The sequence below is a fragment of the Microbacterium sp. EG9 genome, from assembly GCF_059759475.1.
Window position 1 is genome coordinate 399,917 of the sequence record NZ_CM186217.1, and the last position, 113,386, is coordinate 513,302.

Sequence of the window (113,386 nt, forward strand, 5' to 3'; positions counted from 1 at the left end):
GAGCTCTTCGGCGCGTCGACTAAGCTGGGGGATCGGTCGATCTCTCGATATCGAGATTGTTTCGGCACTTTTGTTCCGATACCGAGAACCCTTCGGCACGACACCCACTGACGCCCAGCGAAGGATTGCACGTGGATCTGTACGAGTACCAGGCACGAGACCTGTTCGAGAAGTACGAGGTGCCGGTGCTCCCCGGCATCATCGCCGACACTCCTGAGGAGGCGAAGGCGGCGGCCGAGAAGCTCGGCGGCGTCGTGGTCGTCAAGGCTCAGGTCAAGACCGGAGGCCGCGGCAAGGCCGGCGGCGTCAAGGTCGCGAAGACCCCCGACGACGCGTACGAAGCCGCCGAGGCCATCCTGGGCCTGGACATCAAGGGCCACGTCGTCAAGCGCGTGATGGTCGCCGCGGGCGCCCAGATCGAGAAGGAGTTCTACTTCTCGGTGCTGCTGGACCGCGCCAACCGCTCGTACCTGAGCCTGTGCTCGGTCGAGGGCGGTATGGAGATCGAGCAGCTCGCCGTCGAGAAGCCCGAGGCCCTCGCCAAGGTCGAGGTCGACCCGCTGACCGGCATCGACGCCGCGAAGGCGCTCGAGATCGCCAAGGCCGGCGGCTTCGACGACGAGCTGGCGCCGAAGGTCGCCGACGTCTTCGTCAAGCTCTACGACGTGTACACCGGTGAGGGTGCCACCCTGGTCGAGGTGAACCCGCTCATCCAGGATGCCGCGGGCAACATCATCGCCCTCGACGGCAAGGTGTCGCTCGACGACAACGCCACCGAGGTGCGCCACCCCGAGCACGAGGAGCTCGAGGACAAGGACGCGGCCGACCCGCTCGAGGCGAAGGCCAAGGCCTCCGGCCTCAACTACGTCAAGCTCGACGGCCAGGTCGGCATCATCGGCAACGGCGCGGGCCTGGTCATGTCGACCCTCGACGTCGTCGCCTACGCCGGCGAGAACCACGGCGGCGTGAAGCCCGCCAACTTCCTCGACATCGGCGGCGGCGCCTCGGCGACCGTCATGGCCGCGGGCCTGGACGTCATCCTCGGCGACCCGCAGGTGAAGTCGGTGTTCGTCAACGTCTTCGGCGGCATCACCTCGTGCGTGGCCGTCGCGGAGGGCATCGTCAAGGCGCTCGAGATCCTCGGCGACGCGGCCACCAAGCCGCTGGTCGTCCGCCTCGACGGCAACCAGGTCGAGGAGGGCCGCGCCATCCTCGCCGCCGCGAACAACCCGCTCGTGACCCTCGCCGCGGGCATGGATGAGGGCGCCGACAAGGCCGCCGAGCTGGCCGACGCCACCGCCACCGCCTGAGCGCCGACGAGAACAGGACTGCAGAGAAATGTCTATCTACCTCAACAAGGACTCCAAGGTCATCGTCCAGGGCATCACCGGCGGTGAGGGCACCAAGCACACCGCGCTGATGCTGAAGGCGGGCACCAACGTCGTCGGCGGTGTCAACGCGCGCAAGGCCGGCACGACCGTCTCGCACGTCGACAAGGACGGCAACACCGTCGAGCTGCCCGTCTTCGCGTCGGTCGCCGAGGCCATCGCCGCCACCGGCGCCGACGTGTCGATCGCGTTCGTGCCGCCGGCGTTCACGAAGGACGCGATGGTCGAGGCCATCGACACCGAGATCCCGCTCCTCGTCGTCATCACCGAGGGCGTCCCCGTCGGCGACACCGCCGAGGCGTGGGCGTACGCCAAGAGCAAGGGCAACAAGACCCGCATCATCGGTCCGAACTGCCCCGGCATCATCACCCCCGGCGAGGCGCTCGTGGGCATCACGCCGGCGAACATCACGGGCAAGGGCCCCATCGGCCTCGTGTCGAAGTCGGGCACCCTGACCTACCAGATGATGTTCGAGCTGCGCGACCTGGGCTTCTCCACGGCCATCGGCATCGGCGGCGACCCCATCATCGGCACGACGCACATCGACGCGCTCGCCGCGTTCGAGGCTGACCCCGAGACCAAGGCGATCGTCATGATCGGCGAGATCGGCGGCGACGCCGAGGAGCGCGCGGCCGAGTTCATCAAGGCGAACGTCACCAAGCCGGTCGTCGGCTACGTCGCGGGCTTCACGGCTCCCGAGGGCAAGACGATGGGCCACGCCGGCGCGATCGTCTCCGGCTCGGCGGGCACCGCGCAGGCCAAGAAGGAGGCCCTCGAGGCCGCCGGCGTCAAGGTCGGCAAGACGCCGTCCGAGACCGCCGCCCTCATGCGGGAGATCATCGAGACGCTCTGACGCCTCGCGTAGGAGAAGGGGGTGGATGCCGCAGCATCCACCCCCTTCTCCATCTCCATCCCCGCGAGCCGCTATTCCGCGTGCGACCCGCCACGCGGCGGCCCGCCCGCGCGATAGCGGCTCGCCCGGGGCGTAGCGGCTCGCGAGGGAGGGGTCAGGTCAGGAGGAGCTCGATGGGGCCGCGGGCGAAGTAGATCAGGAAGCCGGCGGCGACCACCCACAGCAGGGGGCTGATCTGCCGCGCCTTGCCGGAGAGCGAACGCACGACCACCCAGCTGATGAAGCCCGCGCCGATGCCGTTGGCGATCGAGTACGTCATCGGCATGACCGACACCGTCAGGAACACCGGCAGCAGCACGCTGAAGTCGCTGAGGTCGATGTGCTTGACCTGCGCCATCATCATCGCGCCGACGATCACGAGGGCCGCGGCGGCGACCTCGGTCGGCACGATCGAGGTGAGGGGCGTGAAGAACATCGCCAGCAGGAACACGAGTCCGGTGACGACGTTGGCGAGGCCCGTGCGGGCGCCCTCGCCGATGCCGGACCCCGACTCGATGAACACCGTGGCCGACGATGAGGAGGTCGCGCCTCCCACGACGGCGCCGACGCCTTCGACCACGAGCGCGGACTTGATGCGGGGGAAGTCGCCCTTCTCGTCGGCGAGCCCGGCCTCTTTGGCGAGACCGGTCATGGTGCCCATCGCGTCGAAGAAGTTCGAGAACACCAGCGTGAACACGAGCATGACGAGGGCCACGACGCCGACCTTGCCGACGTCGAATCCGAAATCGACCGCGCCCAGGAGGCTCAGATCGGGAACGCTCACCGGCGACCCGGTCAGCGCCGGGATCGTCAGACCCCAGCCGCCGGGGTGATCCGTCGCCGAGCCGAGGTGCCAGATCGCCTCGATGATCACCGAGACGACCGTCCCGCCCACGAGGCCGATCAGCATCCCGCCCTTGACCTTGCGGGCCACCAGCACGCCGGTGGCCAGCAGCGTCAGCACGAACATCAGCGTCGGCACCGACGCGACCGAGCCGCCGATGCCGAGTCCGACGGGCGGGGAGTTCGAGCCCGTCGCCGTGACGAAGCCCGAGTTGACGAACCCGATGAACGCGATGAACAGGCCGATCGCGACCGTGATCGCGAGCTTCAGCTGCACCGGGACGGCGTCGAAGATGAGCTTTCGCAGCCCCGTCGCCGCCAGCAGCACGATGATGACGCCGTTGATCATCACGAGGGCCATCGCCTCGGGCCACGTCACCTCGTGGATGACGCTGAAGGCGAGGAACGCGTTGATCCCGAGCCCGGCCGCGAACGCGAACGGCAGCCGGGTGATGAGGCCGAAGAGGATCGTCATGACGCCGGCGGTCAGCGCCGTGGCGGCCCCCACGGCGGAGAACGCGAGCTCGTTGCCGGCGATGTCGGCCTTGCCCGACAGGATGATCGGATTCAGGATGACGATGTACGCCATCGTCACGAAGGTGACCAGTCCGCCGCGGATCTCACCGCCGATCGTGGAGCCTCGTCGGGTGATCTCGAAGAAGCGGTCGAGTGCGCCGGTGGGCTCGGCGGGGGTGGGGCGGGCGGCGGACGAGGGTGTAGCGGGCATGGATCCTCCATCCAGAACCGTAGTGGATGCCGCCGCCCCGGCATCCCGCGCGTCCACCCGACGCACATGGTCGGGGTGGGTAGGGTCGAACGCGCATGAACCGCCTGCTCGTCCTCCTCCTCTCCGCCGTCGATGCCCTCATCGCGGCGGCCGTCGGCGTCGCCGTCGTCTTGGCGCCCCTCACCGTCTTCTGGGTCGTGGGGCTCGGCGGGACGGCGGACTGGGGCGCGCTGTGGCCCGCGGCCGTGCGCATCTGGCAACTGGGCCACTTCGTTCCGCTGCACGTCGTGCTGGGAGACGAGTACCTCGTCGCGGCCGGCATCCCCGCCCAGGCGGCGACCTTCGTCGTCTCCCTCGCCCCGCTCGCGCTCGCGACCTTCACCGCCGTGTTCGCGGCGCGCTCGGGCATCCGGGCGGCGCGCTCCGGGTCGTGGCCCGTCGGCGTCGCCGCGGGATCGGGGGTCACCCTGCTGCTGACGGCCGCGCTGTGGGCGACCTCGCGCACCCCGGTCGCGGCGGTCTACGGCTGGCAGGCGCTCCTGCTGCCGACGCTCGTCTTCGCCGTCCCCGCACTGCTCGGCGCCCTCGTCGAGGCGTGGCGCGGCGGCGACGACGGACTCGTGGATGCCGTGCGGGACCGGATCGACGGCGCCGACCCGCGCCGGGGCCATCCGTGGGTCGCCGCCGTCGCGGCATCCGCCCGCGGCACCGGCATCGCGGTGACGGGACTCGTCGCCGTCGGCGCGCTGCTGGTCGCCGTCGCGGCGATCGCGCGCGGCGGTCAGGTCGTCTCGCTGTTCGAGGCGGCACACGTCGACGCGGTCGGCGGCGGCGTGCTCGCCCTGGGGCAGCTGGCCTATCTGCCCACGCTGATCGTCTGGGGCGCCGCGTTCGCGGCCGGTCCGGGCTTCGCCGTCGGTGCGGGCACCGCGGTCTCGCCGGCCGGCACGACACTGGGCGTGGTGCCCGGCCTGCCCGTGCTGGGTCTGGTCCCGGAGGGCTCGACGCCGTGGCTGTTCGCCCTCGTGCTCCTCGTCGTCGGCATCGGGTTCGTGGCCGGCGCGGCGGCGCGGGCGCGCCTCGCCGCCGACGGGGTCGCCGCCTCCGGCTCCGACTCCGCACCGGTGCGGCTGGCGGTGCTGGTCGCCGTGGTCGTCCTCGCCGCGGCCGCCGCGGCCCTCCTCGCGGCCTGCGCCTCGGGGGCGATCGGCCCCGGACGCCTCGACGAGGTCGGTCCCGCGGCCGGCCCGTTCGCGTTCACGGTGGGCGTCGAGGTCGCGGTCGGCGCCGCCATCGCGCTGTTCTCGCCGGCCCGCTCCCGAGAGGCCGCCGTCGCGCCGGTAGACTGACCGGGTGCTGACGGTCGCCGTTCTCATCTCGGGCACCGGCTCCAATCTCCGGGCCCTCCTCGAGGCCGCCGCCGACCCCGATTTCCCCGCGCGCGTCGTCGTCGTCGGGGCGGACCGCCAGGCCGACGGCTTCGCCCACGCGGAGGCTTTCGGCATCCCCACCTTCCTCGTGCCCTTCCGCGAGTTCGAGACCCGCGAGCACTGGGGAGAGGAGCTCGATCGTCAGCTCCGCGTCTGGAACCCCGACCTCGTGGTGCTCAGCGGACTGATGCGGCTGCTTCCGGCCGCCGTCGTCGACGCGTGGTCGCCGCGGCTCATCAACACGCATCCCGCCTTCCTGCCGGAGTTCCCGGGGGCACACGGCGTGCGCGACGCGCTCGCGGCCGGCGTCGCGCAGACCGGCGCCAGCGTCATCGTCGTCGACAACGGCGTGGACACGGGCCCGATCCTCGCGCAGGAGCGCGTCGCCGTCCTGCCCGACGACACCGAGCACACACTCCACGAGCGCATCAAGCCGGTCGAGCGGCGGCTGCTCATCGATGTCGTCCGCGCCATCGCCCGCGGGGAGCTCGAGCTCTCCGCGGTCCCCTCGTCCTGACAGATCCGAACCCGATCCACACCGAACACTGGAGCCCTGCATGGCCGGTCCTGCCGTCGATCCCGCCCTCTACCGATCCCGTGACCTCGTCCCCGTGCGGCGCGCGCTCATCTCCGTGAGCGACAAGACCGGTCTGCTGCCGCTGGCCCAGGCGCTGGATGCCGCCGGCGTCGAGATCGTGTCGACCGGCGGATCGGCTGCGCTGCTGCGCGACGCCGGCATCACGGTCAAGGACGTGGCGGAGGTCACCGGGTTCCCGGAGTCGCTCGGCGGCCGCGTGAAGACGCTCCACCCGAGCGTGCACGCGGGGCTGCTGGCCGACCTCCGCCTCGAAGACCACGAGGAGCAGCTGGGAGCGCTCGGCATCCTGCCCTTCGAGCTCGTCGTCGTGAACCTCTACCCGTTCGTGGAGACGGTCGCCTCGGGCGCCGTCGGCGACGCCGTCGTCGAGCAGATCGACATCGGCGGCCCGGCGATGGTGCGCGCCTCGGCCAAGAACTACGCCAACGTCGCGATCGCCGTCTCGCCCGAGTCGTATCCCGCGATCGTCGAGGCGCTGGATGCCGGCGGCACCTCGCTCGCGCAGCGGCGGGAGCTCGCCGCGCGCGCGTTCGCCCACACGGCGGCCTACGACCGGGCGGTGGCGACGTGGTTCGCCGAGGAGACCCTCGAGGCCGAGGGCGAGCTGCCGCAGCACCTGACCATCAAGGCCGAGCGCCTGGCGACCCTGCGCTACGGGGAGAACTCGCACCAGCGCGCCGCGATGTACACGCGTGCCGGTGCCCACGGCATCGCGCAGGCGGAGCAGCTGCAGGGCAAGGAGATGTCGTACAACAACTACGTCGACGCCGATGCGGCGCTGCGTGCCGCGTTCGACATGGTCAAGCCCGCCGTCGCGATCATCAAGCACGCCAACCCGTGCGGCATCGCGGTGGCGGCGCCCAACGCGCTGGATCCCATCGCGTCGGCGCATCTGCGCGCCCACGAGTGCGACCCGGTCTCGGCGTTCGGCGGCGTCATCGCGGCCAACCGTACGGTCACGCTGAAGATGGCGGAGAACCTGCGCGACATCTTCACCGAGGTGATCGTCGCCCCCGACTTCGAGCCCGAGGCGCTGGAGGTCTTCAAGCTCAAGAAGAACCTGCGCGTGCTGCGCCTGCCGGCCGACTGGCGCCAGGAGCCCATGGACGTCCGGCTGCTGTCGGGCGGACTGCTGCTGCAGGACGCGGACCGCTTCCCCGACGACATCGAGTCGGTCGCGAAGAACTGGGAGCTCGTCTCCGGTGAGCGTCCCGACAGCCCCGAGGAGATGGAGAGCCTCATCTTCGCGTGGAAGGCCTGCCGCGCCGTGAAGTCGAACGCCATCGTGCTCGCCCAGGGCCTCGCGACGGTCGGCATCGGCATGGGCCAGGTCAACCGGGTCGACTCGTGCCGCCTGGCCGTCGAGCGCGCCGGCGACCGCGCGGCCGGCTCGGTCGCCGCATCCGACGCGTTCTTCCCGTTCGCCGACGGTCCGCAGGTGCTCATCGACGCCGGCATCCGCACCATCGTGCAGCCGGGCGGCTCGGTGCGCGACCAGGAAGTGGTCGACGCGGCCCGGGCGGCCGGGGTGACGATGTTCTTCACGGGGGAGCGCCACTTCTTCCACTGAGCGGCGCCGCCTCCGTCTGCCGGCACCGCCCGCCGACGCGGCTCCGAATCGATCGGATCCGTTCTCGCGATTCGCGCCGCGTCCGGCCACCATGGGTGTCATGGAAGACGTCGGGGCGCGCGTCCGCGAGGGGCGGAGCCCGTCCGCGCGCGAAGCGCGGCGCGTGCTCGCGACCGTCTGCGGAGCGCTCGCGCTCATCTCGATCGACGTCACCGTGCTGCACGTCGCCGCCCCGACCATCGCTCGCGAGCTGCACGCGGACGACGCGGAGCTGTTGTGGATCATCGATGCCTTCCCGTTCGTGATCGCACCGCTGCTGCTGTCGGCCGGCGTGCTCAGCGATCGGTACGGGCGTCGGCTGTTCCTGATGGCCGGGATGAGCGTGTTCATCCTCGGCTCCGCTCTCGGAGCTTTCGCGTGGACGCCCGCCGCGCTCATCGCGGCGCGCGTGGTCATGGCCATCGGCGCCGCCGCGGTGCTTCCGCCGACGATGTCGCTGCTGCGCGTCGCCTATCCGGATCGGGAGCGGCGGGTGCGTGCCGTGGCGATCTGGTCGATGTCCTCGGCGGCCGCCGCCGCGGCGGGGCCCGTCATCGGCGGGTTCATCGTCGAGCACAGCTGGTGGGGTGGGGTGTTCCTCATCAACGTGCCGCTCGGCGGCCTCGTCGTCGTCGCGGCCGCCGTCTGGGTGACGGAGTCGCGGTCCGACCGCCCGGGCAGCGCCGACCTGGGCAGCCAGGGCCTCGCGATCGCCGCGGTGCTGACGGCGGCCGTCGCCGCGAACAGCCTGGCCGAGCACCACGTCGAGGTCTTCATCGGCGGGATGCTGGTCGCGGTCGCGTCGGGGTGGGCCTTCGTCGCCCGACAGCGACGGCTCCGACGCCGCGGCGAGCAGCCCATGCTCGACGTCGCGCTGTTTCGCAACACGGCTTTCTCCGCGGGCCTCGTCGCCATCGCCGTGGCGATGTTCGCCCTCGTCGGGCTGGAGCTGCAGTTCGCCCGCTACCTGCAGCTCGAACGCGGGCTCACGCCGTTGCACGCCGCCGTCGCCCTCGTGCCGCTGGCGCTGGCGACCATCGTCGGCGCGTTCCTCTCGCCGCGGGTCCTCCGGCGATGGGGACATCGCACGGCCCTCACCGCCACCTTCGTCCTCGCCGGCGGGGCGTTGGCAGCGCTGGCGCTCTGGGGTGAACCCCTAGACCTCGCCGTGTTCGCGGTGTCGACGGCGCTGGCCGGGCTCAGCATCGAGATCTCCGCCGTCGCCGCCAACGACCTCATCATCTCCTCCGCCGGCGTGCACGAGGTCGGTGGAGCCGCCGCACTGGAGGAGATCTCGTACGATCTCGGCGGCGGGTTCGGAACCGCCCTTCTCGGCGCCGTCGCCCTGACCGGTGCCAGCGCATCCGACGGCTTCCACACCGCCGTGATGACCTCCGCCGTGCTCCTGATCGGCGCCGGCATCGCCGCGGCCGGGGTGCTGCGTCGACCGCGCACGACCCCGTGAGCCCGCGCGGGGCGACGGGGCGGCACGCGCCGGGCGCGTCGGACTCGTCCGGTGGGAGGATGGAGGCCCGCGGCGCGGCGGGTTCGCGTCGTGCACGCGTGTGCGGGCGGTCGAGGAGGGATGGGGCGATGATCATCGACAGACCGACGGGCAGCTTCGACGGCGCCGACGACGCGAGCGAGCTGTCGTCCTTGACCGCGACGTGGGGTGACCTCTGGGCAGACACCGAGCCCGCCGGGGATGCGCTCCGACGCGCGTATCCCGATCGCTGGATTCGGTTCCACACCCTGCCGGACGGCGCGCGGCCGGCGGCCGACGAGGACGATCGCGCGGAAGTGCGTCGTCGGCAGCAGGAGGTGCTCTCGTACCTCTTGCGCGGGGAGCCCTCCGCCGGCCTGGTCGCGATCGCCGAGGACTGGGGCGCGCCCGACGCGGCGGCCGGGTGGAGCGCGGCGACACTGCCGGCGCGACGGGCCTGGCGGCGGGGGCTGCCCCCCGATCCCACGACGGGCGACACGGTCGGCTTCTTCTGGGCAGACACCACTGTGCGCCGTGACCGCGCGGACCTGCTGCTCGAGCTCGCGGCGACGGGCGACGCCCATGTCGTGATCGCGATGCCGCACCTCGCGTGGCTGCTCGCGCCGTACGACGGCGGGATCGATGTGTTCCTGATCGACCCGCAGCGGCGGGAGTCGCTTCGGGCGTACGGTGCCCGGTGGCTCTCGCCCCGACCGGACGGCTTGTGACGCCGCGGTCTCGCCGGTGGCCGGCGCCGTCGCGGCGGCGCCGCGGCCGGCCGCTAGAGTGAGGGAACTTGGGGAGGGAATGCGCATGTCGGGTGCGAGCGTGGGACATGTCGGAGATCGGGAACGGCGCCCGCGCAGGCGGCTGAGCGTGCAGTCGCGTCTGCTGATCATGCTGTTGGCGGTGGGCATCGTCTCGGCCGGCGTCGTCGGCACGATCGGCTACATCAGTGGCCGCGACTCCCTCCAGGACGCGATCATCGACAAGCTGACCGCCGCGCGCGAGCTGCGCGCCGGTGAGGTCTCCGCGCTGATCGGCGAGATCCAGCGAGAGGCGTCGCTCGCGACCGACAACTCCAGTGCCCGCGAGGCGTCGATCGCCCTGAACGCGGGGTGGGCGGCGCTGGCGTCCGCGACGGTGACGCCGGCGGAGCGTGCGGCCGTGGAGGACTACTACCGCGGCTCCTTCCTCCCGGGGCTGGAGAAGCGGACGGGCGAGCAGTACACGGATGCCGCGTTCCTCCCGGACAGTGCCGCCGGCGCCTACTTGCAGTACTGGTACACGCGGCAGGGCGGCGGGTCCTCGGCATCCCTCGAGCTGAAGGATCCGGGTGACGGCAGCGCCTACAGCGCGGCGCACGCATCCGCGCAAGGCTACTTCGCGAATCTCGTCGAGACGGTCGGCTACCAGGATGTGCTGGTGATGAACCTCGACGCGGACGTGGTCTTCAGCACGTACAACACTCCCGCGCTCGGGACGAGCCTCGACGAGGGCCCGTTCCGCGACAGCAGACTCGCCGAGGGCTACCGGAAGGCGATGGCGACCAACTCGGTCGACACCGTCGTGACGACGGACATCGAGTCGTGGGCCCCGGCGCAGGGCGCGGCGACGATGTGGGTCGTCTCTCCCATCGGCGACGAGTCCGGTGTCACCGGGGCGATGGCCCTGCAGATCCCCGTGTCGTGGATCAACGACGTCACCACCGGGTACCAGCAGTGGACGACCCAGGGTCTGGGCGACACCGGCGAGGTGTACCTCGCCGGCACGGACGGCCTCATGCGGTCGAACTCGCGAGAGCTGATCGCCTCGCCGACGACGTACGCCCAGGGGGTGATCGCGAACGGGACCTCCGCCGCGGATGCCGAGCGCATCGTCGAGGTCGGCGACTCGACGATCCTGCAGAGCGTGGACCAGGAGCCCGTGCGCCGTGCGCTGGCGGGGCAGTCGGGAACGATGATCTCGGGGCAGTACATCGGCGCGGAGAGCATCACCGCCTACGGGCCGGCGAACATCGAAGGACTCGACTGGGTCGTGGTGGCTCGGATGGAGACGTCCGAAGCGTTCGCGCCGGTCGCCGACTTCACCCGCACGCTGCTGCTGTCGGTGCTGGGGCTGACTCTCGTCATCAGTGTGCTGTCGCTGCTGCTTGCGCAGGCGTTCACCGCGCCGCTGCGCCGGCTCGCGGAGGCGGTTCGCCGCGTGGCCGGTGGCGACTACGGTGTGCGGGTGGCGGTCGGCGGGGCCGACGAGATGGGCGAGCTGTCGCGCGACTTCAACGAGATGGCCGCGGGCCTGCAGATCAAGCAGGATCTCATCGACCGCCAGCGCGAGGAGAACGAGCGGCTCCTGCGCACCCTCATGCCGGACAGTCTCGCGGCGCGCTACCGCGAGGGCGAGCAGACGATCGCGGAGCAGCACGAGGACGTGGCCGTCGTGTACGCGGAGTTGATGGGTGTCGACGACTTCTCCCGCGCGCTCGACGGTCAGCAGGAGACCCACGCGCTCAACGAACTCATGCGTGGCTTCGAGGAGGCGGCGGAGCGCGTCGGCGTGGAGTCGGTGCGCACCCTTCGCGGCGGCTACCTCGCCAGCTGCGGGCTGACGATCCCGCGCGTGGACAACGCGCGTCGGGCCGTCGAGTTCGCCCTCGAGATGCACACGCACGTCCGACGGTTCAACGAGCGCACCGGATCGCGTCTGGAGCTTCGCGCCGGTGTCGACACCGGCGCGGTGACGAGCGGCCTCGTCGCCCGTTCGAGCCTCGCCTACGACCTCTGGGGCGACGCCGTCGACCTCGCCAGCCGCGTCCGACGCGCCGTGGATGCGCCGGGTGTGTACGTCAGCGACGCGGTGCACGACCGGGTGCACGGCCTCTGGGAGTTCACCGAGGTGGGTGCCGTGGACGCCTCCGGGCGGACGAGCGCGGTCTGGCGGGTCACGGAATGATCCCCGTGCTCGCCGAGGGGTGGGTGTGGTGGGCCGCCGCGCTCGCCGTCGGCGTTCCGCTGGTCCTCGTGGCGCTCACCGAGATCATCGGCGTGCTCCGCCGGCGTCGGAACCCGGCCGTGCGGCCGTTGCTCCTCCTGCGCAACGCGGTCGTCCCGGTGGCGGCCCTCGTCGCCCTGCTCGCGTTCGCGACACGGTCGGATCAGGACCTCATCTGGGTGAGGATCGTCGGCACGCTCCTCGGCTTCCTGCTGATCCTGCTCCTGCTGAGCGGTCTCAACGTCGCCCTCTTCTCGTCCGCGCGCGAAGGCACCTGGCGGGAGCGCGTGCCGACGATCTTCGTGGAGATCGTGCGGCTCGTGCTCGTCGTGGTCGGGCTCGCGATCCTCTTCCAGGTCGTCTGGAACGCCGACATCGAGGGCTTGATCGCGACCCTGGGCGTCACGTCCATCATCGTGGGCCTCGCCCTGCAGAACGCCGCCGGGGGCATCGTCTCGGGCCTGCTGGTGCTGTTCGAGCAGCCGTTCAAGCTCGGCGACTGGATCGACACCGGCGGGGCGGCGGGCCGGGTGGTCGAAGTCAACTGGCGTGCTCTTCACATCGACACCGGCTCGGGACTCCAGGTGATCCCCAACGCGACGCTCGCCGGGGCGTCCTTTCGCAATCTGAGCCGACCGGCCGGGCCGTTCACCGTCGTCGTCCCCGTCGTGTTCGCGCCGGGCGATGCGCCGCACGAGGTGGCGGCGCTGCTGCGCAGCACCGCCGACGATCTGCCGATGAGGCTGGCGGAGGTCCCCTCCGGCGTGCAGTACGGCGGCGCCGGCGCCTACACCGTGGAGATCCCGGTCGCCGCGCCGAGCCAGTCGGACGAGACCGTCGCGGCCTTTCTCGGACGCCTGTGGTACGCCGCACGGCGACACGGACTCGCCCTCGACAAGGTCGCACCCGATACGGCCGCGACCGAGAACCGGCTCCGCGCGGTGGTCGACGACGTCGCGCGCGCCCTCCACCTCGATGCGGAGCTGCACGAGGCGGCGCTCAGCGCGTGCCGGGTGGAGCAGTACGCGCCGGGGGAGTACCTGGGTCGTGCGGGGGTCGTGCCGTCCGCGGTGAGCTACCTCGTCGAGGGCGCGGCGCGGCTGACCGCCCCGACGCCGCGCGGCGAGGTCGCCTGCGGCGACCTCCGCGACGGCGAGTTCGTGGGAACCGCCGCCGTGACGCGCGAGCCGGCTCTCGTGACCGCCGTCGCCACGGCATCCACGACGGTGCTCGTGCTGCCCGCCGAGCTCATCGCCCGGATCATCCGCGCCCATCCCGTCTTCGCGTCCGAGCTCGGAGCCGACCTCGAGCTGCGGCGGGCCCAGGCGGCCCGCGCCGCCGGCGGCCGTGCCGGCGTCGCGCCGGCCTGATCCCGCGCGCCCGGCGGCGGGGCGGCCGGGGCGGCCGTCGCTGCCGTGTCCGATTTCCGCGAGCCGAGGGTACGGGGGCGTGTCAGGCTAGTCGTATGAGCCCCGTCGACGCCTCCGCCGCGATGACGTTCGACGAACGCTATCGCGCGATCGACGCGCGGGACGCGCGCTTCGACGGCCAGTTCGTGACGGCGGTGCGCTCGACCGGGATCTACTGCCGTCCGAGCTGCCCGGCGCGCACGCCGAAGGCGGCGAACGTCACCTTCTATCCCACCTCCGCCGCGGCGCACGAGGCCGGATACCGGGCGTGCAAGCGGTGCCTGCCCGAAGCGGCGCCCGGCTCCCCCGAATGGGACCTGCGCGGCGACGTCGCGGGCCGCGCGATGCGGCTGATCGCGGAGGGGATCGTCGAACGGGAGGGGGTGCCCGGGCTCGCGCGCCGGCTCGGCTACTCGCCGCGCCATCTCACCCGGCTGCTGACGGCCGAGCTGGGCGCCGGCCCTCTCGCGCTCGCACGCGCCCAGCGCGCCCACACGGCACGCCTGCTCCTGGTGTCGACGGATCTCGCCGCCGCGGACGTCGCCTTCTCGGCCGGATTCGCGAGCGTGCGCCAGTTCAACGACACCGTCCGGGAGGTCTTCGGGCTGACGCCGAGCGCCCTGCGCGCCCGCCGGCCCACGGCGGCCGGCGTGCCCGCCGCCGGAACGATCGATCTGCTGCTGCCGCATCGCGGCCCGCTCGACGCCTCCGGCCTCTTCGCCTGGATGCGGGCGCGCGCCGTCGACGGCATCGAGACGGCCGGTGCCGACTCGTTCGCGCGCGTGCTGCGTCTGGCGGGCGGTCCGGTCTGGTTCGCGATCCGTCTCGACGACACCGGGAGGGTGCGTCTCAGCGCCCGGCTCACCCACCTCGCCGACCTGCCCGTGCTCGTCGCGCGCGTGCGTCGGCTGTTCGACCTCGACGCCGATCCCCTCGCGGTCGATGCGGCCCTGTCCGCCCATGACGCCATCGCCCCGCTGGTCGAGGCCGTCCCCGGCATCCGCGTGCCGGGCGCCGCAGACCCGCACGAGATGCTCATCCGCGCCATGATCGGCCAGCAGATCTCGGTCGCGGCGGCGCGCACCGCGCTCACCGCGCTCACGGCGGCATTGGGAGAACGCGTCGATGCGCACGACGGCATGGACCGCCTGTTCCCGACGATGGCGGCCATCGCCGAGCACGGCGCCGATGTGCTGCGCGGCCCCGCGGCGCGCATCCGGGCGGTGACCGCGGCCGCGGCCACGCTGGCCGACGGCACGCTCGAGCTCACGCCCGGTGACGACGGCGCCGAGCAACGTGCGGCGCTGCTCGCCCGCCCCGGCATCGGGCCGTGGACCGCCGACTACGTGCGCATGCGCGTGCTCGGCGATCCCGACATCACGCTGCCGGGAGACGTCGCGGTCCGCGCGGGCGCCGCAGCCGTCGGCATCCCCTCCGACCCCCGCGGCTACGACGCCTGGGCGACGCGGGCCGCCCCCTGGCGCAGCTACCTGACCGCCCACCTGTGGCGGGCGTCGGTTCCCACGGCCGCGCCCGGCCCGGCCCGCACATCCCCCGAACGGAGCACCCCATGACCGCCACCCGCCACAGCGCCACCCTGCAGACGGTCGACACGCCGGACGGGCCCTTCACGCTGCTCGCCGACGACCGCGGCCGCGTACTGGCCAGCGGGTGGACCGCCGAGCCGGCGGACGTGCTGCACCGGCTGGCCTCGCCGCCGAGCGACGTGCGAGAGGGACGGACGGATGCCGCGGCCGCGGTCGCCGCCTATTACGACGGCGACCTCGCGGCCATCGACGAGGTGGCCGTCGCGCAGACCGGCACCGCCCTGCAGCTCGACGGCTGGGCGGCGCTGCGCCGCATCGCCCCGGGCAGCCCGCTCACCTATGCGGAGTTCGCGGCCGCTCTGGGCCGCCCGAGCGCCGTGCGCGCCGCGGCATCCATCTGCGCCCGCAACGCTCCCGCCCTGTTCGTGCCGTGCCACCGCGTGCTGCGCACCGGCGGCGCCCTCGGCGGTTTCGCGTGGGGCCTGGATGTGAAGCGGGCCCTGCTCGCCCGCGAATCCGCGGCCTGATCGGAAGACCGCCCTTGCGGCGGGGCGAGAGGTCGGCATAGGCTGGAGGGCTGTCGCGCCCCTGTCGCCGCACGGGCGGCGCGCGGTCCCCGTTCACCGACTCCCTGGAGGAAGCCATGTCCACGGCCATCGTCACCACGAAGCCCGCCTTCCTCCGTCCCTCGGCCGTCGCCCCGCGCGCGTTCGAGGCCGCCGGAGTCGGCCGGGGATAACGCGCCGCGCCTCCTCCTTCGGCGGCATCGTCCCGCCGCGCGTTCTCTCCGACAGGGCCCCGTCTCGTCCTGCCGCGCCGCTGTGCGCCCTCCGTCACTCATCGCCGACCCGTGACCTCGGCATCCGCTCCACCCCTTCGCAAGGATCATGACCTCCTCCTCCGAGCACCTCGAGCCCGTCGAGCGCCTGTCCACCGTCCGCGCCCTCGCCCGGCTGTACCCCTTCGCCAAACCCGTCCTGCCACGCCTGATCCTGGGCGCCGTCAGCGCCCTCGTCGCGAGCCTGCTCGCCCTGTCGATCCCGCTCGTGCTCGAAGTGCTCGTGCAGGGCCCGATCGCCGCCGGTGCCTCCAGCGCCGGCGACCGCAGCCAGCTCGTCTGGGGCGCCGCGATCATCCTCGTGCTCGGCCTGCTCGAGGCCGTCATGGTGTGGCTGCGGCGCTGGTTCGTGCTGGCGCCGTCGACCAAGGTCGAGTACGACCTGCGCACGAGCTTCTACGAGCGGCTGCAGCGCCTGCCGGTCGCGTTCCACGACCGGTGGCAGTCGGGCCAGCTGCTGTCGCGCATGATGCAGGACATCAGCATGCTGCGCCGCTGGATGGCCTTCGGCATCGTGCTGCTCGTCGTCAACCTGCTGACCATCCTCGTCGGCATGGCGCTGCTCTTCCGCTGGCACTGGGCGCTCGGCGTCACGTTCCTCATCGTGTGCGCCCCCCTCTGGTACGCCGGCTACCGGTTCGAGAAGACGTACGGCACCCTCGCGCGCCAGAGCCAGGACCAGGCCGGCGACCTCGCCACCAGCGTCGAGGAGAGCGTGCACGGCATCCGCGTGCTGAAGGCCTTCGGGCGGGGGAAGCACGCCCTGCAGAAGTTCACCCGGCAGGCCGAGACGCTGCGCGAGACCGAGCTGAGCAAGGCGCGCGCCGTCGGCTGGATCTGGTTCTGGCTGGTGCTGCTGCCGGAGATCGCGTTCGCCCTGTGCCTCGGCGTCGGCATCGTGCTGCAGCAGCTCGGCCAGCTGTCGATCGCCGAGCTCGTGGCCTTCTTCGCCATGGCGACGGTGCTCCGCTGGCCCATGGAGTCGATCGGCTTCCTCTTCTCGTTCCTGCTCGACGCGCGCACGGCGAGCGATCGCATCTTCGAGGTCTTCGACGAGGAGAACACGATCACCGACGCCGCGGCCCCCGTCGTGCTGGGCTCGTCGCGCGGCGCGCTCGCGTTCGAGGGGGTCCACTTCCGCTACCAGGATGCCGGGGACGGCGAGCGCGACCTCCTCGACGGCATCGACCTGACGCTCGTGCCGGGGGAGACCATGGCCCTCGTCGGCCTCACCGGTTCGGGCAAGACGACGCTCACGACGCTGCCGGCCCGCCTGTACGACGTGACCGGCGGACGCGTGACGCTCGACGGCGTGGACGTCCGCGACCTCACCCTCACGGAGCTGCGCACGCATGTGGGGATGGCGTTCGAGGACTCGACGCTCTTCTCGCAGACGGTGCGCGAGAACGTGCTGCTCGGCCGCGAGGACCTGGCCGCGGGAAGCCCCGAGGCCGAGGCGGTGCTGCGCGAAGCGCTCGCCGTCGCGCAGGCCGGCTTCGTCGAGGACCTGCCCGACGGGGTCGACACGGTCATCGGCGAGGAGGGGCTGTCGCTGTCCGGTGGACAGCGCCAGCGGCTCGCGCTCGCCCGGGCCATCGCGGCCCGCCCGGCCGTGCTGGTGCTCGACGACCCCCTGTCGGCGCTCGACGTCGACACCGAGGCGCTCGTCGAGGACGCCCTCCGCGAGGTCATGGCCGACACCACGACGCTCGTCATCGCCCATCGGCCGTCGACCGTGATGCTCGCCGATCGGGTCGCGCTCCTCGAGGAGGGCCGCATCACGGCCGTCGGCACCCACGCCGAGCTGCTGCGCACGAGCGAGCACTACCGGCACGTCATCTCGAGTCTGGAAGACGCCGAGGAACAGAACACCCGCCTGCGGGAGACGGAGGTGAACCGATGAGCTCAACGGGAGGCACGGCGTCCGTCGCCGGCACCACCGGTGAAGACCGCTCGGACTACACGCGCGCCGAGTCGCGCTCGATCCGCCAGCGCTCGCTGCGCCTGCTGGGCTCGCTCGTCGACCCGCTGCGGTGGCAGCTCGTGCTGGCGCTGGCCGTGCTCGTCGTCTCCACGGCGCTGCGCGTCGCGGGCCCCGCGCTGATCGCGTACGGCCTGAACACGGCGCTGCCGCAGGCCATGCAGGATGCCGACTGGATGCCGACGATCGTCATCGTCGCCGTCTACCTCCTCGCCGGCATCGGCGGGGCGGCGCTCATCGGCTGGTACGCGGTCGTGGCCGCGCGGCTGACGCAGGCGGTCATGCTCGACCTGCGCACCCGCATCTTCCTGCACACCCAGCGGCTCAGCCTGGAGTTCCACGAGTCGTACACGTCGGGCCGCATCATCTCGCGCCAGACGAGCGACCTCGACTCCATCCGCGAGCTGCTCGACGGCGGGCTCAACGAGCTCGTCTCGGGCGTGCTCTACGGCGCGTTCACGCTGATCGCGCTGCTGCTGCTGGACTGGCAGTCGGGCGTCATCCTCGCCGTCGCGGGCATCCCGCTGTACCTGCTGATGCGCTGGTTCTACCGCAACTCGCAGCGTGCATACCGGGAGTCGCGCGTGGTCAGCGCCAAGGTGATCGTGAAGTTCGTCGAGACGATGACCGGCATCCGCGCCGTGAAGGCCTTCCGCAAGGAGCCTCGCAACGACGAGGAGTTCGGCGACCTCTCGGGACAGTACCGCGACGTCAACATGCGCTCGCTCCGGCTGTTCGGCACGTTCGAGCCGGGGATGATGGCGGTCTCGGCCTTCGCCGTCGCAGGCGTGCTCCTCTGGGGCGGTCTGCGGGTGGTCGACGGGACCCTGCTCGTGGGCACCCTGCTGGCCGCCGTCCTGTACGTGCGGAACTTCTTCTCGCCGCTGCAGGAGGTCGCCATGTTCCTGAACTCCTACCAGTCGGCCACGGCCGCGCTGGAGAAGGTGTCGGGCGTGCTGGAGGAGGAGCCGACCGTTCCCGACCCCGTGCGTCCGGTCGACCTCTGGAAGGCGTCCGGTCACGTGGAGTTCCGCGACGTCGTGTTCGGCTACGCGGACGACCGCACGATCCTGCCGCACTTCTCGCTCGACATCCCCGCCGGGCAGACGATCGCCCTGGTCGGCACGACGGGCGCCGGCAAGTCGACGCTCGCGAAGCTCGTGTCGCGGTTCTACGACCCGTCGCACGGCGCGGTCACGCTCGACGGCGTCGACCTGCGGTCGCTGCATCCGAAGGACCTCCGTCGCGCGATCGTGATGGTGACGCAGGAGGCGTACCTGTTCAGCGGTACCGTCGCCGACAACATCGCGCTCGGCAAGCCCGACGCGACGTTCGAGGAGATCCGGGCTGCGGCCCGCGCGGTGGGCGCCGACACGTTCATCGAGCGGCTGCCCGACGGGTACGACACCGACGTCAACAAGCGCGGCGGCCGGGTGTCGGCCGGACAGCGTCAGCTGATCTCGTTCGCCCGCGCGTTCCTCGCCGATCCCGCGGTGCTCATCCTGGACGAGGCCACGGCGTCGCTCGACATCCCGAGCGAGCGTCAGATCCAGTCGGCGCTGCAGACGCTGTTGGCCGATCGCACCGCGATCATCATCGCCCACCGGCTGTCGACCGTGTCGATCGCCGACCGGGTGCTCGTGATGGAGCACGGCCGCATCATCGAGGATGACACCCCGGCGGAGCTGATCGCCGGCACGGGCAAGTTCGCCCAGCTGCACAGCGCCTGGAAGCAGTCGCTCGTCTGACCCCCGCCGGTTTCGGCGATGGCCAACAGAATCGGATGCTGCGCGTCGCGGCATCCGATTCTGTTGCGCTGCTCCGAATCCGGTGCGGGCTGGGCTGGGCTGGGCGCCCTGCCGCAGATTCGGAGGAGTGCAGCCGGTGGCGGCGGGGTGTCAGCGCGCGAGGTGAAGGCCCTGCGCGACCGCGCGGAGGATCGCGGCCTCCACGCGGGGCCACTGATGCACGACCTCGGCGTAGGTGAAGCGCAGCACGGTGTACCCGCGCGCCGTGAGCTCGCGGTCGTGGCTCAGGTCTCGGCCCCGATCGGCGGCCGAGGAATGGAAGGCGAAGCCGTCCAGCTGCGCGACGAGTCGCTCGCCGATGAGGCCGTCGACGTGGTGTCCGAGCAGCAGCACCTGCTGGCGGACGTCGAGGCCGATCCCACATATCCGCGAGACGAAGAGCGTCTCGAGGCCGGAATCGCTGAGGCCCGTGACCTCCGCCGCCAGTCGCCGCGCATCGGGCGTGCGCCAGCGGTAGCGCCGCAGCACGTCCGGGTCGAGCCGTTCGCGGCGTACGGCGGACTCCCACACGACGAGCGCATCTTCGTGGGGCAGACACCGGGCGAGGTGCGCCAGCGCGTCGGGAACCGACTCGACGAGCACGTGCGGGTGCGACGGCACCAGCGGCGTATCCCAGTGGACGACCACGCCGTCCCCGTCGCGCTCGTCGGGTCGAGGGCGCTGCGCGTGGGCGGGCACGTGCAGGTGCGGACCCGTCGGGATCTCCGGCGGCAGCCACCAGCCGCGGTGGCGAGCCGCCGACACGCAGGCCACCCGCGCACTGACCTCCGCCGCGTGCACGAGCGCGGCCGGGGCCGCGTCCGTGGACACCCAGAAGCGGCGCACGCGGCGCACCTCGCCCGCCGTGATGGCCGCTCGCAGCGTGGTGGGGCGGATGCCGGCATCCAGCACGGCTCGCCGATGCACGATGCCGCCACCCGCCTCCACCAGCTCTCGGATCCCCACGGTCCGAGCCTGCCCGCCCGCACGCCTCCGCACGCCGATCCGCGCGCTGTCGTGCACAACTCGCCGGACCGCCACGGCTGGGGAGGAGCCGACGCGCCCGCAGCGGATGCGGAGGACGTGAACAGATGCGGATGCTGCGGCCCACAGCATCCGCATCTGTCGCCATTGTCCGAATCCGCGAACGCGAACGCGCGAACCCGAACACCCGACGGCCGGGTCAGGGGGTCGGCGCGTCCAGGTCGACCTCGAACGTCTGGCGGCGACCGTCGGGGGCGGTGACGACGACCTCCCGCGTCCCGGAGCCGCCCGCGAACACGCGCAGCTCGAGACCGTCGAGGTAGTCGTAGTCCGGCCGGTCCTCGCGCGCGCCCCACGGCAGCACCGCGCCCGGCCGCACGTACAGCGGCAGGGAATCGAACCCGTGGGTCTCGCGCCGCCACCGCCCGCCGCTCACGCGCTCGCCGCTCAGCAGCGAGGTCCACTCGCCGTCGGGCAGGTAGAACTCCACCTCCCCGTCCGCCGACATCACGGGCGCGACCAGCAGCGACGGGCCCAGCATGTACTGGCGGTCGAGGTAGGCGACGGCCGGGTCGCCCGGGAACTCCAGCGCCAGGGGTCGCAGCAGCGGGATGCCGGTGCGCGCCGCGTCGACGCCGAGCTGATGCAGATACGGCATGAGCCGCATCTTGAGGTGGGTGAAGCGGCGCGTCACCGCCACGGCCTCCTCGTCGAAGGCCCACGGCACGCGGTAGGAGTCCGACCCGTGGAAGCGCGAGTGCGAGCTGAGCAGACCGAACGCCGTCCACCTCTTGAACACGGCGGCATCGGGTGTGCCCTCGAAACCGCCGATGTCGTGGCTCCAGTACGCGAAGCCGCTCATCGCGAGCGAGAGACCTCCGCGCAGCGTCTCGGCCATCGAGGTGAAGGTCGAGGTCGAGTCACCGCCCCAGTGCACCGGCATGCTCTGTCCTCCCGCCGTGGCGGAACGGGCGAACAGCACGGCCTCGCCCTCGCCGCGGGTGGCGACCAGCACGTCGTGGACGGCCCGGTTGTACAGCTCGGTGTAGAGGTTGTGCATGCGCTGCGGGTCGCTGCCGTCGGCCCACACCACGTCGGTGGGGATGCGCTCGCCGAAGTCCGTCTTGAAGCAGTCGACGCCCTGGGCGATCAGCGCCCGCAGCTTCTCCTGATACCACGCGGTCGCAGCGGGGTTCGTGAAGTCGACCAGCCCCATGCCGGCCTGCCAGAGGTCCCACTGCCAGATCGAGCCGTCCGCGCGGCGCACGAGGTAGCCGGCATCCGCCGCTTCGCGAAACAGGGGCGAGCGCTGCGCGATGTAGGGGTTGATCCAGACGCACACGCGCAGCTCGCGCTCGTGGAGCCGCGCGAGCATGCCGTCGGGGTCGGGGAACACGCGGGCATCCCACTCGAAGTCGCACCAGTTGAACTCGCGCATCCAGAAGCAGTCGAAGTGGAACACCGACACCGGCAGCTCGCGGGCCGCCATCTCGTCGATGAACGAGGTGATGGTCGCCTCGTCGTAGGCGGTGGTGAAACTCGTCGACAGCCACAGGCCGTACGACCATGCCGGTACCACGGGCGGCCGGCCGGTGAGGGCCGTGTAGCGGCGCAGCACGTCGGCGGGCGTCGGCCCTGCGATCACGAAGTACTCCAGCACCTCGCCGGGCACCGAGAACTGCACCCGCTCGACGGCTTCCGACCCCACCTCGAACGACACGTGGCCGGGGTCGTTGACGAGCACGCCGTAGCCGCGGGTGGTGAGATAGAACGGCACGTTCTTGTAGGCCTGCTCGCTCGAGGTGCCCCCGTCGGCGTTCCAGATGTCGACCGTCTGCCCGTTCTTCACCAGCGGGCCGAAGCGCTCGCCGAGGCCGTAGACGAGCTCGCCGACACCGAGCTCCAGCTGTTCGTGCACGTAGGCGGGGGCGGTGTCCGTGCGCTGCCCGGCCCGGGCGTTGCCGACGATGCCGGTGTCGACCTGAGCGTCGGAGGCCACCCGCAGATAGCCCTGGGATTTGTGGCCGCTGCCGGTGACCCGGCGGCCGTCGACCTCGAAGGAGAGGTCCCACGGGGCGCCGGCCCCGACGCGAGCGGTGAGGATGCCGGCGCGGACGAGACCTTCGGTCTCCGTGATCTCGACGCGGTCGGCCGACCCGCCGGCACCCGGCATCGGGAAGCCACCGTGCCACGCGGCGCCGGTGTGGTGCGCGATCCGCACGCGGATCACCCCTTCGGCGGGCGAGGAGAGGGTCGTGGTCAGCACGGGCCGGTTGAGCACGTCGCCGCGCCGCGCGATGACCGCGGTGGGCGCGGTGACCATCAGCCCGGGGCCGTCGGGGGTGTCGGCGATCTGCCACAGGTCGTACGCCTCCTGCGCGTAGAGCGCGCTGACTCCGGGGCGCAGCTGCCAGAACCCGTCGGTGAACTTCATTACTTGACTGCTCCTGCCGTGATGCCCCGGGTGAGGGTGCGTTGGAAGATGAGGAAGAAGATGAGCGTCGGGATGATGCCCAGCAGGGCCGACGCGCTGGTCGTGGTCACGTCCATGAGGCGGTCGCCCTGGAGCACGCTGATCGCCACCGGCACGGTCTGGTTCGCGTTCGAGGCGAGGAACGTCAGCGGGATGAGGAACTCGTTCCACGTCCAGATGAAGAAGAAGATGAGCAGCACCGACAGCGTGGGACGGCTGATCGGGAAGACGACGCGCCACAGGATCGTCCAGCGTCCGGCGCCGTCGAGGGATGCCGCCTCCAGCACCTCCTTGGGGAAGGTGCCGTACACCGACGACAGCAGGTAGGTGCCGAACGCGGCCTGGACGACCGTGAAGATGATGATCACCGACCACACGTTGTCGTAGAGGCCGACCGACTTGAACATGTAGTACAGCGGGTAGAGCAGGGCCTCCTGGGGGAGCAGGTTCGCCAGCAGGAACAGCAGCACGATCCAGGTGCGGCCGCGGACGCGGCCGATGCCGATCGCGAACGCGTTGAGCATCGAGATCAGCACCGCGAGCACGGCGACCACCCCGGAGATGAAGAGGGAGTTCCAGACCTTCTGCGGGAAGTTGACCCGCTCCCAGAACTTGGTGATGCCGGTGAAGTCGAGGGCGTGCGGCAGGGCGAGCGGACCCGAGTTCGCGTAGTCGGTCGGCGACTTGAACGAGTTGACCAGCACGAGGTAGAACGGCGCGATCACCAGGAGGGCGCCGACAGCGACCAGCACGAGCATCAGCCAGTCGACTCCGCGTTTGGTGACCATGCCGCCGCGTCCGCGCGGGGCGCGTCGGGGACGGATCGCGGTCGTGAGTACGGTTCCGGCAGCCATCACAGGCCCGCCCTTTCCTTGCGTTCGAGGGAGTTCTGCACCCGGATGAAGACGATCGACACGATGACGACGACGATCGTCAGCACCGTCGCGATGGTGGCGCCGTAGCCGACGTCGCGCTTGGTGAAGAACTCCTGGTAGGCGTAGTACGACGGCACGAGGGTGGCGCCGGCGGGGCCGCCGCGGGTGATGACGTAGACCGGACCGAACACCTTCAGCGCCGCGATCGTGCAGGTGAGGGTGACGACGAAGATCTCCGGACGGATGATGCTGACGGTGATGGACGCGAAGCGCTGGAACCAGTTGGCGCCGTCGAGCTCGGCGGCCTCGTACAGCTCGGGATCGACCCGCTGCAGCGCCGCCATGAACACGACCACGGGATAGCCGATCTGCACCCACACCAGCACCACCATGAGCACGATGAGCGCGGAGGGCATCTGGCCCAGCCAGTCGACGGGGGCGATGCCGACGGCGGCCAGCAGCTGGTTGAGGGCGCCGTCGGCGCCCGGCCGCACGATCCAGCCGATCACGATGCCGGCGACGGCCACCGGCAGGATCTGCGGGAGGTAGTAGGTCGCGCGCAGGAAGCTGCCGACCCGGCCGCCGAACTTGCGTCCGACGACGTCGAACAGGAGCGCGGCGACGATCAGGCCGACGATCGTCGGCACGATCACCATGGCGATGACCATCCACACGGAGTTGAGGAAGGAGGTCCAGAACGCGTCGTCGCCGACGAGCTTGATCCAGTTGTCGACGCCGATGAACTCCGGTGCGCGCACCCCCTTCCAGCTCGTGAAGGTGAGGTAGACGTTCCACACCAGCGGGACGATGACGATGACCAGCAGCAGGACGAAGCCGGGCAGCAGGTACAGCCAGTACCCGCCGCGTCCGCCTCCGCGCTGGGGGATGGCGGGTTCGTCGTCGACGACCGGGGTGCGCCGAGAGCGTGTTGTGAGCGACATGCGGTGCTTTCGTTCGGGAGCGGGGGTGGGGGCGGCACGAGGCCGCCCCCACCGGTCGGTCAGCGGTAGTCCGCGGTGCCCTCGTCGTAGGCCTTGCCGAGGTTCGCGTTGGTGGTCGCGGCATCCTGCGTTCCGGTGACGAGGCCCTGGAGCTGCTGGACGATCACGTCGTAGAAGCCCGGAGCCGGCCAGTCGGGGTAGAAGGAGAGGCCGTCCTGGTCGAGGACGCCGTTGAAGACCGAGATGAGCTCCTGGCTCTTCGGGTCGGTGATGTCCTTCGGATCGGCAGCGACGGGCAGGCCGCCGTTGTTGCCGATGATCGCCTGGATCTCCGGTCGCATCGTGATGTCGATGAACGTGTAGGCGAGGTCCTTGTTCTTCGCGTTCTCCGGAACCACCCACAGATTGCCCGACGAGCCGAGCGACAGCTTCGAGCCCGGGAAGGCCTGCATCGTCCAGTCGAACCCGGTGGCCTGCTCGGTGAAGCGTCCGTACCACCACGAGCCCGACACGAAGATGGGGGAGGTGCCGTTGATAAAGGACACCCCGGCATCCTCGGCCTTGATCGAGGAGACGTCCTTGGCGATGTAGCCCTTGGCGACGTATTCCTTGAGGGTGTCGCTGGCGTAGGTCGTCTCGGCGCCCTGCCAGTCGACCGGGTTCTTGTAGAGCTGGTAGTCGTTCACCCAGTCGCGGTCGCCGTGGGACAGCGCCAGCTGGTACCAGAGCTGGCCGAGCGGGTACTCCGCGCCGGCCTCGGCGAGCGGGGTGATGCCCTTCGCCACGAACGCGTCGAGCACCTTGACGAACTCGTCGTACGTGGTGGGGATCTCCAGCCCCGCCGCGGCGAAGGCGTCCTTGTTGTAGTAGACGCCGACGAACTCGCCGTAGTTGGGCACGCCGTACCAGGTGTCGCCGCCCATGACGCCCTTGTCGGTGTACTTCGCGGTCGTCTGCAGCGAGGGAGCGAGCTTGTCGGCCCACCCGTACTTCGCCACGGCGTCGGAGATGTCGCTGATCAGTCCCGTCGACGCGAGGAAGCCGGCGGTCGCGTTGCCCTTGTTGAACTCCATGACATCGGGCGCGGCATCCGTGTCGAGCACCTGGCTGGCCGTCTTCTGGATCTGCTCGAACGACTTCTCCTCGAACTCGACCTTGGCGCCGGTCTCCTTCTCGAAGACGTCGATGGCCTCGGCCCATGCCTTGCCCATCGCGCTGTCGGCGCCCTCGTAATGCCAGAGCTTGAGGGTCTGGCCGGCGCCGTCGGTGCTGCCTGTGCCGGTGTCGCCGGAGGAGGAGCAGGCGCTGATGCTCAGCGCCGCGGCGGTGAGGATGACGGCGGCGGTCAGTGCCCGCGTCCGCCCTGTGATTCGTGCCATCGTCGGCACTCCTTTCGGTGGGCCGCCATCGGCCCGGTCTGTGATTGCGGTGTTCAGTTGCCGGTGTTCAGTTGCGGGTCAGGAGGTGAAGTCTGTCGAAGCGCTTCGATGAACGGCGAACGAAAGCGCGTCCGAGGAAGCGGTCACGCGTGCGGGGGAGTCGTCACCGAGCCCGCGTCGCGGTACACGGGTGCGAGCAGGTGGATGCCGGCGGGCCGGCGCGGGTCGTCGATCCGCGCCAGCGCGAGGTCGACGGCGAGATCGCACGACGCCTCGGGGATCAGCGGGATGGTGTCGAGCTGGGTCGGCAGCTTCGTGGTGTCGAAGGATGCCGCGATCGAGACGATCGAGACGTCCGCGCCCACCTCCGCCCCGCGCTCGGCGAGGGCGGTGAGCACGGCGCCGTGCATGTCGTCGACGCCGTGCAGCAGCAGTGCGGTCGCACCGGCGTCGAGCGCGTCGTTCACGGCCGCGCGCACCGCCTCGGCATCCGTGACGACCTCGCCCGTCGTCGCGAACGAGTGCTCGAGCGCCCGGTGCGCCGCATGCTCGGCGACGGCGCGGCGGACGCGGGGAGGGAAGTTGGACAGTCGGTAGGTGCTCGCCGGCTGGCCGATGAGGGCGATGCGGCGGTGGCCCGCGTCGGCCACGCGGTCGACGGCGAGTCGTGCGGCCGCCTCGAAATCGAGGTCGACGCAGTCCAGGCCCTCGTGGTCGTCGGGGATGCCGATGAACACCGTCGGCGTGGTGATCGAGCGGGCGATGGCGACCCGCTCGTCGTCGGGTGCGACGTCGAGCACGAGGATCGCGTCGACGAGACCCGAGGCCGTCACCCGCTGCATGCCGGCCGAGGCCTGCTGGTCGGTGAGGAGCAGGATGTCGTAGTCGTGGCGGCGCGCCGCGACGGCCGCCGCCAGCACGAAGGACATGTGCGTCGGCGCGTGGGTCTCGCGCCGCAGCGGCTCGGTGAGCGCGAAGATGTGGGTGAGGCGACCCGCCAGCATGCGGGCTCCGGCGTTCGGGGCGTACCCGAGCCGGTGTGCGGCGTCGATGACGCGGCGGCGCGTGTCAGGGGAGATGGGGCGCTTGCCGCTCAGCGCGTAGGACACGGTGCTGATGGACACGCCGGCGGCCGCAGCCACCTCGTCGATGCGTGCCATGCCGACTCCTCTGTCGTATCGAAGCGCTTCGAGCGAAGCTGGAGATCACGATAGAGCCCTCCGCGTCATCGACGCAAGAGGTTTGTGGATATTGGCAACAAACGGTGACGTGCGAACGACGCGGGCGCCTACAGGCGGATCTCGGCGACGACCTCGCCGAACTCGGTCTCATCGACCGGAGTGAATCCCACGCGACGGAAGAACGCGTCGGGGCCGCCCTGGCCCTCTTCGTAGATCACGTGCACGTGGTCCATTCCGCGGGCGCGGGCCTCCTCGAGAAGCTGCTCCACCGCGAAGCGGCCGACGCCCCGACCCTGGTCGTCGGCGTCGACGTTGATGCGCCAGAGTACGGAGCGGAAGTGCTCGTGCAGCGCGTCGGGATCGAAGTTCGCGCTGACGAAGCCGACGACCTCGTCGCCGTCGAGCACCACCCGCTGCCACGCGGTGCTCGGATTGGCCACCGTCCCGGCGACGGCGTAGCTCGTGGGGGCGAGGTACTGCTCCTGACCCGGCTTGAGCGACATGGTGTTCACCGCCACGATGGTGGCGGCCGACAGTTCCTCGAGGCGCAGCTCGGTCATGTGATCAGGCTACCTCGCGCGCGGTCATGGTCGGCACCCTCCGAACGGTGAGAAAACGCCAACACGGCAGCGGGGGCGGAGATATCTTGACGTCAAGATATATTCCGGTGATGCGATAGCCTGGTGGGTGACCCCGCGACGCTCACCACGACGCCCACGACGACGCTCACGACGGAGAGATCACACGTGCCCGAGTCCACCATCATCTACACGCACACCGACGAGGCGCCGGCGCTGGCGACGGCCTCTTTTCTGCCGATCGTGAAGGCTTTCGCGGGGCAGGCGGGCGTCGAGATCGACACCCGCGACATCTCCCTCGCGGGCCGCATCCTCGCCGCCTTCCCGCAGCGTCTCTCGCCCGAGCAGCAGGTGGGCGACGCGCTCGCCGAGCTCGGCGGTCTCGCCACCCTGCCCGAGGCGAACATCATCAAGCTGCCGAACATCTCGGCATCCATCCCGCAGCTGAAGGCCGCGATCGCCGAGCTCCAGTCGCAGGGCTACGACATCCCCGACTACCCGGACGACGCCGCCACGGTGGAGGAGAAGGACATCCGCGCCCGCTACGACCGCATCAAGGGATCGGCCGTGAACCCCGTGCTGCGCGAGGGCAACAGCGACCGCCGCGCGCCGCTGGCGGTCAAGAACTACGCGAAGAAGCACCCCCACCGCAACAAGCCCTTCGCCGCCGGGTCCAAGACCCGCGTCGCCACCATGGGCCACGACGACTTCAAGAGCAACGAGAAGAGCTGGATCGCCGCCCACGACGACGTCCTCAGCATCCGTCACACCGCCGTCGACGGCACCGTCACCGTTCTCAAGGACGGCCTCAAGGTGCTGCCGCGCGAGGTCGTCGACGCCACCTTCCTCTCGGCCACGGCGCTCGACGCCTTCCTCGCCGACACCATCGCCCAGGCCAAGGCGGAGAACGTGCTGTACTCCGTGCACCTGAAGGCCACGATGATGAAGGTCAGCGACCCCATCATCTTCGGCCACGTCGTCCGCGCGTTCTTCGCCGACGTCTTCGACACCTACGGCGCGCAGCTCTCGGCCGCCGGTCTCGACGGCAACAACGGCCTCGGGTCGATCCTCGCCGGGCTGGGCGATCTCGCCGACGGCGACGCGATCTCCGCCCGCATCGCGCAGGACCTCGCGTCGGGCCCCCGTCTCAGCTACGTCAACAGCGACAAGGGCATCACCAACCTGCACGTGCCGTCCGACGTCATCGTCGACGCCTCGATGCCCGCCCTCGTGCGCAACGGCGGAAAGCTGTGGGGCGTCGACGGCGCCGAGGACGACACCATCGCCGTCATCCCGGACTCCTCGTACGCCGGCGTCTACCAGGCCGTCATCGACGACGTGATCGCGAACGGCCCGCTCGACCCCGCGACCATCGGCACCGTGCCGAACGTCGGCCTCATGGCCCAGGCCGCCGAGGAGTACGGCAGCCACGACAAGACCTTCGAGATCCCGGCGGACGGCGTCGTCGAGGTGCTCGACTCCGCCGGCACCGTGCTCATCGAGCACCACGTCGAGAAGGGCGACATCTGGCGCGCGACCCAGGCGAAGCACATCGCGATCATGGACTGGGTGCGCCTGGCCGTCTCGCGCGCCCGCGCCACCGGCGTGCCCGCCGTCTTCTGGCTCGACGTCAACCGCGCCCACGACGCCCAGCTCATCGGCAAGGTGCACCAGGCGCTCGCGACGCTCGACACCGGCGACATCACGATCGTCATCCTCCCGCCCGAGGAGGCGACGCGGTACACGCTCGCGCGTCTGCGCAAGGGCGAGGACACGATCTCGGTGACGGGCAACGTGCTGCGCGACTACCTGACCGACCTCTTCCCGATCCTCGAGGTCGGCACGTCGGCCAAGATGCTCTCGATCGTCCCGCTGCTCGCCGGCGGCGGACTCTTCGAGACCGGCGCGGGCGGCTCGGCCCCCAAGCACGTGCAGCAGCTCCTCGAAGAGGACTACCTGCGGTGGGACTCGCTCGGCGAGTTCTTCGCGCTCGCGGCATCCTTCGAGCACCTCGCCGAGTTCACCGGCAACGCGAAGGCCAAGGTGCTCGCGGACACGCTGGATGCCGCGACCGGCACGTTCCTCGAGGAGGACCGCTCGCCGGGGCGCTCGCTCGGGACCATCGACAACCGCGGCAGCCACTTCTACCTCGGGCTGTACTGGGCCCAGGAGCTGGCGCACCAGAGCGCGGATGCCGAGCTCGCGGCCGCGTTCGCGCCCGTGGCCGAGAAGCTCGCGGCGGCGGAGCAGGAGATCGTGGCCGAGCTCAACGGTGTGCAGGGGCACCCCGTCGACATCGGCGGCTACTACCACCCCGACGTGGCGAAGGTCACCGCCGTCATGCGTCCGTCGGCGACGCTGAACGCGGTCATCGACGCGCTGTGATCCTCACCGAAGGCGCGGGCTGCGGTCCGCGCCTTCGGCGTTGCCGGCGTGGGACTCTGCCGGCGTGGGGCGTTTCGACTCGGCGCTTCGCGCCTCGCTCAACGACCGGTGAGAGCGCGGCCCCCGGTCGGCTCGGCGCTGCGCGCCTCGCTCGACGACCGGTGAGAGCGCGGCCCACCCCGGTCGTTGAGCGACGAGCGCAGCGAGGAGTCGAAACGCGGCGAGCGCGGGCTCAGTCGTGGATCCACACGTCCACGCCGGTCGGGGACCAGTCGTAGATCTGCTTCGCGCGATAGTTGGGCATGCCGACGCAGCCGTGGCTCTGCGGCGTGCCGAAGTTGTTGTGCCAGTACACGCCGTGGAAGGCCTCGTCGCCGTTGAAGTACATGACCCACTCGACGTTGGGCACGTCGTAGTTCCAGTACGGGTTGTTCGGGTCGGTGCTCGTCATCGTCTGCGAGCGGATGTGGCTGTTGATGCGGAAGTGTCCCGTGTAGGTGGGAGACGCCGGCAGACCGCTCGAGATCGGCCACGAGTCGACGACCGCGCCGTTCTCCTTCAGGTAGAGCATCTGCTCGCTGAGGTTCACCTCGAGCAGGCGCTGCAGCGTCGTCGTGGATGCCGGGGTCACCGTCACCGGGAGGGCGAACGCCGCTTTGCCCGCAGCGAGCTGCGTCGCGAACTCCTGTGCGACGCCGCTGGTGTCGCCGAGCGTGCGGCCGTCGGCGCCGGGCACGCTGGTGTCGAGCACGGTGCCGTCGGAGTTGGTGATCACCGTGCCGTTCGCCGGCGCGCGGTCGACGAGGGCGGCGAGGCCCGACACGGCGGCCTGGATCTTGTCGGCGTCCGCGGTGATCGCGAAGCTCCCCGCGGCGTCGGGGGTCACGGTGAGCCACGACGCGGCGGTCGCGGCGTCGACCGGCACGGTGCGCTCGTCGCCGACGTAGAAGCCGATGGTCTGCAGCATGCCGTTGAGCTGGTCGGCGGCGGCCTGCGCCTTCTCGGTCGAGGCGGGTGCGGCGACCGGGACCGTCGTCGTCGGGACGACCACGGAGCTCTGCCCCGAGACGAACGCGTCGTGGAGCGCCGCGCTGATGGCGTCGAGGTCGAGACCCGTGCCGTCGACGGCGGGCGTGACGGTGTAGGCGGTGCCGGCGAACGCGACGCCCGCGGGGACGGGGTCGACGAAGCTTCCGGGGAGGGCCGCGCGCAGCGCCGCGGTGGCCTTCTCGGCATCCAGTGTCAGGGGGGCATCGACGGCGTCGCCGAACCACTGCGTCACATTCCACAGGGGGCGTTCGTCGAAGGCGGCGTCGGCGAGCGCGCGGGCGTCGACCGTCGCACCGAGCTGAGCGCCCGTCACGGTGGGTCCGCCCTCACCCAGAACGAGCGTGGTGGCGCCGAGCCGCTGACTGATCGCATCGGTCGCGGCGCCGGCCGTGAGGAAGCCCACGGGAACGCCGGCGACGGCCGTGCCGGGGGCGATGAGCACGAGCGAGGCGGCCACGACGCCGACGGCGAGCGCGCCGGCGGGAACGCCGATCCACAGCCAGAGGCGCTTCTTCTTCGGCGCCGGCTCGGCCGGGGCCCACTGCACGGGAGGGGCTTCGGACGGAGGCGCCGCGCCGTCGAACGGGTCCACGGGACCGTCGAGAACGGCCGTCGCGGCGGTCGTCGGCGTCGCCGACGAGGGCTCGGGCGTGTGGTCCGCCTCTCGCCCCGTGCCAGGATCGGTCACTTGCAACACCCCCGTGTTCTGCGCGGCCGCGCCCTCCTATGGTACGGGATGGTGCGGCCGGCTCGGCAGAGACGTTCGTCGAGGCTCGTGCGCTCAGCCCCCGGAGCAGATCCGGGTGAACGCGGCCAGTGCCGACCGGATGTCGTCGGTGGTGCTCTGCAGGGCCGTGAGACGGGACAGATCGCCGCCCGCGATCGCCGCGAGGGTGTCGGATGCCGAGGCGAACCCGGTCTGCAGCGGCGGCAGCAGCGCGGCCACCTCGTGGTTGCCGACGGTTCCGGCGGCGGCGCCGAGCCGTCCCGCGACCCCGCCGAGGGCGTCGACCGCGGCGCGCGGGTCGCCGGGGTCGAGCGTCTGCAGCTGGGCCGCGGCATCCTCGACGCCGGCGCGCACGGTGTCGCACGCCTCCGCGACCGTCTGCGTGTCGCCGTCGGACGGCGTGGGGGCGGGGGAGGATGCCGCGCAGCCGGCGAGGGCCAGAGCGCCGGCGAGGATCACGGCGGCGAGCGGGGCGCGGCGGCGCGGCGGCATGGCGGTCATGTCTCTCCTCCTGTGATCGCCCGCGACGGGCAATGTAACGGTTTTGTAAACGGTCCTGCCGAATTGCGTTCCGCGCTTGCGGAACGGAGATTCGTAAGGTCTACTAACAAACATGTCCGGATCCGATGTGCAGCGCACTGCCCCCGAGACGGCCGCCCTCGCGGGCCGGTCGTTCAGCGCAGGCCGCGCGCTGCGTCACGCGGCGAAGGTCCTGCCGGAGCACGCTCGCGCGCACAACCGCTCCCTCGTGCTGCAGACCCTCTTCCACCAGGGTGCCATGAGTCGGGCGGACCTTTCCCGGGAGACCGGCCTCACCCGGGTGACGATCTCCGATCTCGTCGCCGAGCTGATCGACGACGGCTACGTCGCCGAACGCGGCCTGCGCGAGGTGACCGGTCCGGGCAAGCCCGCGATCCTCGTCGACCTCGACCGCGAGGGGCACCGCATCGTCGGGCTCGACCTCTCCGGCACCGACCGCTTCCTCGGCGCCGTGCTCACCCTCGACGGCGAGATCGTCGCGCGCCTCGACGTCGACGTGCCCGCCGATCCCGCCGACATCCTCGCCGTCGTCATCGATCTCGCCCGACGCCTGGTCGCGGATGCGCACGCGCCCGTCCTCGGCATCGGCGTCGGCAGCCCCGGCATCGTCGACGACCGCGGCGTCGTGCTCACGGCGCCGAACCTCGGCTGGCACGACGTCGACCTCGAAGGGGTGCTGCGTGCCGAGCTCGGACTTCCCGTGCTCGTGGCCAACGACGCCAACGCCGCCGTCCTCGCCGAGTACACCTTCGGCGGCGCCGCCGACGACGTCCTGCTCGTTCGCGTCGGCCGCGGTGTCGGCTCGGGGCTGCTCGCCAGCGGACAGCCCATGCGCGGCTCGCGCTTCGCCGCGGGCGAGATCGGCCACGTCACGGTCGGCACCGACGGTGGGCCGCGCTGCGTCTGCGGCAAGATCGGCTGCCTCGAGGCGTGGCTGTCGGTGCCCGCCCTCGAGGCGCGGCTCGCGGAGCCCGACGCGGACCGCGACGCGGTGCTCCGCGACGCCGGTGCGCGTCTCGGCATCGCACTCGCCCCCATCGTGGGCGTGCTCGACCTGTCGGAGATCGTGCTCTCCGGCATCCCAGAACTTCTCGACGGACCCCTCGCGACCGCGACCGTCGAGACACTGCGCACCCGGACGCTCGCCGAGTTCCACGACGGCGTGCAGGTGCGGATGACGGCGCAGGGGGAGGACATCGTCCTCCGCGGTGCGGCCGTCATGGTCCTGTCAGGACAACTCGGGGTGTCCTGACCCCTCATCCACGGATGGGTCACCGTGCCCCGATACCACCAAGAGAGACAAAGGAAGACACCATGAACAAGAAGCTCGGAGCCCTCGCGCTCCTCGGCGCTTCGGCTGTCGTTCTCGCCGGCTGCGCGGGCGGAAGCTCGGGCGGCACCGACGCCTCGGGCACGCCTGCAGCGGCGCAGCTGCGGGTCTGGCTCGTCGGCACCGACACGCCTCAGGATGCCCGCGACTACCTCAAGAAGACGTTCGAAGCCGACAACCCCGGCTCGACGCTCGTCATCGAGGAGCAGCAGTGGACCGGGCTCGTCGACAAGCTGACCACGAGCCTGTCGTCCAACGACACCCCCGACATCGTCGAGATGGGCAACACGCAGGCGGCCGCCTTCACCTCCAGCGGTGCACTCCTGGACATCTCCGACATCAAGGATCAGATCGGCGGGGACGACCTCCTGCCCGGATTCGTCGAGGCCGGCTCGTGGGACGGCAAGCTCTACGCGGCGCCGTACTACTCGGGCGCCCGCATCGTCTTCTACAACACCACCCAGTACGCCACGGCGGGTGTGCAGGTGCCGACGACCCTCGACGAGTACGTCGCGGGCGGCGAGAAGCTCGCGCAGGCGCTCCCCGGCGTCTCCGGCGTCTACTTCCCCGGCAAGGACTGGTACAACGCCCTCCCGTTCATCTGGGAGAACGGCGGCGAGGTCGCCGTGCAGAAGGACGGCAAGTGGGAGGCGCAGATGTCCAGTGACGCGTCGGTCAAGGGCATCGAGCAGGTGCAGCAGCTCATGACGAAGGCCTCCCTCGCCCCGAAGGACGGCGACGAGACCGAGGCGTGGGTGCCCTTCCGCACCGAGAAGGCCGCCACGCTGTCGGCGCCGAGCTGGGCGTACTGGTCGATCGTCGCCGATGAGGACAAGGCCGAGACGGCGCTGAGCAAGACCGTCGGCTACTACGCGCTCCCCGGCAAGGACGGCGGCGCGGCGAAGGTCTTCGCCGGCGGCTCGAACATCGGGATCGCGGCGAAGTCGGCCAACCCGGAGCTCGCCAAGAGCGCGCTGGAGATCATGCTCAGCGACGAGTACCAGTCGATCCTGGCCAAGGCCGGTCTCGTGCCCGCCAAGAAGTCGCTGGGCGGCGAGGTCGCGGCGGCCACCCCGGAGCTCGCGAAGATCATCGCGGATGCCGCGGCGAACGCCAAGCTGACCCCCGCCTCCCCGAAGTGGGCGGATGTCGAGGCGAAGGGCCTGCTGCAGGACTTCTTCGTCCAGGTCGCAGCCGGCGGCGACGTCAAGACGCTCGCCACCGCGCTGGACGAGCAGATCGACGCCATCCTCAACGGCTGAGTCCGCTTCGACTCGCCGGCGTTTCGACTCGTCGCTGCGCTCCGCGCTCAACGGCCGGTGGGGGCATCGCCTCCCCGGTCGTTGAGCGAGCGCAGCGCGTCGAAACGCCCCTCATCACCACCACGAAAGGAGACCCGGCGATGGCCACCACGCTGATCTCCCGTCGCTCTCCCGAGACCGACCGCCCGTCCGCGCCCGCGCCGCGCCGGCGCCGTCGCCGGGACCGCACACCGCTCGCGCTGCTGCTGCCCGCACTCGTGATGCTCGCCGTCTTCATCGGCTGGCCCCTGCTGCAGCTGATCGTCATGTCGTTCCAGAAGTACGGGCGCGAGCAGATCTTCGGCAAGCCCGCCGAGTTCGTCTGGTTCGACAACTACGTGCGGGTGCTCACCGACGCGCAGTTCTGGGTCGTGCTGGGCCGCAGCTTCGGCCTGATGATCGTCTGCGCCGCGGCCACGATGGTCCTGGGCGTCGCGATCGCGCTCATGATGAAGTCGCTCGGACGGGTGATGCGCACGGTCGTGTCGGTCGGGCTGCTGCTGGCGTGGGCGATGCCCGCGCTCACGGGCACGATCGTATGGGGCTGGATCTTCGACACGTCCTACGGCCTCGTCAACTACGTGCTCACCCGGATCACCGGGCAGAACTGGATCGGTCACAGCTGGCTGTCCGATCCGCTCAGCTTCTTCGGCGTCGCGGCCATCATCATCACGTGGGGCGCGATCCCGTTCGTCGCCTTCTCGACGTACGCGGGGCTCTCGCAGGTGCCCGACGAGGTGCTGGAGGCGGCATCCCTCGACGGTTCGAGCGCCTGGCAGCGCTTCCGGTACATCGTCGTCCCGTACATCCGCTCGATCCTGGTCGTGCTGTTGATCCTCCAGGTCATCTGGGATCTCCGCGTGTTCGCACAGATCTACGCGCTGCAGACCGTCGGCGGCATCCGTGCCGACACCAACACCATCGGCGTCTACATCTACAGCGTCTCGATGGCGACCGGCGACCTGGGCTCGGGAGGGGCGATCTCGGTGATCCTCGTCATCGTGCTGCTCGCCATCTCCGCCTACTACATCCGCACCATGCTGACCTCGGAGGACGACTGATGAGCGCCCGCACGAGGCGCGCCACCGGGCGCGTCTTCCTGAACCTCGCCGCCGTCGTCGTCTTCGTCTGCTCGGTCTTCCCGGTGTACTGGATGGTCAACACGGCCTTCCTCCCGGGGTCGGCGGTCAAGAGCGAGACCCCGCACTTCTGGCCCGACCAGTTCACGCTGCGCAGCTTCCAGGCGGCGTGGGAGGGCGGGTTCGTGCCGGCGCTGTGGGTGTCGCTGGCGGTGACGCTGCTCACCGTCGTCGCCGCGCTGGTGTTCGCGTTCCTCGCCTCGATCGCCGTGTCGCGCTACCGGTTCCGCTCGCGCAAGAGCTTCATCGTGGCGATCCTCGTGATCCAGATGATCCCGGCCGAGGCGATGATCATCTCGACCTTCCGCGTGCTCGACGGCTGGCACCTGCTCAACACGGTGATCGGCCTGTCGGCCGTGTACATCGCGATGGTGCTGCCGTTCACGATCTGGACGCTGCGCGGCTTCGTCAACGGCATCCCCGCCGACCTCGAGGAGGCGGCGATGATCGACGGCTGCAGCCGCACGCAGGCCTTCTGGCGGGTGACCTTCCCGCTCCTGGCACCGGGGCTCGTCTCGACCGGCATCTTCGCCTTCATCCAGGCGTGGAACGAGTTCATCTTCGCCCTCGTCATCATGACCCGCCCCGAGTCGCAGACGTTGCCGATCTGGCTGCGCAGCTTCGTGCAGGCGACGAAGGCCACCGACTGGGCGGTCGTCATGGCCGGATCGACCCTCATGGCGATCCCGGTCATCGTCTTCTTCCTCATCGTGCAGGGCAAGATGACGAGCGGCCTGGTGTCGGGAGCGGTGAAGGGCTGATGCGACTCGGATTCGACGTCGGGGGCACCAAGACCGACGCCGTGGTCGTCGCGTCCGGCGGCGGGGACCGCGGCAAGCACATCCTCGCGCGCCTGCGACGTCCGACCGGGTGGGGAGCGGATGCCGTCGTCGCGACGATCCTCACGATGGTCGACGAGCTGGCGGATGCCGTGGGCCGTCCCGCGTCGGTGTTCAGCTCGATCGGCGTCGGCATGCCCGGGCAGGTCGCCCCCGGCGGGTCCACGGTCACGCACGCCGTCAACCTCGGCATCGACGAGCTCGACCTCGCACTCGCGATCGGGCCGCGCCTCGGCATCCCCGTGCGCGCGGAGAACGACGTGAAGGCGGCGGCCGTCGGTGCGTACGCGCTGCACGGCGCCGCCGGATCGAGCGCGATGGCGTATCTCAACCTCGGGACGGGGATCGCCGCCGGCTTCGTGCGCGGCGGGCGCCTCTGGCGTGGCGTGCACGGATCGGCGGGGGAGGTCGGCCACATCTCCGTCGACCCGGCCGGCCCGCTCTGCCGCTGCGGTCAGCGCGGCTGCATCGAGGCGTTCAGCGGCGGCGCGGCCGTCGCCGAACGCTGGGCGCGTCCCGGCGCCCTGCCGGTGCGCGACGTCTTCGACGCCGCCGACGCGGGGGATGCCGAGGCGATCGCGCTCCGCCGCGGTCTCGCCTACGGCGTCGCTTCGGCGATCCGCGTGATCGTGCTCGCCGGCGACGTGGACGCCGTCGTGCTGGGGGGAGGCGTCACCGCGCTCGGCGACCGTATGCTGAGGCCTGTGCTGACCGAGCTCGAGGAGAGCGCCGCCGCATCCCCGTTCCTGCGCTCGCTGCGACTGAGCGAGCGCGTCGACCTGCTGCCGCCCGGTTCTCCGGCGGCGGCCCTGGGCGCCGCGATCGTCGGCGCCGACTCTGAGCAGGAGGCTGTCTTCCATGGCTGAAGTCGTCATCGTCCCGTCCGCCGCCGACGCGGGCGCCCTCGTCGCCGACGAGATCGTGCGCCTGATCGCGGCGCGGCCCGACGCCGTGCTGGGCCTCGCGACCGGCTCGACCCCGCTGCCCGTGTACGAGGCCCTGCGTCCCCGCCTGGAGGGCGTCGACGTCTCGCGGGTGCGCGGGTTCGCGCTCGACGAGTACGTGGGCATCGACCCGCGGCATCCCGAGAGCTACCGCTCCGTGATCACGAAGGAGGTCGTGGAGCCGCTCGGGCTCGATCCCGACCGCATCCACACCCCCAACGGCGACCTCGCGACCATCGCGCACGCGGGCGACGACTACGAGCGGGCGATCGCCGATGCGGGCGGCATCGACCTGCAGATCCTCGGGATCGGCACGTCGGGCCACATCGGCTTCAACGAGCCGGGGTCCTCGTTCGCCTCGCGCACGCGCGTGAAGACCCTCATCGAGCAGACGCGGCGCGACAACGCGCGGTTCTTCGACTCGGTCGACGACGTGCCGATGCACTGCATCACGCAGGGGCTCGGCACGATCCTCTCCGCCCGGCACCTCTTCCTGCTCGCGTTCGGCGAGGGCAAGGCCGCCGCCGTCGCGGGTGCCGTGGAGGGTCCCGTGACGTCGTCGCTGCCGGGCTCGGCCATCCAGCTGCACCCGCACGTGACCGTCGTGGTCGACGAGGCCGCGGCATCCCGCCTGGAGCACGCCGACTACTACCGCTACGCCTTCGCGAACAAGCCGGCCTGGCAGGGCCTCTGACGCCGCCCAGCGCGCTTCATCCGTCCCCTGCGGTCGCGTCCACGCGCGGATGGCGACAACGAGAGACGGATGAACGGGTCGGCTCAGGGCGTGAAGACCTTGCCCGGGTTCAGGATGCCGAGGGGGTCGAACACGCGGGTGATCTGGCGCTGCAGCCCCCACTGGTCGTCGCCGAGTTCGTCGACCAGCCAGCGGCGTTTGAGGACGCCGACACCGTGCTCGCCGGTGAGCGTGCCGCCGAGGCGCAGCGCCGAGCGGAACAGGTCGTCGGCCGCGCGCCAGACGACCTCCGGCACCTCGTCGCCGTCGAAGACGAAGTTGGGGTGCAGGTTGCCGTCGCCCGCGTGGCAGACCGTCGGGATCACGAGGTCGTACTCGCGCTCGATGCGCGCGATCTCGTCGAACATCGCCGGCAGGGCGCTGCGGGGCACCGAGACGTCCTCGATGAGGGTCGTGCCCATCGCCTCCATCGCCGGATGCATCGAGCGACGGATCGTCCACAGCAGCTCGGCGTCCGCATCGTCGCGGGCCGTACGGACCTCGCCGCCGGCGGCGACGAGGGTGGCGGCGATCGCCTCGGCCTCGTCGGATGCCGACGCGCCGTCGGTCTGCACCGTCAGCTGCGAAGCGCCGGCGGGCGGCGCGGGCAGCGACAGGAGCCGGTGGACGGCGGCGAGGCACGCGGCATCCATCAGCTCCATGATCGAGGGCTGCGCGCCCGCCGCGGTCACCGCGGCGGCGGCCGTGGCCGCCGCGCGGACGTCGGGGAACAGCGCCGTGAGGGTGCGCGTGCGGCCGGGAACGAGGCGGCGTAGCTTCAGGGTCGCCCCCACGACGACGCCGAGGGTGCCCTCCGAGCCGATCACGAGGGCCGTCAGGTCGAGCCCGGTCACGCCCTTGACGCTGCGGTGTCCGAGGTGCAGCAGCCGCCCGTCGGCGAGGACGACGTCGACGCCGAGGACGGCGTCGCGCACGACACCGTACTTCGCGCACAGCAGGCCCCCGGCGCCGGTGGCGATGTTGCCGCCGACGGTCGAGATGGCGCGGCTCGCCGGGTCGGGAGCCCACCACAGCCCGTGAGCGGCGAGGGCGTCGTTGAGATCGGCGTTGAGGATGCCGGGCTCGACGACCGCCAGGAGGTCATCGGCGCGCACCTCGAGGATGCGGTCCATCGCGCGCATCGACAGGACGATCTCGCCGGCACCCGCGTTCGCGCCGCCCGCGAGGCCCGTGCCGGCGCCCCGCACGACGACCGGGGTGCGCGTCGCCGTCGCGATGCGCATGGTCGCCTGGACGTCGGCCACGGATGCCGCGTGCACGATGGCCACCGGTGCGCCGACGGCGGCGTGACCGGACTTGTCGGCCCGCGCCGCGTCGAGGGCGGCCGGGTCCGTGTCGATGCGGTCGGCCAGCTCGGCGCGCAGGAGGTCCAGGACGGTCGTCATCGCGGTCTCCCGTCTAGGCGGCGAGGCGTCGCCGACCGACGACGAGCCCGACCGTGACGGCGACGACCGCGTAGGCGACGCCGATCCAGGCGTTGCCGCTGGTCCACCACACGATGGTCGCGGACGCGTACACGAGCAGCTCGACCAGCGCGCGCACGAACGGGTGCACCGCGAACACGGCGCGCGGGGAGACGAACAGGGCCCACAGGAGGATCGCGATCAGTGGCGTGCCGATTCCGGCGACGATGTTCCACGGGAACGGCCACGCCGTGAATCCCCAGACCGCGAGCGTGATGAACGCGAACAGCTCGGTCAGGAACGCGAGCACGTCGAGCGCGTCGAGCGACGGTCGCATGCCCGCCGGAAGAGCGCCGGCACCGCTGTCCGCGCGCGGAGCTTCGGGGGCGGCGGGGCGTACGGGCGGCAGGTCGGACATGCCTGTCAGTTTACGCGGGGGCCGGGGTGCGCTGCGGCTCAGGGGGCGGGAGGCGGGCCCCAGAGGAAGACGGTGTACTCCGGACCCAGTCGCTCGCCGTCGACGTACTGGATCGTGGCCGGCGCGTGCAGGATCTCCCGGTAGACCGCGGAGAAGGAGAAGGTCGTCCGGCCGTCTTCGTTCAAGACCTGGCGACCGCGCTCGATCCCCCCGACGACCAGTCGGACCGTCTCGCCCGGTGTTCCCGTGACGACCAGGTCGAGAGTGCCCGTCAGCGGAGCGTCGGGGCTCGGCGTGAACTCGCCGCTGACGAACCGCGGCGAGGGGTCCGCCGTGGGCGTGGGCGTGGGCGTGGGCGTGGGCGTCGGTGTCGGTGTGGGGGTCGGTGTGGGTGTCGGTGTCGGTGTCCGGGTCGGCGTCGCGCTCGGGGTCGGCGACGGGGTGGGCGTCGCGGTCGGGGTCGGTGACGGGGCCGGCGTCGGGGTCGCCGGCGGGGCCGCCGGGGCGGCGGGCGCGGTCGGCGTGGCACGGCGCGTCGGCGCGGACGTCGAGACGGTGTCGGGCCGCACGGATGCCGTGGGCACCGGCGTCGACGTGGGATCGGCGGAGGGCAGGGTGCTCGGTGTGGGCGCCGCAGCGGGCGGGGCGGCTGCGGCATCCCCGCCGTCGCTCGCTCCTGCGCCGGTCGTGCCCGAACCGTCGGCCGGAGCGGAGGCGCTGTTCGCGATCACCTGGGGCACGACGATCGCGGCAGCCACGGCCGCACCGGCGACGAGCACACCGGCCGCGACCAGTCCGACCACGGCCCCGGCGGCGAGTCCGCCGCCCCCGGCCGCCGCCGAACCGCCGGCCGCGGCGCCCGCCGAGCCGCCCGCTCCGCCCGTACCGCCACCGCCGGCCGCTCCCGATCCGGTGCCGGCTGCGCCGGCCGCCCCCATCACCGGGGCGGATCCGGGACCCACGGTCACCGCGCCCGGCACGGTGCCCGAGGCGCCCGCCGCGAGGGCGACCAACGGTGCGGAGCCACCCTGGAGGGTGGCGAGGTAGGCGGTCGCGGCGCCGGCGCCGATCGTCAGCGGCAGGAGCACCAGGGCCAGGCGGTGCGAGACCTCGGTGGCCTCGGCGGCGACGATGGTGCAGCGCGCGCACTCCGCCAGGTGCGCCTCGAGCTTCTTGTGGTCACGCGTGCCGAGGTTGTTGCGCGCGTACGCGCCGAGGCGCTCGATCGTCCACTGGCAGTCGGAGCCGTCGGTGACGCTCTGCAGGTGGGCCTGGATCCACGCCTCGCGCAACCCTTCGCGCGCGCGGAAGGCGAGCTGCGCGACGGCGGTGGCCTTCATGCCCAGCAGCGGGGCGATCTCGGCCGGCTTCATCTGCTCGATCTCGGTGTACCAGAGCACCTCCTGCCAGCGGGTCGGAAGGCTGCGGAATGCGCGATGCGTGAGGCTCCGATCGAGCGCCTCATCGGTGGCGTGCGCGTCGGCATCCGGATCGGGGAGTGCTTCGAGCTCATCGATCGCCGTCTCACGGCGGGCGCGGCCCCAGCCGGCCGCGGTGTTGCGGATGCTCGTGAACAGGTACGCGCGGAAGGACCCCGTGGGCCCGCCGCCCTTGGCGATGGCCTGATAGATGCGCGAATACGCCTCCTGGACCAGATCGTCGGCGTCGAAACTCGAGGTGATCGACGACGCGACCGTCAGCCCCGAACGGTAGTGGCGGCGCCACAGTTCGGCGAACGCCTGCCGGTCGCCGGAACGCGTGCGCAGCACGAGGTCGGCGTCGGCGACGTCGGCCACGTCGGGGCGCGGCTGATCGGGGGTGTCCATGGCGGTGTCCTGTCGAGGCGGGCGTGTCGTTCGTCTTCATCGAGAGAGACGCTCGCGGCGGCGGATTATGACGCGGGTCGCGTCATCCCACCCGTATTTTCGCAGGTCCGGCTGGGCAACGGCCGATGGCCGGAACACGCCGCCGGCATGCTCTCGCAAAAAGGTCGAGAAAAATCTCGCAACTCGCGTAATAGACCGCGTGAGTCCCGCTCTCTTACTGGTGAAGGACTTCCCGACACGTGCTCTCCAGGGGGATTCAGGAGCAGCGCGGTCGGGAACGGCCAGGGGAACGGAGCGATCCGTGGCCACGGACCGGAAGCGCGGGATCTCGGGGGAGGACCTGCGCGGTACCGGTGGAGGGGGTAGAGCGGGGCGGACGGCGTGGGGGCGCCGTCCGCCCCGCTTCTCGTCGAGAGCTTCGTCGACGGTGCCGGTTCGGGTGGGGCGCCGGCGGGGTCAGACGGGGATGCCGTCGACCCACACCGACCGCACCGTCAACCGCTCATCGAGCAGCACGGCGTCGGCGGCGCGGCCCACGGCGAGCGAACCGAACCGGTCCGCGACGCCGACGACCCGCGCCGGGACGTGCGTGAGCGCGCCGACCGCGGTGGCCAGCGGGACACCCGCGCGCACCGCGAGGCGCAGGGCGGCGTCCTGGGTGAGGGTCGATCCCGCGATCGCACCGCCGACGTCGAGACGCGCGGTGCCGTCGGTCACCGTGACGGCGAGCCCGCCCAGCGTGTAGTGGCCGTCGGCGGCGCCGGCGGCGGCCATCGCATCGGTGATGAGGGCGATGCGACCGGGCGCCTGCGCGAACGCGAGCGCCACGACATCCGGATGCACGTGCACCCCGTCCGCGATGATCTCCAGCGTGACGCGCTCGTCGCGGAGGGCTGCGACGACGGGTCCGGGCTCGCGGTGGTGGATGCCGGGCATGGCGTTGAACGCGTGCGTCAGGATCGTCGCGCCCGCGTCGAAGGCGGCGAACGCCTCGTCCTCCGTCGCGTTCGTGTGCCCGACGGCGACCGCGACACCCGCCGCGGCGAACTGCGACACGGCGGCGAGCCCGCCGGGAAGCTCGGGGGCGAGCGTCACCTGCCGCACGGTGCCGCGCCCGGCATCGATGAGGCGTGCGACGGCCGCGGCATCCGGCGGACGCAGCAGGCCCGGGGTGTGGGCGCCCTTGTGGCCGACGTCGAGGAACGGCCCCTCGAGGTGCGAGCCGAGGATCGTCGCGTCGGCCGCGGCGAGCCCGGCGACGACGGCGACCCGCGCGGCGAGGTCGTCGAGGGATGCCGTGACGAGTGACACCACGGCGCGGGTCGTGCCGTGGGCGCGGTGCAGCGCGCGGGCCGTGGCGATCGCCTCGGCGCCGTCGTCGAACGACGCGCCGCCGCCGCCGTGTCCGTGGATGTCGATGAATCCGGGCGTGAGCACGCCGCCCGCGCCGTCGATGACACGGTCCGCCGCCACCGCGCGCCACCCGTCGCCCGTGCCGCGGTCGCGGACGCGTCCGTCGGCGAACGCGATCCAGGCGTCGTCGGTGGCGGCGCCCCCGTCGACGAGCCGGACGGCGCGGATCACCGTCGTCATGCCGTCCCCCCGTCGGCCGCCTCGCTGAGCGGTCCTTCGCCGCGGCCGGCATCGCGGGCCGGGGCGGCCGCGACGGGCATCCAGTCGATCTCGGGCGAGGCGGTGAAGCGGATGCCGAGCGCCGCCCACAGGGGACCGAGTCCGCCGACGCGCGTGCGGAACGACTCCCAGGATCGCAGGGGCGTCGCCCCGAGGGCGGGCGACCACGCGGCCTCCGCCGCGGCGGCGATGCGCGGGAAGGCGAGGGCGTCCATGTCGTCGGCCGTGCGGGCGGTCTCGCCCCACAGCGGCGCCTCGACGCCGAGGATGTCGTCGTCGCAGATGCCGTCGACCACGCGGGCGGGGTCCCAGTCGTAGGCGCGACGGACGGTGGTCACTCCGCGCGCCCAGGTGAGTCCGAGCGGCGAGTCGGGGTCGAACTTCATGTCGAGGTAGATCGCGTCGGCGGGGGAGAGGATCACCTGTCCGCCGCGACGGACGAACCCGCGGGTCTTCTCGTCCATGCCGTCGGTGGGAGACACGAAACCCCAGTACTGGCCGATCGTGCCCGCGGCGAGGGTGGGGGAGGCCCCCGCCTCGTGCCAGGCGATGGGGGTCTTGCCGGCGTCGAGCACGAGGCGCGAGGTGCGCTCGATGTAGTGGGCGTAGTCCTCGGCACCCGTCCCGAGCGCCTCGTCGCCGCCGATGTGCAGGTAGGGCCCGGGCGTGAGGGCCGCCAGCTCGGTGAGGACGTCGGCGAGGAAGGCGTAGGTCCGCTCGTCGCGGATGCGCAGCGACGAGAACCCCACCCCGATGCCCTCGTACGGGGTGCCGCTCACGGGCAGCGCGCTGGCGTCCGCCTGCGCGAGCTCCTCCAGTTCGGCGCTCAGCACCGGCTCCTCGCACAGCTCGGGGTAGGCGAGCGAGACCGCGTGCGTGTGGCTCGGGCCGTCGATCTCCGGCACCACGATCATGTGACGGGTGGCGGCGTACGCGACGACGGCGCGGTAGTCGTCGTGCGTGTAGAAGCCCCCGGCGTCACCGCCGACCGCTGTCGTCGCCGCCTTCTGGGTGAGCAGCGGTCGGGACTCCAGCTGCAGCCGCCAGCCCTGGTCGTCGGTGAGGTGCAGGTGCAGCGCGTTGAACTTCAGACCCGCCGCCCGGTCGATGTATCCGCACACGGTCTCGACGTCGAGGAAGTGGCGGGCGACGTCGAGCATCACCCCGCGATAGCCGAAACGAGGGGCGTCGTCGATCTCCATCGCCGCGACGTGCGCACCCGCGGGCCCGACCGAGATCGCCTGCACGAGCGTCTGCACGCCGTAGAAGAGGCCCGCGGCATCGGCGCCGACCACCTCGACGGCGCTCTCGCCGCTGCGCAGCCGGTACGACTCCGCGGGCCCGTCGTGGCCGAGCGCCAGGCGGATGCTGCGACCCGACGCGACGCCGGCGGCCGCCGTGGAGGTCAGCCGGATGCCGGTGCGCACCTCGATCAGCCTGCGCAGCGCGGCGGCGGGCGCGGCGGCCTCCGTCTCGGCGAGGACCGCGACGTCGCTCGTGAGCAGGAAGGGGGCGCTGTCGGCGACGACGAGCCGCGCGGGGGCGGGGACGAGGGCGGGCTGCGACACGGTCTCTCCATTCTGCGCGGGTGTCGGGACCGAGACCAGGGGCGATGTGCTCTGTAAGGAGCCCTAACAAATCCGGCGGGGCCAGCTTAGCCGTGTGCCCGGGTCGCCGCATCCGATATGCTCGCACTGTCGCGACTGGCGTTGAGGTGGGTCACCATCGGGGAGCGACGATCACGGCAATCGACCGCACGCCTGGGCCGGCCTTCGTTTGATACAGCGGCGTGCGCGCAGCGCACACCGGCATCCACCCGACGAATGGCAGGAGACCGTCATGACCGATCCCTACTTCAACGCCCCGCTCGCCGAGGTCGACCCCGAGATCGCGCAGGTCCTCGAGCGTGAGCTCGAGCGTCAGCGCGGCTACCTCGAGATGATCGCCTCGGAGAACTTCGTCCCCGTCTCCGTGCTGCAGTCGCAGGGCTCGGTGCTGACGAACAAGTACGCCGAGGGCTACCCCGGCCGTCGCTACTACGGCGGCTGCGAGGAGGTCGACGTCGCCGAGGAGCTCGCCATCCAGCGCGCCAAGGCCCTGTTCGGCGCCGAGTTCGCGAACGTCCAGCCGCACTCGGGCGCCTCCGCCAACGCGGCCGTGCTGCACGCGATCGCGCGCCCCGGCGACACCCTGCTGGGCCTCTCGCTCGACCACGGCGGCCACCTGACGCACGGCATGAAGATCAACTTCTCCGGCCGGCTCTACAACATCGTCGCCTACGGCGTCGACCCCGAGACCTCGACGATCGACATGGACGAGGTCGAGCGCCTCGCCGTCGAGCACCAGCCGAAGGTCATCATCGCCGGCTGGTCGGCCTACCCGCGCCAGCTCGACTTCGCCCGCTTCCGCGCCATCGCCGACAAGGTGGGCGCGCTGCTGTGGGTCGACATGGCGCACTTCGCCGGTCTCGTCGCCGCGGGTCTGCACCCGTCGCCGGTGCCGCACGCGCACGTCGTGAGCTCGACGGTGCACAAGACGATCGGCGGCCCCCGCTCGGGCTTCATCCTCACCAACGACGCCGACCTCGCGAAGAAGATCAACTCGGCCGTCTTCCCGGGCCAGCAGGGCGGTCCGCTCATGCACGTCATCGCCGCGAAGGCGACCGCGTTCAAGCTCGCCGCGACCCCGGAGTTCAAGGAGCGCCAGGAGCGCGTCGTGCGCGGTGCGGCGATCCTCGCCGAGCGCCTGTCGCAGCAGGACGTGAAGGATGCCGGGATCTCGGTGCGCTCCGGCGGCACGGACGTGCACCTTGTGCTCGTCGACCTCCGCGACGCCGCGATCGACGGCAAGCAGGCCGAAGACCTGCTGCACGAGATCCACATCACCGTCAACCGCAACGCGGTGCCCAACGACCCGCGTCCGCCGATGGTGACGTCGGGTCTGCGCATCGGCACCCCGGCGCTCGCGACCCGCGGCTTCGGCGACGCCGAGTTCACCGAGGTCGCCGACGTCATCGCGCTCGCGCTGCTTCCGGAGGCCGACGTCGAGGCCCTGCGCACCCGCGTGGCGGCGCTGACCGCCGCGTTCCCGCTGTACCCCGGCCTCGCCCAGTAACGGCTCGCCATTCCGGCATCCCCTGTCTGCGAGACACCACCTTCGCACCGAGACACCGTCTGCCGACGTGTGTCTCGGTGCGGGAGTGGTTTCTCGCGGGACGATTTCTGAGGAGAGAACATGACGGCACAGAAACTCGACGGGCGGGCGACCGCCGCGGCGATCAAGGCGGAGCTGGCCGAGCGGGTCGCGAAGCTGAAGGCGCTGGGCGTGACCCCCGGCATCGCGACGGTGCTCGTCGGCGCCGACCCGGCATCCCAGCTGTACGTGGGGATGAAGCACCGCGAGTCCGAGGCGATCGGCATGAACTCGATCCAGGTCGAGCTGCCCGCCGAGGCCACGCAGGAGCAGGTCGAGGCCGAGATCGACCGCCTCAACGCCGACCCGACCTGCCACGGCTACATCGTCCAGCTCCCGCTGCCGCGACACCTCGACACCGATCGCATCCTCGAACGGATCGATCCCGCGAAGGATGCCGACGGCCTGCACCCGACCAACCTCGGCAAGCTCGTGCTCAACGTCAACGACGAGATCACCTCGCCGCTGCCGTGCACGCCGCGCGCGGTGATCGAGCTGCTGGAGCGCAACGGGTTCGCCCTCGCCGGCACGCACGTCGTGGTCGTCGGCCGTGGCGTCACCATCGGCCGCTCGATCGGGCTGCTGCTGACGCGGCGCGCGGTCAACGCGACGGTCACGCTCACCCACACGGGAACCCGCGACCTGCCCTCCTACCTGCGACAGGCCGACGTGATCGTCGGCGCCGCGGGGGTCAAGCACCTCGTGCGCCCGGAAGACGTGAAGCCCGGCGCCGCCGTGCTCGACGTCGGCGTCACCCGCGAGAGCGACCCCGAGACCGGCAAGGCGAAGGTCTACGGCGACATCGCCCCGGGCGTCGAGGACGTCGCGGGCTGGCTCTCGCCGAACCCCGGCGGGGTGGGCCCGATGACCGTGGCGCTGCTCATGACGAACGTCGTCGAGGCCGCGGAGCGCGCCGTCTCGGCCTGAGCGAGCGGGCTCCGGCCGCAACGCCCGGCGCGACGGTCAGGCGTCGGCCGTGCGGTCTCCGCGCAGGTGCGCCTGGACGAGCGCGTCGTGCTCCTCGTCGGTGAGCGCGTCGAAGCCGGCCGCCTCGACGCGGTCGCGGCGCCCCCAGCGCACGAGCAGGATGATGAGGATCGGCACGTCGGCGACCTCGGCGATGAACCACAACAGGTCGCCGGCGAGATGCTGATCGTGCAGCGGATTCGGCCACCAGCCCGCGCCGGTGGCGGCCGCGACGCCGTCGACGACGGTGTCGTTGAGGCGCAACAGGATGCCGGGGATCGAGTCGATCACGAGCTCGACGAAGGCCAGGAGGAACTCGACCGCCAGGAAGGTGCTGGTGTGGATGCCGGTGAGCGCCATGAGCGGCACCACCAGCAGCAGCCCGATGACGAGGGCGACGACGCCGATCGCCTCGCCGATCACCGGTGAGGTGCGCAGGATGCCGGCGAGCGGGGTGAGGAAGACGCAGAACGCGACCGCGACGAACAGCGTCGCGAACATCGCGTTGCCGAGCACGCGGAACACGCGGCCGTCGAGGATCGCATCCAGGCGTCGGCGTCCGTCGGCGGAGAGCCCGGCGCGCAGCAGATCGAGCGGTCGGCCCAGCGAGACGAGCCCCGGCACGGCCATCAGCAGCAGGGCGATGCGCGCGACGAACGCCCAGCGCAGCTCGGCCGACCACGTGCCGAGGAAGCCGAGCTCGATGACGGCGTACGAACCCAGGCCGAGCGTGAAGAAGAGCACGGCACGGTGGGCGGGCCAGGCGACGCCGCGCCGCGCCGCGCGGCGCATCCCGAGGGCGTAGAGCAGCGCCGCGCCGACCAGCACCGCGATCGTCACGGGGTCGGCGCGCCAAGTGGTGAGAAGGGCATCGAGGGGAGGCGTGCGGCCAGCGTAGGTCGCATGCCTATGCGTCGGCGGTGAGCGTGCGCCGCGCCTGGTTGGTTTCCCCTCGCGTCACCAGGCGCAAGATTGTGTAACAATATGCCCCATGTCCCGCTCGCTCTCGGTCGTCGCCGTCCTCGTGGCCGCGCTCTGCTTCGCGACGACCGGCACCGCCCGCGCCCTCGCCGACGTGGATGCCGACGCCGTCTCGATCGGCGCGGCGCGCGTGCTCATCGGCGGCGGGCTGCTCGGCCTGATCGCCCTCGCCCGGCGCCGGAGGTTCCGCGCCGACGCGCCGCCCGCCGCTCTCGCCCCGTCCGGCACGGGGAGGCGGATGCCGAGCATCGTCATCGTGCTCGTGGGCGCGGCCGGCGTGCTGGCCTACCAGCCCACGTTCTTCACCGGCACGGGGCTCAACGGCGTCACCGTCGGCACGGTCGTGGCCCTGGGGTCGGCGCCCGTCGTCACCGGCGTGCTCGACGCGCTCGTGCGTCGTCGACGCCCCGGCATCCGCTGGCTGATCGCGACGACCGTCGCCGTGCTCGGTCTCGTGCTGGTCTCGGGGGTGTTCTCGGGCGGGGCGGCGGGCGTTGCCGCGATCACGCCCGTCGGTGTCGCGGCCTCCGTGGGGGCGGGGGCCTCCTACGCGCTGTACGCGATCGCGAGCAAGCTGCTGCTCGATCGCGGATGGACGGCGCCGGCCGCGATGGGCGCCGTCTTCGGCTCGGCCGCCGTGCTCAGCCTGCCCGTGCTGCTGTCGACGGCGACCGCGTGGCTCGCGACCACCGCCGGGATCGCCCTGGCGCTCTGGCTCGGCGTGGTCACGGTCACCGTCGCCTACCTGCTGTTCGGCGCGGGCCTTCGCCGGCTCAGCCCGGCCACGGTGTCGACCCTGACCCTCGCCGAGCCGCTCGGCGCGACGGTGCTGGGGCTCCTCGTGCTCCACGAGCAGCTGGCACCGGCGTCGATCCCCGGGCTCGTCGTCATCGCCGTGGGCCTGGCGATCGTCGCCGTTCCCGTGCGCGAACGGGGGTCGCGTGTCTCCGCGGCGGCGTGAGCCGGCGTCGCGTCCGACCGCCGACACACGGCTGGCCGACGCCCTGCGCGCGGAGATCCTCTCGGGCGCGGCGGCGCCCGGATCGCCGCTGCGCGAAGAGGAGATCGCCCGCACCCACGACGTGTCACGTCACACCGTGCGGGCGGCGCTGGCGACCCTCGGCGCGGAGCGGCTCGTGCAGATCGTCCCCTACGCGGGGGCACGGGTCTCGGCGCTCGACGACGACGAGCTCGTCGGGCTGCAGCAGCTGCGGGCGGCCCTGGAGTCCGAGGCGGTGCGGATGATCTCCGCCGCCCACGGCGCCCGATGGCCGGCGGAGGTGCGTGCGCCGATCGACGCGGCCATCGACGAGCTCGCGGATGCCGAGGCGCGCGCCGACTGGCCCGCGACGATCCGCGCCCACGCCGCCGTGCATCGGGCCGTCGTCGCGGCGTCGGGAAGCCCGCGGATCGTGCAGACCCACGCCGCGCTCGAGTCCGAGGTGCTCCTCCTGCTCACGCACGTGCGTCCGCACTACGGTGCCGGCGCGCTGGCCGCCGAGCACCGCGCGTACGTCGACGAGATCCGTCGGGGCGGCGGCGCGGCCGTCCGCGCCCACCTCGACCACTCGACGCAGCTGATCCGCGCCGCCCGGGCTGCCGCGGCATCCCGCTGAGGCGCCGCCGACGCGGCCGAGGGGGAGCGCCCGCCGCTCAGCCGGAGAAGCGGGAGAGGAACGCCCGGGTGCGCGGGTGCTGCGGGGCGGCGAAGACGGATGCCGCGGCGCCCTCCTCCACGATGACGCCGTCGTCGAGGAAGACCACCCGGTCGGCGACGTCGCGGGCGAAGGCCATCTCGTGGGTCGCCATGAGGATCGTCGTCCCCTCCGCGGCGAGCGCGCGCACGAGTTCGAGCACCTCGCCGACGAGCTCCGGATCGAGAGCCGAGGTGATCTCGTCGAGCAGGAGCACCTCGGGATCGGTCGCGATGGCGCGCACGATGGCGGCGCGCTGCTGCTGGCCGCCGGAGAGGCGGTCGGGGTGGGCCTTCGCGAAGTCGGCGAGGCCGACGCGGGCGAGCAGGTCGCGCGCGCGGTCCTCGGCCTGCGCCCGCGGCATCCGGTGCACGACGCGCGACGCGAGGGTCACGTTGTCGAGCACGGACAGGTGCGGGAAGAGGTTGTAGCTCTGGAACACGGCGCCCAGTCGCGCCCGCACGCGGTTGCCGTCGACGCGCGGGTCGGAGATGTCCTGCGCGCCCAGCCAGATGCGTCCGTCGTCGATGGGCTCGAGCAGGCCCAGGCAGCGCAGCAGCGTGGACTTTCCCGACCCCGAGGCGCCGATGAGGGCGACCACCTCGTGCGCCGACAGCGACACCGAGACGCCGCGCAGCACGTCGCGGTCGCCGAACGACTTCCACAGGTCGTCGGCGCGCAGCACGGGCGCGCCGGGGCGGTCGGCGGGGCCGGTCACAGGATCGATCCCTGCTGCTCGCGCTCGCGCAGCCGCGCCGTGTACCAGTCGGTGAGACGGATCGTCGGGATCGCCAGCAGGATGAACAGGATGCCGGCGACGACGTACGGCGTGAAGTTGTAGCTCAGCGATGCCGCCGACCGGGCGGCGGCGATGGCGTCGATCGCCCCGAGGATGGAGATGAGGCCCACGTCCTTCTGCATGGAGATGAAGTCGTTCATCAGCGCCGGGGTGACCTTGCGCACCGCCTGGGGGAGCACGACACGGCGGAGGGTCTGCACGTAGCCGAGCCCGAGCGCCCGCGCCGCGAGGCGCTGCGAGGGGTGGACGGCCTCGATGCCGGCGCGCAGCACCTCGGCCACGTACGACGAGTAGGTGAGCGTGACCGCGACGACGCCGAGCACGACCACCGGGATCCGTGTGTTCATGATGGTCGGCACGCCGAAGCCGATGAGGTAGAGCACGATGATGAACGGCAGCCCGCGGAACAGGTCGGTGTACCCGGCGGCCAGCACGCGCAGCGGGAAGAACACCGGGCCGCGGACGGTGCGCAGCACGGCGATGACCAGCGCCACCGCCGACACCGTGACCAGCGAGATGCCGAGCACCTGCAGGTTGATGAGGAACCCGTCCCAGATCTTGGGCAACGACTGCAGGGCGATCTGCGGATCGAAGAACGCCCGCTGCACGCTCGCCCAGCCGGGCGTGTTGATGACGGTGGCCCAGACGATCGCGGCGAACACGAGGCTCGAGGCGACCGCGACGAGCACCGACCGGCGCTCGCGGCCGCGTCGGAACGCGCGCCGCTCGAGCTCGAGCGCGCTCGGCGCGCGGGTGGTCGAGTGACTGGTCACAGAGCGACGTTACCCGAGCCGGTCACTGCAGCTGGGGCACACCCTCGGTCAGCACCGACAGCCACGTCTTCTTCAGCTCGTCGAGGGTGCCGTTCTCACGCAGCGTGTCGACGGCCGCGCTCACCTTCGCGGTGAGCGGCGAGTCCTTGGCCAGCAGCAGTCCCCACTGGTCGGGGATGCCGGCGGCGGGCAGCTCGCCCACGACGAACGAGTTCTCGATGTAGGGCGCGTTGACGGCGACGTAGGCCGTGGGGGTGTCCAGGACGATCGCGTCGATCTGCCCCGCCTTGAGGGCGGCCACCGCATCCTCGTTGGAGTTGTAGAGCGAGGGCGCCGTGGCCGGGGCGATCGCCTTCTCGAGGGTGGCGGCGCTCGTCGAGCCGGTCATCGCGCCGATTGCGAGCGCCTTGAGGCCCGCGATGTCGGTGATCCCCTGCGCCTTCCCGCCCTTGAGCGCCACGACCGACTGGCTGGCCTCGTAGTACGGCGTGGAGAAGTCGACCGCCTGCTTGCGCTCGTCGGTGATCGTGTACTGCTGGATGTTGATGTCGAAGTTCTTCGGCCCCGGGGCGATGGCCGACTCGAACGAGGTGCGCACCCACACGACGTCCTCCTTGGCGAAGCCGAGCTGCTCCGCCACGGCGTAGGCGACGGCGGCCTCGAAGCCCTTGCCCGAGGCGGGGTCGTCGTCGTACACGTAGGGCTCGTACGCCGTCTCGCCCGTGGCGACCGTGAGCTTGCCGGGCGTGATGTAGCCGGCATCCGCGTCCGTCGAGCCCGAAGCGGTGCCGCCCGTGCCGCCGGCGCAGCCGGCGAGGACGAGGGCGAGGGCCGCCGCGGTGGCGGCGAGGGCGGTGCGCAGGATGGGACGCGTCATGGAGACCTCCGGGTGGGATGGGCGGCACGCGGGATGCTGTGCGCGGATGCCGCGACCTCCATCTTCGCCGGACCCGCGTGCGGGGGCGGCGTCGGGCGACGCTTTGTTACGAGGTCTTCACTCTTTGCGACCGAGGCGTTCGGCGGCGCGGTCGTAGTACCGGCCGGCGCGCGCCTCGATCCTCTCGTCGATCTTCGCGTACACCAGCCAGCCGATCGCGATGATGATCGGCGGCAGCACGGCGGCCCAGAACCAGCTTCCGCCGGCGTTGACCCGGGTCAGCAGGAGGGTGATGACCCAGACGATGGCCGCGACCGCCAGCACGATCGCGCCCTGGACGAGGGCCTCGCCCGCGCGGGTGCGTTCGGAGGCCGACCGTGCGGCCGCCGAACGGAACCCCTTCTCGGCGATCGGCTTGACGACGATCTCGGCGAGGGAGAGCACGACCGAGGCCCAGATCGCGGCGACGCCGACGCGCGCGGGGGTCAGCAGGCCGATGAGCAGCAGCACGACGAGGTTGAACACGTACAGCGACGCGAACCGGACGATCCAGGCCTTCATCCCGTCAGCGTGTCACGTCTGCGACGAGTTGGCGAGTCCGGCATCCGCCGCAGCGGCGCCCGCGGTCGCCGCGCGCGGTGCCCGCCGGCGCGACGCGGCGTCGGTCCGCCCGTGGTCGGCGACACGGTCGATCCAGCCGCGCCGTGCCGTGTCGTCGCTGAAGCGGACGGGGGTGAAGCGGGAGATGCCGACGGTGCGCACGCCGCAGTACCCGAGCGTCGCGCGCGTGAGGGAGGCCTCCGCGGCCCCGCGGTACACCAGCCGGTTCCAGAAGCGCGGCGAGTCCATCGTCATGACGATGCGCGCGGTCCTCCCCGCGAGGAGGCGCTCGGACAGCGCCGAGCGCTCGCGATAGCGGAAGGTCGCGCCGGAGAGGAAGACACGGTCGATGAAGGCCTTCAGTGCCGCGGGGGTCGTTCCCCACCACTGCGGGTGGAAGATCACGAGGTGATCGGCCCAGAACACGTCGTCGAGGTAACGGGCGACGTCCGCGTCCAGCGGCAGGTCGTCGGGGCGGTCGGCGCGCGGGGCGCGCAGCTGGTCGCGCGAGCGCGGGTGGTCGGGGATGGGATCGTGTGCGAGGTCGATGACGCGGACCTCGGCGCCCGCGGCGCGCGCCGCGTCGACGTAGGAGCCGGCGAGGGCGTGGGTGAGGGTGTCGGGTAGGGGAGTGCCGACGATGACGAGCAGGCGGCGGTTCATGTGGTGCGACCTTTCGCGATGACGATCTCGGTGAGGATGCTGAGGTGGGCGTTGAGGCCGGCGGGCTCGATGCCGACGGGGGAGTGCGCGGGGTCGAGACGGGGGTCGGCGAGCATCTCGGTGAACGCCGCCTCCAGCTCTCCGCCCGCGACGCGCACCAGCTCCGCCCCACGGGCGGTGAGGGCGAGCACGACGCGCCGGCCGTCGCCGGGCGTGGCCGTGATCCAGCCGTCGGCGACGAGTGCCGGCACCCGCTTGCTGACGGCGGCCTTCGTCACCCGCAGGCAGTGGGCGAGGCCCGTGATGTCGATGGGGGCGCGCTCGGCGAGGGTCGCGAGCACCTCGAAGAGATTGAAGCTCACTCCGTGCCGCTCGCGCAGCCAGGCGTCCGCGAACAGGTCGAGCTCGCCCACGAGCTCGTGGAGGGTGACGGTGATGCGGTCGGCCATGCTGCGAGTCAACCAGTTGACATGGTGATGTGTCAACTGGTTGACTCGGGGGTCACTGCAGACGGACGAGACGGTCGAGGTCGTCGCCGGGCAGGACGTCGGCGGTGGCCGTGACCCGCACGTCGACGAGGTCGGCGCGGCCGCTCAACACGTTGAGGAACGCCGTGTCGGCGGCATCCCGCCCCGTCGCGATGCGCACGAGCGTGTCCCGCGGCGCCAGGGTGGTGGCGTCGACGATGCGCCACGCCCCGTCGATCCAGGCCTCCGTGACCGCGTGGAAGTCCATGGGGTCCAGACCGGGTGCGTAGACCGCGACGAGCCGTGCGGGGATGCCGCGGGCGCGCAGCAGGGCGACGCACAGGTGGCTGTAGTCGCGGCACACGCCCTGCCGGGCGAGCAGCGTGCGGGTAGCGCCGTCGGTGGGCAGGCTCGACCCGCTCACGTAGGACAGCTCCGTGCCCACCCACGACGACACCGCGAGCAGCAGCGCGGCGGGATCGTCGATGCCGGCGAACTCCGCCCCCGCGGTGGGCGCGAGCGCGTCGGACTCGGCGTAGCGGCTGGGGCGGCCGTAGACCAGCAGCTCGGTCTCGTCGGCGGTCAGCGGCGCGGCCGTGCCGTCGATCGTCGCCCCGTAGTCGAGCCGGAGCGTTCCGGTCGGGGCGTGCACGCGGTGCAGGCGTCCGCCGTGCGCGTCGGCGAGCTCCCGCACCGGCACGGGGGCGCCGTCGACGCTGACGCTCAGCGCCTCGGATGCCGGGGCGTACGCCGCGGACACGGCGACGGCGAACACGAGGTCGGCGGGCTCGGTGACGCTCAGCTCGATGTGTGCGGTGACGGTCCTCTGCATGGGCCCAGCCTCGCACGCGCCGGGGGCGGGTGCGCGGGGGTTGACATCGCCGCGGGGCGGGGCGTTTCGACTCGCTGCGCTCGCTCAACGACCGGGGGCGCGGGGGCGTTTCGACTCGCTGCGCTCGCTCAACGACCGGGGGTGGGGTGGGGGCGTTTCGACTCGCTGCGCTCGCTCAACGACCGGGGGTGGGGTGGGGGCGTTTCGACTCGCTGCGCTCGCTCAACGACCGGGGTGGGGTGGGGGCGTTTCGACTCGCTGCGCTCGCTCAACGGCCGGGGTGGGGTGGGGGCGTTTCGACTCGCTGCGCTCGCTCAACGACCGGGGGTGGGGCGGGGCGGCTCAATACGAGCCGCGTACCGTGTCGTCCGCGGCGGGCACCCACCGCGCCGCGAGCGCCTCCGACCCCCGCGCGAGCAGCGCCACGTCGGCGCCGACGAGGACGAAGGCGGCCCCGGCATCCAGATACGACTGGGCCACGCGCGGGTCGAACGCATTGACGCCCACGGGTGTGCCCGTCGACCGCACCGCCTCGAAGGCGCGGATCACGGCGGCCGTGACGTCCGGATGGGTCTGCTGACCGAGCAGCCCCATCGAGGCGGCCAGGTCGCTCGGCCCCACGAAGACCCCGTCGATGCCGTCGACCGCGGCGATCTCGGCGGCCGCGTCGACGCCCTCGGCCGTCTCGACCTGCACGAACACCGAGACGTACGCGTCGGCGTTCGGGAGGTAGTCCTCGACGCGGTTCCAGCGGGCGGAACGCGCGAGCGCGGAGCCGACGCCCCGCCGGCCGCGCGGGGGATAGCGGATGGCCTCCACGACGGCGCGTGCCTCGGCGGCCGACGACACCATCGGCACGAGGATGTTCTGCGCGCCCAGGTCGAGCACCTGCTTGATGGTCACGACGTCGCCGATCGGCACGCGCACCACCGCCGTCGCGGGCGACCCCTCGACGGCCTGCAGCTGCTCCCGCACGGAGGCGAGGGTGTTCGGCCCGTGCTCCATGTCGATGAGCAGCCAGTCCAGGCCCGAACCCGCCATGATCTCGGCGACGAGCGCGGAGCCGGAGCACACCCAGCCGCCGGCGAGGGGGCGGGATGCCGCGGCCAGCCGGTCGCGGAAGGTCGGGCTCAGACGAAACGACACTCGATGACCCCCATCTCGCCGAAGTCGCAGCGCACCTCGTCGCCGCGTCGGACCCACATGGGCCGCGTGAACGACCCGGCGAGGATGATCTCGCCCGCCTCGAGTCTGGCACCGTGCTGCGCGAACTTGTCGGCGAGCCACGCCACGCCCGCCGCGGGATGGCCGAGGACGCCGGCGGCGACACCCGTCTCCTCGATCTCGCCGTTGCGGCTGAGCACGCCGGGCACCCAGCGCAGGTCGATCTCGTCGGGCCGGCGATGGACGTCGCCGAGCACCATCGCGCCGTACGCGGCGTTGTCGCTGATCGTGTCGACGATCGTGCGGCCTTCCAGCTCGATGTGCGAGTTGAGTACCTCCAGCGCGGGCACCGCGTAGTCGATCGCCGCGAGCGCGTCCTCGAGCGTGCAGCCCGGCCCCGCGAGCGGGGTCTTCAGCACGAAGGCCAGCTCGACCTCGATGCGCACGTTCGAGAAGTGGTCCACCGGGATGGCCGCCCCCGTCGGGTAGACGGTGTCGTCGAACATGACGCCGTAGTCGGGCTCGGTGATGCCGGTGGCCTGCTGCATCGCCTTCGAGGTGAGTCCGATCTTGCGGCCCACGAGAGTGCGTCCGGCCGCGATCATGCGGTCGCGCCAGACGCCCTGGATCGCGTAGGAGTCCTCGATCGTCGCCTCGGGGTGTCGCGCCGTGATCCGGGGGATGACGGTGTGGGTGCGGTCGGCTTCGGCCAGCTCCTCGGCGAGGCCGGCGATGGTCTCGGCATCCATGATCAGAGCTGGTGGCCCAGCTTGTACTCGCCCTGCTTCCATTCCGGCAGTGACGACTCGTCGTCGCCGCGGGTGTAGCTGAAGCCGTCGGCGCCGATCGTCACGGCCATCTCCGAGGCGTCGGTGCGGGTGACGACGGGCTGCGGGTTGCCGTCCAGGTCGAGCACGAGCGACGCATCGGTGTACCAGGACGGCACGACCGGGGTGCCCCACCAGTCGCGGCGCTGGTTGTCGTGCACGTCCCACGTGACGACGGGGTTGTCCGGGTCGCCGGTGTAGTAGTCCTGCGTGTAGATCTCGACGCGGTGGCCGTCGGGGTCGCGCAGGTACAGGTAGAACGCGTTGCTGACGCCGTGGCGGCCCGGCCCGCGCTCGATCATGTCGCTGCGGCGGAGGGCGCCGAGCTTGTCGCAGATCGCGAGGATGTTGTGCTTCTCGTGGGTCGAGAACGCGACGTGGTGCATCCGCGGGCCGTCGCCGCCGGTCGTCGCCGTGTCGTGCACGGTGGGCTTGCGGCGCATCCAGGCGGCGTAGACCGTGCCCTCCTCGTCCTGGATGTCCTCCGTCACGCGGAAGCCGAGGTCCTGGTAGTGGCGCACCGCCCGGGGGACGTCGGGCGTCACCTGGTTGAAGTGGTCGAGGCGCACGAGCGCTCCCGGCGTGTACAGGTCGTACCGCCAGGCGAGCCGCTCGACGTGCTCCGTCTCGTAGAAGAACTCGTACGGGAAGCCGAGGGGGTCGACGACCCGGACGGCGTCGCCGATGCCCTTCGTGAAGCCCTCCGGGTTGCGGCGCACGTCGCAGCCGAGCTCGGTGTAGAAGGCGACGGCGCGGTCGAGGTCGTCCGCGGAGCGCACCCGGTAGCTGAACGCGGCCACGGCGGCGATCGGTCCCCGGCGCAGGACGAGGTTGTGGTGGATGAACTCCTCGAGCGAGCGCAGGTAGACGGTGTCCTCGTCCTCCTCGGTGACCGTCAGCCCCAGGACGTCCACGTAGAACTCGCGGGAGCGCGCCAGATCGGTGACGACGAGCTCCATGTAGGCGCAGCGCAGGATGTCGGGGGCCGGCGACGTCGGGGTGGCGACGGGGTTGTCCGAGGCGATGGGCGCCTCGGGCGAGACGAAGAACCCGGACGAGGTCTTCGTCATGGTCGAGCGGTCGGTCATGTCAGCGTCCTTGCGTGATGAGGGGTGGGTCAGTTCTTGCCGAATGTCGGGTTGTGGACCGCGCCGAGCGTGATGTGCACGGCCTGCTGGTCGGTGTAGAAGTCGATGGAGCGGTAGCCGCCCTCGTGGCCGAGGCCCGACGCCTTCACCCCGCCGAACGGGGTGCGCAGGTCGCGGACGTTGTTCGAGTTGAGCCAGACCATGCCGGCCTCCACCGCCTGGGCGAAGTTGTGCGCGCGTCTGAGGTCGTTGGTCCAGACGTAGGCGGCGAGCCCGTAGCGCGTGTCGTTGGCGAGCGCGAGGGCCTCCTCGTCGGTGTCGAACGGCGTGATCGCGACGACCGGACCGAAGATCTCCTCTTGGAAGATGCGGGCGTCGGGGGCGACGTCGGCGAACACCGTCGGGGCGACGAAGTTGCCGAACGCGAAGCCCTCGGGCCGTCCGCCTCCGGCGACCAGGCGCCCCTCGGTCTTGCCGATCTCGACGTAGCCCATCACCTTCGCGAAGTGCTCGGGGTGCACGAGCGCGCCGACCTCGGTCGCCGGGTCGTGCGGGTAGCCGACCTTCACGCGCGACGCCTGCGCCGCGTAGCGCTCCACGAACTCGTCGTAGACGCCCCGCTGGACGAGGATGCGGCTGCCGGCCGTGCAGCGCTCGCCGTTGAGGGAGAACACGCCGAAGATGGTCGCGTCGATCGCGGCATCCAGGTCGGCGTCGGCGAAGACGATCGCCGGGCTCTTGCCACCGAGCTCCATCGACAGGCCCTTCAGGAACGGCGCCGCGTTGCCGAAGATGATCTGGCCCGTGCGGCTCTCGCCCGTGAAGGAGATGAGGGGCACGTCGGGGTGCTTCACGAGGGCATCGCCCGCGTCTTCGCCGAGGCCGTTGACGAGGTTGAAGACGCCCTGCGGCAGGCCCGCCTCCTCGAAGATCCCCGCCCAGAGGGATGCCGACAGCGGCGTGAACTCCGCGGGCTTGAGCACGACGGTGTTGCCGGTCGCCAGGGCGGGGCCGAGCTTCCACGACTCGAGCATGAACGGGGTGTTCCAGGGCGTGATCAGTCCCGCCACGCCGATCGGCTTGCGGTTGACGTAGTTGATCTGCCGGCCCGGCACCTTGAAGGTGTCGTCGGACTGGGCGACGATGAGGTCCGCGAAGAAGCGGAAGTTCTCCGCGGCCCGCCGTGCCTGACCGAGGGCCTGGGTGATGGGAAGGCCCGAGTCGAAGGATTCGAGCTCGGCGAGACGGGCGTCGCGCGACTCGACGATGTCCGCGATGCGGTGCAGGATGCGGGAGCGCTCGCGCGGCAGCATCCGCGGCCACGGGCCCTCGGTGAAGGCGCGTCGCGCTGCGGCGACGGCGAGGTCGATGTCGGCCTTCTTGCCGGCCGCGGCCCGCACGTAGACCTCGTTGCTGACCGGCTCGAGCACCTCGAACGTGTCGCCGTCGACCGCGTCCACGAAGCGTCCGTCGATGTAGTGGCGGATGCGGTCGGGCAGGTCGGCGGGTACATGCCGCGTGTCCAGGGCCGGAGTCGTCGTGTCGGTCATGGTCTCTCCGATCGATGGCGGGTCAACGCCCGGGGGTGTCGTGTCGGGCCTGCAGGAACGCGTCGAGCGTGCGCAGGCGGTGGGTGCGGGTGAACATCTCCAGCTCGTCCGGGTCGGCCTGGCCGCGGATGAGGTCGAGGATGCGATCGTGCTCCTCCACGGAGTGGCGCGGGCGCCCCGGGATGAGCGCGAAGGAGGTGTCGCGAAGACCCGCCAGGCGCGACCAGCCGCGATCGACGAGGTCGAGGATGTGCGGGTTGGGGCAGCGGTCGAACAGCACGGCGTGGAAGCGCTGGTTGAGCTGGGTGTACGTGTGCGCGTCGAAGTCGTCGAGCAGCCGGTGCATGCGTGCGTTGATCTCGGATGCCGCGGCGAGGTCGTCCGCCGTCACGAACGGCGCGGCGAGGCGCGTCGCGTAGCCCTCGACGAGGCTCAGCGTCTGCATCGTGTGGACGTAGGCCTCCTCGTCGACCACCGACACCCGCGCGCCGACGTTCTTCTCGAACGTGACCAGGTGTTCCGCCTCGAGGCGGCGGATCGCCTCGCGCACCGGCACCACGCTCATCTCCAGCTCCGCGGCGATGGCGCCGAGCACCAGGCGGTAGCCGGGCCCGTACTCGTGGCGGTGGATGCGCTCGCGGATCCAGTCGTAGGCGATCTCCGACTTGCTGCCGGTGGCGACCGTGGTCATCGCGACTCCTCGTAGATGGCGCGCCAGTGCGCGTTCATCGGGAACAGGCCCTCCACGGGATGGCCTTCGGCGACCCGGGCGGCGATCCACGCGTCCTCCTCCTCCTGGACGAGCGCCGCGTCCGCGATCTCCTGAGCCCGTGCCGGAGGGATGACGATGACGCCGTCGGCATCGCCGACGAGGATGTCGCCGGGCTGCACGGTCGTGCCGCCGCAGGCGATCGTGACGTCCACGTCCCAGGGCACGTGCTTGCGGCCGAGCACGGCAGGGTGCCCGCCGGCGGTGTAGACCGGGATGCCCACGTCCGCCACGGCGGCGATGTCGCGCACGCCGCCGTCCGTGACGATGCCGGCGGCGCCGCGGGCGTGGGCGCGGATGGCGAGGACGTCGCCGAGTGTTCCCGACCCCGCCTCGCCGCGGGCCTCGATCACGATGACCTCGCCGTCCGCGACGGCGTCGAAGGCGCGTTTCTGCGCGTTGTAGCCGCCGCCGTGACTGGCGAAGAGGTCTTCGCGGCCCGGGACGAACCGCAGCGTCTTCGCGGTGCCGACGAGCTTGCTCGCGGGGTGCAGCGGGCGCACGCCGTCGATCGTGACGTTGTCGAGTCCGCGCTTGCGCAGCTGCTGCGACAGTGCGGCCACCGGGGTGCGCAGGAGCTTGTCGCGCAGTTCCGGGCTCAGCGGCCCTCCGACGCGGCCCTCCGGCCCGGCGGAACCCTGAGCCGACACGCCGTCACCCGCGAGGCCGGCGGCCTCCCGGGAGCCCCAGGCCTCCTCGCGCTGCAGATCGTCGACGGCCGGCAGCGATCCGAGCGTCTCGTCGAACGGGATGTCGGGACCGTCGACCACCGTGGTGATCAGGCGCCCGGTGCTCGCGCCGGTCGCCGGCACGTCGACTTCGACCTCGACGACCTCGCCGGGGACGACGACGGAGGAGCCGGCCGGTGTGCCCGTCAGGATGATGTCGCCGGGCTCCAGCGTGAAGTGCTGCGAGAGGTCGGCGACGAGCTGCGCGAGCGGGAAGAGGAGGTCGTCGGTGGTGCCCTCCTGCCGCAGCCGGCCGTCCACCCAGGTGCGCACGCGGAGGGCGGTGGGGTCGAGGTCGGCGGCGGGCAGCAGCGTCGGCCCGATGGGCGTGAACCCGTCGCCGCCCTTGGAGCGGACGTTGGAGCCCTTGTCGTTGGCGCGCAGGTCGTAGAGGCCGAGGTCGTTGGCCGCGGTGACCCAGCCGACGTGCCGCCAGGCGTCGTCCACGCCCACACGTCGGGCGGCGGCGCCGATGACGAGCGCGATCTCGCCCTCGAACGCCAGCAGCTCGGTGCCGGCGGGGCGTTCCACGACACCGCCCGAGGCGGCGACGGAGCTGGACGCCTTGAAGAAGTAGGAGGGGGCGGCGGGTCGGCGGCCGCGCTGGGCGGCTCGCGACTCGTAGCTGAGGTGGACGGCGACGATCTTCCCCGGCCGGCTCGGCAGCGCGGCGAAACGGGTGTCGACGGCATCCGCCGTGTCGTTGTCAGTCACCGTGGGGTGGTCGATGGTCATGAGCTCCCTCGCCCTTGCGTCGTATCCGAAATCGTATATGATCGTTCGCACCGGAGCAAGCATCGCTTCTCCGCACGACAGAGACGTCACACGACACGGGAGTCACACACCGATGAGCGCATCCCCGAGCCAGGCCGGCGGGTTCACCCCGACCGGCACGATCGCCGCCCACACCGATCGCCGCCGCGTGGTGTTCGCCACCATCGTGGGCACGACGGTCGAGTGGTACGACTTCTTCATCTACGCCTCGGCGGCCGGCCTCGTCTTCGGCCAGCTGTTCTTCGCGCCCGCCGGCGAGGGCTTCGCCCAGGTGCTCTCGTTCATCACGGTGGGCATCAGCTTCCTGTTCCGGCCCTTCGGAGCCTTCCTCGCCGGCCACTTCGGCGACAAGTACGGCCGCCGCCTCGTCCTCATGGTGACGCTCGTCCTGATGGGCATCGCGACGACGCTCGTGGGGTTGCTGCCCACGTATGCCGCGATCGGCATGGCCGCGCCGATCCTCCTCGTCCTCCTGCGCATCCTCCAGGGCATCTCGGCCGGCGGCGAGTGGGGCGGCGCCGTGCTCATGGCCGTCGAGCACGCGCCCAAGACGCGCCGCGGGGTCTTCGGCGCCTCGCCGCAGATGGGCGTTCCCCTCGGCCTGCTCCTCGCGTCGGGCATGCTCGCCCTGATGGCGCTCATCGCGCCGGGGGAGGCCTTCCTGCAGTGGGGGTGGCGGGTGCCGTTCCTGCTGTCGTTCGTCCTGATCGTCATCGGCTCCTACGTGCGCCGCCGCGTCGAGGAGAGCCCCGTGTTCACCGAGCTCGCCGAGCGCAAGGAGGAGACCCGGATGCCGATCGTGCAGCTGTTCCGTCGTCACGCGCTCCTCGTGATCATCGCCGCGCTCGTCTTCGCCGGCAACAACGCCGTCGGCTACATGACCACCGGCGGCTACATCCAGCGCTACGCCACCGACCCCAAGGGGCCGATCGGCCTCGCGACGGCCGACGTGCTGGGCGCCGTCACCCTGTCGGCGATCACCTGGCTGCTGTTCACGTTCCTGTCCGGCTGGATCTCCGACCGCATCGGGCGCCGCACCACCTACCTGATCGGCTGGGTGCTGCAGCTGATCGGCGTGTTCCTCCTGTTCCCGCTCGTCGACACGGGATCGATCGTGACGCTGACCGTCGGTCTGGTGATCCTCACCGTCGGCCTCGGGTTCACCTACGGCCCGCAGGCCGCGCTGTACGCCGAGCTGTTCCCGGCATCCATCCGCTTCTCGGGAGTCTCCATCTCCTACGCGATCGGGGCCATCCTCGGCGGGGCGTTCGCACCCACGATCGCTCAGGCGATCGTCCAGGCGACGGGGTCGACCACGGGCGTGACCTGGTACCTCGCCGGCATGACGGTGCTGGGCCTCGTCGCGACCCTGCTGCTGCGCGACCGCAGCGGCATCCCGCTCGGTCCCGACCACGAGGCGGAGCAAGCCGTGAGTCCCCTCTACGGCATGTCGAAGGCGTGAGCCGGAAAGGCGACGACGATGCAGTTCCATCACCACGGGTACGTCTCGGAGGATCCGCGGGTGCTCCCCGCCGCCGGCACGGGCCTCGACCGTCCCGCCGCGCTGCCCGACGAGATCGACGTGCTCATCGTGGGCTCGGGTCCGGCAGGGATGCTGCTGGCCGCGCAGCTGTCGCAGTACCCCGATGTCGTCACCCGCATCGTGGAGCGGCGCAGCGGACGCCTGCCGCTCGGTCAGGCCGACGGCATCCAGCCGCGCAGCGTCGAGACGTTCCAGGCGTTCGGCTTCGCCGAACGCATCATCGCCGAGGCCTACAACATCGGCTGGATGAACTTCTGGGGGCCCGACCCCGAGAACCCGCGCACCATCGTGCGCCGTTCGCGCACCGCCGACTACGCGTACGACATCAGCGAGTTCCCGCACCTCATCGTCAACCAGGCGCGCGTGCTCGACTACTTCGCCGAGGCGGCGGCCCACGGGCCCGGGCGGATCGTCCCCGACTACGGCATCGAGTTCACCGGGCTCACCGTCCACGACACGGGGGAGTATCCCGTCGAGGTGGGGCTGCGGGTCGTGGCCGGGCCGGACGCGGGAGACGAGCGGGTCGTGCGCGCCAGATACGTCGTCGGATGCGACGGGGCGCGCAGCGGCGTGCGGGCGGCGATCGGGCGCGTGCACGTCGGCGACATCTCGCAGCACGCCTGGGGCGTCATGGACGTGCTGGTCGAGACCGACTTCCCCGACTGGCGCATCAAGTGCGCGATCAACGCCGAAGCGGGCAACATCCTCCACATCCCGCGCGAGGGCGGCTATCTCAGCCGCGTCTACGTGGATCTCGGCGCGGTCGCCGCGGACGACGACCACCGGGTGCGCCAGACGCCGATCGAGGAGATCATCCGGCGCGCAGGCGAGATCCTCCATCCGTACACGCTCGATGTGAAGAGCGTGGCCTGGCACAGCGTGTACGAGGTGGGCCACCGGGTCACCGACGGCTTCGACGACGTGCTCGACGGCGGCCGCGACCCGCGGGTCTTCCTCACCGGGGATGCCTGCCACACCCACAGCGCCAAGGCCGGACAGGGCATGAACGTGTCGATGCAGGACGGGTTCAACCTCGGCTGGAAGCTCGGCTCGGTGCTCACCGGGCTGAGCCCGGCATCCCTGCTGTCGACGTACGGCGCCGAACGGCGTCCGGTCGCGCAGCAGCTCATCGACTTCGACAAGGAGTGGTCGTCGTTGATGGCGAGGAAGCCGGAGGAGATCTCCGACCCCACCGACCTCGCGACCTACTACCTGGCGACGGCCGAGTTCCCGTCCGGATTCATGACGACCTACACCGTCGGTGCGGGCGTCGTGGCGAGCGACGCGTACCAGCACCTCGCGACGGGCTTCCCCGTCGGCAAGCGGTTCAAGAGCGCACCCGTGACGCTCGCGGCGGACGGCAACGTGGTGCACCTCGGTCATCACGCGAAGGCCGACGGCCGCTGGCGCCTGTACGCCTTCGCCGACGCCGCCGGCACGCGGGCCGACTCCGCCGTCGCCGGCTTCGCGCGGTGGCTGGCCGAGGCGCCGGACTCGCCCGTGCGCCGCTACACCCCGCACGGGAGCGACGTCGACGCGATCTTCGACGCCAAGGTGATCTATCAGGAGGGGTTCGAGGAGATCGACGTCACCCGGGCCCCCGCGATCTTCCGGCCCCGATCCGGTGCCCTCGCCCTCACCGACTGGGAGAAGGTGTTCGCCGCAGCACCGAACCGCTGGAACGACGTGGACATCTTCGACGCGCGTGGACTGTCGCGGGACGGTGTGCTGGTCGTCGTGCGCCCCGACCAGTACGTCGCGGCCGTCCTGCCCCTGGAAGCGACGGACGAGCTGGCATCGTTCTTCGCGGAGTGGATGCTGCCCGTGGCGTGACCGGCCCCGTGGGGTCGGTGGGGCCGGTGGTGTCGGCGGGCGTGGGGCGTCTCGACTCGCTGTGCTGGCTCAACGGCCGGGGGCGCTCTCCCGGCCCGTCAGTCGAGGTCGTCGAAACCGCTCAGGCGCAGCTCCTCCGCATCGAGGTGGGCCTCGAGCCGCCGGGCGAGCAGGTCGTCCACCGTTCCCTCGCGACGCAGGCGCAGCAGCACCTCCCGCTTGCGGTCGAGCAGCGCGAGCTTGAGCCGGGTCATCTCCTCGAACCGGGTCAGCGGCGAGCGCTGCGTGAGATCGATCCCCGTCGACGCGGCCAGCATCGTCAGGGCCGTCACGCTCTCCGAGGCCGCCTCGGCGGGGGATGCCGCGGCATCCACGACGGCCTGCGCGCCCGTGTCGGGAGCCGACGGGGCGGCGACCATACCCTCGAGCTGGGCGATCTGATCGGCATCCGAGGCGGCCTGCGCCCGGGCGAAGGCACGGGCGTTGGCCAGCTCGAGCATGTCGTAGCCGTCGCGGCGCGCGCGTTCGCGGACCTCGTCGCTGATGCCGTGCTCGGCGGCGATGTCGTCGAGGGCCGCGATGGCGGCACCCGTGATCGTGCGCTGGGCGAGCTCCAGCTCGTCGGCCGCCCACTCGTCGCTCGGCAGCTGCGCCCACCGCACGACCGCGGGCAGCAGCGGACCCTGCACGAGCAGGCTCAGCACGATCACCCCGGCGGTCACGAACACGACGGCATCCCGCCCGGTGAGGGGGTCGCCGGCCGACGTCGTGAGGGGGACGGACAGCGCGATCGCGAGTGAGACGGCGCCGCGGAAGCCCGCGACGGTGCTGACGATGCGGGCGCGGTTGAGCGAGCCCGGGCCGGTCCGGGCGGACAGACCGGGCGTTCGCGGTCGCGAGAACGGGGAGACCAGCAGCTGGAAGACGTATCGGACCACCAGCAGCGCCGCCCACGCGGCGATCGTGAGCAGGACGAGCCCCCACAGCTCGCCGGGGGAGATCTCGTGGAGGACGAGCTGCACCTCGAGCCCGATCAGCACGAAGAGCGCCCCGTTGAGCAGATACACCCCGAACGGCCACGCCGCCGTCGCCGTGCGGCGCGAGGCCGCCGTCGTGATGCGCGGGGAGGCCCAGGCGATGATGAGGCCTGCGAAGACGACGGCGAGCACCCCCGAGGCGTTGACGAGCTCGGCGAGCAGGAAGGCCGTGAACGGGACCAGCAGCAGGGTGACGTTGATCGACAGGGCGTTGCGCATCCGCCGCAGCGACACGTAGGCGAGCGCCGCCACCGCGATGCCCGCCGCCGCGCCGCCCAGATACGACATCAGCACCGTCGCGGTGATCGACCAGCCGGTGACGGTGTCGCCGAGGGCGACCGAGATCGCGATCGCGTAGAGCACGAGGGCCGTGCCGTCGTTGGTCAGGCTCTCGGCCTTGAGCTTCATGAACGTGCGCTGCGGCAGCAGGCGTCCGAGGGCCGCGACGGCGGTCGCGTCGGGCGGGGCCACCGCCGCGCCGAGGATCATCGCGGCGGGCCAGGGCAGGCCGAACATCGTCGCGACCCAGGCGACGGCGAACGCCGAGGCGACCACCAGCAGCGTGCTCATCGGGATGATGTACCGCAGCGACCGGCGCACGCCGCGCAGCGATGTCGTCAGGCTCTCCCAGAACAGCATGACCGGAAGGAACAGCAGCAGGACGGTCTCGGGCGGCAGCTCGATCTGCCGCAGCGCCGGGACGAAGCCGAGCAGCAGCCCGATGACGAGCAGCACCAGCGGTGTCGCCACGCGCAGCCGCGGCGCGAGGATCGTCCCCGCCAGCACCGCGAGCCCCAGCAGGACCGTGACTTCCAGGCCTTCCATGGCACCCCGTTTCCGCGCGCGCGTTCGCCGACGGCTTTCCCGTCGAACCCCAGTGTGCGCCACAGACACAGCGTTCCGACAGGCCCCGGCATTCCCGCCCGCGTCCTCGCCCCGTCCCTTCCGCATTCAGTCTCGACGCCGGGCTCGGCTCGGGTCGGCCGCGGGATTCCGCGCTCGCGGTCGCGGCTGGTGCGTGCGCAGACGGAGTACGGCACGCGCCGACAGAATGGGAGCCCAGCGGCGGGGTCAGGAGTTCACGCGGATGATCTCCTGCTGGTAGGGGGCGATGACCGCGCCGGAGATGCGGCAGTCCAGCAGCAGGAACGGCCGGTCGGATGCCGGGGCCGCGGCCCATTCCCCGAGCACGTCCAGATCGTCGAGCGTGCGCACGACGACGCCGCGGGCTCCGACCGCGGCGGCGAGGCCGGCGAAGTCCACCTCGGGGATGAGCATCGGTCCGCGCGCCAGCCCCTGCAGGCCGTAGAGGTTGACCTCGGCGCCGTAGGCGGCGTCGTTCCACACGACGGCCAGCCCGCGGCCCGCGGCGACGCGCACGGCGGATTCGAGGTCGGCGAGCGCCATCAGCCCGCCGCCGTCTCCCGTGCACAGCACGACGGTGGCATCCGGCTTCGCCATCGCGGCGCCCGGCACCGAGGGGAAGCCGAGCCCGATCGACTGATACGCCGTGCCGACCATCATCATCCGGTCGGGGGATGCCACGGGCCAGTACATGTTGGGCCACCCGAGGAAGTGGCCGCCGTCGGTGACGACGACCCGGTCGCGCGTCGACGGCGCGCTCTCCAGCAGCTCGCCGATGCGCGCGGCGACGGCGCGCGGGTCGAGGCGTCCGTCGGGAGCGAGGCGGTCGCCGTCCTCGCGCCCCCGCAGGGCCGCGAGATCGATGCTCTCGCGCCAGCCGCTCGGCGTCCGGCCGAGGGCGTCGAGCTCCGCGCACAGCGCCTCGGCGACCAGCCGCGCGTCGGCGCGGATGTACCCGCCGACGTGCGGATGCGTCGCCGCGGGGGCGATGTCGACCTGGACGACGCGCGTGCCGGGCGCGAACAGCGCGCCGAAGCGCATCGTGAACTGGTTGAGTCCCGCGCCGAAGACGACGGCGACGTCCGCGGTGGAGAGGAGCTCCATCGCTCCTTCGGCGCCGAACCCGCCCGTGACGCCCAGGTCGAACTCGCCGCGCGGGAAGATGCCTCGCCCGAGGGCCGTGGTCGCCGTGACGGCGCCGGTCGCGTCCGCGAGGCGGCCGAGGGCCGCGCCCGCACCCGCGATCCATGCGCCGCGACCGGCGAGGAGGACGGGACGCTCGGCGGCGGCCAGGGCCCGGCCCAGGTCGGCGATGGCCGCGCGGGCGAACGGCGAAGGCGCGAGAGGGGCGCGGAGCACCGGCTGGGGCGCCGCGGGCACCGGTCCCGCGTCGAGCTTCGCGACGTCGTAGGGGATCGCGAGCACGGTCGGCACCCGATAGGTCAAGGCGTGCTCGATCGCGATGACGGTGGTGGCCGCGGCATCCGTGCGACCCACCGTGTACGTGCGGGCGCCGACGGCCGACGCGAGCGCGATCTGGTCGACGCCCCAGGGCCGCGGCCCCGAGGTGGGCTCGTCGCCGACGACCAGCACGAGCGGCACGTGCGCCTGCACGGACTCCGCGAGAGCCGTGAGCGTGTTGGTGAAGCCGGCGCCGTAGGTGGCGGTCGCGGCGGCGAGCCGCCCGCTCGCGCGGTGATAGGCGTCGGCGGCGACGACGCCGCCCGCCTCGTGGCGGACCGCCGTGTAGTGCACGTCGGTGGAGCGCTCCAGCGCGTCGAGGACGTGGGCGTTGCCGTTTCCCATCACCCCGAAGACGTGGTCGATGTGGGCGGCGAGGGTCTGGGCGACGTGCGCGGACACGGTGGGCATGGGTCCTCCGGGAGACGGGACGGTGAATGGATGCCGTATGTGTCTCGCGTGCCCCTTTTTCGAGCACCGGATGCCGCGTCGCGTCCGGACGTGTCGATTATAGGGGCGGGGATGCCGGGGAGTACGGCCCGGGACCGCGTCGCCGATCCCCTCTCGCACGGGCAACCCCCGCGCACCCGGCGACAATCCGCGCGGGGCGCCGCCGCCGACAATGAGAGTCATCGCGCCGCACCGCCGCGCTCGGATCCACGAAGGAGACATCGATGTCCGACTCACCGACCATGCTCGACGAGGCCGCGCTGCTCGCGCGCGTCCAGGCTCCCGAAGGGGAGGGGCGCGAGATCCTCGACGCCGCCACCCGTGAGGTCATCGGGCGCGCCCCCGTCCAGTCGGAGGAGGAGCTCGACGCGGCGGTCGCACGTGCCAAGGCCGCCCAGCCCGCGTGGGACGCCCTCGGCCACGCGGAGCGCTCCGCCCTGCTGAACGCCGCCGCCGACGCGATCGACGCCAACGCGGAAGCGCTCGCGCGGCTCCTCTCGCGCGAGCAGGGCAAGCCGCTCAACGGTCCGAACGCGCGGTTCGAGGTGGGGGCGTGCTCCGCCTGGCTGCGCACGAACGCGGCCACCGTCCTGGAGCCCCAGGTGCTCGTCGACGACGCGAACCTGCACGCCGAGCTGGTCTACAAGGCGGCCGGCGTCGTCGGTGCGATCAGCCCCTGGAACTGGCCGATGATGATCTCGATCTGGCAGATCGGCCCGTCGCTGCGGATGGGCAACACGGTCGTCATCAAGCCCAGCAGCAACACGCCGCTCAGCGTGCTCGCGCTGGTCTCGGTGATGAACGAGGTGCTCCCCGCCGACGTGCTCATCGCCGTGTCGGGCCCCGGCGCGGTGGGCGGGCGCCTGGCCGCCCACCCCGACGTCGCGAAGGTGATGTTCACCGGCTCGACGGAGGTCGGGCGCCAGATCATCGAGAGCTCGGCGGGCAACTTCGCGCGCCTGACGCTCGAACTCGGCGGCAACGACGCCGGCATCGTGCTGCCGGACACCGACGTCAGCGCGATCGCCGACGACCTCTTCTGGGGCGCGTTCATCAACACGGGTCAGACGTGCGCCGCGATGAAACGGCTGTACGTGCACGACTCCGTCTACGACGAGGTCGTCGACGCGCTCGCCGAGATCGCGGCGCGCACACCCATGGGCCCCGGCCTCGACGAGCGCAACGTCCTCGGCCCGGTGCAGAACAAGGCCCAGTTCGACCTGGTCGCCCAGCTCGTCGACGACGCCCGCGCCCACGGCGGCCGGGTCGTCACCGGCGGTGAGGCGGCCCCCGAGCTCGGCGAGCTGTTCTACCGCCCGACGATCGTCGCCGATGTGACCGACGGCATCGCGCTCGTCGACGAGGAGCAGTTCGGTCCCGTGCTCCCCGTCATCCGTTACAGCGACATCGACGACGCCTTCGCGCGCGCCAACGCGGCCGAGGTGGGACTGGGCGCGTCGGTGTGGTCGAGCGACCCGGCCGAGGCCGCCTCCTACGCGACGCGCATGCAGTCGGGCACCGTCTGGGTCAACTCGCACGGCGGGCTGCACCCGATGGTCCCGTTCGGCGGCGTGAAGGCCTCCGGCTACGGCCTCGAGTTCGGCGTCGAGGGCCTGAAGTCGGTCGCCGTGCCGCAGGTCGTGAGCACCCCCGGCCGCAGCTCCTGACCGCGCACGAGGAAGGGGCGGATGCCGCGGCATCCGCCCCTTCTTCGTGTGCGCCCCGGGAGCCGACGTCGCTCAGGCCGCGAAGACGCGCCGACCGGCGAACCAGGTCTCCACGACCCGGGCGTCGATCATGGCGTCGGGGTCGCCGCCGACGGCGTCGCGGTCGAGGATGACGAAGTCCGCCGACTTGCCGGGCGTGAGGCTGCCGGTCTCGTGGTCGATCCCCATCGCCCGCGCGGCGCTGATCGTGAAGGCCTCGAGCGCCTCGTCGGGGGTGATCGCCTGCTCCGGCCAGAGGACGCCGGGCGCGCGGCGCAGCGGGTCGGCGCGGGTGACGAGGCCCTGCATGCCCTCGAGCGGGTTCGGCGACTCGCTGACGGGCCAATCGGAGCCGCCGGCGACAAGCGCCCCGGCATCCAGCAGGGCGCGGTTGGGCTGCAGCTGCGCGGCGCGATCCTCGCCGAGCACCGCCGCGAGCGCCTGCGGGATGACCCCGGGGAACCAGATGAACGGGGAGATGTCGGCGACGACCCGCAGCGACGCCATCCGGCCGATGTCGTCGTCGGCGAGGTACTGGCCGTGCGCGATCTGGAATCGGGTGTCGGTGAAACCCTCGGCCCGCAGCCGCGCGACGGTGTCGAGGAACAGCCGCGCCGAGCCGTCGCCGGTGCAGTGGACCTTCGCGCCGAGGCCGCGGTCGGCGACCAGTCGCAGCCATCCGTACAGCTCGTCGCCGGTCATCGTCGTGGTGCCGGTGAAGCCGTCGCCGTGCTCGGTGTCGGGCAGGTACGGATGGAGGAAGCAGGCGGTGCGCGCGGGCGGCACGCCGTCGAGGAAGATCTTCACGAAGTCGGGGCGATGGTGCCGCGTGCGGAAGCGCTCGCCGGCGTCGATCAGTGCCCGTCCCACGGGATCGAACCCGAAGATGTCGTCGTTGATCGTCAGGCTCGACACCACCCAGGCATCCAGCTCGCCCGCCTCGTCCAGGGAGCGCAGCGCCTCGAGGATCTCCAGCGAGACGGCCGCGTCCTGGAAGGCCGTGATGCCGTAGCTCGCGAGCAGCTCGATCCCACGGCGCGACGCGCTCCGGTGCTGCGCCGCGGTGAGCGCCCCGTCGCGCGCGTGGGCCTGCGCGACGGGGATGCCCGCCGCCTCCAGGAGCACCCCGGTGGGATGCCCGTCGCCGGGGTCGAGCACCGTCACGCCGCCGTCGGGCAGGTGCACGGCGTCGATGCCCGCCAGCTCCAGGGCGCGGGTGTTGGCCCAGCGGTTGTGTCGGCTGTCGTCGGAGAGCATGACGGGATGCCCGTCCGACGCCTCGTCGAGACGCGCGCGCGTGGCCGACGACGACAGCTCGTCCATGAGCGTGCTGGCCCATGAGCCGCCCGTGATCCACGCCCCGGCGGGCAGGGTGCGGGCGCGCTCGCGGACGAGTGCCAGGATCTCGTCGAGGCCGAGCGCGGAGCCGAACGACAGCTCGAACAGGTCGGTGATGCCGGCGATCGCGTGGTGGTTGTGCACGTCGATGAATCCGGGGTAGAGCGCCGCCCCCGCGAGGTCCCGCACGTGCGTGTCGGGACCGCGATGGGCCTCGATCTCGGCGGCCGATCCGACCGCCAGGATGCGGCCGCCCGCGACGGCCACGGCCTCGGCGCGGGGGCGCTCGGCGTCGGCGGTGCGGACGGTCGCTCCGGTCAGGATGAGTTCGGCGCTCACCTCAGCGCTCCAGCGGACGCGAAGGGTCGTATTCGGCGGGGTGCACGGTGTTGGACAGCAGGCGTCCGTGGGCACCGAAGGTGAAGTGGGTCTGTCCCGCGCCCGACTCGTCGGTGCCGAAGAGCACGCCGTGGGCGCGCAGCGCCTTCGCATCGCGGTGGTCGGCGACGGTGACCGACCCGCAGGGGATGACCTTCTCGCGCCACGTGAAGACGTAGATGCCGGGACGCAGCCGCCACACGGTGTTCTCGTCGGTGTCGGCGAGGCCCTGCTCGGGGCCGGCGAGGCACTGCCAGGTGTACCAGTGCGGCGACAGGTAGACGTGCTCGTACGCGTGCACGCTGGAGTACACCCAGAGGACGCGGCGGCCGATCAGCTCGCTGGTCGGGGCGGGGGCGTCGCCGACGGTGTCCACCTCGACGATCGTGCCCGGGGCGAACAGGTGGCGCACGGCCGTCGTGCCGGTCGCCGCCGTCCCCAGCAGGGAGATGACCGACAGGGCCCGACCCGAGCGGAGGTCGAGGAAGAGCGAGACCGCCTCCTCGGGGAGGTGGGTGTGGTGGAACTGCGCGTAGTAGAGGTCCTCGTCGACGCGGATCACCTCGCACGCGTCGGTCTGCGCCGACGGCGCCGTCTCGTCGCCGTCCCCGGGCCGGTAGTCCCACGACACGGTGCCCTCGCCGAAGGTGTGGCGGATGCGGGTGCCGCGCTCGTCCACGATCGTGAACGTGCGGCCCGCGAGGTCGGAGGTCGGCTCGGCCTTGCCCGCGTCGAACCCGGGGGCGAGGCCGTCCAGGGGGAGCCAGGTCGACGTGTCGGACAGGTTGATCGTTTCGCTCATCGGGCGAGGTCCTCTCGGTGGTCGCGGCGGGCAGGGGTCGGCCCGGCCCGACGGGGCGTCGCGCGCCGTCTCTGCGATTGTGCGGCGTGTGCGGGCGGGATGGTTGACGGCGAGTGCGCGGCGGTGTGTCCTGCGTGCAGAGCCCCGCTCGCCCGCCGCGCGCTCCGGCAGGATGCCAGTGGCGGCAACGGATCGCCGGGGGAGGGCGTCGTGGATCTGCACATCGGAGGGCTTCGCGCCGTCGTCTCCGGCGGGGCCGGTGGGATCGGTGCGGCCGTGGTCCGCACCCTCGAGGCCGAGGGCGCGGTCGTCGCCGTGATCGATCGCGTCGCCGTGCCCGGTCGCCTGTCGGTCGTCGCCGACATCCGCGACGAGGCTGCGGTCGCGGCGGCCGTCGACACCGCCGCGGCGCGGCTCGGCGGCATCGATCTGCTCGTGTGCGCCGCAGGGATCTCCGGCCCCGTCGGCACGCCGCTGGGGCGCACCTCCCTCGCCGACTGGGACGCGGTCATGGCGGTCAACGTCACGGGCACCTTCCTCACGCTGCGCAGCGCCCTGCCGTGGCTCGCAGCGTCCGCGCAGGCGGCGGTCGTGATCGTCGCGAGCGACTCGGCTTTCGTCGCCACGGGCGGCATGGTCCCCTACGGCGCCTCGAAAGCGGCCGTGCTGCAGCTGGCGCGCGCCGTCGCGGTGGAACTGCAGCCGGACGGCATCCGCGTCGCCGCCGTCTGCCCGTCGATCGTGGACACCCCGATGAGTCGGGGCGATCTCGACCTCGCGACCGGTTTCGCCGATGTCGCGTATCCCGTGCAGAGCGCCGACGAGCTCGCGGGGACGATCGTCTACCTCCTCTCGCCGGCGGCGCGGGCCATCGCCGGCACCGGCATCGTCTCCGACTTCGGGTTCAGCGCCCGATCGGCCTTCCCCGCCTGAGTCGCCGGCGCGTCCGGCCCGCCCGAAAGGACACCGTCATGACCGAGCACGAGCAGCCCCCCACCCCGGTGGTCGTCATCACCGGCGGCGGCACCGGCATCGGCGCCGCGATCGCACGCCGCTACGCCGACGACGGCGCGCACGTCGTGGTCGTCGGCCGTCGCCCCGAGCCGCTCGCCGCGGTCGCCGCCGCCACGGGAGCCGTCGCGGTCGTCGCGGACGCCGCCGACGCGGACGCGGCGGCAGCGGCGGTCGCCGAGACCCTGGCCCGGTTCGGGCGGATCGACGTGCTCGTGGCCAACGCCGGAGGCCACGGCTTCTCCACGGTCCTCGACACCGGAGACGTCGCGTGGCACGACGCGCTGCGGGCGAACCTCGACACGGCGTTCGTCATGGCGCGCGCCGCCCTTCCCGCGCTCCTCGACAGTCGCGGGCAGATCGTGGTGGTCTCCTCGATCGCGGGGCTGTTCGCGGGTCCGTCGGTGGCGGGCTACACGGTCGGCAAGCACGCGCTGATCGGTCTCACGCGGTCGATGGCGCGCGACTACGGGCGCCGCGGTGTGCGGGTCAACGCGGTGTGCCCCGGGTGGGTGCGCACGCCGATGGCGGATGCCGAGATGGACGAGTTCGCCGCACACGCCGGCCTCGCCTCGCGGGAGGAGGCGTACGGCGTCGTGACGCGCGACGTCCCGCTGGGGCGGGCGGCGGAGCCCGCGGAGATCGCCGCGGTCGTGCGGTTCCTCGGTTCGGCCGAGTCGTCGTTCCTCACGGGCGCCGTGCTCGTCGCCGACGGCGGCGCCCACATCGTGGATGTGCCGACGATCGCGTTCGATCACGCGGGCATGTGACGGCCCCGGGTAGCGGGCTCAGTTGGCGCGGCGGTAGGCGTTCGGGGAGACGTCGAAGGCCGCTTTGAACGCGCGGCTGAAGTGGGCCGCGTCGGGGAACCCCCACCGCGCGCCGACGGCCGCGACGGGCCGCTCCGCGAGCATCGGGTCGAGCAGGTCGCGCCGGCAGCGTTCGAGGCGGCGCTGTCGCACGACGGCGGACACCGTCGTGCCCGACTCCTGGAACAGCGTGTGCAGGTGTCGCACGGAGATGTAGTGCGCCGCGGCGATGGTCCCCGGAGACAGCTCGGGGGAGTCGAGGTTCTCGTCGATGTAGAGGTGGATGCGGTTCAGGAGGGCGCGGTGCGGGTCGGATGCCGTGGTGTCCAGACCGAGCTCGCGCACGACGGCCGTCGTGATCAGGTCGACGCCGCAGCGGGCCAGACGCACACCCGTCGCCCCGGCGAACTCGCTCATGCGGCCGCCGAGGCGGGCGAGGAACGGAGCGACGACCGAGCCGATGCCGCCGTCTCCCGCGATGCGGGTCGCGGTGATCTGACGCATGACCTCGGGCGGCAGGCTCACGGCGTCGTGCCCGAACATGAGGACGAGGTTGCGGAAGTCGTCGTCGAAGCTCAGCGTGTAGGGGCGGCTGGTGTCATAGATGGCGAAGTCGCCCTCGCGGAGCACGGCGTGGCGGCCGTCCTGCACGAGGATGCCGGTGCCCGAGAGCATGAGGCTCACCTTGAAGGCGGCGCGCGGCGAGCGGGCGATGAGATCGTCGGTGCGCTCGACGCGGTGGGCGGTGGCGCCCACCTCGGTGAGGTGGATGCCGTCGGACGCGCAGCCGCGGATGTAGGCGCGCAGGCCGGGGCGGGCCGATTCGACCCGCAGCGGCACGAAGGAGTCGTTCACGGCGGTGCGGAACCGATCGATGCTGTCGAAACGATGGAGTGTGGCGCTGGGCGCCGCCGGGCTCGCTGACATGGATGACCTCGCCTCGTTGCGGTGGTGCTGTCGGGTGATTGCCATGATCCTTTTTATCCGACGCTTGGAGGACCATAATGTCGGGATTGTTACCGTGCTGTGACAATGCGCCGTGAAAAATCGGTGTGACGCGCGCCGCCGTGTCGCCGCCGCGCCCCGCCGTGCCGAACGGGGCGTCAGCGGAGCATCTGCAGGGCGGTGTCGAGCATGGCCTCCATGCGCGCCGGCTCGCGCGAGTCGGGCAGAAGGATCCCGGTGCCCTGGACGCCGGTGAGCAGGGCCAGCAGGGCATCGCCGGCGGCGCGGGGATCGAGTCCCGGCCGCAGCTCGCCGGACGCCGCGGCCTCGGCGAGGAGCGCGTCGAAGTGCGCGCGCCACTGCGTCATCATCGCCCGGAACAGCTCCGCCATCTCGTCGTCGGCGGCGGCGTGCTCGAGGAAGGGGATGACGATCCGCGCCTCGAGCAGTCGCTCCTCGTCGACCGGCAGGGTCTGCACGAGAAACTGCCGCAGCGCCGCGACGCCGGTCGCGTGGGTCTGCGCGATCGCGGCGAGGTAGCGCGTGTTGGTGGCCTCGTACACGAGCTCGAACGCCGCCGTGAGGATCGCCGACTTGTTGGGGAAGTAGTGCGTGATGCTGCCGTTGGCGAACCCGAGCTCACGCGCGAGCTCGCGCATCGTCATGGCGGCGATCCCGCGCTCGGCGATGAGGCGCCAGGTCGCGCGGATGATCTCGGTGCGCATCGCCTCGTGGTCGACGAGTCGAGGCACGGTCTCCCCTTCGGATCTGGGCGGTGGCGGGCGGCGTTGTGCCCACTCTAGGCGCTCGTCTGGCTGAGCTCCTGCTGGTAGCGGCGCTGGCGGCGTCGCGCGCTCGACGCGATCGAGCGCGCGACCGCCTGCTGGATCCCCCGGTCGAGGCCGACCGCGATCACGAGCGTCAGGCCGACGAGGATCGTCTGGATGTACGGGGAGATGCCGAGGATGACGAGCCCGTTCTTGAGCACGCCGACGAAGGCGAGGCCGTAGAGGACACTGCGGATGCGCCCGGATCCGCCCTCGAACGCGACGCCGCCGAGCAGGACCACCGTCAGTGCGTCCAGCTCCATCCCCTGTCCGACGATCGGGCTGACGGCGCCGAGCTTCGCGGCGAGCAGCAGCCCGACGAACCCGGCGACGGCACCCGTCACGACGTAGGTGCTGACGCGGATGCGGTTGATCCTCAGACCCATCAGCTGCGACGCGCGCAGGTTGCCGCCGACGGCCAGGATCTCGCGGCCGCGTGTCGTGTGGTTGAGCACCCACCAGGCCACCACGATCGCGGCCACCAGCAGGATGATCTGGATCCGCACCCCGAACGGGGCGAACGAGCCGAGGGACGTGAACGAGGACGGCAGGCCGCTCACCGTCTTGCCGTTGGTGAGGAACAGTGCGAGCCCGCTCCACGCGCTCATGAACCCGAGGGTCACGACGAAGGAGTTCAGCCCGAGCACGGAGACCAGGGTGCCGTTGACGAGCCCGGCGCACGCGCCGACCGCCACCCCGACGACGATGCCGGCCACCGGGCTGCCGGTGCCCACCATCGTCAACCCGCCCACGACGGCCGACAGGGTCGCCACGGAGCCGACCGAGAGGTCGACGTTCGCCTGCATGATGAGGAAGGCCACCGGCAGGGCGATCAGGCCGAGTTCGGCGATCTGGAGCACGATGGTCTGCAGGTTGCCGACGGAGATGAAGCGCGGATTGAGGATCGCGAACAGCGCGATCAGCAGGACGAGGGCGATGAGCACCCCGTTCTGCACGAGCAGGAGACGGATTCTCTCGGCGGTGATGCGGGGCATAGTCGTCACGCTGCGGCGAGCTCGAGCAACGAGCGCAGCAGCTCCTCCTCCATGTGTGGGCCGTGGGCGATCTCCGCGGCGCGGTCGGAATAGATGGTGTAGGCGCGGTCGCACATGCGGGCGATCTCGTCGGACTCGGATGACGCGACCACGACGGTCACGCCGCTCGCCGCGAGTGCGCGCAGCGCGCGCACGATGTCGTTCTTCGCGCCGATGTCGACGCCCTGGGTGGGTTGGTTGAGCAGGAGCACGCGCGGCGTCCGGGGGAACATCCACCGCGCGAGCAGGTGCTTCTGCTTGTTGCCGCCGGAGAACGCTCCGATCGGTGCGCCGCCGCCGGGTCCGATCATCTTCAGCGACTCGCGTGCCGCCCGATACGGTGCCTCACCGGTGCGCGCGCCGATCCAGCCGAAGCGCGACAGGCCGCGCAGCCACGGCAGCAGGGTGTTCTCGCGCGCCGTGAGGTTCTTCACCAGGCCGTCCGACTCGCGGTCGGCGGGGGACATGAACACGCCCGCGGCGATGGCCGCCGCCGGATGCCGGGGCGCGAACCGCCTGCCGTCGAGCGTGTACGACAGCTCTCCCGCCACCGCGTCGTGCCGCCAGCCGAAGACGCTCTCGAGGACGGCGAACTGCCCGCCCGCGGCCATGCCGAACAGCCCGACGATCTCGCCCTCGTGGAACGACAGCTCCATGGCCCCGGCGACCCGCAGCACCTCCGCCCCGCGCGCGGCGGGCGTGTGCTCCTCCAGGTCGTGGAAGTCGGGGGCGAGCGCGACGGCCAGATCGCGGATGCCGAGGGTCGCCGCGGGCTCGTCGCGCACGAGCCGCCCGGCATTGAACACCACGACCCGGGTGCACACGTCGAGGATGTCGGGCAGGCGATGCGAGACGTACACGACGGTGGTCCCCTCCGCCGCGAAGCGACGGATGAGCGCGTGCAGCGTCGCCGTCTCGGCGGCTCCGAGCGCGGCCGTCGGCTCGTCGAGGAACAGCACCTTCATGTCGCCGCGCACCAGTCCGCGGGCGAGGTCGACGAGCTGGCGCTGACCCACGGGCAGCACGCCGACGAGCGTCGCCGTGTCGAGGTCGGCCAGGCCGACGCGGCCGAGCGCCGCACGGGCGAGCTCGCGCCGGTCCCCGTGGGCGACGTGGCTCTGCCCGAGGAAGAGGTTGTCGAGCACCGAGAGGGTACCCACGAGCGCGGGCTCCTGGCTGACCACGGTGACGCCGCGGGCCGCGACGGCGGCGGGCGTGGGGGCGGCCACCACCTCGTCGTCCAGCTCGTAGTGGCCGGCCGTCGGCTTCACGACGCCGGCCGCGACGTTGATGACGGTCGACTTGCCGGCGCCGTTGTGGCCGAGCAGGCCCACGATCTCCCCGGCATCCATCGCGACCGTGATGTCGTCGAGGGCGCGGGTGGCGCCGAAGTCGACGGTGACGCCGCGGAAGGCGATGCGGGACATGGGTCTCCTCGGAGGGGGATACGACGGGGGAGGGGGAAGAGGACGCCGGGACGGAGCGGATCCCCGTCCCGGCGCCCCGCGCTCAGCCGTTCGCGGCGAAGTCGGCCACGTTGTCGGCCGTCACCTGCGTCACGCCGACCTCGATGTTCTGCGGCTTCTCGCCCTTCGCGGCGGCGAGCAGCAGGTCGACGTTCGCCTTGGCGAGGTCCTGCGCCTTCCACGCGAACGACGTGCGCCAGATGTCGGTGCCGCTCTCGATGAGCCCGAGCACCTCCTTGTTCGCGTCGGTCGCCGACACGTAGTACCCGGCATCCGTCGCCGAGACGCCGGAGTCGAGCAGGGCCTGCCGGGCGCCGAGCACCATGTCGGCGCCGATGCCCAGCCAGACCTTCGTGTCGGGGTCGGCGGTGAGCTGGCTCTGGGCGACGCTGTAGCCGACGTCGCGCGTGGTGGCCTCGAGGGGGTACAGCTTCACGGAAGCCTTCGTGGACTGCACGCCCTCGGTGAGACCCTTGAGCTGATCGATCCCGAGGCCCGTCTGCGTGTCGGCGAGGAGGGCCACCGACACGGTCGTCGAGCCGTACTCCTTCGCGATCCACTCGCCCGCGGCCTTGCCGACGGCGAAGCCCGCGTCGTAGTTGGAGATCTCGGTCGTCGCCGTCACCCCGTCCCAGGTCACCGCATAGCTGACCACGGGGATGCCGGCGGCCGTCGCATCGCTCGTGACGGACACCATCGACGCGGGGTCCACGGGGAACCCGCCGATCGCCTTGACGTCACCGCGCGTGATCCACGACTGCCAGTCGCCGACCTGGGTCTGCACGTCGAAGGACGGGTTGTCGGTCAGGAACTCGTAGCCGGCGTCCTCGATCATCGGCTTCATCAGCTCCAGCTGCGAGGCCCAGATCGCCACGTCCTGCGAGGCGAAGCTCCACGCGATGGCGCCCTGGGAAGCGCCGGCGGTGGAGCCTCCCGCGGCGTCGGACGAGGCGGAGCAGCCGGCCATCGTCACGGCGAGGCCGGTGGCCGCGAGGAGGGCGGCGGTGCGGCCGAGCCCCTTCATCAGCGCGGTGTTCATCATGAGTGCTGTCCTCTCGGAGATCGCGTCGCGTCGGGCATCGGTCTGCCCGTTCCGCCCGGTCGGGCGTGCGACGTCGGGAACGTGCGGCCACTTTCGCCCGCCGACGGGGCGGGCTCAACGAGGGGCGCCGCATCGGGCGCCCGAAGTCAACGCACGTGCCCGTCCAGGCAAGAGCGCCGGCCGGATGCCGTTCGACGTGCGCGCGTCGTCAACTCACCCGCATCGCCCGGCAACCCGGCGCGGGTGCGGGTCCGTCATACTCGCTCGCAACCCGTGGCGGGCCGCGTTCCCCGAGACGCGGCGGCCACGTCCACCCGTTCGACAGGAGTCCGCATGTCCGCATCCGACACCGGCACCGGCACGCTGAAGGCGAATCAGCTGGGTGTGCCCGCGATCGTCTTCCTCGTGCTCGCCGCCGTCGCCCCGCTCACCGTTGCGATCGTCGTGATGCCGCTCGCGATCGGCTTCGGCAACGGCGGCGGCATCCCCGTCGCCGTCCTGATCGTCGCGGTCGCGCTGCTGCTGTTCGCCGTGGGCTACGCCCAGATGACCCGCGACCTCGTCAACGCCGGCGGCTTCTACGCCATCGCCGTGAAGGGTCTGGGCCGCACGGCGGGGCTCGTGACGGGGATGATCGCGACCCTCGGCTACAACTTCTTCGTCGCGGGGGCCCTCGGCACGATCGGCTTCTTCACGGGAGCGGTGGTGCTGCCGGCGCTGTTCGGCATCGAGCTGAACTGGTTCCTGTGCGCCGTCGTGCTGTTCGTCGTGGTCTTCCTCCTGGCGCGCGCCGGCATCCACGTCAGCGCGGCCGTGCTGGGGGTCGCGCTCGTCCTGGAGACCCTGATCCTGCTCGCCTTCGCGGTGTCGGTGCTGGTCAACACCGGTTTCAGCCTGGACGCCTTCACCCAGGCCTTCAGCCCCGAGATCCTCGTCGGCGGCTCGATCTGGATCGGCCTGCTGCTCGTCGCGACGGCGTTCATCGGCTTCGAGGCGACGGCGCTGTTCGGTGAGGAGGCGCGCGAGCCGCGCACGACGATCCCGCGGGCCACCTACGCCGCGATCGTGATCATCGGCGTCCTGCACGCGATCGTCGGCTGGGCGATCGTCAGCGCCGTGGGCGTCCCCCAGGCGCAGGCGGACGCCCTCGACCACCTCGCCGCCGGCGACATGACCCTCGTCCTCATCGACCGCTACCTGGGTCCGGTCGTCGGTGCGATCACGCTCGTCCTGCTGGTGGTGAGCCTCTTCGCCGCGCAGCTCGCGTTCCACAACTCGGCGGCGCGCTACCTCTACGCCCTGGGGCGGGCGCGGGTACTGCCCGCCTGGCTCGCGCAGACCAACCGCAACGGGGCGCCCCAGCGCGCGCTGCTGGTGAACCTCGTCTTCGCGATCCTCGTGGCCGCCGTCTTCGCGGTCGTCGTCCAGCCCGACGCGGACGGCAACCCGCTGCCGCCCGTGCTCACGCTCGTGCCGGTCGGACTCGGCTTCGGCACCCTCGCGGTCATGATCGTGCAGGCCATCGCCGCGCTGGCGGTCGTCGTCCACTTCCGCCGCAAGCGCGACCCGCGGCTGTGGAGCACCTTCATCGCGCCGGGCCTGGGTTTCGTCGCCCTGTTCACCTTCAGCATCATGGCGCTGCTGAACTTCACCCTCGTCGCCGGTTCGGACGCCCTGTACGTCCAGCTCATGCCGTGGCTGCTCGTGCTGGCGCTCGTCGGTGGCGTCGCCTACGCCGCGTACCTCAAGGCGAAGAAGCCCGAGGTGTACGCCGGGCTGTCGGCGGACCTCGAGAACTTCGAGGAGCTCGCGGAGCTCTGAGTGCCGGGCGGTGGCCGTCATCGTCGTCAATCCCCGATGACGGCCACCGCCGCCTCGATCGCGCGCAGCACGGTCGTGTCGTGCGCCGAGCGCGGGCCCGGGACGTAGCGGGCGCCGCTCAGGCCGCCGCCCTCCCAGCGGCCGGGCCCGGAGCGCTCGTAGCGCTCCCAGTCGACGGGGCTGCCGTAGTCGTAGCCGACGCTGATCCCCGTGAACGGCGCCATTCCGAACAGCAGCGGCACCTCGGCGATGCTCCCGGCCGGCTCCGCGTCGACGGTCACTGCGAGGCGGCAGCGCAGCCCGGGCAGTTCGGTCACGTCCAGACGGATGCGGCGGCGTCCCGGTCGTAGCGGCGCGGACGGGCACCGGTGCATCGCGCCGTAGGCGTTGTAGGCGAGGTGCAGGCCCTCGTCGTCGACGAAGATCGTGTACCCGCCGCCCTGGTCGCCGTGCGCGAGGAGCACGCCGCGCGAGGCGGCGGTCACGGTGACGTCGATCTCGACGTGGAACGAGCGCAGCACCGTCAGCCGCGCCGACCGGTAGCGTTCCAGCGGCGGACGGAACGCGGGTACGACGACGGGCTCGGACAGTGCGCCCTCCGACGCGGGGCGCACGCTGTAGAGCGTGCCGTCGTCGTCGAGGGGGAACACGGTGTTGCGCCAGGCCTCGTCGCGCCAGCGCTGCGCCAGGCGACGGACGACGTGCGGGTGGTCGCCGGCGATGTCGCGCGTCTCCGTGGGATCGCGGTCGAGGTCGTACAGCTCCCAGACGCCGCCCGCGGCGCCCTCGGCGCGCGTCGGCGCGGCCGGCGCGACCGCTTTGAGCCCGGTGTCGTACAGCGCGCGGCGACCGACGCACTCGAAGTACTGGCGCTGCCGACCGGCGGCATCGGCGTCGTACAGCGTCGCCGCGAACGACGATCCGTCGATCTCGACCGTCGGCGCGCCCTGGCGGTGCGCGAGTGCGGGCGTGCCGGTCAGCTGCAGGACCGTGGGCGCCAGGTCCGACACGAACACGAACTGCCGACGGATGCCGGTGGTCGCCCCCTCGGGGGCATGGGGCCACGACAGGATCAGCGGGGCGTGGACGCCGCCTTCGTACGTCGACGACTTGAACGCGCGAAACGGCGTGTTCGAGACCCGGGCCCAGCCCGCGGGGTACTGGCTGAACAGACGGGGGCCGCCGATCAGCTCGGGATCCCGCGGCACGTCGCGCACCCAGTCGGGCGGCAGGGCGAGGTCGGCGCCGAACTGTGCGAAGTAGCTGCGGGTGCCGTGCGGGCCGCCCTCCGCGGTGCCGCCGTTGTCGCTCGTGACGATGATGATCGTGTCCTCGCGCTCGCCGAGCTCCTCGAGCCGTGCCACGAGCCGTCCGACGCTCTGATCGATCTCGTCGACCGCCGCCGCGTACACCTCCATGTGGCGCGCGAACAGCGCCCTGTCCTCGGCCGTCAGCTCCTCCCACGCGGGGATGCCCGCGGCATCCGGCAGGTCGTCGCCGGGCAGTGCGGCGTCGGCGCCGACGATCCCCTCGGCGCGCTGGCGGGCGAACCGCTCCTCGCGCACGCGCTGCCAGCCGGCCTCGTAGCGGCCGCGGTACTTCTCGATGTCGACCGCCTTGGCCTGGATCGGCCCGTGCACCGACGTGTGGGCGAAGTAGAGGAAGAACGGCTTGGTCGCGTCGTTGGCGCGCAGATCGTCGATCATCCCGAGGGCGCGGTCGGTGAGGTCGTCGGTGAGGAAGTAGCCGTCCGGGAAGGCGGGGACGTCGACGGGCGAGTTGTCCGCCACCAGGCGATGCGGGTGGTGCAGCGACGTGAAGCCGTCCATGCTGCCGAAGTACCGGTCGAAGCCGCGCTGGAGCGGCCACGACGACTTGTCCGCGCCGTCGTGCAGACGCGACTCCACCGTCAGGTGCCACTTGCCGACCATGAACGTCGCGTAGCCGCCCGCCCGGAGGGACTCGGCGAGCGTCGCGGCATCCGCCGGCAGCTCGCCCGCGAACCCCGGATAGCCCGGATCGATGTGGGCGACGTAGCCGAAGCCGGCCCGGTGCGGGCTGAGCCCCGTCAGCAGCGCGGCGCGCGACGGTGAGCACATGGGGGCGGTGTGGTAGTTCGTGAACACCCAGCCGTCCCGCGCCAGTCGGTCGATGTGCGGGGTGTCGATCTCGCTGCCGAACGGTCCCAGATCGCTGAAGCCGAGGTCGTCGATCAGCATGACGATCACGTTCGGCGCTCCGGCGCGCGCCGACGCCGGAGCGTTCCACGACGGGGTCGACTGCGACGTGAACTCCGCGGCCCGGCCGCGGAAGCGTTCGTACCCGCGGGCGTGCGCGGTCATTCAGCGCGCCCCGCGGATGAGCGCGAGGATCTCTCCGCGCAGCTCGGCGAACGCCGGCTGGGCGCGGGTGGAGATCTGGTCCCGCGGTTCGGGGAAGCGCACCTCGAGGATCCGGGAGACCGTGGCGGGCTTGCTGCCCAGGACGATGACGCGGTCGGAGAGGTAGACGGCCTCGTCGATGTCGTGGGTCACGACGACGATCGTCATCCCGAACTCGTCGCGGATCCGCAGGCACAGATCCTCCAGCTCGAACCGGGTCTGGGCGTCGACCGAGGCGAAGGGCTCGTCCATCACGAGCACCTCCGGACGGTAGGCGACCGCGCGGGCGATGGCGACGCGCTGCTGCATGCCGCCCGAGAGCTGCCACGGGTACTTGTCCTCGGCGCCCGACAGGCCCACCGCGCGCACGGCCGCGGCGATGCGCGCGGCCCGTTCGGCCCGCGACAGGCCCAGGTGCGCGAGCGGCATGGCGATGTTGCGCGTCACCGTCAGCCAGGGCATGAGCGAGCGGGTGTACTCCTGGAACACGAGCGCCATCTCGCGCGGAGGGCCGTCGATCTCGGCGCCGTCGACGAAGGCGGCGCCCGAGCTCGGATGCTGCAGGCCGGCCAGACACGTCAGCAGCGTCGTCTTGCCGACTCCCGAGGGGCCGACGATGCAGGCGATCTCGCCCGCGCCGACGTCGAAGCTCAGATCGTCGATGACGAGGACCTCGCCCCGTTTGGTCGGGTACGACTTCGAGAGGCTCCGGACGGACAGACGCGCGGTGTCGGCGCGGCGGGAGCCGGCGTTGAGGGTGTTCACAGTTCTCTTCCCATCTGCTGAGCGGCGATGTACCAGCGCAGGACGCCCCTGCGCAGGAGGCCGAAGAGCGCGGAGGTGGCGTATCCGATGACGCCGAGCAGGAGGATGCCGGCCCACATGTCGGCGATGGCGAACGACTGCTGGGCCAGCAGCGTCGCGGCGCCGAGCCCGCTCGACGAGCCGAGCATCTCGCTGGCGATCATGACGATGAAGGCGGTGACGAGGCTGACCTGCATCCCGGAGAGGATGCGGGGGCTCGCCGCCGGCAGGGTGACCAGCGCGACGCGCGTGGGCAGCGGCATCCGGTAGGCGCGCACGACCATCTTCAGCACCGGGTCCACCGCGCGCACGCCGTCGATCGTGGCGATCAGCGTGGGGAACAGGGCGGCCAGGGTGATGGACACGATGCGGGTCTCGTTGCCGAAGCCGATGAGTGACACGAAGATCGGCACGAGCGCCACCGGCGGGATCGCGCGGAAGAAGTGCAGGACCGGATCGACGAACCAGGAGACCGGGCGGACGAGCCCGAACACCGTGCCGAGCACGATGCCGAGCACCGAGGCCAGCGCGAACGACAGGAACAGGTTGCCGAGGGAGGATCCGACGTCCAGCCAGAACCGGGGCGCGGCGGACATCTCCACGAGGCGGCGGAGGATGGTCTGCAGCGGCGGGAAGAACGCGTTCGTGGAGGATGCCGAGGCCACCCACCACGCCGCGATGAGCAGGATCGGGACGGCGGCTTCGACCGCGACCAGGACGCCGCGCGGCACGCGGCGGGCCCGGGTGCGTCGCAGGCGCGCCGTGCTGATGTGCCCGGTGGGCACCGAGGCCGCCATCAGCGCGCCCCCTCGCGGTATTGCGGGTGCCAGTGCAGGAGCCGGCGTTCGGCCCACTGGCTGACCCCGGCGACGACGAGGCCCAGTGCGCCGAGGATCAGCACGTAGGCGAACAGCGCCGTCCGGCTGCCGGAGAGCTGCGCGAGCAGCAGGCTCTGGCCGAGCCCCGGACCGCCACCGAGGAGGCCCGCGACCACCGCGACGATCAGCGCGGTCGGCGCGGCGACCCGCATCGCGGTGCCCACGTAGGGCAGGGAGCTGGGCAGCACGACCCGCAGGAGGATCTCGCCGCGACCCATGCCGTAGGAGCGCGACGTCGCCAGGGCGACGGGATCGGTGTCGAACACACCCGCCGAGGTCTGCATCGCGATCGCGAAGACGCAGCCGAAGAAGACGAGGAAGATCCCCATGCTCGCCGTGGGGCCGAGCACCAGCACCACGACCGGCAGGATCACGATCGGCGGGATCGGCTTGAGGAACTCGAGCGGCACGCGGGTGGCGTGCAGCGCGAGCGGCGAGGTGCCGATGCCGATGCCGACGGCGATGCCGACGACCGCGGCCAGGGCCAGCCCCCCGAGGGCCATCGCCAGGGTGCTGGCGACGGCCGACCAGAGATCGGCCGTCCCCAGCAGCCCCACGGCCGCGGCGATCGCGTCCGTGGCGGGCGGCAGCGGCGACCCGGCGAGCGGCCCGATGGCGGCGTACTGCCACGCGCCGAGGGCGGTGATCACGCCTGCCGCGCCGACGGCGGCCTGCTTGGCGAGGGTGCTCATCACGGTGCGGGGACGATGACGCCCGACAGCGAGACCGGCGCGGGAAGGAAGCCGAGGGTGACGAGCGTGTCGTCGACGCGCTGGATGTCGGCCTCGCGCACCTCGGTGGGCCAGTACGGCACGGTCGCGTCGGCGACGGACACGGACGACTTCACGGCGTCGATGCCGGCCTGGACCGCTTCTTCGGGGTGCTCGTTCGCGTAGGCGTTCGCCTTGGCGATCGCGCGCTGGAAGGCCGCGATCGCGTCGGCCTTGCCCGACACGGTGGACGCGCCCGCCGTCCACAGCCCGACGGCGCCCTCGCGGAAGAACTGGATGCCGGGGGAGGCCACCAGGTGCGCTCCCGCGGCCGCGGCCTGGTCGGTGAACGGCGTCACGAGTCCCGCGGCATCCACACTGCCCGCCGCGAGCGCCGCCGCGGCCGAGGTGAAGTCGAGCACGACCCAGTTGATCGACGCGGGATCGACCCCCGCGTCCTCGAGGGCCGCCGAGATCGTGACCTCCAGCTGCGCCTTGCGGGCCGGGACGGCGATGGTCTTGCCGGCCAGCTGGTCGAGGCTCGTGATGCCGCTCTGCGCGCTCGCGTAGAGCCCGCTGTCGTCGAGGCTGGCGGCGTCCGCTTCGTCGGCGGCGCCGTCGCGGTAACCGTCCGCGGCGGCGACGATCTTGAGCGGAACGCCCTGGCTGAGGGCGTTGAGCACCGGGATGCTCGGGGCGTAGGCGAGGTCGACCTGGCCGCCCTGCGCGGCGGCGAGACCGGCCGGCGGATTCGCGACGACCGAGGTCTCGATCTCCAGACCCTCCTCGGCGAAGAAGCCCTTCTCGACCCCGAGGTGGAGGGCCCCGTCGGCGAGCAGGCCGATCGTGGCGACCTTCAGCGTGGTGGACGCGCCTCCTCCGGAGGTCGCGCCGGTGTCGGCGGGGGAGGAGCCGCAGGCGCTCAGGGCGATCGCGAGCGCGGCGGCGGTGGTGGCGGCGAGGAGCGTGCGGCCGCGGCGGGAGAGCAAGGTCATGGGGATCTCCTTCGAGGGTGCGGATGGTGCGGGTCGGGCGTCGGCATCGCGAGGATGCGTCGTGACGGCGGACAGCGGTGGGGACGAGGCTTCCTTGCTTTCGTCACCATGTGGTGACTAAAAGCTAGTCCCGATTCTGTCGGGGTGGTATTACGTTCGGGTAACGGTTTGTAACCAATTGGAGACGAAAAAGCGGGCGCCGTAGGATGCGGGGAGAACGGAGGGCTTCTGTGCCGAAGATCGTCGATCATGACCAGCGTCGCGAGCTCATCGTCGATGCGACGTGGCGTCTCATCGAGCGGGGCGGATTCGAACGCGCCACCATGCGGGAGATCGCGGCGGAGGCGGGCTTCGCCCACGGGGCCCTGCAGCGGTACTTCCCGAACAAGGAGAGCCTCCTGGCCGCGGCCTTCGTCCGCGCGCACACCCGCACGAACGAGCGTTCCCGGGAGGCGCTCGCCCGTCAGCGCGGGCTGACGGCCCTGCGCACCCTGTGTCACGAGATCATGCCGCTCGGCGTCGAGCGCACCCTCGAGGCGCGCGTGGTCGTGGCCTTCTGGGATCGCGCCGTGCAGGACGAGGAGCTCTGGGATGCGCACCGCGCGAACGCGCTGGCCTGGCGACGGCAGATGGCCGCCTCGCTCGCGGAGGCCCGTGAGGACGGGGAGATCCGTGACGACGTCGACATCGACGTCGTCATCGACCAGATCACGAGCTTCAACGCCGGCCTGCAGATCATGTGCCTGCTCATGCCCGACACCACCACGCCCGAGCGCCAGGTCGCGGCGCTGGACGATCTGCTGGACGGCCTGCGTCCGCACCGGGCAGTGCCTCAGCCCTCGTAGACGACCCGTCCACCGACCATCGTCAGATCCGTGCGCAGGTCGGCGAGCGCGCCGATCTCCTCATCCGGGGGCCATTCGCCGGAGAGCACCACCAGATCCGCCGCGAACCCGGGCGCCAGCCGCCCCTTCCAGCTCTCGGCACCGTCCAGTCGCGCCGCGTTCACGGTCATCATGGCCAGCGCGTCCATCCCGGTGACCGCCTCCGGATCGCCCGCGCGGCGGGCCCCGTCGATCTGGGTGCGCTCGACGGCGGCGATGATCGCCGGGCGCCAGTCGGGATCCACGACGGGGGCGTCCGAGGACAGCGTGACGGCGACGCCGGCCCGCAGGGCGCTCGCCAGCGGCTGGCGCTGCTCCTGGCGCTCCCGCCCGAACAGCCGATGGCCGAGATGGCACACCGCCGTGGAGATGACGGGGTTGGCCGTCCACCCGATCCCGGCGGCGGCGAGTGCGTCCATCCCGTCCGCCGGGAGGAAGTCGCCGTGGATCAGGTACGGACGGGTCGCCCTCGTCGCCGGGCGGTTCGCGAGGCTCGACACGACGGCATCCGACGCGGCGTCTCCCGTGGCGTGCACACCCGCCTGCAGTCCCGCCTCGGCGATGACGCCCAGGATGTCGTCGAGCTCGCGCAGGCGGGCCTGGTCCGTGTCGCCCGCGACGGCCAGGCGGCCCCGGGTGTGCGGGTCGCCGTACGGCTCCCGGTGCCAGGCGGTTGCGCTGCGGGGGATGCCGTCGGCGAAGACCTTCACCCCGGCGATGCGCAGGCGACGCTCCTCTCCCGCGGCGAGGCGCGGTGCGCCGGCGATCCCCTCGCGGACCGTGCGCGCGGTCTCGCCGCCCGTACCGGAGAAGAGCAGCAGCACCTGGGTGCGGACGGTGAGCCGGTCCTGCGCGGACAGCCGCCGCAGCGCCTCCAGCGCCTCGTAGGAGGCCGACCCGTCGAACAGCGTCGCGTGACCCGGCCCGATCGCCGGGTCGGTGACCGACGTGATGCCGAGCCGTGCGAGATCCTGCAGCGCCGTCCGCAGCACCGCGGTCAGGGCATCGCGTCCGATGACGGGCAGGGCGGAGAGCACCAGTCTGGTGGCGGCGTCGGAGAAGACGCCGGTCGGGGTGCCGTCGGCCGCGCGGGAGACGGCACCGCCGTCGGGGGTGGGCGTGCGCGCATCGATTCCGCACCGCTCGAGTGCGGCCGAGCCGACGAGGAGTTCGTGACCGGTCGCGTCGAAGAGCACCGCGGGCGTGCCGGACAGCGCGTTCGCCGCCAGCGCCGCGTCGACGTCCGTGCGGGTCGGTGCACGGCCCATGCGCGCGCTGTCCCAGCCGCGCGCCCGGATCCAGCCGTCCGGACCGATCGCGTCGCGCGTGAGCACCTCGGACAGCCCGCTCCACGATCCGATGCGCTCGGGCGACGCGTCGCGCAGGCCGTGGCGTCCCATCGCGTAGCAGGCGAGGTGGAGGTGGGTGTCGTTGAGTCCGGGGACGACCGTGCGCCCGTCCAGTTCGATCACCCGCGTGCCGGGACCGATCATCTCGCGGGCGGCCGCGCCGAGCGCGCAGACGACCCCGCCGCGGATCGCGACGGCATCCGCGACGCGACCGGTCCGGCCCGGTGCCCACCCGTCCAGCGTGAGCACCGTCCCGCCGCGCAGGACGACGTCGGCCGTCATGTCGTTCACCGACCGCAGGTGCAGTCTTCGCCGCGGCCGCAGCCGCCGTCTCCGGTCGTCGCCGTGCCGACCGCGTGCGCCTGACTCGACTCCGGCACGTCCATCGCCGGATTGACGTCGAGGAACCCGTACGGCTTGAACCAGAACCCGGCGTAGTCCACCGGCATGATGGGCCAGTCCTCGGGGCGCGGGATGTGGGTGAGGCCGAACGTGTGCCAGAGCACCAGGTCGGTGCCGTCGATCGAGCGGTCGTCGGCCGTGTAGGCCGGAAGACCCGCGCCGCCCTGATGGGCGTTCGGGTACCGGCCGGCCGGCCACCGCTCGTCGCGGTCGTAGGCGCTCGCCCACAGGTGTCTCGTCGCAAACGCGGCGCGCGCGGCCACCGAGGAGGCGGGGTCGGCCATCAGCAGCGCCGTCGGCTGGGGGATGAGGTGGTACGCGGTCGGTTTGCCGACGTAGTTCGTCCGGGATGCCGAGCGCACCTCCCAGACGCGCGCGACCGAGGTGTCGGCGAGGCGCTGCGCCTCCCGCTCGGTGCGCAGCGGCGTCTCGGTCCAGGTGAACGCGTTGCCGAAGGGGTTGTCCGCTCCCATGGGGATGCGCGCCGCGTCGATCTCGACCAGACGGTTGTCGACGCCGTCGACGGCCACGTCGAGCCGCGCCGAGAACAGGTGCTGGTGGACGGGCGCGAAGACGCCCGGGGCGATCTCGGCCGCGTGCGGGTTGGTCGAGCCCGGGATGCCGGCGCCGACGAAGACGATGCCCGTCGCCTTCGCCTCCACCTGGATCGAGCCGTCGAGGTAGAAGTACCAGAAGAACCCGTAGTCGTAGTTGCCGATCGTCGAGAAGTACGACACGACCAGCCGGCGGGAGCGGCGCACGTGCGCGCCGATGGGACCGGGCTCGGTGTGCTTCCAGAGCACGCCGTAGTCCTCCTCGTGCATGCACACGACGTTCGGGATCTGCACCGCGTGGCCGTGGTCGTCGGCGACGTAGCCGTCGAAGTAGCGGATGACCCCGAGGCAGTCGCAGCCGAGCTCGAGGTGGTTCGCGTTCTTGCCGAGCAGGTACTCGCCGGCGTCGAAGTAGCTGATCCAGAAACGCGTCGGCGTCGTGTCGCCGTAGGGGACCACCATCTCCGGCACGCTCGCCCGCGCGAGGACGGGGCGGTCGTCGAAGCGCACATCGTGCAGGACGAGACCTTCGCGGGCGTTGAAGTCGACGCGCAGCGTCCAGTTCTCCCACTGCACGTGGTGGCCGTCCACGTGGAAGCTCGGCCCCTCCGGCTGGACGATCTCGATCGGCTTCAGGCTCCGGCGTGCGGGGCCCACGGCATCCGGGGTGTAGTTGCCGCTGCCGGCGGGAACGGGGATGTCGCCGTCGTCCTCGATGCCGATCACCTCGTCGCTCACGAGGTCGACGTGCACGATCAGGCCTTCGACGGGGTGGGCCCAGGGGCTGTCGTCCTCGCTGTCGCGCAGGAACGTGAGCGAGCGGATCACGCGGCGCCCGACCTCGTTCGCCCGTCCGACGAAACCGGGGGCGAGCGGGCCGCAGAACGCGAGCTCCATGCGGTCGGCGAGACCGCGCCGGGTCATCGCGGCACGCCATTCGGGGGAGGCCTTGACGATCTCCGCGGCGCGCTCGTACTCCTCGAAGAGATACTGCGGCTGACCGTACGGCGCCGCCGACGGGTCGTGCGCGCGCTGCGAGACGACCGCGCCGCGGGTGATCGAGACGATCGCCTCCGTGACCGCGCCCGTCGCGGCATCCAGCAGTGTGACGTCCACCCGCCGATCGATCTCGTCGCCGGGCGACCACGCAGCCAGCTCCGCCCGGTCGTACTCGTCGGGCAGCAGCATCGGCACGCGCACCGTCTCGGTGAGCAGTCCGGCGTCGACCAGGATCTCGCGGGCGCGCTCGATCTCGGCGGCGGTGAGCGGGTCGAGCGGATGGCGCGGCGTCGCATCGGCGACCCGGATCGGGATCAGGTCCGGGTTGCCGCCCGCGGCGTCGTGGTGTTCGTGGTGGGACATGGCGGTCTCCTCGATCGTCCTCACTCCAGTGTGCGGCGTCGGCGCCCGCCGGTCTTGACGCGGTGCGCAGACTCCGTGACCGTCGATGCGCACCGTGTCGGCGGAGCGGGGCAGGATGAGCACATGCACCCGCACCCGCTGCGCGCCGCTCGACTGGCCGCGCACGCCCTGCCCGCCGCGCAGCCCGACCCCGCCGCCGCCGCGCGGCGGCTGGCGGCGACCCAGGCCCAGGAGTTCTGGGCGGGACGCTGGGCCCTCGGCATCCGCACGGCGGGCTCGCCGACGCTCGCCGACGTCGACGACGCGTTCGCGCGCGGCGCGCTCGTGCGTTCCTGGACGCAGCGGGGGACGCTCCACATCGTCGCCGCCGAAGACCTCGCGTGGATCCTGTCCGTCACCCGCGAGCGCCAGCAGCGCCAGTCCGCGGCGATGCACCGCCGCCTCGGCATCGACGCCGACGCGATCGACCGCGCCGAGCGGGCCGCGCGCGCCGCGCTGGCGGGCGGCAACCGGCTGACCCGCGCCGAGTTCGCCGACCTGGTCTCCGCGTCAGGCGGCGACGTCAGCGCCTCGCGCGGCAACCACCTGCTGTCCGCGCTCGCCGTCCGCGGGGTCGTGGTGCTCGGGCCCGTCGTCCCGCGCGCGGGCGCGCCCACGCGGGAGCAGTACCTCGTCGCGGCCGAGGACTGGCTCGCGGATGCCGCGGCCCCGGCCGATCCGCTCGCGGAGCTCCTCGTGCGCTACCTGGCCGGGCACGGCCCCGCCGGTCTCGCCGACTTCGGCTGGTGGGCGGGTCTGCCCATCGGCCTGGCGCGTGCGGCGCGGGAGGGGGCGGGGGAGCGGGTGGTCGAGCTCGACGACGATCTTCTCGACGCGGCGCACCGTCCGCCGTCCCCGCCGTCCCCGCCGTCCCCGTCGTCCGTGCCGCCGCCGCCCGGCGCCGCGCTGGCGCTTCCCCCGTTCGACGAGTACTACCTGTCGTACGCCGACCGCTCGCTCGTCTGCCCGCCGGACCACCTGGCCGCCGTGGGGCCCACGCTGAACGGCCTGGTGCGCCCCGTCCTCGTCGTCGACGGCGAGGTCGTCGGCACCTGGCGTCACTCGACGGCCGTCGGCCGCCACCATCTCGACCCCGTGCCCGAGCCGTTCGCCGACGGGGTGGACGCGGCATCCCTCGACGACGCGCTCGCGCGGTTCGCGCGCTTCCTGCGCGCCTGAGCGGCGCCCGACGCTAGGCGAAGAGGCCGGCGCCCACGTACGAGCCCGCGACGGCTCCCGGAGGAACGGCCCAGAGGCCGGAGCCGATGTGGCGGATGTACTCGTTGAGCAGGTCCGTCGACAGCGCTCGCTGCAGCGTCACGAACTGCTCGGGCGAGCGCTGGTACGCGAGGAAGAACAGGCCCGCGTCGAGCCGGCCGAGCTCGGTGTTGCCGTCGACGTAGTTGTACCCGCGCCGCAGGATGCGGATGCCGCCGTTGAGGTCGGGGTGCGCGAGCCGCACGTGGCTGCGCGCGTCGATCGCCGGCCGGCCGGTCGCGCCGACCGCGGAGAAGTCCGGGGCGCTCTGCTCCTCGCCTCCCGACAGGGGAGCGCCGTGGGCCTTGTCCCGACCGGTGATGCGCTCCTGCTCGCTCAGCCGCACGCGATCCCAGGTCTCGATGAGCATGGCGATCTTGCGCGCCACCAGGTAGGAGCCGCCCGTCAGCCACGCGGGCCCGTCGCCGTCGCCGACCCACACATGGGCGTCGAGGGCGGCCTGGTCGTCGGCGAGGATGTTGGCGGTGCCGTCCTTGAACCCGAAGAGGTTCCGCGGTGTCGCCTGGTCGGCGGTCGTCTTCGAGGTCTTGCCGAACCCCAGCTGCGACCAGCGCAGCCGGGCGCGGCCGAAGGCGATGCGGCTGAGGTTGCGGATCGCGTGCACCGCCACTTGCGGATCGTCCGCGCACGCCTGAATGCAGAGGTCGCCGCCCGTGTGGTCGGGGGAGAGGTCCTCGCCGAGGAACGGCGGCAGCGTCGTCAGCAGGGCCGGCGCGCGGTCGGCGATGCCGTAGCGGTCGGTGCCGTCCGCGGCGGTGAACAGCGTCGGGCCGAAGCCGAACGTGATCGTGAGCCCGTTCGCGGCGAGCCCCAGCGCCTCGCCGGTGTCGTCCGGTGGCGCTTCGGGAGAGCCTCCGACGGCTCCGCTCGCCGAGACGTCGAGTCCCTGGGTCATCCGGGATGCCGCGTACGACCAGTCCTGCAGCAGCTCGATGAGGTCCGCGCGCGTGGTGCGGTCCATCATGTCGAACGAGGCGAAGTGCAGGTGGTCCTGCACGGGCGTCGTGATGCCCGCCTGGTGCGCGCCGTAGAACGCGTAGGGCGAGGCGGTGCCGGCCGCGCCGCGCGCCCGGCCGACCGCGACACCGGCGGCGGCGCCCGCTCCGGCGCCGACGGCGAGACCGGCGGCGCCGACGCCCGCGGCGAGGCCCAGGAGGCCCCGACGGCTCAGGCCTGCGCGCGGCGACGCGGCGTCGTCGGGGAGCTCCCCGCTCACTGCAGGATGGCGGACGTGAGCTTGGACAGCGGCTCCGCCAGCGCGTTGATGAGATCGGTGAGCTGACGCTTGTCGCTCTCGCTGAGCTCGCGGTAGTTCACGAAGCCGGCGCTGAGCGAGCCGTGCGTCGCGAGCGCCGCCTCGAGGTCGGCGTACCCGGCCTCGATCCGTCCCGCGAGCTGCGTGCCCTCGTCGCCCGAGGAGACGGCGAAGTCCTTGACGAGCGAGAACGCCATCTTCGAGCCTTCGACGTTGGCCGCGAAGTCGGCGAGGTCGGTGCCGCTCCACCAGTCCTCCTCGCCGCTGATCTTGCCCGTCGCGACCTCGTCGAGCAGGGCGATCGCCCCGTTGGAGATGCCGGCGACACCCTGCTCGTCCAGTGCCGTCTGGAAGGCGTCGGAGTGCACGTACGCGTTCAGCTCGGCGACGTCGGCGATCAGCTTGTCGCCGTGAGTCGCGCGCTCGGCGGCGGTGGACGGAGCCCAGTCCTTCCACGCCGACGTGGCGCCGTCGGAGTTGAGCGCGTCCTGTGCCGGCACCCAGAGGTCCTTCTCGATGCGGTGGAAGCCCGTCCACTCGAGACCCTCCGCGACGGCATCCACCTCGCGGTAGTCGATGCGCGGGTCGAGGTCGCCGAGCGATTCCGCGACCGGCTCGATGCGCTCGTAGAACGCGCGCGTGCTCGCGAACAGCGACCGCGCCTTCTCGTCGTCGCCGGCGACGTAGGCCGCCACGAACGCGTCGACGGCGGGCACGAGCTGCTCGACCTGGTCCTTCACGAACGCCGCGTAGAGACCGACGGCCTTCTGCTTCTGTTCCGCGTCGTCACCGGCCGCCGTCACGGCGTCGCCCGTGACCGAGAAGCCGGCCCGGCCGACGCCCTCGCCCACCATCCCCGGCTTGCAGAGCGTGAAGTAGTCCCCCGGCTGCGCGACGAGGGTCAGGGTGCGCGACGCGCCGGGCGCGATGTTCTCGACCTCTCCCACGATGCGCAGCCCGTCGTCGGCGAGCAGGTAGAACTCCGTCACCTGCGAGCTCGCGTTGCTCACCGAGAACGTCAGGGTCCCGCTCGTCGCGGTCGCCGTGGACACCTCGCACGACGTGTCGGTCGAGGTGACGGTGAGTGCGTCGGAGGCCGTGACGTCGCTCTTCGCGACGCAGCCGGCCAGCACGAGGGAGACGGCGCCGAGTGCGGCGACGGCGCCCCAGGTACGCATGCGGGTCATGATGCTCCTTGGTGATGCGGAACGGGCGGGATCACGGGGGATGCCGCGGAACGGGCGGGCCGGCGGCGCAGGCCGCGGACGAAGAGGGTGCCGACGACGGCGAGGTAGAGGACCCAGGCGACGACCTGCAGCCAGGTCATCTGCGGCATGAAGCCGACGGTCGCCTGGAGGAGGACGGCGAGCGGGCCGCTCGGCGTGATGGCCGCGCTGACGTCGAACGCCCAGCCGAAGGGGAAGGCCGACAGGCCGACGGCGACGTTGCCGGCCGCGTCGACCGGGGCGAGGGCGGAGAACGGCCCGGGAAGGGCGCCCGCCTCCTGCAGATCGTGGACGGCGTAGGCGAGCACCCCGGCGGCGACGATGACGAGGAACGCCCCCGTCCAGCCGAAGAACACGCGCAGGTCGAGCCGCACCATGCCGCGCGCGAGCAGCCACCCCAGCAGCACGGCGACCGCGAGTCCGAGCAGGGCGCCCGCGAGCGCCGTCGGGGTGTCGCCGAAGGACTGCACCATCGACCACAGCAGGAGGGTCGTCTCGATGCCCTCGCGCGCGACCGACACGAACCCGATCAGCACGATGCCCCACAGCCCGCCCGTGGCGAGCGCGCGGTCGATGCCGCCCTCCAGCGTCGCCTTCATGGTGCGCGCGGTGCGCTGCATCCAGAAGATCATCCAGGTGACCATCCCGACGGCGACCAGCGAGAGCAGTCCGCCGATCAGCTCCTGCGCCGTGAAGGTCAGGGCGTACGCGCCGAAGGTGAGGACGGCGCCGATGCCGACGGCGAGGGCGATGGCCAGCCCGACGCCGATCCACAGTCGCGGCAGCACGTCGCGTCGGCCGATGCGGCCCAGGTAGGCGACGAGGATGCCGACGACCAGCGCGGCTTCGAGGCCCTCGCGGAGGCCGATGAGGAAGGTGGCGAGCACAGATGCTTCTTCGGGTGAGGAGAAGAGAGGCCGGTGCCCGCTGCCCCATCGCAGTCCCACCGGGCCCCCGTTGACGGAGGATCCGGTGAGGTTAGGCGAACCTCACAAGATGCGAGGGTACACCGCCCGCGCGGCGACGCTCAACCCGCACCCGTCGCGCGGCCGAGCCTCAGCCCTGCGCGTGCCGGTCGAGGAAGGCGTACACCTCTCCGTCGTCGACGCCGGGGAAGGCTCCCCGCGGCAGCGGCGAGAACATCTGCATGTGCACCCGCGCGCTCGGCCAGGCGCGTCCCGCCCAGCGCTCGGTGAGCGCGGCATCCGGCCGGCGGCAGCACGACTCGTCGGGGCACGTGGAGCTCGCGCGCTTCTGCGTCTCGCGTCCGCGGAACCAGCGGGCGTCGTCGAACGGGACGCCCACGGTGATCGAATACTCGCCGTCGGCCGTGCGGCCCGTCTGGCTCGAGCACCAGAACGTCCCCGCCGGGGTGTCGGTGTACTGGTAGTGCTCGACGGTGCGGTTCTGCTCCGCGAAGGCGGACCGCGCGGCGAAGCGCCGGCAGACGACCTGGCCCTCGACCGACCCCGTGACATCCAGCGGCAGCGGCAGCCCGTCGTTCTCGTACGCGCGGCTGATCGCCCCCGACCCGTCGACGCGCAGGAAGTGCAGGCGGATGCCGATGTGCTGCGTCAGAAGGTTCGTCAGCCGCATCCCGGCCGCCTCGTGCGTGACGCCGAACGCGTCGCGGAAGTCTTCGACGGCGAGGTTGCGGTCCTTCTTGGCCTGGGCCAGGAAGGCGACCGAGGCCGTCTCGGGCATCAGGCAGCAGGCCGCGAAGTAGTTGATCTCGAGCCGCTGCTGGAGGAAGTCGGCGTAGTCGGTGGGCGGCGTGTGCCCCAGGAGGCGGTGCGCCATCGCCTGGAGTGCCATCGAGCGCAGTCCGTGGCCGCCGGGGATCGAGGCGGGCGGCAGGTAGATGCGTCCGTTCTCGAGATCGGTCACCGAGCGCGCCGAATGTGGCAGGTCGTCGACGTAGATGAGCTCGAAGCCCAGCTGTGAGGCCATGATGCTCACCGTGCGGTGGGTCAGGGCCCCCGTGACGTGGCCGGCCGCCTTCAGCTGCTTCTCCGCGAGCTTCTCGACGTCGGGCAGGTAGTTGTCCTTCGCCCGCATGCGCAGGCGCAGCTCGGTGTTGGCGCGGCGCGCCTCCTCGGGCGTCGCGATGGCGGCACGCTCGCGACGCTGCAGTTCGCGGTGCAGGCCGAGCACCGACTCGATCGTCTCGTCGGTGGTCGCCTTCGTCACCCGGATCGACGGGATGCCGAGGGCCCGGAACACCGGCGAGGCCTGAGCGCGTTCCAGCTCGAGCTCGAGGGCCGCCCGGCGGTTCGGCGGCTCCGGGGAGAGCAGATCGGTGACGTCGGTGCCGGTCGCACCGGCGATCGCCTGCAGCAGCGAGAGCTTGGGCTCGCGCTTGCCGTTCTCGATCAGGCTGAGCTGGCTGCCGGCGACACCGACCAGGCCGCCCAGCTCGTCGAGGGTCAGGCCGTGCGAGACGCGCTGGTGACGGATGCGGTGTCCGAGGGTCGACAGCTCGAGGGGGGTGGGCGCCATTCCTTGAGCATAGCGAAAGAAAAGCGATTCTTGACACCGAGGTGGCTGATAATCGGGCGCATTCAGCCCGCACAGTGGAAGGGACGCACCAGACATCCGCTGCCACGCCGAAGGAGCTGACATGGCCATCGCCGACCTGTTCACCCGCCCCACCGCCGTTCTTCCCGCGGGCGGGAGCGCACCCGCTGCACCCGCCCGGTTCGGACGGCGCCCCACGGCCGCCGGCGCGGGTCTCGAGGAGCTCTTCGCCTGGGTCGACGAGATCGCCGCTCTCACGCAACCGGCCCGCATCCACTGGGTCGACGGCTCCCGCGCCGAGAACGAGGCGCTGCTGCGCGAGCAGGTGGAGGAGGGCAAGCTCATCAAGCTCAACCCCGAGTGGCGCCCCGGCTCGTACCTCGCCCGCTCGCACCCGAGCGACGTCGCCCGCACCGAGGCGCGCACCTTCATCGCGTCGGCGCGGGAGGAGGATGCCGGCCCCACCAACAACTGGGTCGCCCCGGAGGAGATCCGCGCGACCATCACGCCGCTGTTCGACGGATCGATGCGCGGGCGCACGATGTACGTCGTCCCCTTCTCGATGGGAGCCGTCGGCGGGCCTCTCTCGCACATCGGCGTCCAGATCACCGACAGCGCCTACGCGGTCACCTCGATCGGGATCATGACCCGCGTCGGCACCGCCGTGCTGGAGCAGATCGCCGACGGCAAGCCGTGGGTGAAGACGGTCCACTCGGTCGGAGCCCCGCTGGCCCCGGGCCAGCAGGACGTGCCGTGGCCGTGCAACGACGAGAAGTACATCGTGCACTTCCCCGACACGCTCGAGGTGTGGTCGTTCGGCTCCGGCTACGGCGGCAACGCGATCCTGGCCAAGAAGTGCTTCGCCCTGCGCATCGCCTCCGTCATCGGACGCGACGAGGGCTGGCTCGCCGAGCACATGCTCCTCATCCGCGTCATCAGCCCGGAGGGGCGCAGCTTCCACCTCGCGGCGGCCTTCCCCTCGGCGTGCGGCAAGACGAACCTCGCGATGCTGCGTCCGACCATCCCGGGCTGGCGCGTGGAGACCCTGGGCGACGACATCGCGTGGCTGCGCCCCGGCGAGGACGGCCGGCTCTGGGCGATCAACCCCGAGGCGGGCTTCTTCGGGGTCGCGCCCGGCACGGGACAGTCGACGAACGTCGCGGCCGTGGAGACGCTCTGGGGCAACACGATCTTCACGAACGTCGCGCTGCGCCCCGACGGCGACGTGTGGTGGGAGGGCCTCACCGACGAGGTGCCGGATGAGCTCACCGACTGGGAGGGCAACCCCTGGACGCCCGCATCCGGGCGGCCCGCGGCGCACCCGAACTCGCGCTTCACGGTGAGCGCGGGTCAGTGCCCGCAGATCGCTCCCGACTGGGAGGCCCCCGAGGGCGTGCCGCTGGACGGCATCCTCTTCGGCGGACGCCGGGCCACCAACGTGCCGCTGGTGGTGGAGGCCACCGACTGGACGCACGGCGTCTTCCTCGGCTCCAACATCTCCTCCGAGCGCACCGCCGCCGCCGAGGGGACCGTCGGCGAGCTGCGCCGCGATCCCTTCGCGATGCTGCCGTTCTGCGGCTACAACATGGCGGACTACTTCGGCCACTGGCTCGCGGTCGGCCAGCAGCTGCGGTTCGACCGCGCGCCGCGCATCTTCCAGGTGAACTGGTTCCGCAAGGGCGACGACGGCCGCTTCCTCTGGCCCGGCTTCGGCGACAACGCGCGCGTCATCGACTGGATCATCCGCCGCATCGAGGGCCGGGTGTCCGCCGTGGACAGCCCCATCGGGCGGCTGCCGCTCACGGACGACCTCAACCTCGCCGGCATCGAGGTGCCGCAGCGCGATCTGGACGCCCTCTTCGAGATCGACCGCGACCTGTGGCTGCAGGAGACCGACCTCACCGAGGAGTTCTACCGCACCTTCGAGGGCCGCGTCCCGGCCGCGCTCTACGCCGAGCTCGCGGCCCTGCGCTACCGCCTCCGGCGGGAGGCGTGAGCGGGCTCAGCCGGGGGTGATCCGGCTGACGCGCACCGTGACCCGGGCATCGGGGTCGCCGATCGCGTCGCGGACGCGTGCGGCGACCTCGCGGGACACCTGGGCGACGCGCCCCCCGGTCACGCCGATGCTCACCGTCGCCTCGACGGCGTCGGCACGACGCACGACGACGCTGTAGGCGCCGTCCGGCGCGACGGTCGCCCGCCACAGGCGAGCGGGCAGGGGCGCGGCGTAGTACAGCTCCGCGACGCCGGCGACGGCGCGCGCGGCGGCATCCACGGTCGCCGCCAGGTCGGAAGGGCGCAGGCCGTCCGCCGCGGGGATCGACAGGTCGCTCATCGCTCGTCCTCCCGCACCCGCAGCGAATCGACGACCACGTCGATCTCGCCCACCGTCCACTCGGCGTACTCCTCCAGTGCGTGCCGCACGCGCGTGCGCACCCGGTCGGCGACGCCGGGCAGCCCGTCGCCGCGCAGGACGACGGCGTGCAGCACGCTGATCGTCATCCGCACGTCGACCCGCGCGGCGGTGTCGACGTCCACGTCGACGCGCTCCACGAGCACGCCCTCCACGTCGTCTCCCGCGTCGCGGACGAGTCCGCGTACCGCGCCCTCGGTGACGACGATGCGAACGGGCTCGTCGTCGATCAGCGGCAGGTCGCGTCCGGCCCGCGACTCGCGAGCCACCTCGCCGAGGATCTGCTGGAACCACGACTCCGACACGTCGGTGCGGGCGTCGTGCTCGACCAGCTCGCGCGACAGCGCCCCGAGCCGATCCATCGAGTCGAGGACGGCGCGGCACTGCGGATCGCCCTCGATGGCGGCGATCGCCGGGGTGCGCCCACGGTCGTGGTACGCGGCGAGCTCCTCGAGGGTGTGGCCCGACTCTCCGATCTCCTCGCGTGTCATCTCGTTCACCTCCAGTCCTGCATGCGGTCGTAGATGGTCGCGCGTGCTCGCGCCAGGCGGCCGCGGACGGCCGTGGCCGAGACGCCGAGCTCGCGGGCGATCTCGTCGTAGCCGTACCCGCTGACCTCGCGCAACAGCCACACGGTGCGCTGCTCGACCGGCAGGTCGTCCAGCACGCGCCGCAGCGTGTCCAATTGAGAGGATGCCACGGCGGACTCGTCGGGCGTCGGCTGCAGCGCTTCGGGCTCGGCATCCTCGATGGGCGTCGAGGGGCGCGCCGAGCGCAGCCGGTCGGTGGCCTTGCGGGCCACGATCGTCGACAGCCAGGAGCGCACGCGTGCGGGCTCGCGCAGTTCGGGCAGTCGCCGCCAGGCGACGATGAGCGCCTCCTGCACGCAGTCGTCGGCGTCGGCGCGCGAGCCGAGCAGGCGCGTCGCGAAGCCGATCAGGTACCCGCTGTGGCGACGCACGAGCACGGCGAAGGCGCGCTCGTCCCCGTCGGCGGCGCGCGCCGCGAGCACGCCGTCCTCGACGAGCGTCAGCGTCTCCACACGCCCTCCTTCCCCTGTGCTCCCTCGTGCCGCAGCGGCACGGTCCCCCCCCGGTCTACGACGACCGTGCCACGAACGCGGCGGCGCGCCAAGGGGTTGCGCGCGGCCTCCCGCAGCGTCTATGCGGACGGTGTCGGGGTCACGTCCGGCACCGGCGTCACGGCACTCAGCGAACTGCCAGGGAATCGACCGTGACGATCGGGCCGCGGCGCCCGTCACACTCGTGAACGCCCTCACCCGAGGGTGCGGAAAGGACACAGATCATGGCCACCACGACCACCCCCACCCCGAACGCCGCTCCCGTCGCCGGCGGCGGCAAGACCGTCATCGTCGACCCCGTGATCGCGAAGATCGCCGGCATCGCGGCATCCTCCGTCCCCGGCGTGCACGCCCTCGGCGGCGGCGCCGCCCGCGTGATCGGCAGCATCCGCGAGGCCGTCGGCGCGAAGGACCTCGGCCAGGGCGTGAACGTCGAGGTCGGCGAGAAGCAGGTCGCCGCCGACATCACGATCGTCGCCGAGTACCCCGAGCAGCTGCAGCGCGTGGCCTCCGACGTCCGTGCGGCCGTCGCCGACGCCATCACGGAGCTGGCCGGCATGGAGGTCACCGAGGTCAACGTGACCGTCGTGGACGTCCACATCCCGGGTGACGACGACGCGCCCGCCCCGGAGCGCGTCCAGTGACCGGCGCGAGCCCCACGGTGTGGGGCGCCGTCGCGGGCGCCGTCCTGGCCTTCGCCGTCCTGGCGTTCGGGTTCTGGGGCATGGTGCTCGTGGCGGTGCTCGCCGCCCTCGGCGGTCTCATCGGCGCCGCGGTGTCGGGTCGCATCGACCTGCGCGCGGCGATCGACGCGGCCCGCGGACGGCGGGTGGGCTGATCATGGATGCCGCACGGATCCCCGGTCGGGTCACCATCGCCACACGGGCCTACGAGCGCGTCGCGGCGGCGGTGCTCGCCGATGAGCTGGGCGTTCCCGCCCGCGCGGCCCGCGCGAGCGTGCGCGACGCGGGCGGGGCGCTCGCCCTGGATCTCACCAGCGGCATCCGCGGCGACGCCGAGCCCATCGCCACCGGCGCCGCATCGGCGCGCACCCGCACCGGCGAGCGCGTGACCGAGCTCACCGGTGCCCGCGTCGGCGAGATCCGACTGCGCATCACACATCTCGTGACCGAAGAAAGGAGCGGCTCGTGAACACGACACCGACGACGGCGGACGCCGTCCCGGCGGAACGTCCCGACCGCGTCGAGCGGGCCGCCGCGAAGCGTCTGCAGGGGCGCTCGCGCGCCGTCTGGGTGGCCGTCGCCCTGCTGGTCGCCGCCGCGGTCGCGGTCCTGCTCGCCGTGGAGGCGGTGCTCGCCGCGCTCGGGCAGCCGCCCGCGCTCGTCGCCCCGGACGCCATCGGCGCCGCGCTGACCGGCGGCGGGACGACGGGGACGATCGTCGCCGCGACCGCCGCGGTGTTCGGCCTCCTGTGCCTCTGGGGCGCACTCGCCCCCGGGCGCACGCACCGCCGGGCCCTCGCCGCCGGGCGGGTGCCCCTGGTCGTCGACGACGCCGTCATGGCGGGCGCGCTGTCCCGCACGGCCGGCAGCGCCGCGGCGGTGGCCGCCTCCCACGTGACCACCCGGCTCGGCGGGCGCCGCGCCCGGGTCTCGCTCACCCCGTCCACCGGGTTCCCGGTCGACCGTGAGCGGGTGTCGCGCGCGGCCGACGACCTGCTCACCGAACTCGGCGCCGCGCCGCGTCTGACGGCGCGGATCGACGTCGCCGCGGAAGGACGACTCTCATGACTCTCGGGGCCCGCGTCCTCAATCGCGCGATCCTGCTCCTGCTCGCACTCGTGGCCGGCGCGGTCGCTGTCACCGCCGCCTGGCCCGTCCTGGCGGGCGGGCAGCCGATGCCGCTGCTGGCACCGATCGCCGACGCCGTCCGCAGCACGGGGCTCGCTCCCCGGGCACAGGCCGGGATCGCCGCCGGCATCCTGGCCCTGGGCGTCGTGATCGCTCTCGCGATCGTCCTCACCCGTGGCGAGCGCCACGTGCGTGCGGCCGTCGACGACGGGGGGATCGCCATCGACGACGGCGTCGTCGCCGACCTGCTGCGGCGCTCGCTGGCCGACGTGCCCGACGTGCTGACGGTGTCGGCGGTCACCCTCCGTCGTCGCCGCGGCCGTCTCGTGCGCGTCCGCGTGCAGGTGCGCCCCCGCGCCGACCTGGCACTCGTCCAGCGTCGCGTGTCCGCCGCCGTGGCCGACACCGATCGGCGCCTGGGGCTCGCCCTCCCGCTGGTCGTCCAGCTCACGGGCGGGCTGCGGTCCGCCTTCGCCCACGAGCGCCGCGTCGCCTGACGCCGTCGAACGTCCCCGCCTGCCGGGGATCCCTGAGAAGAACACCCAGAACCACCACAGAGAAAGGAGACCCCCATGGGCCTCGCAGACGACATCAAGAACACCGCCGAGAACCTGACCGGCAAGGCCAAGGAGGCGATCGGCAACCTCACCGACAACGACAAGCTCGTCGCCGAGGGCAAGGCCGACCAGGTCAAGGCCCACGCGAAGGACGCGGCCGCCGACGTCAAGGACGCGGCGAAGGACGCGAAGGACGCGCTCGGCGGCAAGTGAGCCGACCGTGACACGCGAAGGGCCCGCCGGCGTCGGCGGGCCCTTCGTCGTGTCGGCGGATCAGACCAGCAGCTGGTGCTTCGCCAGGTCGCGATACAGCGGCACGGTCTCCACGAGCTCGGAGTGCGTGCCCTGGCCCACGACGCGGCCGTGGTCCATCACCACGATCAGGTCGCTGTCGACGACGGTCGACAGACGGTGGGCGATGACCACGAGCGTGCGGCCGGTCGCGACGGCGTCGATCGCCTCGCGCATGCGCTGCTCGTTCAGCCCGTCCAGCGACGAGGTCGACTCGTCCAGCAGCAGCACCGGGGGAGCGGCCAGCAGCGCCCGCGCGATCGCGAGGCGCTGGCGCTCGCCGCCGGAGAGCATGACGCCCGCCTCGCCGACGGGGGCCTCGAGTCCGAGGGGGGAGCGCTCCAGCACGTCGCCGAGGTTGACGGCGCGCAGCACCCGCTCGCAGTCCTCGTCGGAGGCCGTCGGCGACGCCAGCCGGAGGTTGTCGGCGATGGTGCCGGCGAGGGTCGGCGCATCCTGCTCGACGTAGCCGAGCTGGGCGCGCAGTCGCGTGCGGTCGATGCCGCGGAGGTCGACGCCGTCGAGCAGGATCGCCCCGCCGGTGGGGTCGTAGAAGCGTTCGATGAGGGCCAGGGTGGTCGACTTGCCGGCTCCGGACGGCCCGACGAGGGCGACGCGGGCGCCGCGCGGGACGCGGAAGGACACGCCCCGCAGCACTTCGCCCGGGGTGTCCGACACCTCGACGGTGGCGTCGGCGTGCGCCTCGGCGAGCAGGGCCGCGGCTTCCGCCTCCGAGCGGCGGCGCGCGCTGACCACGGCATCCGGGTAGGAGAACCGGACGTCGCGGAACTCGATCGTCGCCGGCGGCGTCTGGTCCTCGTGCGCGGCGGCGGTCGAGATCGGCGAGGTGCCGACGGCGACGGATGCCGCGACCTCCGCGTCGCACGCGGTCTCGGTGCGCAGATCCAGCACCTCCTGGATGCGCCCCAGCGCGCCGAGGGCCTGTCCGACGGAGGTGATCGCCCCGAAGAACGAGCCCAGGGGCTGGACGAGGAAGAAGAGGAACATCACGAACGTGACCAGCCCGGCGATCGTGATGGCGCCCGAGGCGACGCGGAACCCGCCGACGCCCAGGACCACCAGCAGCGACAGCTGCAGCGCGACGCCGGCGACCGGCACGACGAACGCCGACGCCTTCGCGACCTGCACGCCGGCCTCGTACGCGCCCCGCGCGGTGTGCTCGATGCTCTCGCGCTCGCGCTCCGAGGCCCCCGAAGCACGGATCGTGCGAATCGATCCGACCGCGCGCTCGACGCCCGAGGCCAGCTCGCCGACCTTCTCCTGCTGCACGGCGGTCGCGCGACGGATGCGCCCGCTGAGGGCCACCACGACCGCGACCGACGCCCCCACGACGACGAGGATGAGCGCCAGCAGCACCGGATCGATGATGAGCATCGCGACGATCGCGCCGACGAAGATGAGCGCATTGCCGATCGAGTCGGCGAGGCCCTGGGTGAGCACGGCGTACAGCAGCGTCGTGTCGGTGCCGACGCGCGAGACCAGGTCTCCCGTGCGACGCGCGTCGTATTCCTGCACCGGCAGGTGCAGCAGCTGGGCGATGAGGCGGCGGCGGCTCGAGTAGACGACCGCGGTGCCCGTGCGCTGCAGCAGGAAGTGCTGGATGCCGCTGATCACCGACGACGCGACCACGAGACCGACCAGCACCCAGACGAGCACCCCGAGCGGATCCTCCTTCTGCACCCGGTCGATGACCTGGCCGACGACGAGCGGCTGGGCGAGCGTCGCGACCGCGGCGAGCACGCTGAGCACGGCCACGACGACGAGCACACCCTTCTGCTCGAAGACGAAGGGGAGGAGCTGTCGCAGGCTCGCGCGGGGCCCATCGTCGGCGGGACGGCGGCGGCTGCGGGACGGGCGGGTGGTGCTGGCAGAAGACATGGGAGCTTTCGGGCGGTGTTCGGGTGCCTCTATCTTCTCTCTCGGCGGCGCCGCGCGGGGTCACCCTCCCGCTTCCCGCACATCCGGATGCCGAGTGACGCCCATCCGTCCCCCGGTGTCGCCACCCGCCGCCGCTCGCGACATCGCGGGACGGATGAACGGTGCGTGCCCTGTCGGAGGCCGCGGATAGGGTGGACCGGTGCCCGCTCCTGTCATCTCCGCTCGTCACCTCGTGAAGTCCTACAAGGTCAAGGGGAAGCCCGACTTCGTCGCCGTCGACGGTCTCAGCTTCGAGGTCGCGCCGGGGGAGTCGTTCGGTCTGCTGGGCCCGAACGGGGCCGGCAAGTCGACGACCATGAAGATGATCGGCGCCGTCTCCACCCGCACCGCGGGCGAGCTGCAGATCCTCGGACTCGACCCCGACCGATACGGCCCCGAGATCCGCTCGCGGCTCGGCGTCGTCCCGCAGCAGGACAACCTCGACGGGGAGCTCAACGCCCGCGAGAACCTCTACATCTACGGGCGGTACTTCGGTCTTCCCGGCAAGGTCTGCCACGAGAAGGCCGATGAGCTGCTCGCCTTCGCGCAGCTCGAGGACAAGGCGAAGAACAAGGTCGACCAGCTCTCCGGCGGTATGAAGCGCCGCCTCACGATCGCCCGCGGACTCATCAACGACCCTCGCATCCTCCTGCTGGACGAGCCGACGACGGGCCTCGACCCGCAGGCGCGCCACGTGCTGTGGGACCGCCTGTTCCGTCTCAAGGAGCGCGGCACGACGCTCGTGCTGACCACGCACTACATGGACGAGGCCGAGCAGCTGTGCGACCGGCTCATCGTCGTCGACAAGGGACGCATCATGGCCGAGGGCACCCCGGCATCCCTCATCCGCGCGCACTCGAGCCGCGAGGTGCTGGAGGTGCGCTTCGGCTCCGATCGCAACGCCGTCGTCGCCGAGAGCCTCGCCGGCATCGGCGACCGCGTCGAGGTGCTCCCCGACCGCATCCTGATCTACGCCGACGACGGCGAAGCGGCCCTCGAGCGCGTCACCGCCCAGGGCCTGGAGCCGATCACCTCGCTCGTTCGCCGTTCGTCGCTGGAGGACGTGTTCCTGCGGCTCACGGGAAGGTCGCTGATCGAATGAGCGCGCCGCAGACGGATGCCGGGACGCATCCGAGCCTCGACGAGCTGCGTGCCGAGGCGATGGCGTGGGGACGCAAGCCCCGCCGGCGCGGCAGCTGGTACGTCACGGAGCACATGGTGCGCGCGATGCGCGCGTACGGCTGGACGATCATCGTCGGCGCCGTCGGGCAGCCGATCCTGTACCTCCTCGGCCTCGCGGTGGGCCTGGCCGCGCTCATCCGCGTGCCGATCGTCGACCACGGTCAGGAGGTCAGCTACCTGATGTTCGTCGCGCCGGCGCTGCTGGCGACGGCGACGATCTCGGTGGCCAGCGAGGAGCTGACGTATCCGGTCATGGCCGGTTTCAAGTGGCGGCGCTACTTCTACGGCTTCAACGCGTCGCCGCTGTCGAGCCCGCAGATCGCGAACGGGGTGGTCGCGGGGGCGACGGCGCGCATGGTCGTCGCCTCGGCCGCGTACTACTTGATCGTCTGGCTGCTGCCGTTCGGGGCGGTGCCGCATCCCGCGACGGGGTGGCTCGCGGTGTTCGCCGGTGTGCTGGCGGGGCTCGCCTTCGGCATCCCGCTCATGGCGTACGCGGGGTCGATCGAAGACGACAAGGGGCAGTTCGCCCTCGTGCAGCGCTTCCTCTTCATGCCGATGTTCCTGTTCTCCGGCACGTTCTACCCGCTGGACTCGCTGCCGCTGTGGTTGCAGTGGATCGGGTGGGTCTCGCCGCTGTGGCACGGCGCCGAACTCGGTCGCGTCGCCACCTACGGCGCGGCGGTGGACCCGGTGATGGTCGCGGTCCACCTCGTCTACCTGCTCGCCCTCGCGGTGGTCGGCTACCTGTTCGCCCGCCGCGTCTTCACCGAGAGGCTCGCGAAATGAGCGCCGTCGTCGAGGTGCCCTCCACCGCGGCCCGCCGCGGCGGCGTCCGCGCGCTGTGGGCGGGCAACCCGGGCGCCGTCGTGCAACGCGGGCTCATCGCGGCCCGGTCGTCGAGTTGGGCGGTCGTGCTCTCCGGCTTCTTCGAGCCGGTGTTCTACCTGGCCTCGATGGGCATCGGCCTCGGCGCGCTCATCGGTGACGTCGAGACCACCCAGGGTGCCAGCGTCAGCTACGCCGCCTTCATCGCCCCGGCGCTGCTGGCGGTGTCGGCGATGAACGGCGCCATCTACGACTCCACGTGGAACGTCTTCTTCAAGCTCAACTACGGCAAGCTCTACGAGGGGATGCTCGCGACGTCGCTCGGACCGCTCGACGTCGCCCTGGGCGAGATCCTCTACGCGCTGCTGCGCGGACTCGCCTACGCGACCGGGTTCATGATCATCATGCAGGTCCTCGGGCTCAACCTCGCCTGGACCGCGGTGCTCGCCCTGCCCGCGGTCGTGCTGATCGCCTTCGGCTTCGCGAGCCTCGGCATGGCCGTCACGAGCTACATGAAGACGTTCCAGCAGATGGACTGGATCAACTTCGTGCTCCTGCCGATGTTCCTGTTCTCCGCCACGTTCTACCCGATCACGGTCTACCCCGGCTGGGTGCAGCAGATCGTCATGGCCCTGCCGCTGTGGCACGGGGTGGAGCTGATCCGCGGGCTCACGACCGGCATCCTGAGCGTCGACATGCTCTGGCACGTGCTCTACTACCTCGTCATGATCGCGATCGGGCTCGTGTTCACGACCAAACGGCTGCGCGCGCTGTTCCTCGACTGAGCTCGCAGCGGCGCGCACGACGTGAGACGACGGATGCCGCGGTCCACCCGGGCCGCGGCATCCGCCGGTCGTCGCCGAAGGCTCAGAGCGAGCCGGTCTCGCCCAGGCCGATGTTCGTCTCGTAGTCGACGTCCTTGGTCTCACGGGACAGCACCAGGGCGATGAGGGTGAGTACCGCCGAGCCCGACAGATACAGGCCGACCAGCCACGGCTCGCCGCCGGCCGCGGCCCAGAGGCCGAGAGCGATCGAGGGGGCGATGGCCGCGCCGAGGATCGACGAGACGTTGTACGCGATCGCCGAGCCGGTGTAGCGGACGTTGGTCGGGAAGAGCTCCGGCAGCACGGCGCCCATCGGCCCGAAGGTGGCCCCCATCAGCATGAAGCCGAACACGAGGAAGGCCTGCACGAGCGCGCCGGTGAACTTCGGGTCGACGGCCGGGAGGAGGAACACGTTGAAGGTGAGTCCGAGCACACCGATCAGCGCGGTCACCCAGATGAGGAGCTTCCGCCGCCCCACGGCATCCGCGATGGGACCCGACAGCAGCGTGAAGACGCCGAAGAACACGACACCGATGATCTGCATGATCACGAAGTCGGTGTAGCCGAAGCCGAGCCCGGGGACGGGGGCGTCGGCGGCCTTCGTGCCGTAGGCGAGGGTGAAGCTCGTCATCAGATAGAAGAGCACGTAGGTGGCGAGCATGATGAACGTGCCGAGGACGAGGTTCTTCCCGTGCCCGCGGACGACCTCGCCCAGCGGGAACCGGCGGATCGCGCCCTTCTTCTCGGCCGCGGTGAACGTCGTCGACTCCACGAGCTTCAGACGCACCCAGAGACCGATGATCACCATCACCGCCGAGAACAGGAACGGCACGCGCCAGCCCCAGGAGAGGAAGGCGTCCGAGCGCTGCAGGGGGCCGTCGGGGTGGGGGAGGGCGAAGTTGATCACGAGGAACAGGGTGTTGGCGATGATGAAGCCGATGGGGGCGCCCAGCTGCGGGAACGTGCCGTACCACGCGCGCTTGCCCTTCGGGGCGTTCTCGGTGGCCACGAGGGCGGCGCCCGACCACTCGCCGCCGAGGGCGAAGCCCTGGAAGAGGCGCAGGATCAGCAGCAGGAAGGCCGCCCACCAACCGATGCCGGCATAGGTGGGCAGGCATCCGATGAGGAAGGTCGCGATGCCCATCGTGAGCAGAGACGCGACGAGCGTGGCCTTGCGGCCGAAGCGGTCGCCGAAGTGACCGAAGACGACGGCGCCGATCGGGCGGGCGATCATCGCGGCGCCGAAGACGGCGAACGACGACAGCAGGGCGGTGGTCTCGTCGCCGGTCGGGAAGAAGAGCACCGGGAACACGAGAACCGCGGCGGTCGCGTAGACGTAGAAGTCGTAGAACTCGATGGTGGTGCCGACGAGGCTCGCGGTGATGACGCGGGCGCGGGAGTTGGCGGGTGCGGCGGGGGCCGCGGTGGCTGCGGACATGCGGAGTGAGCTACCTATCGATGGGGTGTCGAAGGTCCTCGTGGGACGCGCCGGTGGTGGGCGTCCGGGGCAGGGGTGTGTGCGGCGGGCGCCGCGACGATGGGGGCACCGGGGCGCCGGCAGGTTCCCGGCGCACGGCCATCGAGTCTACGCCGGGTCAGCGCCAGAGCACGGCCAGGGCCGCGTTGAGGAAGGTGAGGATGCCGACGAGCCAGAACAGTGCCGCCGGCGCCGCGCCCGCCTTGCGCTGGCGCGCGGTGCCGATGCCCAGGACGGCGCCGATCGCGAGCAGCACGATGAGCTTCACGCCGAGCTTGGTGTAGTTCAGCGGGTGGTCGATGCCCCACGGGGCGGCGAGGGCGAGCCCCGCGACGGCGGCGATGACCATGCCCCACGTCATCAGTCGCGTGATGCGCCGCTGGCCCACCGCCTCCACGACCCAGGCGCCGAAGAGGATCGCGAAACCGGTGAGGTGGACGAGGACGACGGCGTGACGCAGGATCTCCATGCCTTCAGCCTAACTGATGGCGGGCGGATCCGCGCCCCCGCCCGCCGCGCGAGCACAGCGAGTCGAACGTGTGCCCTCTCCCCGGTCGTTGAGCGAGCGCAGCGAGTCGAAACGTGTGCACCCCCGGTCGTTGAGCGAGCGCAGCGAGTCGAAACGCGTTCCCGGGCTGTGGACAACGCCCCCGGCATCCGCGCGGCCCCCGGTACCGTCGCGGGATGCCGTTCGTCTACATGCTGCGGTGCGCCGACGGCACGCTCTACGTGGGCAGCACGATCGATCTCGATCGGCGCATCGCGCAGCATGCGGCGGGCGAGGGAGCCGTGTACACGCGCCGGCGTCTGCCCGTGGAGCTGATCTGGAGCGAGGAGATGGCGCGCGTCGCGGACGCGTTCGCCTGGGAGAAGCGGCTGCAGGGGTGGAGTCACGCGAAACGTCTCGCCTACGCCGAGGGCGGTATCGAGGCGGTGCGGCGGTGGAGTGCCCGCCGTCGCGGCGACTGAGAGCGTTTCGACTCGGCCCTGCGGGCCTCGCTCAACGACCGGGTGGTG

98 protein-coding genes and 1 riboswitch are annotated in these 113,386 nt (G+C 71.9%); of the genes, 43 read left to right on the forward strand and 55 right to left on the reverse strand.

Going from position 1 to position 113,386, the window contains the following annotated elements:
- Positions 1–131: 131 nt before the first annotated feature.
- Entirely contained in the window at positions 132–1,310 is a 1,179-nt protein-coding gene (sucC, locus tag AC6CQV_RS01755; protein ID WP_060960723.1) for an ADP-forming succinate--CoA ligase subunit beta, read from the forward strand.
- A 28-nt stretch (positions 1,311–1,338) separates the two neighbouring features.
- Positions 1,339–2,241, forward strand: a complete 903-nt coding sequence (gene sucD / locus AC6CQV_RS01760; protein WP_060960724.1) for a succinate--CoA ligase subunit alpha — start codon at positions 1,339–1,341, stop codon at positions 2,239–2,241.
- Positions 2,242–2,395: 154 nt separating this feature from the next.
- Here sucD and AC6CQV_RS01765 read toward each other — a convergent pair whose 3' ends face one another.
- Positions 2,396–3,850, reverse strand: a complete 1,455-nt coding sequence (locus AC6CQV_RS01765; protein ID WP_060960725.1) for an NCS2 family permease — start codon at positions 3,848–3,850, stop codon at positions 2,396–2,398.
- 95 nt (positions 3,851–3,945) lie between these two features.
- Here AC6CQV_RS01765 and AC6CQV_RS01770 point away from each other — a divergent pair, with 95 nt between their 5' ends.
- From AC6CQV_RS01770 to AC6CQV_RS01820, 11 genes are all read left to right on the forward strand, one after another.
- Complete coding sequence (locus tag AC6CQV_RS01770; RefSeq protein ID WP_498260094.1) at positions 3,946–5,199, forward strand: cell division protein PerM; 1,254 nt, start codon at positions 3,946–3,948, stop codon at positions 5,197–5,199.
- A 4-nt stretch (positions 5,200–5,203) separates the two neighbouring features.
- On the forward strand, positions 5,204–5,797 hold the full coding sequence (purN, locus tag AC6CQV_RS01775) for a phosphoribosylglycinamide formyltransferase (RefSeq protein WP_061781853.1): 594 nt from the start codon (positions 5,204–5,206) through the stop codon (positions 5,795–5,797).
- Positions 5,798–5,837: 40 nt separating this feature from the next.
- Positions 5,838–7,448 (forward strand): bifunctional phosphoribosylaminoimidazolecarboxamide formyltransferase/IMP cyclohydrolase, encoded by a 1,611-nt coding sequence (purH, locus tag AC6CQV_RS01780; protein WP_498260095.1) that lies wholly within the window; start codon positions 5,838–5,840, stop codon positions 7,446–7,448.
- A gap of 100 nt (positions 7,449–7,548) precedes the next feature.
- Positions 7,549–8,952: an MFS transporter gene (locus AC6CQV_RS01785; RefSeq protein WP_498260096.1), complete on the forward strand. Its 1,404-nt coding sequence runs from the start codon at positions 7,549–7,551 to the stop codon at positions 8,950–8,952.
- Positions 8,953–9,080: 128 nt separating this feature from the next.
- Positions 9,081–9,698 carry a DUF3885 domain-containing protein gene (locus tag AC6CQV_RS01790; protein WP_498260097.1) on the forward strand — a complete coding sequence of 206 codons (618 nt, stop codon included), beginning with the start codon at positions 9,081–9,083 and terminating at the stop codon, positions 9,696–9,698.
- A gap of 148 nt (positions 9,699–9,846) precedes the next feature.
- Entirely contained in the window at positions 9,847–11,922 is a 2,076-nt protein-coding gene (locus AC6CQV_RS01795; protein ID WP_498260098.1) for an adenylate/guanylate cyclase domain-containing protein, read from the forward strand.
- The gene (locus AC6CQV_RS01800) at positions 11,919–13,331 is read left to right on the forward strand and encodes a mechanosensitive ion channel domain-containing protein (RefSeq protein WP_498260099.1); all 1,413 of its coding nucleotides are present in this window, start codon (positions 11,919–11,921) and stop codon (positions 13,329–13,331) included. The genes AC6CQV_RS01795 and AC6CQV_RS01800 overlap by 4 nt, the downstream gene beginning before the upstream one ends.
- A gap of 95 nt (positions 13,332–13,426) precedes the next feature.
- Positions 13,427–14,944: a DNA-3-methyladenine glycosylase 2 family protein gene (locus AC6CQV_RS01805; protein WP_498260100.1), complete on the forward strand. Its 1,518-nt coding sequence runs from the start codon at positions 13,427–13,429 to the stop codon at positions 14,942–14,944.
- Entirely contained in the window at positions 14,941–15,444 is a 504-nt protein-coding gene (locus AC6CQV_RS01810; RefSeq protein ID WP_061781848.1) for a methylated-DNA--[protein]-cysteine S-methyltransferase, read from the forward strand. Before AC6CQV_RS01805 ends, AC6CQV_RS01810 begins: the two co-directional genes overlap by 4 nt.
- Positions 15,445–15,804: 360 nt before the next feature.
- On the forward strand, positions 15,805–17,658 hold the full coding sequence (locus tag AC6CQV_RS01815; protein WP_498260101.1) for an ABC transporter ATP-binding protein: 1,854 nt from the start codon (positions 15,805–15,807) through the stop codon (positions 17,656–17,658).
- Positions 17,655–19,484 carry an ABC transporter ATP-binding protein gene (locus tag AC6CQV_RS01820; protein WP_060960733.1) on the forward strand — a complete coding sequence of 610 codons (1,830 nt, stop codon included), beginning with the start codon at positions 17,655–17,657 and terminating at the stop codon, positions 19,482–19,484. The genes AC6CQV_RS01815 and AC6CQV_RS01820 overlap by 4 nt, the downstream gene beginning before the upstream one ends.
- A 150-nt stretch (positions 19,485–19,634) precedes the next feature.
- Here the strand turns inward: AC6CQV_RS01820 and AC6CQV_RS01825 are convergent, their stop codons facing one another.
- The 7 genes from AC6CQV_RS01825 to AC6CQV_RS01855 all read right to left on the reverse strand — a co-directional run bounded on the left by AC6CQV_RS01825 (position 19,635) and on the right by AC6CQV_RS01855 (position 27,916).
- Complete coding sequence (locus AC6CQV_RS01825; RefSeq protein ID WP_498260102.1) at positions 19,635–20,489, reverse strand: DUF559 domain-containing protein; 855 nt, start codon at positions 20,487–20,489, stop codon at positions 19,635–19,637.
- 217 nt (positions 20,490–20,706) lie between these two features.
- Positions 20,707–22,941, reverse strand: a complete 2,235-nt coding sequence (gene yicI, locus AC6CQV_RS01830; protein WP_498260103.1) for an alpha-xylosidase — start codon at positions 22,939–22,941, stop codon at positions 20,707–20,709.
- On the reverse strand, positions 22,941–23,834 hold the full coding sequence (locus AC6CQV_RS01835; protein ID WP_082734265.1) for a carbohydrate ABC transporter permease: 894 nt from the start codon (positions 23,832–23,834) through the stop codon (positions 22,941–22,943). Before AC6CQV_RS01835 ends, yicI begins: the two co-directional genes overlap by 1 nt.
- Complete coding sequence (locus AC6CQV_RS01840; RefSeq protein ID WP_060960735.1) at positions 23,834–24,796, reverse strand: carbohydrate ABC transporter permease; 963 nt, start codon at positions 24,794–24,796, stop codon at positions 23,834–23,836. Before AC6CQV_RS01840 ends, AC6CQV_RS01835 begins: the two co-directional genes overlap by 1 nt.
- Positions 24,797–24,855: 59 nt before the next feature.
- Positions 24,856–26,175 (reverse strand): ABC transporter substrate-binding protein, encoded by a 1,320-nt coding sequence (locus tag AC6CQV_RS01845; protein ID WP_498260104.1) that lies wholly within the window; start codon positions 26,173–26,175, stop codon positions 24,856–24,858.
- Between the two features lie 143 nt (positions 26,176–26,318).
- Complete coding sequence (locus tag AC6CQV_RS01850) at positions 26,319–27,335, reverse strand: LacI family DNA-binding transcriptional regulator (protein WP_498260105.1); 1,017 nt, start codon at positions 27,333–27,335, stop codon at positions 26,319–26,321.
- Between the two features lie 128 nt (positions 27,336–27,463).
- Positions 27,464–27,916 carry a GNAT family N-acetyltransferase gene (locus tag AC6CQV_RS01855; RefSeq protein ID WP_060960738.1) on the reverse strand — a complete coding sequence of 151 codons (453 nt, stop codon included), beginning with the start codon at positions 27,914–27,916 and terminating at the stop codon, positions 27,464–27,466.
- Between the two features lie 186 nt (positions 27,917–28,102).
- Between AC6CQV_RS01855 and AC6CQV_RS01860 the strand changes: the two genes are divergently transcribed.
- Positions 28,103–30,319: an NADP-dependent isocitrate dehydrogenase gene (locus tag AC6CQV_RS01860; RefSeq protein ID WP_498260709.1), complete on the forward strand. Its 2,217-nt coding sequence runs from the start codon at positions 28,103–28,105 to the stop codon at positions 30,317–30,319.
- A gap of 232 nt (positions 30,320–30,551) precedes the next feature.
- Here AC6CQV_RS01860 and AC6CQV_RS01865 read toward each other — a convergent pair whose 3' ends face one another.
- Complete coding sequence (locus AC6CQV_RS01865) at positions 30,552–32,057, reverse strand: L,D-transpeptidase family protein (RefSeq protein WP_498260106.1); 1,506 nt, start codon at positions 32,055–32,057, stop codon at positions 30,552–30,554.
- Positions 32,058–32,150: 93 nt separating this feature from the next.
- Positions 32,151–32,597, reverse strand: a complete 447-nt coding sequence (locus tag AC6CQV_RS01870) for a hypothetical protein (protein ID WP_498260107.1) — start codon at positions 32,595–32,597, stop codon at positions 32,151–32,153.
- Between the two features lie 112 nt (positions 32,598–32,709).
- Here AC6CQV_RS01870 and AC6CQV_RS01875 point away from each other — a divergent pair, with 112 nt between their 5' ends.
- The 6 genes from AC6CQV_RS01875 to AC6CQV_RS01900 all read left to right on the forward strand — a co-directional run bounded on the left by AC6CQV_RS01875 (position 32,710) and on the right by AC6CQV_RS01900 (position 38,883).
- Positions 32,710–33,888, forward strand: a complete 1,179-nt coding sequence (locus tag AC6CQV_RS01875) for an ROK family transcriptional regulator (RefSeq protein ID WP_498260108.1) — start codon at positions 32,710–32,712, stop codon at positions 33,886–33,888.
- 62 nt (positions 33,889–33,950) lie between these two features.
- A complete protein-coding gene (locus AC6CQV_RS01880) occupies positions 33,951–35,228 on the forward strand; it encodes an extracellular solute-binding protein (protein WP_060960739.1) in 1,278 nt (425 codons plus the stop codon).
- A 140-nt stretch (positions 35,229–35,368) separates the two neighbouring features.
- Positions 35,369–36,328, forward strand: a complete 960-nt coding sequence (locus AC6CQV_RS01885) for a carbohydrate ABC transporter permease (RefSeq protein ID WP_060960740.1) — start codon at positions 35,369–35,371, stop codon at positions 36,326–36,328.
- On the forward strand, positions 36,328–37,167 hold the full coding sequence (locus tag AC6CQV_RS01890; protein WP_060960741.1) for a carbohydrate ABC transporter permease: 840 nt from the start codon (positions 36,328–36,330) through the stop codon (positions 37,165–37,167). The genes AC6CQV_RS01885 and AC6CQV_RS01890 overlap by 1 nt, the downstream gene beginning before the upstream one ends.
- Positions 37,167–38,111 (forward strand): ROK family protein, encoded by a 945-nt coding sequence (locus AC6CQV_RS01895; RefSeq protein ID WP_498260109.1) that lies wholly within the window; start codon positions 37,167–37,169, stop codon positions 38,109–38,111. The genes AC6CQV_RS01890 and AC6CQV_RS01895 overlap by 1 nt, the downstream gene beginning before the upstream one ends.
- Positions 38,104–38,883 carry a glucosamine-6-phosphate deaminase gene (locus AC6CQV_RS01900; RefSeq protein WP_205283400.1) on the forward strand — a complete coding sequence of 260 codons (780 nt, stop codon included), beginning with the start codon at positions 38,104–38,106 and terminating at the stop codon, positions 38,881–38,883. Before AC6CQV_RS01895 ends, AC6CQV_RS01900 begins: the two co-directional genes overlap by 8 nt.
- A gap of 83 nt (positions 38,884–38,966) precedes the next feature.
- On the opposite strand, the gene AC6CQV_RS01905 is transcribed toward AC6CQV_RS01900, so the two are convergent.
- The 5 genes from AC6CQV_RS01905 to AC6CQV_RS01925 form a co-directional block, all read right to left on the reverse strand.
- On the reverse strand, positions 38,967–40,328 hold the full coding sequence (locus AC6CQV_RS01905) for an FAD-binding oxidoreductase (protein WP_498260110.1): 1,362 nt from the start codon (positions 40,326–40,328) through the stop codon (positions 38,967–38,969).
- A gap of 13 nt (positions 40,329–40,341) precedes the next feature.
- Positions 40,342–40,764, reverse strand: coding sequence for a YrdB family protein (locus AC6CQV_RS01910; protein ID WP_191009004.1), 423 nt, complete (start codon positions 40,762–40,764; stop codon positions 40,342–40,344).
- A 38-nt stretch (positions 40,765–40,802) separates the two neighbouring features.
- Positions 40,803–42,590: a sigma-70 family RNA polymerase sigma factor gene (locus tag AC6CQV_RS01915; RefSeq protein ID WP_498260111.1), complete on the reverse strand. Its 1,788-nt coding sequence runs from the start codon at positions 42,588–42,590 to the stop codon at positions 40,803–40,805.
- 456 nt (positions 42,591–43,046) lie between these two features.
- A complete protein-coding gene (gene nagA, locus AC6CQV_RS01920; protein ID WP_498260112.1) occupies positions 43,047–44,183 on the reverse strand; it encodes an N-acetylglucosamine-6-phosphate deacetylase in 1,137 nt (378 codons plus the stop codon).
- Entirely contained in the window at positions 44,180–45,790 is a 1,611-nt protein-coding gene (locus AC6CQV_RS01925; RefSeq protein ID WP_498260113.1) for a beta-N-acetylhexosaminidase, read from the reverse strand. The genes nagA and AC6CQV_RS01925 overlap by 4 nt, the downstream gene beginning before the upstream one ends.
- Positions 45,791–45,911: 121 nt before the next feature.
- Positions 45,912–45,995: riboswitch (ZMP/ZTP riboswitch) on the forward strand.
- 66 nt (positions 45,996–46,061) lie between these two features.
- Here AC6CQV_RS01925 and glyA point away from each other — a divergent pair.
- On the forward strand, positions 46,062–47,336 hold the full coding sequence (gene glyA, locus AC6CQV_RS01930; protein ID WP_492493176.1) for a serine hydroxymethyltransferase: 1,275 nt from the start codon (positions 46,062–46,064) through the stop codon (positions 47,334–47,336).
- A 120-nt stretch (positions 47,337–47,456) separates the two neighbouring features.
- A complete protein-coding gene (locus tag AC6CQV_RS01935) occupies positions 47,457–48,341 on the forward strand; it encodes a bifunctional methylenetetrahydrofolate dehydrogenase/methenyltetrahydrofolate cyclohydrolase (protein ID WP_498260114.1) in 885 nt (294 codons plus the stop codon).
- Between the two features lie 36 nt (positions 48,342–48,377).
- Here the strand turns inward: AC6CQV_RS01935 and AC6CQV_RS01940 are convergent, their stop codons facing one another.
- Entirely contained in the window at positions 48,378–49,220 is an 843-nt protein-coding gene (locus tag AC6CQV_RS01940; RefSeq protein ID WP_498260115.1) for a cytochrome c oxidase assembly protein, read from the reverse strand.
- Positions 49,221–49,371: 151 nt separating this feature from the next.
- Here AC6CQV_RS01940 and AC6CQV_RS01945 point away from each other — a divergent pair, with 151 nt between their 5' ends.
- Positions 49,372–50,322, forward strand: a complete 951-nt coding sequence (locus AC6CQV_RS01945) for an EamA family transporter (RefSeq protein WP_498260116.1) — start codon at positions 49,372–49,374, stop codon at positions 50,320–50,322.
- Complete coding sequence (locus tag AC6CQV_RS01950; RefSeq protein ID WP_498260117.1) at positions 50,303–50,977, forward strand: GntR family transcriptional regulator; 675 nt, start codon at positions 50,303–50,305, stop codon at positions 50,975–50,977. The genes AC6CQV_RS01945 and AC6CQV_RS01950 overlap by 20 nt, the downstream gene beginning before the upstream one ends.
- 37 nt (positions 50,978–51,014) lie before the next feature.
- Here the strand turns inward: AC6CQV_RS01950 and AC6CQV_RS01955 are convergent, their stop codons facing one another.
- The 13 genes from AC6CQV_RS01955 to AC6CQV_RS02015 form a co-directional block, all read right to left on the reverse strand.
- Positions 51,015–51,773: an amino acid ABC transporter ATP-binding protein gene (locus AC6CQV_RS01955; protein WP_060960408.1), complete on the reverse strand. Its 759-nt coding sequence runs from the start codon at positions 51,771–51,773 to the stop codon at positions 51,015–51,017.
- Positions 51,770–52,627: an amino acid ABC transporter permease gene (locus AC6CQV_RS01960; RefSeq protein ID WP_060960409.1), complete on the reverse strand. Its 858-nt coding sequence runs from the start codon at positions 52,625–52,627 to the stop codon at positions 51,770–51,772. The genes AC6CQV_RS01955 and AC6CQV_RS01960 overlap by 4 nt, the downstream gene beginning before the upstream one ends.
- A gap of 22 nt (positions 52,628–52,649) precedes the next feature.
- Entirely contained in the window at positions 52,650–53,504 is an 855-nt protein-coding gene (locus AC6CQV_RS01965) for an ABC transporter substrate-binding protein (RefSeq protein WP_498260118.1), read from the reverse strand.
- Positions 53,505–53,621: 117 nt separating this feature from the next.
- A complete protein-coding gene (locus tag AC6CQV_RS01970; protein ID WP_191008995.1) occupies positions 53,622–54,065 on the reverse strand; it encodes a hypothetical protein in 444 nt (147 codons plus the stop codon).
- 12 nt (positions 54,066–54,077) lie between these two features.
- On the reverse strand, positions 54,078–54,767 hold the full coding sequence (locus tag AC6CQV_RS01975; RefSeq protein ID WP_498260119.1) for an NAD(P)H-dependent oxidoreductase: 690 nt from the start codon (positions 54,765–54,767) through the stop codon (positions 54,078–54,080).
- Positions 54,764–55,216, reverse strand: coding sequence for a MarR family winged helix-turn-helix transcriptional regulator (locus tag AC6CQV_RS01980; protein ID WP_498260120.1), 453 nt, complete (start codon positions 55,214–55,216; stop codon positions 54,764–54,766). Before AC6CQV_RS01980 ends, AC6CQV_RS01975 begins: the two co-directional genes overlap by 4 nt.
- A 52-nt stretch (positions 55,217–55,268) precedes the next feature.
- The gene (locus AC6CQV_RS01985; RefSeq protein ID WP_205283389.1) at positions 55,269–56,066 is read right to left on the reverse strand and encodes a transglutaminase-like domain-containing protein; all 798 of its coding nucleotides are present in this window, start codon (positions 56,064–56,066) and stop codon (positions 55,269–55,271) included.
- A 342-nt stretch (positions 56,067–56,408) separates the two neighbouring features.
- Positions 56,409–57,212 (reverse strand): HpcH/HpaI aldolase family protein, encoded by an 804-nt coding sequence (locus AC6CQV_RS01990; protein WP_498260121.1) that lies wholly within the window; start codon positions 57,210–57,212, stop codon positions 56,409–56,411.
- Positions 57,197–57,979 carry a 2-keto-4-pentenoate hydratase gene (locus AC6CQV_RS01995; protein ID WP_267956662.1) on the reverse strand — a complete coding sequence of 261 codons (783 nt, stop codon included), beginning with the start codon at positions 57,977–57,979 and terminating at the stop codon, positions 57,197–57,199. Before AC6CQV_RS01995 ends, AC6CQV_RS01990 begins: the two co-directional genes overlap by 16 nt.
- A gap of 2 nt (positions 57,980–57,981) precedes the next feature.
- The gene (gene hpaD, locus AC6CQV_RS02000; protein ID WP_191008991.1) at positions 57,982–59,145 is read right to left on the reverse strand and encodes a 3,4-dihydroxyphenylacetate 2,3-dioxygenase; all 1,164 of its coding nucleotides are present in this window, start codon (positions 59,143–59,145) and stop codon (positions 57,982–57,984) included.
- Between the two features lie 29 nt (positions 59,146–59,174).
- Positions 59,175–60,695: a 5-carboxymethyl-2-hydroxymuconate semialdehyde dehydrogenase gene (hpaE, locus tag AC6CQV_RS02005; RefSeq protein WP_060960417.1), complete on the reverse strand. Its 1,521-nt coding sequence runs from the start codon at positions 60,693–60,695 to the stop codon at positions 59,175–59,177.
- A 22-nt stretch (positions 60,696–60,717) separates the two neighbouring features.
- The gene (locus AC6CQV_RS02010; protein WP_191008990.1) at positions 60,718–61,386 is read right to left on the reverse strand and encodes a GntR family transcriptional regulator; all 669 of its coding nucleotides are present in this window, start codon (positions 61,384–61,386) and stop codon (positions 60,718–60,720) included.
- A complete protein-coding gene (locus tag AC6CQV_RS02015; protein WP_498260122.1) occupies positions 61,383–62,927 on the reverse strand; it encodes a fumarylacetoacetate hydrolase family protein in 1,545 nt (514 codons plus the stop codon). Before AC6CQV_RS02015 ends, AC6CQV_RS02010 begins: the two co-directional genes overlap by 4 nt.
- A gap of 112 nt (positions 62,928–63,039) precedes the next feature.
- On the opposite strand from AC6CQV_RS02015, the gene AC6CQV_RS02020 reads away from it, so the two are divergent.
- Together AC6CQV_RS02020 and AC6CQV_RS02025 are read left to right on the forward strand one after the other, a co-directional pair.
- Positions 63,040–64,428, forward strand: a complete 1,389-nt coding sequence (locus AC6CQV_RS02020; protein ID WP_498260123.1) for an MFS transporter — start codon at positions 63,040–63,042, stop codon at positions 64,426–64,428.
- 18 nt (positions 64,429–64,446) lie between these two features.
- Positions 64,447–66,342 (forward strand): FAD-dependent monooxygenase, encoded by a 1,896-nt coding sequence (locus tag AC6CQV_RS02025; protein WP_498260124.1) that lies wholly within the window; start codon positions 64,447–64,449, stop codon positions 66,340–66,342.
- Between the two features lie 98 nt (positions 66,343–66,440).
- Here the strand turns inward: AC6CQV_RS02025 and AC6CQV_RS02030 are convergent, their stop codons facing one another.
- The gene (locus tag AC6CQV_RS02030) at positions 66,441–68,204 is read right to left on the reverse strand and encodes a Na+/H+ antiporter (protein ID WP_101306778.1); all 1,764 of its coding nucleotides are present in this window, start codon (positions 68,202–68,204) and stop codon (positions 66,441–66,443) included.
- A gap of 246 nt (positions 68,205–68,450) precedes the next feature.
- Positions 68,451–70,115 (reverse strand): thiamine pyrophosphate-binding protein, encoded by a 1,665-nt coding sequence (locus tag AC6CQV_RS02035; RefSeq protein WP_498260125.1) that lies wholly within the window; start codon positions 70,113–70,115, stop codon positions 68,451–68,453.
- Between the two features lie 263 nt (positions 70,116–70,378).
- Here AC6CQV_RS02035 and AC6CQV_RS02040 point away from each other — a divergent pair, with 263 nt between their 5' ends.
- Positions 70,379–71,821, forward strand: coding sequence for an aldehyde dehydrogenase family protein (locus AC6CQV_RS02040; protein ID WP_232783928.1), 1,443 nt, complete (start codon positions 70,379–70,381; stop codon positions 71,819–71,821).
- Positions 71,822–71,893: 72 nt separating this feature from the next.
- On the opposite strand, the gene AC6CQV_RS02045 is transcribed toward AC6CQV_RS02040, so the two are convergent.
- Together AC6CQV_RS02045 and AC6CQV_RS02050 are read right to left on the reverse strand one after the other, a co-directional pair.
- The gene (locus AC6CQV_RS02045) at positions 71,894–73,537 is read right to left on the reverse strand and encodes an amidohydrolase (protein ID WP_498260126.1); all 1,644 of its coding nucleotides are present in this window, start codon (positions 73,535–73,537) and stop codon (positions 71,894–71,896) included.
- 1 nt (position 73,538) lies between these two features.
- Positions 73,539–74,378: a molybdenum cofactor biosynthesis F family protein gene (locus tag AC6CQV_RS02050; protein ID WP_498260127.1), complete on the reverse strand. Its 840-nt coding sequence runs from the start codon at positions 74,376–74,378 to the stop codon at positions 73,539–73,541.
- A 210-nt stretch (positions 74,379–74,588) separates the two neighbouring features.
- Here AC6CQV_RS02050 and AC6CQV_RS02055 point away from each other — a divergent pair, with 210 nt between their 5' ends.
- Positions 74,589–75,311 (forward strand): SDR family NAD(P)-dependent oxidoreductase, encoded by a 723-nt coding sequence (locus tag AC6CQV_RS02055; protein ID WP_498260128.1) that lies wholly within the window; start codon positions 74,589–74,591, stop codon positions 75,309–75,311.
- 38 nt (positions 75,312–75,349) lie between these two features.
- Positions 75,350–76,159, forward strand: a complete 810-nt coding sequence (locus AC6CQV_RS02060) for an SDR family NAD(P)-dependent oxidoreductase (protein WP_061782035.1) — start codon at positions 75,350–75,352, stop codon at positions 76,157–76,159.
- Between the two features lie 18 nt (positions 76,160–76,177).
- Here AC6CQV_RS02060 and AC6CQV_RS02065 read toward each other — a convergent pair whose 3' ends face one another.
- From AC6CQV_RS02065 to AC6CQV_RS02085, 5 genes are all read right to left on the reverse strand, one after another.
- Positions 76,178–77,125, reverse strand: coding sequence for an AraC-like ligand-binding domain-containing protein (locus AC6CQV_RS02065; protein ID WP_060960427.1), 948 nt, complete (start codon positions 77,123–77,125; stop codon positions 76,178–76,180).
- 176 nt (positions 77,126–77,301) lie between these two features.
- Positions 77,302–77,895, reverse strand: coding sequence for a TetR/AcrR family transcriptional regulator (locus AC6CQV_RS02070; protein ID WP_061782036.1), 594 nt, complete (start codon positions 77,893–77,895; stop codon positions 77,302–77,304).
- A gap of 47 nt (positions 77,896–77,942) precedes the next feature.
- Positions 77,943–78,965 (reverse strand): ABC transporter permease, encoded by a 1,023-nt coding sequence (locus tag AC6CQV_RS02075; protein WP_082734231.1) that lies wholly within the window; start codon positions 78,963–78,965, stop codon positions 77,943–77,945.
- Positions 78,966–78,970: 5 nt separating this feature from the next.
- The gene (locus AC6CQV_RS02080) at positions 78,971–80,431 is read right to left on the reverse strand and encodes an ATP-binding cassette domain-containing protein (RefSeq protein ID WP_061782037.1); all 1,461 of its coding nucleotides are present in this window, start codon (positions 80,429–80,431) and stop codon (positions 78,971–78,973) included.
- 82 nt (positions 80,432–80,513) lie between these two features.
- Positions 80,514–81,512 carry a sugar ABC transporter substrate-binding protein gene (locus AC6CQV_RS02085; RefSeq protein ID WP_060960430.1) on the reverse strand — a complete coding sequence of 333 codons (999 nt, stop codon included), beginning with the start codon at positions 81,510–81,512 and terminating at the stop codon, positions 80,514–80,516.
- A gap of 333 nt (positions 81,513–81,845) precedes the next feature.
- Between AC6CQV_RS02085 and AC6CQV_RS02090 the strand changes: the two genes are divergently transcribed.
- Positions 81,846–83,333 carry an APC family permease gene (locus tag AC6CQV_RS02090; protein WP_060960431.1) on the forward strand — a complete coding sequence of 496 codons (1,488 nt, stop codon included), beginning with the start codon at positions 81,846–81,848 and terminating at the stop codon, positions 83,331–83,333.
- A 26-nt stretch (positions 83,334–83,359) separates the two neighbouring features.
- On the opposite strand, the gene AC6CQV_RS02095 is transcribed toward AC6CQV_RS02090, so the two are convergent.
- Genes AC6CQV_RS02095 through AC6CQV_RS02115 form a run of 5 tightly spaced genes read right to left on the reverse strand, consistent with a single transcriptional unit; the run spans position 83,360 to position 89,101 of the window.
- Positions 83,360–85,675 (reverse strand): arylsulfatase, encoded by a 2,316-nt coding sequence (locus AC6CQV_RS02095; protein ID WP_498260129.1) that lies wholly within the window; start codon positions 85,673–85,675, stop codon positions 83,360–83,362.
- Positions 85,676–86,479 (reverse strand): ABC transporter ATP-binding protein, encoded by an 804-nt coding sequence (locus AC6CQV_RS02100; protein ID WP_060960433.1) that lies wholly within the window; start codon positions 86,477–86,479, stop codon positions 85,676–85,678.
- The gene (locus AC6CQV_RS02105) at positions 86,476–87,315 is read right to left on the reverse strand and encodes an ABC transporter permease (RefSeq protein WP_498260130.1); all 840 of its coding nucleotides are present in this window, start codon (positions 87,313–87,315) and stop codon (positions 86,476–86,478) included. Before AC6CQV_RS02105 ends, AC6CQV_RS02100 begins: the two co-directional genes overlap by 4 nt.
- Positions 87,315–88,088: an ABC transporter permease gene (locus tag AC6CQV_RS02110; RefSeq protein WP_498260710.1), complete on the reverse strand. Its 774-nt coding sequence runs from the start codon at positions 88,086–88,088 to the stop codon at positions 87,315–87,317. Before AC6CQV_RS02110 ends, AC6CQV_RS02105 begins: the two co-directional genes overlap by 1 nt.
- Complete coding sequence (locus AC6CQV_RS02115; protein ID WP_101306765.1) at positions 88,088–89,101, reverse strand: ABC transporter substrate-binding protein; 1,014 nt, start codon at positions 89,099–89,101, stop codon at positions 88,088–88,090. Before AC6CQV_RS02115 ends, AC6CQV_RS02110 begins: the two co-directional genes overlap by 1 nt.
- Before the next feature lie 230 nt (positions 89,102–89,331).
- Here AC6CQV_RS02115 and AC6CQV_RS02120 point away from each other — a divergent pair, with 230 nt between their 5' ends.
- On the forward strand, positions 89,332–89,946 hold the full coding sequence (locus tag AC6CQV_RS02120) for a TetR/AcrR family transcriptional regulator (RefSeq protein WP_060960435.1): 615 nt from the start codon (positions 89,332–89,334) through the stop codon (positions 89,944–89,946).
- Here AC6CQV_RS02120 and AC6CQV_RS02125 read toward each other — a convergent pair.
- Together AC6CQV_RS02125 and AC6CQV_RS02130 are read right to left on the reverse strand one after the other, a co-directional pair.
- On the reverse strand, positions 89,934–91,616 hold the full coding sequence (locus AC6CQV_RS02125; protein ID WP_498260711.1) for an amidohydrolase: 1,683 nt from the start codon (positions 91,614–91,616) through the stop codon (positions 89,934–89,936). The two genes, AC6CQV_RS02120 and AC6CQV_RS02125, sit on opposite strands and share 13 nt — an antisense overlap.
- A gap of 5 nt (positions 91,617–91,621) precedes the next feature.
- On the reverse strand, positions 91,622–93,652 hold the full coding sequence (locus AC6CQV_RS02130; protein WP_082734233.1) for a primary-amine oxidase: 2,031 nt from the start codon (positions 93,650–93,652) through the stop codon (positions 91,622–91,624).
- Positions 93,653–93,775: 123 nt separating this feature from the next.
- Between AC6CQV_RS02130 and AC6CQV_RS02135 the strand changes: the two genes are divergently transcribed.
- Positions 93,776–94,870 (forward strand): DNA glycosylase AlkZ-like family protein, encoded by a 1,095-nt coding sequence (locus AC6CQV_RS02135; RefSeq protein ID WP_498260131.1) that lies wholly within the window; start codon positions 93,776–93,778, stop codon positions 94,868–94,870.
- 13 nt (positions 94,871–94,883) lie between these two features.
- On the opposite strand, the gene efeB is transcribed toward AC6CQV_RS02135, so the two are convergent.
- The 4 genes from efeB to AC6CQV_RS02155 form a co-directional block, all read right to left on the reverse strand.
- A complete protein-coding gene (efeB, locus tag AC6CQV_RS02140; protein ID WP_492491781.1) occupies positions 94,884–96,185 on the reverse strand; it encodes an iron uptake transporter deferrochelatase/peroxidase subunit in 1,302 nt (433 codons plus the stop codon).
- Positions 96,182–97,411, reverse strand: a complete 1,230-nt coding sequence (gene efeO, locus AC6CQV_RS02145) for an iron uptake system protein EfeO (protein ID WP_060961023.1) — start codon at positions 97,409–97,411, stop codon at positions 96,182–96,184. Before efeO ends, efeB begins: the two co-directional genes overlap by 4 nt.
- Positions 97,408–98,337, reverse strand: a complete 930-nt coding sequence (gene efeU, locus AC6CQV_RS02150) for an iron uptake transporter permease EfeU (RefSeq protein ID WP_498260132.1) — start codon at positions 98,335–98,337, stop codon at positions 97,408–97,410. Before efeU ends, efeO begins: the two co-directional genes overlap by 4 nt.
- Before the next feature lie 169 nt (positions 98,338–98,506).
- On the reverse strand, positions 98,507–99,949 hold the full coding sequence (locus AC6CQV_RS02155) for an XRE family transcriptional regulator (protein ID WP_060961021.1): 1,443 nt from the start codon (positions 99,947–99,949) through the stop codon (positions 98,507–98,509).
- Between the two features lie 121 nt (positions 99,950–100,070).
- Between AC6CQV_RS02155 and AC6CQV_RS02160 the strand changes: the two genes are divergently transcribed.
- A complete protein-coding gene (locus AC6CQV_RS02160; protein WP_205283370.1) occupies positions 100,071–101,963 on the forward strand; it encodes a phosphoenolpyruvate carboxykinase (GTP) in 1,893 nt (630 codons plus the stop codon).
- A 6-nt stretch (positions 101,964–101,969) separates the two neighbouring features.
- Here the strand turns inward: AC6CQV_RS02160 and AC6CQV_RS02165 are convergent, their stop codons facing one another.
- From AC6CQV_RS02165 to AC6CQV_RS02175, 3 genes are read right to left on the reverse strand one after another with little or no spacing between them, the layout of a single operon-like run.
- On the reverse strand, positions 101,970–102,302 hold the full coding sequence (locus AC6CQV_RS02165) for a hypothetical protein (protein ID WP_498260133.1): 333 nt from the start codon (positions 102,300–102,302) through the stop codon (positions 101,970–101,972).
- Positions 102,299–102,871, reverse strand: coding sequence for an Asp23/Gls24 family envelope stress response protein (locus tag AC6CQV_RS02170; RefSeq protein WP_061782042.1), 573 nt, complete (start codon positions 102,869–102,871; stop codon positions 102,299–102,301). Before AC6CQV_RS02170 ends, AC6CQV_RS02165 begins: the two co-directional genes overlap by 4 nt.
- A gap of 5 nt (positions 102,872–102,876) precedes the next feature.
- Positions 102,877–103,422 carry an RNA polymerase sigma factor gene (locus AC6CQV_RS02175; protein WP_060961017.1) on the reverse strand — a complete coding sequence of 182 codons (546 nt, stop codon included), beginning with the start codon at positions 103,420–103,422 and terminating at the stop codon, positions 102,877–102,879.
- A 263-nt stretch (positions 103,423–103,685) separates the two neighbouring features.
- On the opposite strand from AC6CQV_RS02175, the gene AC6CQV_RS02180 reads away from it, so the two are divergent.
- The 6 genes from AC6CQV_RS02180 (at position 103,686) to AC6CQV_RS02205 (ending at position 106,042) form a co-directional block, all read left to right on the forward strand.
- Positions 103,686–104,105 carry an Asp23/Gls24 family envelope stress response protein gene (locus AC6CQV_RS02180; RefSeq protein ID WP_060961016.1) on the forward strand — a complete coding sequence of 140 codons (420 nt, stop codon included), beginning with the start codon at positions 103,686–103,688 and terminating at the stop codon, positions 104,103–104,105.
- Entirely contained in the window at positions 104,102–104,299 is a 198-nt protein-coding gene (locus AC6CQV_RS02185; protein ID WP_060961015.1) for a DUF2273 domain-containing protein, read from the forward strand. The genes AC6CQV_RS02180 and AC6CQV_RS02185 overlap by 4 nt, the downstream gene beginning before the upstream one ends.
- Positions 104,300–104,301: 2 nt before the next feature.
- On the forward strand, positions 104,302–104,613 hold the full coding sequence (locus AC6CQV_RS02190) for a hypothetical protein (RefSeq protein ID WP_061782043.1): 312 nt from the start codon (positions 104,302–104,304) through the stop codon (positions 104,611–104,613).
- Positions 104,610–105,212, forward strand: coding sequence for a DUF6286 domain-containing protein (locus AC6CQV_RS02195; RefSeq protein ID WP_061782044.1), 603 nt, complete (start codon positions 104,610–104,612; stop codon positions 105,210–105,212). The genes AC6CQV_RS02190 and AC6CQV_RS02195 overlap by 4 nt, the downstream gene beginning before the upstream one ends.
- Complete coding sequence (locus tag AC6CQV_RS02200) at positions 105,209–105,769, forward strand: hypothetical protein (protein ID WP_498260134.1); 561 nt, start codon at positions 105,209–105,211, stop codon at positions 105,767–105,769. The genes AC6CQV_RS02195 and AC6CQV_RS02200 overlap by 4 nt, the downstream gene beginning before the upstream one ends.
- Before the next feature lie 75 nt (positions 105,770–105,844).
- On the forward strand, positions 105,845–106,042 hold the full coding sequence (locus AC6CQV_RS02205; protein ID WP_036314858.1) for a CsbD family protein: 198 nt from the start codon (positions 105,845–105,847) through the stop codon (positions 106,040–106,042).
- Positions 106,043–106,102: 60 nt separating this feature from the next.
- Here AC6CQV_RS02205 and AC6CQV_RS02210 read toward each other — a convergent pair whose 3' ends face one another.
- A complete protein-coding gene (locus tag AC6CQV_RS02210; protein WP_061782046.1) occupies positions 106,103–108,019 on the reverse strand; it encodes an ABC transporter ATP-binding protein in 1,917 nt (638 codons plus the stop codon).
- A gap of 199 nt (positions 108,020–108,218) precedes the next feature.
- Here AC6CQV_RS02210 and AC6CQV_RS02215 point away from each other — a divergent pair, with 199 nt between their 5' ends.
- Genes AC6CQV_RS02215 through AC6CQV_RS02225 form a run of 3 tightly spaced genes read left to right on the forward strand, consistent with a single transcriptional unit; the run spans position 108,219 to position 110,853 of the window.
- Positions 108,219–109,160: an ABC transporter ATP-binding protein gene (locus AC6CQV_RS02215; protein ID WP_060961009.1), complete on the forward strand. Its 942-nt coding sequence runs from the start codon at positions 108,219–108,221 to the stop codon at positions 109,158–109,160.
- The gene (locus tag AC6CQV_RS02220; protein ID WP_060961008.1) at positions 109,157–110,029 is read left to right on the forward strand and encodes an ABC transporter permease; all 873 of its coding nucleotides are present in this window, start codon (positions 109,157–109,159) and stop codon (positions 110,027–110,029) included. Before AC6CQV_RS02215 ends, AC6CQV_RS02220 begins: the two co-directional genes overlap by 4 nt.
- The gene (locus tag AC6CQV_RS02225) at positions 110,026–110,853 is read left to right on the forward strand and encodes an ABC transporter permease (protein WP_060961007.1); all 828 of its coding nucleotides are present in this window, start codon (positions 110,026–110,028) and stop codon (positions 110,851–110,853) included. The genes AC6CQV_RS02220 and AC6CQV_RS02225 overlap by 4 nt, the downstream gene beginning before the upstream one ends.
- Before the next feature lie 82 nt (positions 110,854–110,935).
- Here the strand turns inward: AC6CQV_RS02225 and AC6CQV_RS02230 are convergent, their stop codons facing one another.
- Together AC6CQV_RS02230 and AC6CQV_RS02235 are read right to left on the reverse strand one after the other, a co-directional pair.
- Complete coding sequence (locus AC6CQV_RS02230) at positions 110,936–112,330, reverse strand: MFS transporter (RefSeq protein ID WP_205283363.1); 1,395 nt, start codon at positions 112,328–112,330, stop codon at positions 110,936–110,938.
- Between the two features lie 157 nt (positions 112,331–112,487).
- A complete protein-coding gene (locus AC6CQV_RS02235; protein ID WP_060961005.1) occupies positions 112,488–112,838 on the reverse strand; it encodes a hypothetical protein in 351 nt (116 codons plus the stop codon).
- Positions 112,839–113,053: 215 nt separating this feature from the next.
- On the opposite strand from AC6CQV_RS02235, the gene AC6CQV_RS02240 reads away from it, so the two are divergent.
- Positions 113,054–113,338 (forward strand): GIY-YIG nuclease family protein, encoded by a 285-nt coding sequence (locus AC6CQV_RS02240; protein WP_498260135.1) that lies wholly within the window; start codon positions 113,054–113,056, stop codon positions 113,336–113,338.
- Positions 113,339–113,386: the final 48 nt, after the last annotated feature.

Excerpts from the sequence above, each read along its gene's own strand:
- sucD (WP_060960724.1), top strand. The coding sequence starts at position 1,339 with ATGTCTATCTACCTCAACAAGGACTCCAAGGTCATCGTCCAGGGCATC.
- AC6CQV_RS01765 (WP_060960725.1), bottom strand. The coding sequence starts at position 3,850 with ATGCCCGCTACACCCTCGTCCGCCGCCCGCCCCACCCCCGCCGAGCCC.
- AC6CQV_RS01770 (WP_498260094.1), top strand. The coding sequence starts at position 3,946 with ATGAACCGCCTGCTCGTCCTCCTCCTCTCCGCCGTCGATGCCCTCATC.
- purH (WP_498260095.1), top strand. The coding sequence starts at position 5,838 with ATGGCCGGTCCTGCCGTCGATCCCGCCCTCTACCGATCCCGTGACCTC.
- AC6CQV_RS01785 (WP_498260096.1), top strand. The coding sequence starts at position 7,549 with ATGGAAGACGTCGGGGCGCGCGTCCGCGAGGGGCGGAGCCCGTCCGCG.
- AC6CQV_RS01790 (WP_498260097.1), top strand. The coding sequence starts at position 9,081 with ATGATCATCGACAGACCGACGGGCAGCTTCGACGGCGCCGACGACGCG.
- AC6CQV_RS01800 (WP_498260099.1), top strand. The coding sequence starts at position 11,919 with ATGATCCCCGTGCTCGCCGAGGGGTGGGTGTGGTGGGCCGCCGCGCTC.
- AC6CQV_RS01805 (WP_498260100.1), top strand. The coding sequence starts at position 13,427 with ATGAGCCCCGTCGACGCCTCCGCCGCGATGACGTTCGACGAACGCTAT.
- AC6CQV_RS01810 (WP_061781848.1), top strand. The coding sequence starts at position 14,941 with ATGACCGCCACCCGCCACAGCGCCACCCTGCAGACGGTCGACACGCCG.
- AC6CQV_RS01815 (WP_498260101.1), top strand. The coding sequence starts at position 15,805 with ATGACCTCCTCCTCCGAGCACCTCGAGCCCGTCGAGCGCCTGTCCACC.
- AC6CQV_RS01820 (WP_060960733.1), top strand. The coding sequence starts at position 17,655 with ATGAGCTCAACGGGAGGCACGGCGTCCGTCGCCGGCACCACCGGTGAA.
- yicI (WP_498260103.1), bottom strand. The coding sequence starts at position 22,941 with ATGAAGTTCACCGACGGGTTCTGGCAGCTGCGCCCCGGAGTCAGCGCG.
- AC6CQV_RS01835 (WP_082734265.1), bottom strand. The coding sequence starts at position 23,834 with ATGGCTGCCGGAACCGTACTCACGACCGCGATCCGTCCCCGACGCGCC.
- AC6CQV_RS01840 (WP_060960735.1), bottom strand. The coding sequence starts at position 24,796 with ATGTCGCTCACAACACGCTCTCGGCGCACCCCGGTCGTCGACGACGAA.
- AC6CQV_RS01845 (WP_498260104.1), bottom strand. The coding sequence starts at position 26,175 with ATGGCACGAATCACAGGGCGGACGCGGGCACTGACCGCCGCCGTCATC.
- AC6CQV_RS01850 (WP_498260105.1), bottom strand. The coding sequence starts at position 27,335 with ATGGCACGCATCGACGAGGTGGCTGCGGCCGCCGGCGTGTCCATCAGC.
- AC6CQV_RS01855 (WP_060960738.1), bottom strand. The coding sequence starts at position 27,916 with ATGACCGAGCTGCGCCTCGAGGAACTGTCGGCCGCCACCATCGTGGCG.
- AC6CQV_RS01870 (WP_498260107.1), bottom strand. The coding sequence starts at position 32,597 with ATGACCGCCATGCCGCCGCGCCGCCGCGCCCCGCTCGCCGCCGTGATC.
- AC6CQV_RS01875 (WP_498260108.1), top strand. The coding sequence starts at position 32,710 with ATGTCCGGATCCGATGTGCAGCGCACTGCCCCCGAGACGGCCGCCCTC.
- AC6CQV_RS01880 (WP_060960739.1), top strand. The coding sequence starts at position 33,951 with ATGAACAAGAAGCTCGGAGCCCTCGCGCTCCTCGGCGCTTCGGCTGTC.
- AC6CQV_RS01885 (WP_060960740.1), top strand. The coding sequence starts at position 35,369 with ATGGCCACCACGCTGATCTCCCGTCGCTCTCCCGAGACCGACCGCCCG.
- AC6CQV_RS01890 (WP_060960741.1), top strand. The coding sequence starts at position 36,328 with ATGAGCGCCCGCACGAGGCGCGCCACCGGGCGCGTCTTCCTGAACCTC.
- AC6CQV_RS01895 (WP_498260109.1), top strand. The coding sequence starts at position 37,167 with ATGCGACTCGGATTCGACGTCGGGGGCACCAAGACCGACGCCGTGGTC.
- AC6CQV_RS01900 (WP_205283400.1), top strand. The coding sequence starts at position 38,104 with ATGGCTGAAGTCGTCATCGTCCCGTCCGCCGCCGACGCGGGCGCCCTC.
- AC6CQV_RS01905 (WP_498260110.1), bottom strand. The coding sequence starts at position 40,328 with ATGACGACCGTCCTGGACCTCCTGCGCGCCGAGCTGGCCGACCGCATC.
- AC6CQV_RS01910 (WP_191009004.1), bottom strand. The coding sequence starts at position 40,764 with ATGTCCGACCTGCCGCCCGTACGCCCCGCCGCCCCCGAAGCTCCGCGC.
- AC6CQV_RS01915 (WP_498260111.1), bottom strand. The coding sequence starts at position 42,590 with ATGGACACCCCCGATCAGCCGCGCCCCGACGTGGCCGACGTCGCCGAC.
- nagA (WP_498260112.1), bottom strand. The coding sequence starts at position 44,183 with ATGACGACGGTGATCCGCGCCGTCCGGCTCGTCGACGGGGGCGCCGCC.
- glyA (WP_492493176.1), top strand. The coding sequence starts at position 46,062 with ATGACCGATCCCTACTTCAACGCCCCGCTCGCCGAGGTCGACCCCGAG.
- AC6CQV_RS01935 (WP_498260114.1), top strand. The coding sequence starts at position 47,457 with ATGACGGCACAGAAACTCGACGGGCGGGCGACCGCCGCGGCGATCAAG.
- AC6CQV_RS01945 (WP_498260116.1), top strand. The coding sequence starts at position 49,372 with ATGTCCCGCTCGCTCTCGGTCGTCGCCGTCCTCGTGGCCGCGCTCTGC.
- AC6CQV_RS01965 (WP_498260118.1), bottom strand. The coding sequence starts at position 53,504 with ATGACGCGTCCCATCCTGCGCACCGCCCTCGCCGCCACCGCGGCGGCC.
- AC6CQV_RS01970 (WP_191008995.1), bottom strand. The coding sequence starts at position 54,065 with ATGAAGGCCTGGATCGTCCGGTTCGCGTCGCTGTACGTGTTCAACCTC.
- AC6CQV_RS01975 (WP_498260119.1), bottom strand. The coding sequence starts at position 54,767 with ATGAACCGCCGCCTGCTCGTCATCGTCGGCACTCCCCTACCCGACACC.
- AC6CQV_RS01980 (WP_498260120.1), bottom strand. The coding sequence starts at position 55,216 with ATGGCCGACCGCATCACCGTCACCCTCCACGAGCTCGTGGGCGAGCTC.
- AC6CQV_RS01985 (WP_205283389.1), bottom strand. The coding sequence starts at position 56,066 with ATGCAGAGGACCGTCACCGCACACATCGAGCTGAGCGTCACCGAGCCC.
- AC6CQV_RS01995 (WP_267956662.1), bottom strand. The coding sequence starts at position 57,979 with ATGGATGCCGAGACCATCGCCGGCCTCGCCGAGGAGCTGGCCGAAGCC.
- hpaD (WP_191008991.1), bottom strand. The coding sequence starts at position 59,145 with ATGACCGACCGCTCGACCATGACGAAGACCTCGTCCGGGTTCTTCGTC.
- hpaE (WP_060960417.1), bottom strand. The coding sequence starts at position 60,695 with ATGACCGACACGACGACTCCGGCCCTGGACACGCGGCATGTACCCGCC.
- AC6CQV_RS02010 (WP_191008990.1), bottom strand. The coding sequence starts at position 61,386 with ATGACCACGGTCGCCACCGGCAGCAAGTCGGAGATCGCCTACGACTGG.
- AC6CQV_RS02015 (WP_498260122.1), bottom strand. The coding sequence starts at position 62,927 with ATGACCATCGACCACCCCACGGTGACTGACAACGACACGGCGGATGCC.
- AC6CQV_RS02020 (WP_498260123.1), top strand. The coding sequence starts at position 63,040 with ATGAGCGCATCCCCGAGCCAGGCCGGCGGGTTCACCCCGACCGGCACG.
- AC6CQV_RS02025 (WP_498260124.1), top strand. The coding sequence starts at position 64,447 with ATGCAGTTCCATCACCACGGGTACGTCTCGGAGGATCCGCGGGTGCTC.
- AC6CQV_RS02030 (WP_101306778.1), bottom strand. The coding sequence starts at position 68,204 with ATGGAAGGCCTGGAAGTCACGGTCCTGCTGGGGCTCGCGGTGCTGGCG.
- AC6CQV_RS02035 (WP_498260125.1), bottom strand. The coding sequence starts at position 70,115 with ATGCCCACCGTGTCCGCGCACGTCGCCCAGACCCTCGCCGCCCACATC.
- AC6CQV_RS02040 (WP_232783928.1), top strand. The coding sequence starts at position 70,379 with ATGTCCGACTCACCGACCATGCTCGACGAGGCCGCGCTGCTCGCGCGC.
- AC6CQV_RS02050 (WP_498260127.1), bottom strand. The coding sequence starts at position 74,378 with ATGAGCGAAACGATCAACCTGTCCGACACGTCGACCTGGCTCCCCCTG.
- AC6CQV_RS02060 (WP_061782035.1), top strand. The coding sequence starts at position 75,350 with ATGACCGAGCACGAGCAGCCCCCCACCCCGGTGGTCGTCATCACCGGC.
- AC6CQV_RS02065 (WP_060960427.1), bottom strand. The coding sequence starts at position 77,125 with ATGTCAGCGAGCCCGGCGGCGCCCAGCGCCACACTCCATCGTTTCGAC.
- AC6CQV_RS02075 (WP_082734231.1), bottom strand. The coding sequence starts at position 78,965 with ATGCCCCGCATCACCGCCGAGAGAATCCGTCTCCTGCTCGTGCAGAAC.
- AC6CQV_RS02080 (WP_061782037.1), bottom strand. The coding sequence starts at position 80,431 with ATGTCCCGCATCGCCTTCCGCGGCGTCACCGTCGACTTCGGCGCCACC.
- AC6CQV_RS02085 (WP_060960430.1), bottom strand. The coding sequence starts at position 81,512 with ATGATGAACACCGCGCTGATGAAGGGGCTCGGCCGCACCGCCGCCCTC.
- AC6CQV_RS02090 (WP_060960431.1), top strand. The coding sequence starts at position 81,846 with ATGTCCGCATCCGACACCGGCACCGGCACGCTGAAGGCGAATCAGCTG.
- AC6CQV_RS02095 (WP_498260129.1), bottom strand. The coding sequence starts at position 85,675 with ATGACCGCGCACGCCCGCGGGTACGAACGCTTCCGCGGCCGGGCCGCG.
- AC6CQV_RS02105 (WP_498260130.1), bottom strand. The coding sequence starts at position 87,315 with ATGGCGGCCTCGGTGCCCACCGGGCACATCAGCACGGCGCGCCTGCGA.
- AC6CQV_RS02110 (WP_498260710.1), bottom strand. The coding sequence starts at position 88,088 with ATGAGCACCCTCGCCAAGCAGGCCGCCGTCGGCGCGGCAGGCGTGATC.
- AC6CQV_RS02115 (WP_101306765.1), bottom strand. The coding sequence starts at position 89,101 with ATGACCTTGCTCTCCCGCCGCGGCCGCACGCTCCTCGCCGCCACCACC.
- AC6CQV_RS02125 (WP_498260711.1), bottom strand. The coding sequence starts at position 91,616 with ATGACGGCCGACGTCGTCCTGCGCGGCGGGACGGTGCTCACGCTGGAC.
- AC6CQV_RS02130 (WP_082734233.1), bottom strand. The coding sequence starts at position 93,652 with ATGTCCCACCACGAACACCACGACGCCGCGGGCGGCAACCCGGACCTG.
- AC6CQV_RS02135 (WP_498260131.1), top strand. The coding sequence starts at position 93,776 with ATGCACCCGCACCCGCTGCGCGCCGCTCGACTGGCCGCGCACGCCCTG.
- efeO (WP_060961023.1), bottom strand. The coding sequence starts at position 97,411 with ATGACCCGCATGCGTACCTGGGGCGCCGTCGCCGCACTCGGCGCCGTC.
- AC6CQV_RS02155 (WP_060961021.1), bottom strand. The coding sequence starts at position 99,949 with ATGGCGCCCACCCCCCTCGAGCTGTCGACCCTCGGACACCGCATCCGT.
- AC6CQV_RS02160 (WP_205283370.1), top strand. The coding sequence starts at position 100,071 with ATGGCCATCGCCGACCTGTTCACCCGCCCCACCGCCGTTCTTCCCGCG.
- AC6CQV_RS02165 (WP_498260133.1), bottom strand. The coding sequence starts at position 102,302 with ATGAGCGACCTGTCGATCCCCGCGGCGGACGGCCTGCGCCCTTCCGAC.
- AC6CQV_RS02170 (WP_061782042.1), bottom strand. The coding sequence starts at position 102,871 with ATGACACGCGAGGAGATCGGAGAGTCGGGCCACACCCTCGAGGAGCTC.
- AC6CQV_RS02180 (WP_060961016.1), top strand. The coding sequence starts at position 103,686 with ATGGCCACCACGACCACCCCCACCCCGAACGCCGCTCCCGTCGCCGGC.
- AC6CQV_RS02190 (WP_061782043.1), top strand. The coding sequence starts at position 104,302 with ATGGATGCCGCACGGATCCCCGGTCGGGTCACCATCGCCACACGGGCC.
- AC6CQV_RS02200 (WP_498260134.1), top strand. The coding sequence starts at position 105,209 with ATGACTCTCGGGGCCCGCGTCCTCAATCGCGCGATCCTGCTCCTGCTC.
- AC6CQV_RS02205 (WP_036314858.1), top strand. The coding sequence starts at position 105,845 with ATGGGCCTCGCAGACGACATCAAGAACACCGCCGAGAACCTGACCGGC.
- AC6CQV_RS02210 (WP_061782046.1), bottom strand. The coding sequence starts at position 108,019 with ATGTCTTCTGCCAGCACCACCCGCCCGTCCCGCAGCCGCCGCCGTCCC.
- AC6CQV_RS02220 (WP_060961008.1), top strand. The coding sequence starts at position 109,157 with ATGAGCGCGCCGCAGACGGATGCCGGGACGCATCCGAGCCTCGACGAG.
- AC6CQV_RS02225 (WP_060961007.1), top strand. The coding sequence starts at position 110,026 with ATGAGCGCCGTCGTCGAGGTGCCCTCCACCGCGGCCCGCCGCGGCGGC.
- AC6CQV_RS02230 (WP_205283363.1), bottom strand. The coding sequence starts at position 112,330 with ATGTCCGCAGCCACCGCGGCCCCCGCCGCACCCGCCAACTCCCGCGCC.
- AC6CQV_RS02235 (WP_060961005.1), bottom strand. The coding sequence starts at position 112,838 with ATGGAGATCCTGCGTCACGCCGTCGTCCTCGTCCACCTCACCGGTTTC.
- AC6CQV_RS02240 (WP_498260135.1), top strand. The coding sequence starts at position 113,054 with ATGCCGTTCGTCTACATGCTGCGGTGCGCCGACGGCACGCTCTACGTG.